Source organism: Paraburkholderia sacchari (assembly GCF_000785435.2).
Lineage (GTDB): Bacteria > Pseudomonadota > Gammaproteobacteria > Burkholderiales > Burkholderiaceae > Paraburkholderia > Paraburkholderia sacchari.
In genome coordinates this window covers 967,470-1,082,812 of the sequence record NZ_JTDB02000001.1, presented here as the reverse complement: position 1 = coordinate 1,082,812, position 115,343 = coordinate 967,470, and the positions used below count along the sequence as shown (strand labels likewise).

The following is a 115,343-nucleotide window of genomic DNA, read 5'->3' as shown; positions in this document are numbered from 1 at the left end:
AGGTGCACGCCGCGATGCACGTTCGCGTTCGTCTGCTCGTAATACGCACGCTCCGCCGCGATCACAGACTCGGGCTTTTGCGTGGTCGCGCCGTTGTCGAGATATACGATCGGCAGGCCGTGCACGCGTTCGCGCAGAATCGGAAAATCGCGCCGCCAGCGCGCCACCGTTTCTTCGTCTGGAATCCTTACTGGTTCGACCGGTTTCATGCGAGCCCCCGCAGATGCTCGCCGCCAGGCACACGCGCGAGCATCAGTTGTGTGAGCCGCTTGCGCAGCGCGGCGCTTTCCACGCGGTCCACGCAGGCGCGCGCGAACGCCCACACCAGCAGCGCGCGCGCCACGCGCTCTTCGATGCCGCGCGAGCGAAGGTAGAACAGCGGTGTCTCGTCGAGCTGGCCGACGGTTGCGCCGTGCGTGCATTTCACATCGTCGGCGTGAATCTCCAGTTGCGGCTTGGTGTCGATCTGCGCATCGCGCGACAGCAGCAGATTGTCGTTGCCCTGGTGCGCGTCAGTCTGCTGTGCGTCCGGGTGCACGATCACGCGCGCGTCGAACACTCCATGCGAGGCGCCGTCCAGCACGCCGCGGTAGTACTCGCGGCTCGTGCCGCGCGGCTGCTCGTGATCGATGCGCGTGTGGTGGTCCACATGCTGCCTCGCGCCCACCAGATACAGACCGTTCAGATCGGCGCGGGCGTCGGCCGCGTCGAGCCGCGTCGCGATCTGCGTGCGCGAGAGCGCGCCGCCGAACGCGAACGAATGCGAGGTGAAGCGGCTCGCCTGCCGCTGCGCGACGTCCACGTCAGCGATATGGAACGCGCTGCGCGCCTCCTGCTGGATGCGGCAGTGCTGTACCTCGGCTTCGCTGTCCGCGACGATCTCGGTGGCGACGTTGACAAAATACGGTTCGTCGGCGATCCCGGCGAACTGCTCGACGATCGCGCAGCGCGCGCCCCGCTCCGCCAGCACGAGATTGAACGGATGCATCGCGAGGCCCGCTTCGTCGACGAAAAACAGCACGTGGAGCGGTGCATCCATCGCTCCACCTTCCGGAAGCGCGACCACGTAGCCATCGCTGAGGAACGCCCCGTTGAGCGCCGCAAAGCCGTCGCGCAACTCGCGCCGCGCCATCACGGCATGGAGCCGCTCCGGCATGTCGCGCATCGCCTGGCGCAGGCTGCCCACGTAGGCACCCTCGGGCAAATCGGCAAGCCGCGACAAACTCGGCACGCAGCGGCCGTTCACGAACACGAGGCGGTTCGCGGCTTCATCCGGCATGAGATCGCTCACCAGCCCGGCGATGCCGCCCAGGTCCGCGGGCGCGGGGTGCGCGGGCGCGAAATGCCAGCACGGTTGCGCGATGGGCGTTACGTTCGTGTACTTCCACGCTTCGAGCTGCGTGCCAGGAAAGCCCAGTGTCTCGAAGCGCTCGAACGCGCGGCGCCGGGCGCTGCGCAGCCACGGCAGCTCGACGCCCGGCAGCGTCTTCACGGTCGCGCGGAAAGCGTCGCGGTAATAGTCGCGCAGCGCTTCGCTCATGGCTGCTCCTCGCGCGGTTCGCCACTGACTTCGCCACTGACTTCGCGACTGAGCCAGCCGTAGCCCTTGCGCTCGAGTTCGAGCGCCAGCTCATGCGGGCCCGAGCGCACGATGCGCCCCTCGGACAGCACGTGAACATGATCCGGCACCACGTAATCGAGCAGGCGCTGATAATGCGTTACCAGCACGATGGCCCGGTTCGCGTCGCGCATCTGGTTGATGCCGCGCGCGACCACCTGCAGCGCGTCGATGTCGAGGCCCGAATCGGTTTCGTCGAGAATCGCCAGGCGTGGCGCGAGCACGGACATCTGAAGCACCTCGTTGCGCTTTTTTTCGCCGCCCGAAAATCCCTCGTTGACGCCGCGCGAGAGCAGGCTTTCGTCCATCTGCATGTCCGCGAGCTTCTGTTTGATGAGCGCGAGAAATTCCATGGCGTCCAGTTCCGGCTCGCCGCGCGCCTTGCGCTGCGCATTGAGCGCGGCCTTCAGCAGATACGCGTTGCTGACACCGGGAATCTCCACCGGATACTGGAAAGCGAGAAAGATGCCTCGGCGCGCACGTTCGTCGGGCGCGAGCGCCAGCAGGTCCTCGCCGTCATAGCGCACGCTGCCGCCTGTCACCACCGACGGTGCGCGCCCGGTCAACACATGCGCGAGCGTGCTCTTGCCCGAACCGTTCGGGCCCATGATCGCGTGAACCTCGCCGGCATTCACGCGCAGGTCGACGCCGCGCAAAATCGGCTTGCCGTCCACTTCGACACTCAAATTGCGGATATCGAGCATCCTGCTTCCCTCCAGGACCTGTTCACACTAATAACAGGCCCTAGCCCACGCTCCCTTCGAGACTCACGCCCAGCAGCTTCTGTGCCTCCACGGCGAACTCCATGGGCAATTCCTTGAATACATCCTTGCAAAAACCGTTGACGATCATCGACACCGCGTCTTCTTCCGAAAGCCCGCGCTGCATGCAATAGAACAACTGGTCTTCGCCGATGCGCGACGTCGACGCCTCATGCTCGACCTTCGCGCTCGCATTCTTTACCTCGATATACGGAAACGTAAAAGCGCTGCACCGGTCGCCGAGCAGCAGTGAATCGCACTGGCTATAGTTGCGCGCGTTCTGCGCCGAGCGGCCCATTTTCACGAGCCCGCGATACGCGTTCCTGCCACGCCCGGCGGAAATGCCTTTCGAAAGAATCGTGCTGTGCGTATTGCGCCCGAGGTGAATCATCTTCGTGCCGGTATCGGCCTGCTGGTAATGATTGGTGAGCGCCACCGAATAGAACTCGCCAATCGAATCGTCGCCGCGCAGGATCACGCTCGGATACTTCCACGTGATAGCGGAGCCGGTTTCCACCTGCGTCCACGAAATTTTTGCGCGAGCTTCGCGGCAATCGCCGCGCTTTGTCACGAAGTTATAGATGCCGCCGCGCCCCTGTTCGTCGCCCGGATACCAGTTCTGCACTGTCGAATAGCGGATTTGCGCGCCTTCGAGCGCCACCAGTTCCACCACGGCCGCGTGCAACTGGTTTTCGTCGCGCATCGGCGCGGTGCAGCCTTCCAGATAGCTCACGTACGAGCCCTTGTCGGCCACGATCAGCGTGCGTTCGAATTGCCCCGTGTTGCGCGCGTTGATGCGGAAATACGTGGACAGCTCCACGGGGCAGCGCACGCCCGGCGGGATATAGCAGAACGAGCCGTCGCTGAAAACTGCGGAATTCAGCGTGGCGAAGAAATTGTCGGTGTACGGCACCACCGAGCCGAGATACTGCCGCACCAGTTCAGGATGCTCCTGCACCGCCTCCGAGAACGAGCAGAACACGATGCCGAGTTCGCCAAGCTGCTTGCGAAACGTCGTGGCTACCGAAACGCTGTCGAATACCGCATCCACGGCCACGCCGGCCAGCACCTCGCGTTCGCGCAGCGGCACGCCGAGTTTTTCATAGGTGCGCAGCAGTTCCGGATCGACTTCGTCGAGACTCTTCGGCCGCTCGCCTTGCGCGTGCGGCGCCGAATAGTACGCGATGGACTGCCAGTCGATAGGCGGATGCTCGACCGTGGCCCAATGCGGCTCGCTCATCGTGAGCCAGTGCCGGTATGCGGCCAGCCGCCATTCGAGCATGAATTCCGGTTCGTGCTTGCGCGCCGAAATCAACCGGATCACGTCTTCGGAGAGCCCGCGCGGAAAGGTGTCGGACTGCACGTCGGAGACGAATCCATGCTGGTATTTGCGCCGAACCCATTCCTCCATTCCGGTCGCGCTTTGACTCATCTGGACCTCCGCATTGCGCGGAAACCGCTCGCGAAGCCGCGCCGCCATGACGACTGGCGGCACCGCGATTATTACGGTCTCCTGTTCACCCTTAGAGACCATTGTAGAGCCGCGTTCAAGACCCTGGCGGACTCAGGGTCTCCACGCTGATGAAGCCGGCTGCAAAACGGGTCACATCGCATCGCGGGTCACATCGCGGGTCACATCGAAACCATGCCGCATCGCATCAACCAGGGACGCAGGGGGTGTCTCAGCGGCGGTTCGACCCCGACACCACGTCCACCCACACGGCGAGCACGAGAATGCCGCCCTTCACGATCATCTGCCAATAGGCGTCGACGTCGAGCATCGACATGCCGTTGTCGAGGCTCGCCATCACGAGCGCGCCAATCAGCGCGCCATATACCGTGCCCGAACCGCCTCGCATCGACGTGCCGCCGATGAAGCAGGCGGCAATCGCATCGAGCTCGCCCATGGTGCCCGCCGACGGCGACCCCGCCGCCAGCCGCGCCGTGTTCACGATGCCCGCCACGGCGCACATGAGGCCCATGAGCGCGAAGATGGCCAGCTTCACGCGGTTGGTGTTGACGCCCGAAAGGCGCGTGGCTTCGAGATTCGAGCCCACCGCGTAGACGCGGCGGCCAAACACGGTTTGCGTGGCGACCCACGTGAAAACGCCGAGCAGCGCGAGCAGCAGCAGCACCGGCACGGGAATTCCGCCGTAGCTGTCGAGCATCACGACGAACGCGAGCACGATCGCACCGGCGCCGACGATCTTCATGCCGTCCTGCCACAGCGGCACCACGCTCAAGTCATAGCGGCGCCGGTTCGCGCGCTGGCGCACGGTAAGCACCGCCAGCAGCGCGAACAGCGCGAGCGCGAGCACATCGCCGGCAAGTCGCGGCAGATAGCCTTGTCCGATGAATACGAATGAATCGGACACGGGCGCGATTGTCGAGCCACCCGTGATGCCGAGCAGCACGCCCCGAAACGCAAGCATGCCGCCCAGCCCGACGATGAACGAAGGCACGCGCCGGTAGGTGGACCACCAGCCGTTGAAGAGCCCCACCAGCACGCCCAGCACTAGCACGACCGGCACGGTCACGCCGATGGGCCAATGGCGGTTCACGTCGAGTATGGCCGCCACGCCGCCCAGCAGGCCAAGCAGCGAGCCCACCGAAAGGTCGATCTCGCCGGCAATGATCACGAATACCATGCCGCACGCAAGCATGCCGGTAATCGACATCTGGCGCAGCAGGTTCGAAACGTTGCGCGGCGTGACGAACGCACCGTGCGTGAGCATCGAGAAAAACACCCATATCGCGGCCACGGCGAGCAGCAATGCAAGAATCTTGTAGCGCGAGAAAAGTTGCTGGAAACGCAGCGCGATGCCGCTGCCGCCGGGCAACTGGTCTTCGCGCGCACTTTGAGTCGTGACGTCGGGGGTCATGCCGCACTCGCTTCGGTGGATTGGGCGCGCACGCTCTGGATCGCCGCGCCGAGAATGTGTTCCTGGGTCAGGCCGTCGTTGACGAAGTCGCCGCGGACCTCGCCCTCGCCGATCACGAGCACGCGGTCGCTAATGCCGAGCACCTCCGGCAACTCGGACGACACCATCACGATCGCCACGCCACGCTTCGCGAGCTGGAACACGAGCTTGTAGATTTCGTATTTGGCGCCGACGTCCACGCCGCGTGTCGGCTCGTCGAGAATCAGCACCTTCGGGTTGGTGAGCAGCATCTTCGTGAGGACTGCCTTCTGCTGGTTGCCGCCCGAGAGGCTTGCGATCGAAAGCATGGGATTCGCCGCGCGCACTGAAAGGCGCTCCATCTCGTTGCGGATGGTATCGAGTTCCGCTGCGGCGTCGATGCGCCCATGCCGGGTGAAACGCTCCAATACCGCGAGCGTGATGTTGTGCCCCACGCCCAGTTGCGGCACGATGCCGTGGCGCTTGCGGTCCTCGGGCACCATGGCAATGCCGGCGCGGATCGCATCGAGCGGGGAGCGGATCTTGAGCGGTTTGCCTTCGAGCAGGACCGTTGCCGTGCTGGCACCGGGATACGCGCCGAAGATCGCCTGCATGATTTCCGTGCGGCCCGCACCCACAAGCCCCGCAACACCGAGTATCTCGCCGCGCCGCACCGCGAACGAAACGTCGTCCACGCGTTTGCGGCGCGGATTCGTCGTGTCGTGGCAGGTTACGTTGCGCGCTTCGAGAACGACCTCGCCGATCTCGTGTGGCTCGCGCGGAAACAGGTTCTTGATCTCGCGGCCCACCATCATCGCGATGACGCGATCGGTCGTGAGCGAGGCCATCTGCTCCGTCGCCACATGCTTGCCGTCGCGGATCACCGTGACGGTGTCGCACACCGCCTCCACTTCGTCGAGTTTGTGCGAGATGTAGACGCAAGCCACGCCTCGCCGCTTCAGATCGCGCACGATGTCGAGCAGAATCTTCGTCTCGGCTGCCGTGAGCGACGAGGACGGCTCATCGAGGATCAACAGCTTCGCGCGCTTGTTGAGCGCCTTCGCGATCTCGATGAGCTGCTGATGCCCGCCACCGTAGTTCATCACCGGCTGCGCCACGTTGATGGCATCGATGTTGAGCTCGCGCAGCAACTCGTCGGCACGCCTGTACATCGCCGCATAGTTCATGCGGCCGCCAGGCAGCGTGATCTCGTTGCCAAGAAAAATGTTCTCCGCCACCGAAAGCTCGGGCACCAGCATCAGCTCCTGATGAATGATGACGATGCCCGCGTCCTCCGTGTCGCGCACGCCAGCCGCCTTGAGCGGCCGGCCTTCCCAGCGGATCTCGCCATCCCACGTGCCGTATGGATGGACGCCTGAGAGCACCTTCATCAGCGTGGATTTGCCCGCGCCGTTCTCGCCGCACAGCCCCACGCACTCGCCGGGGCGCACGGTGAGGTCGATGCCGTCGAGCGCCTTCACGCCGGCAAAGGACTTGACGATGCCGCGCATCGTCAGCAAAGGCTCAGTCATACGCTTTCAACCTTTCCATTCAGCATTGCTTTTCCGCTCCAGGCGCGTATCTCGCCGTCATGGGCCGCGCACTTTGGGCAGCCGCTCGTGGCGGCCCGCCACGCGGGCCGCCCAGCCTGCCGGCTCACTGGCTGGCCAGTTGTGCCTGCGTATAGAAGCCGTCCTTCACGACCACGTCAACGTTGCTCTTCGTGAGCAGCGTGGGCTGCAGCAGCACCGTGTCGACCTTCTTCTTGCCGTTGTCGTATTGCGCGTTGTACGCGGGCTTCTGGCCCTTCGCGAGATTGACGGCAAGCTTCGCCGCCTCGCCCGCGATGAGCTTCAGGGGCTTGTAGACCGTCATGGTCTGCGTGCCCGCCATCACGCGCTTGACTGCGGCGAGGTCCGCGTCCTGGCCCGAGACCGGCACCTTGCCCGCGAGATGCTGCGCCGCCAGCGCCTGGATCGCGCCGCCCGCAGTGCCGTCGTTCGACGCGACCACTGCATCGATCTTGTTGTTGTTCGCCGTGAGCGCGTCTTCCATGATGCGCAGTGCCGTCGAGGCACTCCACTCCGGCACCCATTGCTGGCCGACCACCTTGATGTCGCCGCGATCGATCGCCGGCTTGAGAACCTTCAGTTGTCCTTCACGCAGCATTTTTGCGTTGTTGTCGGTTGGCGCGCCGCCCATCAGGAAATAATTGCCCTTGGGCTGCACGTTGTACACGCCCTGCGCCTGCAGCTCCCCCACCTTCTGGTTATCGAAGGAAATATAGGCATCGACGTCGGCATCGAGAATCAGCCGGTCGTACGATACGACCTTGATGCCAGCCTTCTTCGCTTCCGCGACCACGTTGCCGAGCGTCTTCGAATTGAACGGTACGATCACGATCACGTCCACGCCGCGCGAAATCAGGTTTTCGATCTGCGAGATCTGGCGCTCTTCGCTCGCGTCGGCCGACTGCACCGAGACCTTCGCGCCGAGTTTTTCGGCGGCGGCAACAAAGTAGTCGCGATCGCGCGACCAGCGCTCCACGCGCAGGTCGTCGATGCAGAAGCCGATTTCCGGATGATCCTTGCTTGCATGGGCAAGGGGCGCCGCAAGCGTCAGGCTTGCGAGCACTGCGCCGCAGATCAGCGACCCTAGAACCGAACGGCGTTTGGCGAACTTCATGTCTCCACTCCTCGTAATGTCGTGCGCCGACGGCGCATGGCCCGGCGGCACATCGTTGCGTGATCGAATAACCAACCTATGGGCGCACGCGCGGACTTTCGGCCAGGCTCGTACTGAGCCTCGCGTGCGGAAACGACAGGGCAATACCAGGCGATACCAGGCAATACCAGGCAAACAACATGCAACAGCGGGTCCAGCGATGCGCCGCACGCACGGAATGCGCCGCGCGGTAGTCCTGCGCCAGCGTCATCCTTTCAGGCGCCGGATGCGAATACGGGTTCGAGTGCGCGATAGAGCGCGTGAAAGGTCGGTCGGCGCGCCTCGCGATACCATGCGTGGCGCGCGGCGTCGGGCTCCCTCACGGCCAGCACCGGCGGCTGCGGACAAACCACATCGAGCGGCGCTCCGGGTTCTAGCGCGAGGTGCGCAAGGCGCGCGGCCCCGAGCGCCGGACCGACTTCCCCGCCCGCTCGCAGCGTGAGCGCCCGCCCGCAGATGTCGGCGAGCATCTGCGTCCACCACACGCTACGCGAACCCCCGCCGATCACCGTGATCGTTTCGGGCACGAGGCCCGTTGCGTGCAGCGCTTCCATGCCGTCGAGCAGGGCGAAACCCACGCCTTCGAGCGTCGCGTTGGCGAGATCCGCGCGCGTGGTCTGCGGCGTCATGCCATGGAACACACCCTTCGCGTTGACGTTGTTGTGCGGCGTCCGCTCGCCGCTCAGGTACGGCAAAAACCACGGTCTGTGCGGGTCGACCCCGGCGTTCGAATGGGCTTCGGCCTCGGCAAGCAGTGCGGCAACCGTGTCGTGCCCCGTCAGGCGCGCGGTGAAATCGAGGCAACTGGCTGCATTGAGCATCACCGACATGAGATGCCATGTGCGTGGCAACGCGTGGCAAAAACTATGGACCGCAGAATCCGGATTCGCGAGAAAACCATCCGAGACCGCGAAATAAACGCCCGAAGTGCCCAGCGAGAGCATTGCGTCGCCGGGCCGCACGATACCCACACCCACCGCGCCCGCCGCGTTATCGCCGCCGCCCGCCACCACGGGAATTTCACGCAGTCCGAACTCGCGTGCGAGTTCCGCACGCAACGTGCCAGTGACTTCATTGCCCTCGAAAACCTCGGGCATGTGTGCGCGCGTGAGACCGCAGGCCGAAAGCAGCGCCTCGCTATAGTCGCGCTTCGCAACGTCGAGCCAGAGCGTTCCCGCGGCATCGGAGGGGTCGGTCGCGAGCACGCCCGTCAAGAGCCAGCGCAGATAATCCTTCGGCAGCAGCACGTGCGCAATGCGCGCGAAAATTTCGGGCTCGTGCTTGCGCACCCATAGCAGCTTGGGTGCCGTGAAGCCCGGCATGGCGAGATTGCCCGCCACGTCGTGGAGTTCGGGCACGGCCCTCTCCAGCTCGATACATTCGGTATCCGAACGACCGTCGTTCCAGAGTATCGCGGGGCGCAGCACCTCACCCTTCGCGTTGAGCAGCGTCGCGCCGTGCATCTGACCGGTAAGGCCGAGCGCCTCGATGCCCGCGGGGTCGATGCCATTGCGGCGTACCTCGTCGAGCAACTCGCGCAGCGCGATGCGCGTCGCGCGCCACCACTCCTCCGGCGCCTGCTCGGACCAGCGCGGCTGTGGCCGGCTGACGGCAAGCGGCGCGCTCGCGCTGGCGATCACATCGCCGGCGCGCTCGAGCAACACCGCCTTGACACCCGACGTGCCGAGGTCGATACCGATAAACATGTCTCCATCCTTTCTTGTGCAGGCCGGTGCTTACGCGCTTCTACGCGCCCGTAGCATCGGCCTCGTCTTGCTGCGCGCTCAGCGTTGGCCGTAAATCGCCTGGTTGACGACGTTTTCGAGGCGCTCCTGCTGGCCGCTCGCATGCTGGGGATTGAGGCCACGAGCGGCGGCATCCGCGGCCAGCGACGAAAGCGCATAACCGCCGGCAAGAATCTTGCGGCCGAACTCGGTGTCCCAGCCCGCATAGCGCTGCTGTTTGAACTGCTGGAGCCTATCGTTCTCCACCAGTACCGCGGCACGCTCGAGCGCGAGGGCGAGCACGTCGATCGCACCAACGTGGCCGTAGAACAGGTCTTCGGGGTCCACGCTTTGACGCCGCACCTTCGCGTCGAAATTCATGCCGCCGGTGGTGAAGCCGCCGTGCCGCAAGATCTCGTAGAACGCCAGCGTGAGCTCCTCCACGCTATTCGGAAACTGATCGGTGTCCCAGCCGTTCTGGGGATCTCCGCGGTTGGCGTCCACGCTGCCGAACACGCCCAGCGCGTGCGCCATCGCGATCTCGTGATGGAACGAATGCCCCGCGAGCGTAGCGTGATTCGCCTCGATGTTGACGCGAATTTCGTTCTGCAGTCCGTATTGCGTCAGGAATCCATGAACCGTCGCGACGTCGTAATCGTACTGGTGCTTGGTGGGCTCCTGCGGCTTCGGCTCGATCAGCAGCGCGCCCTTGAAGCCGATGCGCTCCTTGTGCTCGACCACCATCGCGAGAAAACGCGCGAACTGCTCGCGTTCGCGCACGAGATCGGTGTTCAACAGCGTGTCGTAGCCTTCGCGGCCGCCCCAGAGCACGTAGTTTTCGCCGCCGAGCTTTTGCGTGGCATCCAGCGCATGACATACCTGAGTCGCCGCATAAGCAAAGACCTCGGGATTCGGACTAGTGGCCGCGCCGCCCGCGTAACGCGGATGCGAGAACAGATTGGCCGTACCCCACAACAGCTTCATACCGCTCGCCTGCTGCTTTTCGCCGAGGTAATCCACCATCCGCGCGAAGTTCTCCTTGTAGTCCTTCAGGTCACGGCCCTCGGGCGCGACGTCGGTGTCGTGGAATGTGTAGAACGGCACATTGAGTTTCGTGAAGAACTCGAACGCCGCGTCGGCCTTCTGGCGCGCCCGCTCCATCGCGTCGCCAGGCTGCTGCCACGGACGGTGAAAGGTGCCCTGGCCGAAGATGTCGACGCCTGGCCACACCAGCGTATGCCAGTAGCACACGGCAATGCGCAGGTGCTCCTCCAGCGTCTTGCCGAGCACCTTCTTCGTGCGATCGTAGTGACGGTAAGCAAGCGGATTGTCCGATTGCGGACCCTCATAGCGGATCGGAGGAATAGCTTCGAAATACGACATGTCGTCTCCTTGGTCGATGCACAGCGAGCGCTTCAGCGCTTTGCGCTCGGCTCCCATGCAGGGCGGTTATGTTGCGGCGCAGCGGCGAGCGCCCGTCGAAGTGACCTCATACTGCCCGTGGGGTGGGAAGGGCGGCAATTACGAAATTGCGCGACGCAGATAACGTTTCCTGCCAGCATCCTCCGCCGGCGCGCGCATGCGGCCCACACTCGGCCTAGAATAGCCAGACGCTTAAAAGGCCCCTACGACATGCCATGACCCGCGCCACCGCTTCCCAGACGTCGCACCGCATCGCACTGCTCTTCAATGCGAACAAGGTTTACGACCGCGAGATCATCGCGGGCATTGGCCACTATCTGCGCTCGACGCGCGTCGCCTGGGACCTCTTTCTCGAAGAGGATTTCCGCTGCCGGCTCGCGGGCATCGAGCGCTTCGAAGGCGATGGCATCATCGCCGATTTCGACGACCCCGCCGTCGCCGAAGCGCTGCAGGGTTCACCGCTTCCCGTGGTGGCGGTCGGCTCGTCGTACGAAGACTCCGCCCAGTACCCCACCGCGCTGCCCTACATCGCCACCGACAACAAAAAGCTCGTCTCGCTCGCCTGGACGCACCTGATCGGCGCGGGGCTGCCGCATCTCGCCATGTACAGCCTGCCCGTCGCACTGGAGAACCGCTGGGCGCAGGAGCGCGAGCGTGCCTTCCAGGCGCTCGCGCACACAGAAGATATGGACGCGCCGATCTATCGCGGCCTCGCCACGAGTGCACCGTCCTGGAACCAGGCAATCGAGCAGTTGAGCGCGTGGCTTCATGCGCTGCCCAAGCCCGTTGGCGTGATCGCGGTGACCGATGCCCGGGCGCGGCATCTGCTGCAAGCCTGTCTGATGCACGGCATTGCCGTGCCGGAGCAGGTGGCGATCATCGGCATCGATAACGACCCGCTCACACGCACGCTCGCACGCATCCCGCTTTCCTCGGTGATTCAGGGCACGGCGGAAATGGGCAAAACGGCGGCGCACCTGCTGCATCAGATGCTAGGCGGTGCACGTTTTCCGGGACGGCGCATTCTGGTGCCGCCCGTCGGCATCAATGTGCTGGAGTCGACGAAACATGAACCCCTGTCGAGCCCTCACGTCATGCGTGCACGTCACTTCATCCGCCAGTACGCGTGCCAGGGTATCAAGACCGAGCAGGTGGCCGACTACGTAGGCGTTTCGCGTTCGTCGCTGGAAGAATATTTCCGCCGCGAGTTGCACTGCACGGTCCACCAGGAAATCCTGCGGCACAAGCTCGATGCCGCGAAGGCAATGCTCGCGAGCCACAACGCGTCGAACGCGGAAGTGGCCATACGTTGCGGATTCACGTCGCTCCAGTACATGTATGCGGTGTTCCGGCGCGAACTGGACTGCACACCGCGCGAATACCAGGACAGCGTGAAGCCACCCTCGCCCTCCGCGTCTTCTGCCACGCGCGCCGCATGCACATCAAACTCCTGATCCGGCTGCGGCCGGATCGACTTTCACGACTCACGCCTCATGAACAGCCCTCTTCAAATGAGCCAACTGAACTCCGAACCGTGGGGCGCGTTACCCGGCGGCGATGTCTGCCGACTCTACACGCTGCGAAATGCGCAGGATATGAAGGTGACGATCAGCGACCTGGGCGCCACGCTGGTTAGCTGGCATGCACCCGACCGCGCGGGGCAGCTCGCCGATATCCTGCTAGGCCACGACACCCCGGCCGAATACCACGCGGCCACCACCTATATGGGCGGCCTGGTGGGCCGCTGGGCCAACCGCATTGCCGGCGCGCGCTTCACGCTCGACGGCATCGACTACGCACTCGATCGCAACGAAAACGGCAATTTATTGCACGGAGGCGCAAACGGCTTTCACCGGGCGCTGTGGCAAGTCGCGGACGAGCGTGGCGCCCTGCTGCTGCGGCTCGAGTCGCCCGAAGGCGATGGCGGCTTTCCCGGAAACGTGAGCGTGCAGGTGCGCTATACGCTCGACGACGACGGCACACTCACGATCGACTACGAAGCCGTAACCGATGCGCCCACGCCACTCAACTTGACGAGCCACGGCTATTTCAACCTCGGCGGCGTGCCGGGCTCGGACATTCGCGGCCACATCCTCACGATCGATGCCGACGCCTATCTCGAAGTCGATCCCATGTTGATCCCCATCCGCGTGGCGGAAGTCCGCGGCACCGCCTTCGACTTCCGCCATGGCGCACCGCTTGGGGCGCGGCTCGACTGGCCGCAGGAGCAGCTTGCGCGCGCGGGCGGCTTCGACCACTGCTACGTTTTGCGCGATGCCGCCCAAGCAGGCCACGCACCGGCCGTGCGCACCGTGGCGAGCGTCTACGAACCAGGCAGCGGGCGCGAGCTCACGGTTGCGACCGACCAGCGCGGGCTGCAGTGCTATACGGGAAATTATCTGGAAGGCCAGCCGGGGCGCCACGGCACACCGTGCGTCCGCCACGCGGGCCTGTGCCTGGAAGCGGGTGGGCTCCCGAACCAGATCAATATGGGCGCACCGGAGCGCGATGAAGTGGTGTTGCGCCCGGGCAGCACCTATCGCCAGATCACGCAATACAGGGTGAGCGTGCGCGCCTGAATTGGCCAGTCTTGCGTTCTCGCACACTTCGTGGCCCGCTCTGTCACCCAAATTCTTCTTTGACAAACACTCTTAAGATATATATCTTAAGACATGTTTTAAGATACTCGGAGAAGGAGGCTTCATGGGCCACCATCACGCTTTTGCCTATTTCTGGCGCCACGGCTCCGCCGGCCGCGCCTGTTTCGACCCTTTCGTGGACGATGATCGCTTCGGCGTCCGCTTCGCCATGCGCCACCCTATGCACGCGCTTCGCCACGCCATGGGTCGCCACCACGGCGGCGGCCCCGGTGATTTTGGCGAGGGCTTCGGCCGGGGATTCGGCGGCTTCGGTGAAAATGGCGACGGTTTTGGACGCGGCCGCAAGTTCACATCCGAGGATTTGCAGTTGATGCTGCTCGTGCTGCTCGCCGAGCGCCCGAGCCACGGCTACGAACTCATCAAGGCGCTCGACGCGCGCTCGAACGGCTTCTACAGCCCGAGCCCCGGCATGGTCTACCCGGCGCTCACCTTCCTCGAAGAGCTTGGTTACGTCAGCGTCACGCTCGAAGGAAATCGTAAGCGCTACGAACTATCTGAAGAAGGCCGCGCGCACCTGAACGCCAATCGCGAACGCGCCGACCTGATCCTTGCGAAGCTCACGCATTTCGGCCGCAAGATGGAAGTCATGCGCCGCGCGCTCGCGGGCGAAGATCTCGCCGAAGGCACCGGCTGGGTGCGCGAACTGATCGAAGCGCGCCGCGCGCTCAAGCGCGCCCTGCTACGCCGCACGGACGTCTCGCCCGACGAGCAGCGCCGCATCGCGGCCATTCTTGCGCGCGCCACCCGCGAAATCGAAAACGGCGAGGAAAGCGGCGACGCTTGAGCCCGGCTCATCGGCCGTCACCCCATCGCCCCATCGGAGTCATTGATGCAAAACCCGAGCCCCCTTGAAGTCGTCCGCGTGCGACATCCGTTGAAGTTTCGCCTGCTGCGCGTCGCGCGCGTGACCGCGCTGTCGCCCGCACTGGTGCGCGTGACGCTCACCGGCGATCTGAGCGACTTCGTGTCGGCGTCGTTCGACGATCATCTGAAGGTGTTTTTCCCGCCCAATGGCGCCGAAAAACCTGTGCTGCCGAGTGTAGGTCCGGACGGCATCGCGTTTCCCGAAGGCGTCGAGCGCCCTGCCGCGCGCGATTACACGCCACGCCGCTTCGACATCGCGGCCGGCGAACTCGACCTCGAATTCGCGCTGCACGACGCCGGCCCGGCCACAGCATGGGCGGAACGGGCCCAGCCCGGCCAGTATCTGGGCGTGGGTGGCCCGCGCGGCTCGATGGTGATTCCCACGGGCTTCGACTGGCATCTGCTGATTGGCGACGAGACGGCGCTGCCGGCGATTCAGCGCCGCCTGACCGAACTGCCCGCCAGCGCGCGCGTCGCCGTGGTCGTGGCGGTGGAGAACCGCGCGGCGCGCATCGCGCTGCCAACCGAAGCCGATCTCTACGCGATCTGGCGCTATCGTGAGGAATCCGAATCGGGCCAACCGCTAGTCGACGCGGTGCGCGAAGTCTGGCTGCCGCCTGGCGACGGCTATGTGTGGGCGGCCGGCGAAGCCTCGGAAATTCGCGCCGTGCGCGCGCACCTGTGCAACGAACGCGGAGTCGACAAGAAGCGCATTCGCGCGTCGGCGTACTGGCGGCGCGGGGCGCAGGCGACGCATGAGGCGATTGAGGATTGAGTGATTTTCGGGACGCTCCCGGGACTATGCATCCGAACAGCTTGAGCCTTTCGCGCCGCCAGCCTCAGAACTGGAACCCGGCCTGTTGACGGGCCTCCACAGGGAAGGCCAAAAGGTCGTCATAGGATGACCCAACTCAGCGAATTTCCTTCTCCACCATACCTCGCCCGTATAAATTTTTATACCAAAACAGAGGCCTGCGTAACCTCATGCCCAGATGGCGACGATATTGTGCGTGGCCAGCATCCTGCCGGCCTTGACGGAAACCCCGGAAATGGCAATGTCAGGGGAAGCAAAACGAGCAATCGCCATGCGTCCCATAAAACAACAACGCGCGCCGAACCTCCCAGTCCGCCGCGCGTCGCTCATTCAATACGGCTCGCCAACCTCAGCGAGCCAGCCCCCTCCTCGCAACCTTACCCCGCCCGCTTTTCCCTGCGCGCCCTCACTGCCTGCGCGAGCGACTCCAGCACCGGCTGCGTCTGCGCCCAGCTAATGCATGCATCGGTAATCGACACCCCGCGCTTGAGCGGCACGCCCGGCACGAGGTCCTGGCGCCCTTCTTCCAGATGGCTCTCGATCATCACGCCCACGATGCGCGATTCGCCGCCCGCCAGCTGCGCGCCGATATCGCGCGCCACCTCGATCTGGCGCTGGTGCTGCTTGCTCGAATTGGCGTGCGAGCAGTCGATCATGACCTGCTCGCGCAGCCCGGCCTTCGCGAGCGCCGCCGCGCACGCGGCCACCGATGCCGCGTCGTAGTTCGGCCCGCTCTTGCCGCCGCGCAGGATCACGTGGCAGTCGTTGTTGCCGCGCGTCTCGAAGATCGCGGCCATGCCCATTTTCGTCATGCCCATGAACGCGTGGCTCGCGCGCGCCGCGACGATGGCGTCGGCGGCGACCTGCACGCCGCCGTCCGTGCCGTTCTTGAAGCCGATCGGGCACGACAGCCCCGAAGCCAGTTGACGATGGCTCTGGCTTTCGGTCGTGCGCGCGCCAATCGCGCCCCATGCCACGAGATCGGCGATGTACTGCGGGCTCAGCAAGTCGAGGAATTCGGTGCCGGTGGGCAGCCCGAGCGCGTTGATGTCGAGCAGGAGCTGGCGCGCGGCGCGCAGCCCTTCGTTGATGCGGAAGCTGCCGTCGAGGCGCGGGTCGTTGATATAGCCCTTCCAGCCCACGGTCGTGCGCGGTTTTTCGAAGTACACGCGCATGACCACGAGCAAGTCGTCCTTGAGCCGGTCGGCTTCTGCCTTGAGCAGCTTCGCGTACTCGATCGCCTGGTCGTGATCGTGAATCGAGCACGGCCCGACCACCACCACTACGCGGTCGTCGCGCTGCGCGAGCACCTCGCCGATCTGCGCGCGGCTCGTCTCCACGAGCGTCTGCGTGGCCTGCGGCACGGGCAGTTCGTCGAGCAGCAGCGCGGGCGAGATGAGCGGACGCACCGCGCCAATGCGTGTGTCGTCGATGCGGGTGGTGTCTTCGGTAGCGTCGGCGAAACCGACTTCCTGGTCGTGCTGCGGATTGTCGATGCGGCTCAAGATTTTCTCCAGCATACGTAGGCGCGCGGCTCGATCACCGCGCGAAGGGCAAGCCGCGATTATCGCACTGGCCGGGCGAACTGCCGGCGTCCTGCGCTGGAATCCTGCGCGGAATTCCTGCTATGAAACCGCCGGGCCAGGGCGGCCCGGCGCGGCCTCAATGCGTCTGCCCGCCTATCGGATAGCCCTTGCCGGCAAGCCGCCGGGCGACGCGCACGAGCGCGAGCCACTGCTGGGCGATCAGCCCTTCGCCGTAGTTCACACCGCGCCCTTGCGGCGCGGGCAATTGCTCGCGGATGCCGGTAGGCTCCAGCGTCTTGTTCCACGAGGCGGTGCGGAACATCATGTCCCACCACGGAAACAGCACGCCGAAATTGCAGCCATAGCGCGTGCCTTCATGGCCATAGCCGATCGCGTGATGACGCCGATGAAACGCCGGGCTCACGACCATGCGCTCGAGCAGCCAGCCGAATTCGAGCCGCGCGTTCACGTGCTGCACGCTTTGCAGGAAGTTGCTCACGGCGATAAGCACGACGAACTGCGCGGGCGGCACGCCGATGAACAGCGAAATGCCCGCGAAAAACGCGGCCTGCACGATATCGTCGATGAAATGATTGCGATCGTCGCACCAGAGCGACATCTGCTGCTGGCTGTGGTGCACGGCGTGCAGTTCCCACCACACGCCGAAACGATGCTGCCAGCGGTGATACCAGTAGCCCGCGAAATCGAGCACGACCAGATAGATCAGGAACGACACGAACGGCTTGTCGGTCACGCCGGGCCAGAGGCTGTCCACCTCGATGTTCGGCACGTTGTGGATCGCCATCAGGCTCTGCCAGTGATTGAACAGCGGCGTGAGCATGAAGAAGAACGCGATGTTCAGGATGCCGAGCTTGGCGATCCACGTGTACCAGATGTCGGCGCGCAGCGCCTTGCGGTCGCCCCACGCCTCCGCCGGGCGCAGCGCTTCGAGCGGACGCAACAGCAGATACGACGCGCAGACCTGCAGCAGGCCCACGATCACCCAGTAGAGCGCGTCGTAGGTGTCCTCGTCGTAGCCCATCAAGCCGACCTTGTAGAAGAGCGGCTGCACCACGTCCACGAACACGAGCGTCTGCAGCGTCGACACGAGGTTGTCGGCTTGCGCCAGCAGCGTATCAAGCATCTCGGCAGGCCTCGCTCGTCAATCGGGGTTCGGCGCGTACACGGGCGCGCTGTTCGCGAAGTAGATGCCGTGCGGCGAGCGGCCCACGGGAATCGTGTCGATCAGCTTGTTCGTCGTGAGGTCGATGATGCCCACGTGCCGCGCGAAGCGGAACGTGACCCACAGGTAGCGCTTGTCGGCGGAAAGCTGCATGTCGTCGGGGCCGGGACGCAGGCCCGTGATGTCGGCGACCTTGGTGAGCGTGGTGTAGTCGAGAATGCTGATGGTGCTTTCCACGCGATTCGACACGGCCACGTGCTTGCCGTCGTCGAGATTGCGGAAGTTGTGCGCGCCGCGCCCCGTTTGAATGCGCTTCACGACCGTGCGATTGCGCCAGTCCACCACGGCCACGTCGTCCTCGCCCGTCATGCCGACCAGCAGGTATTTGTCGCCGGGCGTCATCCACAGGCCGGCGGGCGTCTTGCCCACTGGCAGCTTCCACAGCACGCTCTGCGTGGCCAGATCGATCGCGGCCACTTCGCCGGTGTCCTGCAGCGTCACGAACGCGAGCTTGCTGTCCGAGGTGAAGTTGATGTGGCTGGGCGTCTTCCCGAGCGGAATGCGCTTCACGAGCGAGACGTCATGGCCGTTGTAGCCGTAGATGTCCACCCGGTCGAGGCGCAGGCCCGCCGTCACGAACCATTTGTGATCGGGCGAGAAGCCAAGCTGGTACGGATCTTCGATGCCCTCCACGCGGCGCTGCACCTTGCCGGTGTGCGGGTCGAGAAACATCAGGTCATTCGAGACCGAATCGGCCACGATCAGCGACTGGCCATCGGGCGTAATCATCAGGTGATGCGGTTCCTTGCCGGTGGGCTCGGTGCCGACCACGCTGCGGCTATTCTGGTCGATGAGCGAGAGCTTCGCTTCGCCCGAGTCGAGCACGATGACTTTGTCGTTGCTGCTTGCACCGACGTTTGCATTGCCGCCTGCATGGGCGAGTGCGCTGAAGGCGAGCGAGCCAAGGAACACCGCCGCTGCAACGCGGTTCCTGGTAGGGGTGAAAATCGGGAAGTGAGGCATTTCGTAAGGAAGTAAGCCGGCGGGAAAAAACCGGTGAAAGCACGCGCGGCGCCGGTTTGTGCTGAGATAGATGCTGGCGCGCCGCAAAGCGGGCGAAAGCCAGTTGAAATCCCGAACGAATCCACACAAACCAGCGGGCAGCGAAACCGGCGCACAGAACACTACCTTAACGCACCGGGGTGGCGTTGCGATGACGCGCGCAGGCCCCGCAGCGGCTTTTTTTAGGGCTTTTCATTGGCCGCCCGCTGCTTTGGCCCCTGGTCTGGACCCGGCTTTGGACTCTGCCAAGGATGCTGTTTTGGCCCCTGAACGGCGGGCCCGTCAACCTCGACGAGGTGTTCATGCTCCATCGCACCCGCGATGACAGCCTGCATCAGCCACCGGGCGGACTTTCCGAGCGCACGGCGCGCAAGGTGCGCGAGGCGCTCGAAGGCCGCCGGCGCGGCGCCGCGCTCCTGCTGCCGCTCGCGGGGCCGGCCGTGATCGTCTCGGTGGCCTACATGGACCCCGGCAACTTCGCGACCAATATCCAGGCGGGTGCGCGCTACGGTTATGCGCTGCTGTGGGTCGTGCTGTTCGCGAATCTCGTCGCCATGCTGTTCCAGGCGCTCTCCGCGAAGCTCGGCATCGTCACCGGCTGCAATCTCGCGCAACTATGCCGCGCGCATCTGCCCGCGCCGCTCGTCTGGATCATGTGGATCGTGAGCGAGATCGCCGCCATGGCCACCGATCTCGCCGAATTTCTCGGCGGCGCGATCGGGCTCGCGCTCCTGCTGCATCTGCCGCTCATCGCGGGCATGGCCGTCACCGCGCTTGTCACCTACGGGCTGCTGTTCTTCGAGCGCGCGGGCTTTCGGCCGCTCGAACTCGTGATCGGCGCGCTCGTGGGCGTGATCGGCCTGTGCTATCTGCTGGAGTTGTTCATCACGCCCGTCGACTGGCGCAGCGTGTTCGGGCATCTGGCCGCGCCGCGCCTGCCCGACGCGCAGGCCGTAACGATCGCCGTGGGCATCGTGGGCGCAACGGTCATGCCGCATGCGCTGTTTCTGCACTCCGGACTCACCCAGGCGCGTGTGCGCCCGCGCAATGCGGGCGAATGCACGCGCCTGTTGCGCTTCTCGAACATCGAGGTCGCCATCGCGTTGTCGTTCGCCGGGCTCATCAACATGGCGATGGTCATCATGGCGGCGGCGGCCTTCCATCTGGGCCACGCCGACGTCGCCGAAATCGGCGCCGCCTGGCGCACGCTCGCCCCGCTCTTCGGCATGGCGGCCGCCAGCATTTTTCTCGTTTCGCTGATCGCCTCGGGGCTGTCGAGCTCGGTGGTGGGCACGCTCGCGGGCCAGATGATCATGCAGGGTTTCGTGGGCTTCCAGATTCCGCTGTGGCTGCGCCGCGCGGTGACGATGGCGCCGAGCTTCGTGGTAGTGGGCCTCGGCGTGAACGCCACCGAGGCGCTCGTCGCGAGCCAGGTCGTGCTGAGTTTCGCACTGCCGTTTCCGATGGCCGCGCTGGTCTGGTTCACGAGCCGGCGCGACATCATGGGCGAGCGGCGCAGCAGCCCGGCGCTCGCGTGGCTTGCGGTGCTGGGCGCGGCGGCCGTGATCGCGCTCAATGCGCTGCTGCTGGCGCAGACCTTTGGCGTGAAGGTGCCGGGACTCGCGTGATGCAACGTCCGCATCGAACGTGCAAACTCGCGCGAAACAATGCAACATTAGCCTTTTTCACCTCGCCACAACCGAGCGACACGCCATGACGAATCAGCCTGCCCACGCCGTGCCCGAACTACCCGTCGACATGATCATCTTCGGAGGCGGAGGCGACCTGGCCGCGCGCAAACTGCTCCCCGCGCTTTACATGGCGCACCTGCACGGCAACCTGCCGCCCGAGACGCGCATCATCGCCGTGGGCCGCAAGAACTGGAGCATCGACGACTACCGCGCGTTCATGGAAGAACAGTCGCGCCCGTTCATCGACCCCAAGGCCTTCGACGAACAAGCCTGGCGCCGCTACCTCGATCTGTTCCAGTACGTGATCATCGACGTGAACGCGCCCAGCGATTACGAACGCCTCGCCGAGGCCTCGCGCAAGCACGCGTTGCGCGTGTTCTATCTCTCGACGTCGCCCGAGCTGTTCATGACGATCTGCGACAACCTCGCGGCCGCGCATCTGCTCGACAAGCAGTCGCGCGTCGTGCTGGAAAAGCCGCTTGGCCACGATCTGGCTTCGGCCAAGGAGATCAATGCCTCGGTGGGCCGCCACTTCGCGGAGTCGCAGATCTACCGGATCGACCACTATCTGGGCAAGGAGACGGTGCAGAACCTGATGGTGCTGCGCTTCGGCAATCCGATCTTCGGGCCGCTGTGGCAGGCGCCGTATATCCGCAGCGTGCAGATCACGGTGGCGGAAACGGTGGGCGTGGGCAGCCGCGCGGGCTTCTACGACCACACCGGCGCGCTGCGCGACATGGTGCAGAACCACCTGCTGCAACTGCTGTGCTTCGTGGCGATGGAGCCGCCCGTCTCGCTCAACCCCGACGCGGTGCGCGACGAAAAGCTCAAGGTGCTGCGCTCGCTGCGGCCGATGTCGGTGGCCGATATCGCGCGCGACACGGTGCGCGGCCAGTACGCGGCGGGCGCCGTGGACGGCCAGCCGGTGAAGGGCTACCTCGAAGAAGACAACGTGCCCGCAGGCAGCAAGGCCGAGACTTTCGTGGCGCTGCGCGCGCACATCAACAACTGGCGCTGGGCCAACGTGCCGTTTTTCCTGCGCACCGGCAAGCGCATGCAAAAGCGCCAGTCGGAGATCGTGATCGAATTCGCGGACCTGCCCTTCTCGATCTTCCCGAGCGGGCCGCGCAACTATGGCAACCGCCTAGTGATCCAGCTACAGCCCGAGGAATCGATCCAGTTGCAGATGCTCGCGAAAGAACCGGGCAGCGGCATGAACATGCTGCCGGTGAGCCTGAATCTGGATTTGCAGCAGGCCATTCCGGAGCGCCGCGCGGAAGCCTACGAGCGCCTGCTCGTCGACGTGATTCGCGGGCGCCTCACGCACTTCATGCGCCGCGACGAACTGGAAGCCGCGTGGAGCTGGGTGGAGCCGATTCTCGATGGCTGGAAGGAACTCAACGACCGGCCGCGCATTTATACGGCGGGAACTTTCGGGCCTGCGGCTTCGTCGGCGCTGCTCGCGCGCGAGGGGATGTCGTGGGCTGAGGAGGCTTGAGCGGGTGATCTACTGACGATCGACTGAAACGGGCGACTGGCTGGCGCGCGGCGTGGGAACGGCATGGGCGCGCCGCCATCCTCACCCGCGCCGCTCGCCGCCGTCGCGCGCTTGTGCACTCCCCGCGCCCGCGCGATCGGGGTGGAACAGATCGAGCCCCGCGAAGACCAGCACGCCGCTTAGCGCCATCATCGGCACCGAATGCCGGCCCAGATACAGAATCGCGGCTGCAAGCCACGTCGAAACAAAAAAAGCAGCCATGCGCCGCATGTAGAAACTCCCAAACCCATGATGTAGACGGCGCGTCAGCCGAGCGTCGCGCGCACCGTGCGCAACCGGCTCACGGTATCCACGAATGCCTCGCCGCCCAGCGAGCGCTTGATGCGGCCGGTAACCTGCGCACTCGCGTGATTGAGCGCCTCGCGTACCGAGGTTGCCTGCGCGGTAGGCACGATCGCCACCTCGCGCTGGTCGCCCGCGGTGCGCTGACGCGCCACGTAGCCGCGCGCCTCGAGCCCGTCGAGCACGCGCGTGGCCGTGGGCCGCGCAATCGAGAGCAGATCCGCGAGTTCGCGCTGCAGCGAGCCGGGCCGTTCGAGCACCGCGCGCAGCATGAAACCTTGCGGCGGCGTCAGGCCAAAAGGCTCGAATGCCTCGGACCATTCGCGTTCGAGCCGCCGCGCCAGCGCCGACGTATTGAAGTAAAGACACTGATCGAACATGACCACAGGATAAACGGTTATCGTTAGCCATGCAACCAATCCGGCACAATAGGTCCCTGTTTCGGGCCATTTTCGAATTCTTTCGATGCGATGTCCGGCTTCGGCCACACCGCCCTTCGCCGCGCAATTAATCCGTTATCCGAATCTTTTTGCCGTCCATTCCGGAGGGCCGGCGGCCTCGCGACAAAAAGCGAACGAACGGACGAATTTTTCGCGCATCCGTTATGATGGAAGCCAATCGACATCGCTTAACCGCCTCACACCACTCCAATGGAGACATCGATGCAGATGCGTTGTTATTGCGTGACCCATCACGGCCAGCCGCTCGAACTCGTCCAGCGTGAGACGCCTCAACCCGCAGGCACCGAAGTGCTCGTGCGCGTGAAGGCGGCGGGACTCTGCCATTCCGACCTGCACATCTGGGAGGGCTACTACGACCTGGGCGGCGGCAAGAAGCTCTCGCTCGCCGACCGCGGCATCAAGCTGCCGCTCACGATGAGCCATGAAATCTGCGGCGAAGTGGTGAGCGCGGGCCCCGAGGCCGGCGACGCAAAAGCCGGCACGATGGCGGTGGTGCATCCGTGGATTGGCTGTGGTCAATGCGCGGCCTGCCTGCGCGGCGAGGAAAACATCTGCACGAAGCCGCAGTCGCTCGGCGTAATGCGCGACGGCGGCTTTGCCGACTATGTGATCGTGCCGCATCCGCGCTATCTGGTCGATCTCGGCGGCCTCGATCCGGTGAAGGCCGCGCCGCTCGCGTGCGCGGGCGTGACCACGTACTCGGCGATCAAGAAGTTCGGCGCGCGCATTCATGACGAACCGGTCGTGATCATCGGCGCGGGCGGGCTCGGCATGATGGCCATCGAGGTGCTGAAGGCGCTAGGCGCGAAAGGCGCGATCGTGGTGGACGTGGATGCCGCCAAGCGCGAGGCCGCGCTCGAGGAAGGGGCGCTGGCCGCCATCGATGCGCGCGCGCCCGACGCCGTCGAGCAGGTCGTCAAGGCCACCGGCGGCGGCGCACGCGCCGTGCTCGACCTCGTGGGCGCGACGCCCACGGTGAAGCTCGCGCTCGACGCGTGCACGCGCGGCGGGCATGTGGTGATCGTCGGGCTGATGGGCGGCGATATCACGCTCTCGCTGCCGATCATCCCCATGCGGCCGCTGAAGATCGAGGGCAGCTATGTCGGTACGCTGCCGGAATTGCGCGAGTTGGTCGCGCTGATGCGCGAGGGCAAGATGCAGCCCTCACCGGTGTCGAGCCGGCCGCTCGGCGAAATCAACGCTGCGCTCGAAGCGCTCGCACAAGGAAAGGTGGTGGGGCGTCAGGTGCTGATACCTTGAAGGCCGCCGCCCAGGCGTTGCAACAATGAAGCAAGGGGCGCACAAAGCGCCCCTTCTTCTTAGCGGCGATTTATTTCGGATCGCCAATCATTCATGGCTTAACGCGCGGCATCGCCCAGACGATACGCGGCGCTCGCCTCATCGAGTTGCGTTTTCAGCGCGGGATCGAGCGCGAGTCCGGCGGCGGCGATCGATGCGTCTAGCTGTTCGGGCCGGCTCGCGCCGATGAGCACCGACGTCACGAGCGGATTGGCCAGCACCCACGCCACCGACGCGGTCGTGAGCGGCTGCCCGGCCTGCTCCACCATGCCGCGCAGCGTCTCGATGGTCTCGAACTCGCGCGCATGCCAGTAGCGCTCGTGATACATCTTCCCGGCCACTCCAACGCTTTGCGTGAAGCGGCCGTCGGCGGGCGCGCTGTCGTGCTGGTACTTGCCGGTCAGCAGACCGCCCGCGAGCGGGTTGTACGGAATCACGGCGAGCCCCTCCTCGCCCGCTAGCGGCAGCAACTCACGTTCGATCTGGCGGAACAGCAGGTTGTAGCGCGGCTGCACCGAAACGAAGCGCGCGCAGCGCAGGACATCGGCGCGACCGAGCGCGCGGGCTAGCCGGTAAGCGAGGAAATTCGATACGCCGATATAGCGCGCCTTGCCCGCGCGCACGATCGTGTCGAGCGCTTCGAGCGTCTCGTCGAGCGGTGTGTTCTGGTCGTCGGAGTGCAGTTGGTAGAGATCGACATAGTCGGTGCCGAGCCGGCGCAGCGAGGCGTCGATGGCGTCGAGCAGATGCTTGCGCGACGCGCCCTGGTCCCACGGCGACGGCCCCACCTTGCCCACGGCCTTGGTCGCCACGATGAAGCGCTCGCGCCGCCCCTTGAGCCAGCGCCCGACGATCTCCTCCGTGCGGCCGGCGTGCGTTTCGCCGCCGCCGAGCGGGTAAACGTCGGCGGTGTCGATGAAATTGATGCCTGCGTCGGCGGCCTTGTCGAGGATGAGGCGAGACACGTCCTCGCCGGTCTGCAACCCGAAGGTCATCGTGCCGAGACACAGACGCGAAACGGAAAGGCCGGTTTGGCCGAAACGGCAATATTCCATCGAAGGCTCCTCTTGCTCTCTGGCGGGGCAGTGCGCGGTGATTCGCACAATGCCGGCAAGCATAGCGCGATCCGTTGCGAGCAGTCGCAAGAGGTCGCCAAGTGGTCGAAAGCGCACGCGATTCCCCGAATAAGCCGGTCCGGCACGCTTTAATCGCGCCGTTGCCCGCACGCGGCCTGCCGTAAGCTCGGAGCATCCCCACTCTCTTTCCTCGCCCACCGTGCCCCCGACGCCCACCGACGCGCCCCTCCACGCCGACCGCCAGCAGGAAGCGAGCGCACTGAGCGAGCAAGGCCGCTTCGCCGAAGCGCTCGCCGTGCTCGCGCCGCTCGTGGACGTCGACGTCGACGCTCCCATTCAGGCGCGCGCGAACGACGCCGATCTCGCCGACACGCTCCATCTCGCGGCGCTGTGCGCGCTGGGCGCCGGCAAGACCGATGCCGCGCATGCGCTATGGCGGCGCTGCATCGACGCAAAGCCCGCCTTCGTCGACGCCTGGCACGGCCTGGCTGCGATGCTCACCGCGCTCGGCCATTGGGCCGCCGCCGAGACGGTCTGGCGGCAACTAATCGCCGTGGCCCCTGCTCACGCGGATGCGCACAGCAATCTCGGCATCGTGCTGCACCGGCTCGGGCGCGCGCAGGAAGCGGAGCTTGCCTGCCGCATGGCGCTCGCGCGCGAACCGGGGCACGTGGACGCGCATTACAACCTCGGTGTGGTCCTGTACGAAGCTGGCCGCCGCGACGAAGCCGAAGCGGCCTGGCGCGCGGCGCTCGCGCACAACCCGCGCCATGCGCGCGCGCACAACAATCTCGGCTCGCTGCTGCGCGAGCGCGGCCAACTCGAAGCCGCCGAAGAGGCCTGGTGTCAGGCGCTGCTCGCCGAGCCGCAATACCCCGAGGCGCTGAACAATTACGGCGCGCTGCTCAAGTCGCTCGGCCGGCTCGTCGAGGCGGAGCTCGCATGCCGCCTCGCGATCCAGATCCGGCCCGACTATGTCGATGCGCTGAACAACCTGGGCTGCGTGCTCACGGAACTCAAACGCCAGCCCGAAGCCGAGCGCTTTTTCCGGGAAGCGCTCGCGTTGCGTCCCGGCCACGTCGAAGCGCATTACAACCTCGGCGTCGCGCTGCAACAGCTCGAACGCTACCCCGAAGCCGAAGCGGCCTGGCGCACGGCCCTGCGGCTCGCCCCGGCGCACGCACAAACGCTCAACAATCTCGGCTGCATGCTGGGCACGCTAGGCCGTCTGCCCGAAGCGCTCGCGACGCTCCGGCGGGCGCTCGAATGCGACGCCCATCTCGCGCAAGCCCATTTCAATCTGGGCGGCGTTTTGAAGGAGCTGGGCGCGCTGGACGAAGCCGAAGCCGCGTACCGCCGCGCCATCGCGCTCGCGCCCGCTTACGGCGACGCCGTGTTTCGCCTCGCCACGCTGCTGATCGCCATGGGCCGCTACGAGGAAGGCTGGCGCCTCTACGAACGGCGCTACGAAAACACAGGCTTCGTGCATTTCGCCTCGCGCGAGATGCTGGGCTGCGCGCATTGGCAAGGCGAACCGCTGGCCGGCAAATCGCTGCTGCTGTGGCAGGAAGACGGTCTCGGCGACATGCTCCAATTCGCCCGCTACGCGCGCCTCGTCAAGGCGCGCGGCGCGACGCGGGTGGCGTTCGGCTGCGTCGATGCCCTGCACCGCGTGCTCGCCGGCGTAGAAGGCATCGACGCCATATTCACTCACGCAGAAGCCGTCGCGCACGCGGCCGAGTTCGACTACTGGGTGAGCCCGCTAAGCCTGCCGCTGCACTTCGCCACCACCCTCGACACGACGCCGCCGCCTACCCGCTTCACGCCCGACTCCGAACTCGTACGCCAATGGAGCGCGCGCCTCGCGACACTCGGCGACGGCCCGCGCATCGGGCTCGTGTGGAAAGGCAATCCGCAGCATCACAACGACGCGCATCGCTCGATCCCCTCGCTCGCGGCGCTCGCGCCGCTCTGGAGCGTGCCGGGGCTGAAATTCGTGAGCCTGCAAAAAGGCGCGGGAGAAAACGAAGCGCAAGAGGCGCAGTGCAAAGGCCCTGAAGCACAGCAGCCGATCCTGCACCTGGGCGGGGAAATTGCCGATTTCGTGGATACGGCGGCCATCGTCTCGCAACTCGACCTGCTGATCTGCGTGGACACCTCGACGGCCCATCTGGCCGCCTCGCTCGGCACGCCATGCTGGGTGGTGCTGCCGCGCCGCGACGTGGACTGGCGCTGGCTTCATGCGCGCGAAAATTCGCCGTGGTATCCGCACACGGTGCGGCTGTTCCGGCAGTCCGTCGACGAAACCTGGAGCGCGCCTATCGAGCGCGTGCGGCAGGCGTGCGTGGAGCGGTTCAGCCGGTAGCACCACCGGCGCGCTTGCGTCAGTCCCAGATATTGCGGAACGCCACGGCCGCGATCACCGGCACGCACAGCACGAGCGGGATCGCGAAGTAAGGCATCTCCCGGTCGACTTCCCAGCTGTAGATCAGCCAGCCCAGGCCGGCCGCGAGCGTGAGCAGCCCAATGAGCACGGTTAGCGTATTGAGCAGCCAGGTGGGCGGCTGCTTGCGCTTGCTCTGGTCTTGTGCGGGAGGCGGTTTCATTGGGGCTTGAGTGCTGCTTTGAGCGCTTGAGCGTCCCGGCCGGGACGCCGATGAGGCAATTTTACGCTCGAAGCCTGACCGCAAGTGGATGGGGACAGGTCCGGACCGGGCACGCGAGCGGCGCATTTCCGACGCCGGAAAAGAAAAAGCCCGCCTGAGTGGGCGGGCTAAATCCATATCAGGAGGAGACATGGAGGAGACGAAACCATTCTAGGGTTTTCCCCAGGCATTTGCAAGCACTTTTTTGCATTACCTCAGAGGTAATCGATTCGCGTCGCGCCCCGCCCTATGCTTGCAGGCAGTTCCCCACTCACTTCCAGCGCCCGCGAGGACATCATGACGACCTATGCCATCGCCCATCTGCACGAGACCGAACTGTGCGCCGATATCGTCGAGTATCTGGAAAAGATCGACGCCACTCTCGCGCCGTTCGGCGGGCGTTTCATCATCCACGGCGGGCCCGTGGAGCGGCTCGAGGGGAAGTTCAGGGGCAACCTGATCGTGATCGAATTCGATGACCGCGAGCGCGCACGCGCGTGGTATGACTCGCAGGCCTACCAGGCCATCTTGCCGCTACGCACGCGGCACGCGAGCGGCGACGTGTTCCTGATCGACCAGGTCGCGCAGCCGCACCGCGCCACCGACGTGCTCGCGGGCGTGCCCGTGCCCGCAACCGGCGTCGCCCCTTGATGGCCTGCCGGGGCGGCGCGGTCTGGCGCGACCCGGTATGCATAAACGCCCGCGTGACTCAGTAGTGCGGAGGAGCGTTGACCACCACGTATTGCACCGTGGTGCCCGAATATTGCGGCTGATACCACGTCGAGCCGCATTGCTGGTACGTCACGCCATTGACGGTCATGGCCGAGCAGCTTGGCGGCAGGCTGTGGACGATGGAGCCCACAACGGCCGCCGTGCCGACCACCGCCGTGGTCACCGCAGCCGCCGCTGCAACCGGGTGGTCGTTGTACCAGTTGTTGTGATTGTCGTTGTAGTTATTGGCGACGTTGGCCCGGTTGTTGCTGACGTTGTTCGCGACATTCGCGCGGTTGTTGCTGATGTTCGTCGCCGCGTTGGCCCGGTTCGCACTGGTTTGCTGCATGGTTTGCTGGCGCTCGCCCGAGCGCGCGGTGCGGCCGGCTTGCCGCGCCTCGACATTGGCCGGATTCGCGCCGCCGCCGTTGGCGCCGCTTACCGACGTCCGCGCGCCGCCTCGAGTCTGAAATGCCCCGGCGGTCGTTGCCACCCCCGCCGCTAACAGCGCGGCAACCGCTGTCATCAAGAATTTTTTCGAGTGCATGGTAATCCCTGTATGAAAATATTATTGGGCGTCGCCGGATTGCACAAATTTGATCTGATGTGCATTTTCAGGGGGCGTGAATTTAAATGTCGCCGGCGTGATCTCGGGTTTGAGATTCCAGCGATACACGGCCGTGTATTGGGGCCGCTCCTTGTCCGCCGACGTCACGATATTCAACTTGCATGGCAGCGGCTGCTCGCCTTTCTGAATCCAGATTTGCCAATCGATCTGCTTTTGATGATAAGCGTAGTGCGAACAGGTATTTCCATTTACCACTTCGTCGCCTACATAGACCGCTGAAATCACATCGGCAAACGCTGCCGGATCCGCGCCCAGCGAGAAGATATCGTTCAGCGGCAACTCAACGCCGTACCTGGACTCCAGATCGCCGATCAGCTCCTTGATCGTCGACGGCGCGGGGACCGTTGCGTAGTAGTTGGCCGGCTCCGTATAGAGCGTGAAGGTCTTGCCGTCATAAATCGCGTGGCGGCTGTTGCCCGGCGCGCCGCCGACAATATCCGCCTTGAGAGAGTCGGGGCGGCTCACGGTCATCTTCGTGTTGTGCGACATCTGAATCAGTTGCGTCGTCGAACCGTCGACCATGATCTGGTCCGTCGTCGAATCGACATCGAGATCGAATTGCTTGACGGTTTGTAAGTAACTGTTCATTTTGACCAGCGCATCGATTGCCGCTGGATCCGGTTTATGCGCGGCAGACGATGCGGTTGCCTTCGATGCTGCCTTCGATGCCGCCATTACGGCACCCCCCGGAGCACATAATGCGCCAGCAATCGCGGCGGCCAGTGCCAACCTGGTAAACTTTTGCGTCACTCTTCTTCTCCTCTAATTGGCCTTGCAGGCCGATTGCGCAACGTTGAACGTCAATCCCTGAATAGTCGTTTGTGCCGCGGTGCAATTGCGTAACTTTACTTCCATTTCATGAAATTCATCACCAATGCGTTCGGGCAAGTTTCAGGCACACGAGCACGTATTTAATTAATCGACGCGCTGCAAAGATTCGCGTTCGAGCACAAATACGCCAGTGCACCCATGCGCGGATACGCATGCCGGCCGCAAGCATAGCGCCCGAGCTATCTCGCAGGTTTGCGTCGACTCAAATGAAGCGGCAGTCAAGCAAGACCCGCTGTCGCTCACGTCATGCTACCGGGCTGGCCCAAGACCGAATCCCCCGGTTCGGGGAGGCACGTGCCTGCAGAATGCACGCGGCGATGGCAGAATGAGCGGTTCTCACGCAGTTCCCCGGCCACGGCGCCTCCGGCGTTGCCGCACGCGGCGCCCGCTTCCCCACTGTTGCATCGTTGAAGAGGATTGTTCGATCATGAGTTCCAGCGCGAAGCCCTATCCGGATACCCAGATTTACGTCGATGGCGCGTGGCGCGCCGGCGCGAAGACGATTGCCGTGATCGACCCCGCCACCGAGGCGGAAATCGGCCGCCTGAGCCTCGCCAGCGAGCAGGATCTCTCGGACGCCGCTTCCGCCGCAGCACGCGCCTTCAGCGCATGGCGCAAAGTCTCGCCGCTCGAACGCAGCAAGCTGATGCGCCGCGCCGCCGACATCCTGCGCGAGCGCGCCGGCGACATCGCCGCGATCATGACGCGCGAGCAAGGCAAGCCGCTAGTCGAGGCGAAGGGCGAGACGCTCGCGGGCGCCGACGTCATCGACTGGTTCGCCGAAGAAGGCCGCCGCACCTATGGCCGCGTGGTGCCCTCGCGCACCGACGCGGTCCGCCAGATCGTCACGCGCGAACCCGTGGGCCCGGTCGCCTGCTTCACGCCCTGGAACTTCCCGCTCAATCAGGCGGTGCGCAAGGTATCGGCCGCGCTCGCATCGGGCTGCACCGTCGTGCTCAAGGGACCGGAAGAAACCCCCGCGAGCTGCGCGGCGCTGGTGCAGGTGTTCATCGACGCAGGCCTGCCCCAGGGCGCGCTCAATCTCGTGTTCGGCGTGCCTTCGGAAGTGTCGTCGTATCTGATCGCGCATCCGGCCATCCGCAAGATCTCGTTCACGGGCTCCACGCCCGTGGGCAAGCTGTTGGCCGCCAAGGCCGGCGAGCACATGAAGCGCGCGACGATGGAGCTTGGCGGCCATGCGCCCGCCATCGTGTTCGCCGACGCGGATATCCCGCGCGCCGCGAAGCTGCTCGCGGGCGCGAAGTTCCGCAACGCGGGCCAAGTGTGCATTTCGCCCACGCGCTTCATGATTGAAGACGCCGCGTACGACGAATTCCTCGAGCACTTCGTGGTGGCCACCAAGGCCATCAAGGTGGGCAACGGCCTGGCCGAAGGCGTGCAGATGGGCCCGCTCGCGAACGACCGGCGCCTTGCCGCGATGGAGCGCCTCGTGGCCGACGCGCGCGAGCACGGCGCGAAGGTGCTGACCGGCGGCGAGCGCTTGGGCCGCGAAGGCTACTTCTTCGCGCCCACGGTGCTGACCGACGTGCCGCTCTCCGCGCGCATCATGAATGAAGAGCCGTTCGGCCCGCTCGCGCCCGTGTCGCGTTTTTCGCGCTACGAAGACGCCGTGACGGAAGCGAACCGCCTGCCCTACGGCCTCGCCGCGTATGCCTATACGCGTTCGAGCGCGACCTCGGCGGCGCTTTCGGAAGACATCGAAACCGGCATGCTGTCCATCAACCACCATGGGCTCGCCCTGCCCGAGGTGCCGTTCGGCGGCGTGAAGGACTCGGGCTATGGTTCGGAAGGCGGTACTGAAGCCATGGAAGCGTATCTCGTGACCAAGTTCGTCACCGAGCACCGTTGATCGGCGAACGCGCCGCGTGTGAAGAGGGTTTCGCGCGCGGCGCGCTTTGATTGATCAGAAAAAACGATATTCCATGCGCTCAACTGGCGTTGCTGCGCCAGCCAAGCCCCAAACTTTTCTGAAGCGAAACAAAGTCCTTGAGCAACTGCGCCTGCCCCGCAATCACGTCTTGCTGCGCGAGGAATTCGGCGCGCTGCGTGTCGAGCAGATCGACGAGGGTCGACGCCCCGGCACGATAACGCGCGCGCATCAGTGTGGCCGAGCGCTGCGCCGAGGTCTGCACCTTTTGCAGCGTCAGCAGATGCTCGCGCTGGTAGCCGTAGCGAGAGAGCGCGCCGTTGGCGTCTTGCAGCGCTGCGAGCACCGCCTTTTCGTAACGCGCCTCGGCTTCGTCGCGCGCGGCCTCGGCGCCACGCACGGCGCCCAGCGTGCGGCCGAAGTCGAACACATTCCACTGCAGATACGGCACCCCCGCCCAGCTGAAATTGTTCTTGCGCATCAGATGGCCCGGGTCGGCCGCCGTGAAGCCCAGACTGCCGAACAGCGTGAGCTTGGGCAAAAAGTCGGCCACGTGCTCGCCAATCTGCGCATTGCTCGATGCCAGCCGACGCTCGGCCGCACGAATATCGGGGCGCTGGGCGAGCATCGTCGTGGGGTCGCTCACCGGCACCGAGGCAGGCAGCGACGGCAGCGCACGCGGCGCCGCCAGCTCGGCATCGAGCGCGCCCGGCGCGTTGCCGGTGAGCACCGCCAACTGGTCGAGCGACATTTCCACCTGTGCCGCAAGCGGTGCGAGCGTCGAGCGCGTGGTCTCGACCTGGGTCGTCAATCGCTCGACATCCACGTCCGCCGCGGTTCCGCCCGCGCGCCGCTGCTCGGTCAACGTCAGCATCTGTTGCTGCAAATCGGCATTGCGCTGCGCAATCGCGAGGCGCTGCTGTTCGTCGCGCAGATCGACGTAGGCCTGAACCACTTCGGCCGCGAGCGAGACTTGCACATCGGCGAGATCGGCCTGCACCGCATCGGCTTCGTCGCTCGCCGCCTCGACTGCACGGCGCGTGCCGCCGAACAGATCGATCTCCCACGATGCATCGAAGCTGGCCGTGTAAAACTGCAGCGGGCCGCGCCCCGCCCCGGAACTCCCGGGCTGCTGCGAGAACGCATTGAGATTGGGCTCGCGCAAGCGCGGCGCGGCGGCATTGGCCGATATCTTGGGCAGCTCCGCTGCGCGCTGTTGCTGCAACTGCGCGCGCGATTGGCGCAGCCGCGCCTGGGCGGCGCGCAGATCGAGGTTGTGCTCGAATGCAGCGGCGACCAGCGCATTCAACTGCGGGTCGTCGAACGCGAGCCACCATTCACTGGGCGCGCGTTCGGGCGTCACGCCCTGCGCGGGCGTGCGAACGAACGTTGCGGCGCTGGCCGCGTCCGGCGCGACCGCCGGTGCGCCGCGATAGTCGGGACCTACGGTGCAGGCTGCGAGCGTGCATACGCTGACCAGCGCCGTCAGTACCGTAAGCGGCGCGTTTGCAGATCGGAAGGAACGAATTGCCGTCATGAGTCAGAGTCGAAGCGTCAGTGCCCGGCCGACGACGTATCCACGCCAGGCTGCGGTTTCTTGAGCAGGAGCGCCAGCGGCACGCATGCCGCCAGTGCGATGCCGAGCACCCAGAATGTTTCGGAGAACGTGATAACCAGCGCTTGCTGCTGGATCTGCAGGGCGATCTGGCCGAGCGAGCGCATCTGCGAATAAGCCATGTCGCCCGTTTGCGTGAACCAGTTCGCCGCGCCCGCCGCCAGGCGTTCCTGCCCGATCAGCGAGTTGGTGCTGATCGACTCGCGCAGCACGGCCGTGTGATACGTCTCGCGGCGGTCGATGAGCGTGCCGATGATCGCAAGCCCCACCGATCCGCCCAGATTGCGCGCCATGTTATAGAGCCCGGCCGCGTCGCCCGAGTCTTCGCGCGAAACAGCAGCCATCGAGGCCTGATTGAGCGGCATCATCGCGAGCATCTGCGCCGTGCCGCGCACCAGTTGCGACCAGACGAAATCGTGGCCCACGCTCTGTGCGGTCAGCGAAATATCGAGCATGCAACTGAGCGTGAACAGCAACAGCCCGCTCACCACCAGCACGCGAAAATCCACCTTGCCCAGCAGGCGCGGCAGCACCGGCATCATCGCGAACGCGGGCAAGCCCGAAAGCAGCATGATCGCGCCCGATTGCTCCGCGTTATAGCCCGCGACCAGCGCGAGAAACTGCGGCAGCAAATAGGAAATGCCGTAGAGCCCCGCACCCACTGCGAACACGATCACGATCACACTCGCATAGCGCGGGTTGCGCATGAGCGAAAGGCGCAGGATCGGCTTTTTCGCCGTGAACTGCGAAAGCGCGATGAGCGCCATACCGGCGATCGTCACCCACGTGAGCGTGACGATCATGTTCGATTCGAACCAGCGCTCGCGCTGCCCTTCTTCGAGCACGACGGTGAGCGAGCTCAGGCCCACCGCCAGCCCGACAATGCCTGTCCAGTCGGCCTTGAAAAATGCTTCCCAATGCGGGCGATCGGGCTCGAGGCCGACGATCAGCAGCGTGATGAGCGCGAGACACACGGGCAGGTTGATGAAGAAGCACCAGCTCCAACTGATGTTCTCCGCAAGCCAGCCGCCCACGACCGGACCGAGCAGCGGCCCGAGCAGCACGATGAGGCCGAACACCGTCATGCCGATCGGCAACTGCGAAAGCGGCAGTCGCGTGCGGATGATGGTCTGGCCCGTGGGAATCATCGCGCCGCCGGTGAAGCCCTGGCCGATGCGCCCTGCAATCATCAGGCCGAGCGAGTTCGACCAGCCGCACATCATCGAAAAGCCGATGAAAAGCGCTGAATTGACGAGCAGGAAATTTCGCAGTCCGAAGACCCGCGTGAGCCACGCGGCAAGCGGAATCATCACGATCTCGGACATCAGATAGCCCGTGGAGATCCACGTGCCCTCGGTGCCGGTCGCGCCAATCTCGCCCTGAATCTGCGGCAGCGCCGAGTTCGTAATGGAGATGTCGAGCGTCGCCATCAGCGCGCCGAGTGCGCCGGCCGCCACCGCGACCCAGTCGGCCGCGCTCGCGCGCTCGCCGTGCGGATGCGCGGCGAGCGCCTGTCCAGCGACGTGTTCAGCCACGGTGGTTCTCGGCATCGATGCGGCGATCGTCCGCGCGAGCGGAGCGCGTGTCGACGTCCACGGTTACGGACATGCCGGGCAGCAGCACGCCGCGCGTTTCGGGTCCGGTATCGACACGGATGCGCACCGGCACGCGCTGCACGATCTTCGTGAAGTTGCCGGTGGCGTTCTCGGGCGGCAGCAGCGCGAATTGCGCGCCGGTGCCCGGAGAGAAGCTGTCCACCACGCCGTGCAACGTATGACCCGGCAGTGCGTCGACATGCATCTCGACGCGTTGGCCCACGCGCATGCGGCCAATCTGCGTTTCCTTGAAATTTGCGGTGAGGTAAGTCTGCTGCACCGGCACCACGGTGAGCATGCGCGTACCGGGCTGCACATACTGGCCCACGCGAACCGTGCGGTCGCCCACGCGGCCCGCGAGCGCGCTCTTCACCACGGTGTTGTCCAGATCGAGTTGCGCCTGCGCGGCGTTGGCGCGCGCCGCTTCGAGTTGCGCGCGTGCCTGTGCGATCTGTGCGGTGAGCGCGGCGATCTGCGAGCGCGCGGATTCCACGGCGGCGGTGTCGGCGGCCAGCGTGGCCTGGGCCTGATCGCGCTGGCTTTTGAGTTCCGCGAGACGATCGGCGGTTTCCGCGCCTATTGCCGTAAGCGGCGCATAGCGCGCCACCTGGTCTTGCGCGTGGCGCAGGTTCACGCGCCCCACTTCCTGCTGCGCCTGGGTCTGGGCGATGTTGGCATGCTGTTGCGCGAGCTGCGCCTCGGCATGCTGGATGTCCGCATTGCGTGCGTCCACGGTCGCGTTCGCCTGATCGAGTGCGACCTGATACTGGCGTGCGTCGAGCTTCACGAGCGGGTCGCCGGCCTTCACCGCCTGGTTGTCAGCGACATAAACGTCAGTGACATAGCCGTTCACCTTCGGCGCGATCGTCACGCTATCGGCCTTCAAATAAGCGTCGTCGGTGCTCTCGATGAAACGGCCGACCAGCCACCAGTGGCCGCCCCATGCCGCCGCGGCAACCAGCGCCACGAGCCCGAGCCCCACCAGCACGATGCGCTTCGTGCGGCGCTTTTCAGCCGAAACGGCATCGCTCGACGCTTCGCGCCCCGATGCCCTCGCAGTCGTAGACATGTTTGCCTGAACCCCAAGTGATCGAAATTATTCCAATTGGCAAAATTATTCCATTCGGAAAAATTGTGTCAAGTGATATATTTCCGAAAGCGTGGGCGCTAACCGGATGCTTATGAACGAACCGAAACGATTGCGCCGCCCGGCGGCGGGCGGCTATGCGCGCGGCGACGAAACGCGCCGCAAGATCATCGAAGCCGCCATCAGCCTGTTTGGGCAGCACGGCTTCGAGGGCGCCTCGACGCGGGACATCGCGGCGCGCGCCGGCGTCAACGCACCGGCGCTGCAGTACTACTTCGAGAACAAGGAAGGGCTTTACCGCGCATGCGCCGAGTCGCTCGCCGACGCCTCGTGGGAGGCCTTCGAGCCCGCCGTGCTGCGCGCCCGCGCGGCGCTCGAGCGCAACGCCGACACCCCAGTGCTCATCGAAGCGTTTCTCGACATCCAGCGCACCGTGGCCGACCGCACTTTCGTGAAGCACTGCGAGCCGGACCAGCGGCTCTTTTTCGCGCGCGAGCAAGGGGGCGGCGAGCCCGAAATCGGCACCGAAGTGCTGCGCGAGCGCGTGCGCATGCCGCTGAACGCAGTGAACTCGGCACTGCTGGCCCGCATCACGGGCCTCGCCGCCGATGATCCACTCACCATCGTGCGCATGTTCAGTCTTTACGGGCAGTTTCTGCTCTTCTACGTTGCGCGCCGCTCGACGCTCACGATGCTCGAATGGAAAGACATCGACGCCGCAAAAGCCGAGTTTCTCAAGGCGAACATCGGCGAGCAAACGCGCGTGTTGCTCGAACACTGGAGCCGGGAGCGCGACGCGCACGGGGCTTGATGCCTGCTCGATGAACACTTTCGCACTCGAGCATCGTCAATTGGCCCGTGCGAAGCGCCTATGCGCGTGCTAGTGTTAAAAACTTGTTCCTCGCGCAACCGGCCCGCCATGTCCCCCGCTACCGCTGTCCTCAGCATTCTCGCCGCCGTCCTGCTCGGCGCGATGAGTCCCGGCCCCAGCTTCGTGATGGTCGCGCGCAACGCGATTGGCCTGTCGCGACGGGACGGCGTCGCCACTGCGTTCGGCATGGGCATCGGCGCGATCTGTTTTGCGGGCATTGCGCTCGCGGGGCTCTACACGCTCCTCTCCACCGTCGCATGGCTCTACGCGGGGCTCAAGATCGCCGGCGGCCTCTACCTCGTCTACATCGCCACGCGCATCTGGCGCGGCGCGGGCCAGCCCGTGACGATGGGCAAAGGCGAGACGCAGGGCACGCGTCCGGGCAAATCGTTCTGGACCGGCCTGACGACCCAGTTGAGCAACCCAAAAACGGCTGTGGCTTACGGCAGCATCTTCGTGGCGCTGCTCCCGCAGCATCCGCCGCTCTGGTGCTATTTCGCGCTGCCGCCACTCGTGTTCGCGATCGAAACCGGCTGGTACACCGTGGTCGCGCTCTGCTTTTCGAGCCAACGCCCACGCGACCTGTATCTGCGCGCGAAGTGCTGGATTGACCGCGTTGCGGCGGGTGCGATCGCTGCGCTCGGCTTGCGGCTGATCCTCAGCGCGGGCCGGCGGGGGCTCTGAAGCGTGGCTAATCCGTGGCGCAGCATGAAGCGCCACGGAGCGACGATGAGCAAAGGAAATTAAATTTCGTTTCCTCACTTGACAATCTACCTTCCAGTAGATAAATTGCAGCCCATGGAAACGAAGTTGACCGTACGCGAGCAGGTGTTGGACCACGCCATCACGTTGATGATGCTGCGGGGCTATAACGGCTTTAGCTACCGCGACCTTTCGGAACTCGTGGGTGTGAAAACGTCCAGCATTCACTATTACTTCCCGTCGAAAGACGACCTCGTGCTCGAAGCGGTGAATCAGTACAGTGGCGAAGTCATGCGCGCCTTGCAGGCAGTGGACCCGGCGCTACCCGCGAACGAGAAGCTCACAAAGTACACGCGCATGTTCGGCAAGACGCTTGGCAACGGCGACCAGATCTGCCTGTGCGGCATGCTGGCCGCCGACATCGGAACGCTGCCCGAGACGGTGCGCGAGGCCGTGCAAGCGTTCTTCCGGGCCAACGAATCGTGGCTCGCGAAGGTGCTGGCGCAAGGCGTAGAGGAAGGCACGCTGGTTGCGCGCGGCAAGCCCGAAAGCGCGGCGCGCACGTTATTCGCGGCACTGCAGGGCAGCGTACTGGCTAGCCGCCTGTTTCATACGAAGGCGCGGCTCGAAGACGTGGAAGCAATGTGGAAAGCCGTTCCCTGATAGAGACAATCAGGGACGATTGGAAATATTTGTGCGAAGGCGGCTTGCCGCCTTTTTGCAGCGCAAGTTATCTATCTATTAGTAGATAACAACAAGGCGGCGATGATCACGCGAGCGCCACGTATGATCGTTATCGTCGCTGTAACGCCGTAGCATCGTTCGTCGCGAAGACACATCCAGTCTGGACGACTAATGATTCAGCCCGAGTCGCACCGACTCACACTGTTTCACGCCGATTCATACCCGCAGCGCTATTTGCTGCAGACCTCACCCAGGAGAGTTCGTCATGTCGATCGAAAAAGTCCTCTACACCGCCGAAGCAACCGCAACCGGTGGCCGCGATGGCCGTGCCGTGGTGCCTGCAAGCCATCTCGACTTCAAGCTCACCACGCCGCGCGAGCTGGGCGGCGCGGGCGGCGACGGCGCCAACCCCGAACAACTGTTTGCGGCTGGTTATAGCGCCTGCTTCATTGGTGCGATGAAGTTTGTCGCTGCGCGCGACAAGATCGCCATGCCGGCCGACGCTTCCATCACCGGCCGCGTGGGCATTGGCGCGATCCCCAACGGGTTCGGCATCGAAGTCGAACTGCGCATCTCCCTGCCGGGCATGGACCGTGCCGCCGCCCAGGCGCTCGTCGACAAGGCCCATATCGTGTGCCCGTATTCGAACGCCACGCGCAACAACATCGACGTCACCCTGACAATCGTTTAACGACGCGCCGGTTATTTTCTCGATTTCCGATCGGAACGCTCGAGCCGCGCACGCCCGCGCGGCTCGAGCGTTTTATTTTCTCGTTATCGGACAAGAAACTCCGGCCCGGCAACCCGCCGATCCACCCTCAGGCAGCCGCGGCATCGTGCGCAAGACCCGCCATCAAGCCGCTCGCGCGCTGGACCTTCGCCTGCACCGCGCGGTCGAGCACTGAACGCCCTTCGGGAAGCGCCAGCGTAAGAAACGCGCGCGCCCGGGTGATGCCGGTATAGACGAGTTCGCGCGTGAGAATCGGACTGTAGGTATCGGGCAGCACGAGCGCCGCGTGCGTAAACTCCGAACCCTGGGACTTGTGGACAGTCAGGGCGAACACGGTCTCGACACCCTGCAAGCGGCTCGGCGACACCCATTTCACGCCGCCCGTACCATCTCCGGCCGGAAACGCCACGCGCAGCACCGGGGGCGCGCCAGCCGCCACCGGCAAATCCAGCGCGATGCCGATATCGCCATTCATCAAGCCCAGCTCGTAATCGTTGTGCGTGACGAGCACTGGCCGGCCCGCGTACCAGTCCCCGAGCGGCTCGATCAGGCCCTCGTCGTGCAGAATCCGCGCGACGCGCCGGTTGAGCCCGTCCACGCCCCATGCGCCGCGCCGCAACGCGCACAGCAGTTGGAACTCGGTGTGCGCCTTCAACACCGCCGCCGCCCATTCGGACAACGCCTCGGGCGACGCACCCGGCGCGGGACGCAATGCGCCCATCGCGAGCAGGTAATGCCGGTAGCCGCGCCGCTGCGCAGCGTTCTCGTGCCGCTCGCGTGCACCTTCACCTTCGTCTGCTGTACCGCTCACGATGCCGTCGACGATCAGCGCGCGCAGCGGTGCATCGTCGTGCGCGGGACAGATGAGCCGTGCAAGATCCGCATAGCCGTGTCGCCAGATCTTCGCCACGCCCGTGGCGTCGCCCACGTTGACGAGTTCGGCAAGCGAGCCGATCCCGCTTTCCGATGCGAAACGGTGGCTCTCGCGCAGCATCGCCACCGCCTGATCGAGCGGCGTGCCGTGCGCGTCGAGCATCGCGGCTTCGATCCGTTCGCCCGTCGCGGCTTCGAGCCACGCGCACGATGCTTGCGTGTAGTGGCCTTCACGCGCGCGGTTGCAGAGTTCGCCCAGCACCGCGCCGGCCTCCACCGAGGCCAATTGGTCCTTGTCGCCGAGCAGGACGAGACGCGCCGTGGGCGGCAAGGCGTCGAGTACGGCCGCCATCATCTCGAGGTCGACCATGGAGGCCTCGTCGATCACCAGCACGTCCACGGGCAGCGGATTACCCGCATCGTGACGAAAGCGCCGGCTGCCCGGTCGCGTGCCGAGCACGCGGTGCAAGGTGGTCACTGTGGTGGGGATCGCGCCGCGCAGCATGGTGGCGTCCACGTGCTGCGTGCCCAATTGCTGCGCGAGCGCCTCGAACGGCAACCGCGCGACGGCGCCGGAGATCGATTCGTTCAGGCGCGCCGCCGCCTTCCCGGTGGGGGCGGCGAGACGAATCCGCAGCGGCCGCCCGCCCTCCGCAGCCTGGCCGAGCGCAAGCGTCTGCAACAGCGCGAGTAATTTCACAACCGTGGTGGTTTTGCCCGTACCAGGACCACCGGTGATGATGCCGAAGGCGCTGCGCGCCGCGAGCGCACAAGCGAGCTTCTGCCAGTCCGCGCCTTTCGCACCGGCGCGGCGCGGCTCGAACAGGATGTCGAGCGCCGTGCGCGCGCGCGATGCGGGCAACCCGGCCTCGAGCCGTGCGCCCAGCGCGAGCCGCGCCTCGATGCCCGCGCGCACGTCCTGCTCGTACTGCCAGTAGCGCCGCAAATAGAGACGCGTGCCGGCGAGCACGAGCGGCGTGTTGCCCTGCCCGCTTCCGACCAGGTCGGGTGCGTCGAGTGCGTTCAGCCACTGCGCGAGCGTCACGCCAGCCAGCACTTCGGCAGGCGGCAGCGGCGGTTCGTCGGTGGGCAACTGCGGACCGTCGGGCGGTAAGGAAAGCGCGAACGCCGGATCATCGAGCGTCGCCTGCAAGTCGAGACAAACATGCCCGCGTCCCAATTGATGACTCGCAAGCGCTGCGGCCAGCAACAAGAGCGGCGGCGCGCCCGGCGCTTCGTCGAGCAGAAAACGGGCAAAGGCGCCGTCGAGCGTGCGCAGCCAGCCGCGCTCGACCCAACGGCCGAGCGTGTCGAGCATCTGCGCCGACGACTCGAATGAGGTTGCGCGTGCACCGATATTGGACTGAGCGGCACTGCGTGCAGGCTCCTCCGCGCTCTCGACCTGCCCCGCATCGAGCGGTTCGTCGAGTTGCGCAAACAGATCGCCAGTCACGCCGATGCCGTCCTTCGGCCCGCGCCCCGCCGTGGTACGTCGCTTCGTCATGCTGCGTCCCCCAGCGCGCCGCGATGTTCGAACAACGCATCGAGTCGCTCGATCAGTTCGCGCGGCGGGCGTTCGCAATGCAGGCCCTGGCTCGGCGAGTGGCCGCCGCGCAGGAACAGGTAGACCGCGCCGCCCACGTGGCGGTCGTAATCGTAGTCGGGCAGGCGCGATTTGAGCAGGCGATGGAGCGCGAACAGATACAGCACGTATTGCAATTCGTAGCGCGAGTGGAGGATTTGCGAGCGCATTTTTGCCGGCGTATAGGAAGCGTCGTCGGGGCCGAGCCAGTTCGATTTGTAATCGGCCACGTAATAGCGGCCCTCGTGGATGAACACGAGGTCGATGAACCCCTTGAGCATGCCATTCAGCCGCGCCGCATCGAGCGGCGGGCGGGCGGCGCCATCCAGCGTCATTGCCGTGACGAGCGCATCGAGTTCCTTCGTGTCCACCTTGTGCACCGCGACCCAAAACTCCATTTCGGCCATATACGACGGCTTATCGAGCGACGAGAGTTCGACGGGCGGCACGGCCTCGCCGTCGATCGGCGGCAAATGCAAAGGCATGCTGATGAATTCCAGCATCCACTGCGTGAGCGTGTCGATCCAGCGATCCCAGCCGCGCACGCTGCAACGGCGCGCGATCATGTCGCGCAAACGCGCCGTGTCGCGGTCTTGCGCGATTTCCGCGAAGCCCTCGTTTGCAACCCACTCCATCAGTTCATGCAGGAAGCTGCCGGCATCCGCGCCGCGCTCGAAACTGTGCATCGACGCAATCCCGGCGGCCTCGTTCACGACAAGGTCGGCATCTTCGTCAATGGGCGCGCTTGCGCCCAGCAGTTCGAGGAACACGTCTTCGCCACGCGTATCGGGGGCCGTGCGCGCCTCCTCTTCTGCACGCGCGGCGTAGGCATCCTGCGCGCCCTCCACTGTCTTCAGGCTCGAGTAGCTCGCGATCCACCAGGGCATGCGCGCGCGGCGCGGGAGCGTGCGAGCTTGCCCGCGCACCTCGTCCGGCCCTTGCAGGACGAACACTTCGTTGCCGGGCTCCGGTGCCTGTGTCACGGCAATGTCCACGCACGATCCACGCAACGTTTCGAGCAGCGTTTCGCTCTGGTCCAATGGCAACGCCGCCCCGCCCCCGACCAGGTAGCCGAACGCGCTGGCCTCCACGCTTTGCACGGGCGCATAGCCGATCCACGTCGCGTAACGCGCGCGCGTGAGCGCGACGTACAGCTTGCGCAGATCCTCGCCAAGCCGCTCACGGTCGGCCTGCACGAGCACGCGCGGGTCCGCTTCCAGCGTGACGTGCAGATCGCCGCTTTCATCGTGCCATTTGAGCGGTACGTCGTCTTCCTTCACGGCGCGATGCGCGCACGCGAACGGCAGAAACACGAGCGGGTACTCGAGCCCCTTCGACTTGTGTATCGTCACCACCTGAACGAGCCCCGCATCGCTTTCGAGGCGCAGTTGGCGCGCGTCGCCTCCGCCGCCAGCGCTTTCGTCTTCGCGCTGCTCGTCGAGATAGCGAATCAGCGCGTGCTCGCCGTCAAGCTGCGTGCTGGCCTGCTGGAGCAATTCGGCCAGATGCAGCAAATTGGTGAGCGCGCGTTCGCCGTTGAGGCCCGAAGCCGCGCTCTGCCCAAGCAGACGCTGCGGCACATGAAAGTCGTTGAGCAAACGCCGCAGCATCGGCAGCACGCCCTTCTTGCGCCACACCTCGCGATAGCCGCGGAATTGCAGCACGCGCGCTTCCCACGCGATTTCGTCGCTGCCGAGCGCATCGAGCTCGCTCCACATGAGGCCCAGCGTTGCTGTTGCCAGCGCGCTGCGCACGAGGCGGCCGTCGTCGGGTTCCGCGCAAGCGCCCAGCCAGTAGCGCAACTCCTCCGCCTGGGGCGTTTGATAAACGGAATCGCGATCGGACAGATAAACGCTGCGCACGCCGCGCAGCGCAAGCGCCTCACGAATTGCACGCGCCTCGTCGCGATTGTTCACGAGCACGGCCATATCGGCGGGCCGCAAGGGCTTCATGCCCTGCTCGCCTTCGAAGCCCGCCGCCTGCGCCTGGCCCAGATTCAGCAGCCGCACCATTTCACTCGCGCAACTTGCGGCCATGCTCGCGAAATATGCCGTCTTGCTCAACGGCTTGCCGTCTTCCGTGGCGGGCAACCACCATATATTGAGCGCCGCAAGCGCGCGGTCGCCCGCAACCAGCTCGTCGGCACGGCCATGCGCGTCCGCCGCGACGAACGGCAGCGCGTTCGTCTCGCCTCGCGCGCCGCGAAACAGAAACGCACCACTGCCTTCCGGACGCAACTCCGCAGCCTCGAAGCAACGGTTAACCGCATCGACCATCGCACGCGTGGAGCGGAAATTTTTCTTCAGCGTATAGAGACGCCCCGCGCACGCGCGCCGCGCACGCAGGTAGGTATAAATGTCGGCGCCGCGAAACGCATAGATCGCTTGCTTGGGATCGCCAATCAAGACGATTGCCGTCTCGCTGCGATTCGCCTCGATGTCGTAGACCGAATCGAAGATCTGGTACTGCACGGGATCGGTGTCCTGAAACTCGTCGATCAGCGCAACCGGATATTGCTTGCGAATGATTTCGGCAAGACGCGGTCCGTTGGGCTTCTTCAACGCAGCAAGCAAACGCGTGAGCAAGTCGTCGAAGCCCATTTGCGAGCGGCGCGTTTCCTCCTGCTCGAAGCGCTGCGCGACCCATCGCGCTGCGTGGCACAGAATCGGCAGCTTCGCCTCGGGGCGCGCAGCGAGCGCCTCGCGCAACGTCTCCATGGCAATGAAACACGAGTGAGCGGGCGGCTCGCCGTCCTTCCAGATTTCGGCAAGCCCGGCTGGCGTGAGGCGCGTCCACACTGCCGCGTCGTCCTTGAAGCCGGGATGGGTGATCGACGGATCGTTCGCCCATTCGCGCAGCTTGTCGAACCACATTTCGCAGTACCGTGTATTCAGCTTCTTCGCGTCGAACTGCTTCTTGGCGCGCGCGGCGGCGATCAGTGCCTGCGCTTCGTCAACGCCAGCTTGCCACGGTGCCTTGAGCGCTTCGAGCGCCTGTTGCGCCCGCTCGCGGGCATCGCGCAACGCCACCTCGGGCGCCGGCGCTTCGGGCAGCAGTTCCGTGTGCGCGAGCAAGCCGCGAATCGCACCATGCAAATCGTCAGGGCTCCCGAACCATGCGCGCACTTCCCCTGCGCCCTGTGCATCGAGCGAAGCCATGAAAGTGCGCCAGTAGTCTCGCACCACCTCGGCCCGCAACTCGGTCTGATCGGTCTCCAGCGTCTGGGAGAAAAGGCTGTCACTGTCGAACGCATGCTCGCTGAGCATGCGATTGCACCAGCCGTGGATCGTCGAAACAGCGGCCTCATCCATCCATTCGGCGGCAAGCTGGAGGCGTCGGGCGCATGCGGGCCACTGTTCTGGCGCGTACTCGTCGCGCAGATCGTGCAACAGGTCGGTACCGGGCGAACGCAGCGCAATATCTTCGGGCAGCGCGCGAAAATACTCGGCCGCTTCGATCAATCGCGCGCGAATACGTTCGCGCAGTTCCTTCGTGGCGGCGTCCGTGAAGGTCACCACGAGAATCTCAGGCGGCGTCAAAGGGCGCATGCCCTCGTGCGCATCCATCGTTTCGTCGTGCCCGCCATGCCCAAGCACGAGCCGCACGTACAGCATCGCAATCGTGAACGTCTTGCCGGTGCCCGCGCTCGCTTCGATCAGGCGGCTGCCATGCAGCGGGAAGCGCAACGGCTCCAGCACGTCGGCGACCATGTCGTCCACCGGTGTCGAATGCGGGGTCATTCGGCTTCTCCAGCGATATCGGCAACCTTCGGCGCGGCGCGCTCCGGCTTCGACGAAGCAAGCGGAGCACGTTGTACCGGCAGCAACAATGACGTTGCTAGCGCAACGAATTCGCCGCTATCCACCAGCCCGTCGAAATCAGCAAACGCCCTGCGCAAGTAGGGATTGGTATCGCGCTCGCCGGCCACGCGCACCGCGCCCTCATACGCCATGCGCGCAGCGTCCCACGCCTCCGGCGGCGGCGCCGCAGACGCCGGATCGAAATCCGCCGGCAGCTTGCGCAGCCACGCAAACGCGGTCTTCACGGCAAGCGGCAACGGCCTGCGCCCGCCTTCGTCCCACGCTGCGAGCAACGCGAGCAGCCACGGGCGCGCAATTTCCGGCGCGACGGGCGCGAACTCCACCACGCCCACCTTGCTCACGATCACCGTGGTCACCGCACCCGCTGCAAGCTGCGCGGCGATATGCGCGACCCAGTAAGCGACGAGACGGTCGCCGCGATATTTGTTGTCCTTCACGAGCGTGCCGGCATCGAGAAGAACGCGCCCTAGTGCGCCGCCCTCGCCTTCGCGCAGGTCGTCGATCCAGTCCTGAAGCACCAACGCGCGGCCATCGACCTGCGCATCGAGCCGAATTTCGTATTGGCGCGCGAGCGCCGTGGGCCAGCGCGCTAGCGCCTTGCGCCACGCGGCGAACAGGTCCTGCATCGGCGCGAGCAGTTCCTCGCCGATGACTTCGCCGAAGCCACCCGCCGCCAGATCGCCGCTGCGATGCATGCGATCGAGCCGCGCGCGCGCCACGGCATCGAGATCTTCCTCACCGCGCTCCATGGCCGTCGTCTGCGCGCGAATCAACTCGCCTTGCAGTTGCCACGCCTGCAAGGCATCCACTTCGAAAGGCTCGTGGTTCTCGCTCGCCTCGTCCTGCATTTCGAGCCCCACGCGCAAGCGTTGACGAAAGAAGCTGCGCACCGGATCGCGCAAGAATTCGCCGAGTTCGCGCACGGTAAGCGGCTCGTCGCGCTCGGACGCGGGCAATGGCGCATCCGCCTGCGCCGCGCCGGCCAGCGGCGCTGGGCGGCTCCATTCGTGCGCATAGGTATAAAGCGTTGCGCTGTTCTGGTCGGCGGGAAAATAGTCGGCGCTGAATGGTTGCAGACGATGCTCGATCGTCAGCGCATCGAGCAGCGTCTGCGGTGCACGATGCGCATCGTCATCGTCGCGCTCATCTTGCTTGTCGTGCTCGAGCCGCCAGCCGGTCTTCAGATGGTCGCGCAACTGGCCGACGAGCACCGAAGGCGGACGCGGCGTGTTATCGGTCACGCTGCGGCCCACCCACGAAATATGCAGATGATCGCGCGCGGAAAGCAGCGCTTCGAGAAACAGATAACGGTCGTCTTCGCGGCGCGAGCGGTCCCCGGGCCGATAGTCGCGCCGCATCAGATCGAAATCGAGCGGCGTGCGGCTGCGTGGATAGTCGCCGTCGTTCATGCCGAGCAGGCAAACGTAGCGAAACGGAATCGCACGCATCGGCATTAGCGTCGCGAACGTCACCGCGCCCGCGAAAAAGCGCTGTGCAAGCCCGCCGCCGTCGAGTTGTCCGAGCCAGTTCTCCGCGACGATCGCGAGCGGCAGCGCACTCGTGAGCGCAGCCTCGCTGCACGCTTCGCGCCACGTTTCCAGCGCGTTGTCGAGACGTTCGAGCGTATAGGCATCCTCGCCTTCGCCCGCCGCGAAGAACGTGGCCTTCAATTCGCGCAGACGCTCGCACCATACGTCCACGGTGGCCGGCTCGCGCAGCGTACGCCATGCGCGATCGAGCGCATCGACAAGGCGCGTAAGCGGCCCGAGCAGCGCAGCGTCGAGCCCGCCGATTTCCGCATACGGCTCGATGCCGCGCCACGTGCCCGAGCGATCGCCCGCCGCGTAGCCGAGCAGCATGCGCCGCAGCCCGAAAGCCCAGCTGTTGGGCGCGCTCGCGTCTTCGCCCTGGGGCAAGCCGAGGCTCGCGCGCTGCTCGCCATGCAGGCCCCAACGAATATTCGCGCCATCGATCCAGTTCCGCAGCGTGGGCACATCTTCGGCGTCGATATCGAAACGCGCGCGCACGGCCGGCACTTCGAGCAGGTCGAGCACGTCGCTGACCGTCACGCGCGCGTGCGGCAGCGAGAGCAGCATTTCCAGCGCACCGATCAGCGGATCGAACGCACGCTGCGCGCGGTCCGCGATGCTGAACGGGATATAGCGCGGGTCGTCGCTATCGACGAGGCCGAACACGGCCTGGATATGCGGCGTGTAGACCTCAATATCGGGCACCATGACGATCACGTCGCGCGGCCGCAAAGCGGGGTCCTCCGCAAACGCCGCCAGCAGCCGGTCGTGCAGGACTTCTACTTCGCGCTGGGCACTGTGCGCGACATGGAAACGAATCGACCCGTCCACTTGCGGATCGACGGCGGGCCAGTGCTCGCGTGTCTCCGCAAGCGGCCGCAGATCGCGTATATCGTCCTGCAATTGCTGGAGCAGCGTGTGCGCATCGCCGCCGTCGAACAGATCGATGCGCTGGCCGATGCGCGTGAAATGCGGCGCGTAGGTCTCGCGCGCTTCGTCGCTGTCGTATTCGTCGAGCAGGCCGATGAAGTCTCGCCCCTGCTTGCCCCACGCCGCCAGCAAGGGCTGCGCGTGCAGATGCAGTTGTGATTCGTCGAGCACCGCGGGCGTGCCCGCACGACGGCGCTGGCGTGCGTGCCGTGCACGCAGCAGATCCTGGTCGGCGACGATGTCGGCCCAGTAATGCATGCATGGGTTGTGCACGCACAGCAGCACCTGGCTCCAGCGTGCGAGCGCCGCAAGCACTTCGAGCGACTGGCGCGGCAGGCTCGAAATGCCGAACACGACGAGGCGCCGCGGCAATCCGCGCGGGCGCGCATCACCCTCCTGCCACGCCTGCGCGCGCTGCATGAAAAGCTCGTGCACGGCGGCGCGGCCCGTGAGCGCCGCCGCGCTGCCTTGCGGTGCATTCGCGCTCACGTCGTCGAGGAGCGCGCGCCAGAGCGCGGCCTGCCAGCGCGCGTCGTCGGCGAGCGGCATGCGGTTGTTGCGCGCGTCGATCACCACGTCGTCGTGCGCGGCCCACGCGGCGAGCCAGTCGGCGCGATAAACCTGATACTGGTCGAACAGATCGGCCACGCGCTGCGCGAGCTGGAAGCACTTGCGCTGCTCTTCGTCGTGCGCCATGAAACGTTTGAGCGGTTCATAGCCGGGCGTATCGAGCAGCGCGGGCAGCATGCGCATGAGACGCCAGACGAGGTGCGACTTGTCGAACGGCGAAACCGGCGGCACCGCGTCCTCGCCCAGCACGGCGCGGTAGACCGCCCAGAGAAAGCGCGACGGCAGCGACATTTCGAGCGCGGCCGCAATGCCGCAACCGCCGTCCTCGGGATCGGCCGCAAAGGCGAGCTTGAGCCATTGCGCGATGCCGTTGCTCTGCACCAGCAGCATTTCCTTTTCGAGCGGCGCGATCGGGTGCTGGCTGATCCATTGCACGATCAGGTCGCGCAGCCGCTCGGGCTCGTTGCCGTGGACGAGCATCAGCCCCGCGGGCAATTCGCGCGCGCTCAAACGCGGCCTCCGTGGGCCGTGGTGGAAATTGCAGCGGGAGAGGAGCAGCGTCCGGGGCGGAGTCGAAGCGTGAGAAATACGGCCATGTCGCCTGGTGGTGTTTGTTGCCGATAAGAAACACGGAGGAAGCACCGTGCAAGCCGGCTCCACGAGCCGGCCCGACGCAACATGTTACGACATTGGCATTTGAGCCGAGGCGGGCAATGCCAACGGTTACGCCAGCGACGCCGCCGCGAACTTGCCGAGGTCCGTGGCCGGATCGCGCAGCGCGTCCACGTCGAGCCGCTTGCCCGAGCCCACGAGCTTCTTGCCGAAAAGAAAATCGGGCATCGAACTCACCGCGTCGACCGCCAACAGCGCGCCGTTTTTCAGGTAGTAGACCGCGAAGCGGCGCGCAGCCGGGTCGCCGCGCACGACCGTCTCGTCATAGCCTTCGTTCAGGCCCACGGTTTGCAGCTTGAGGTCGTACTGATCGGACCAGAACCACGGCGCATCGCACGCTGGCCGCGCCTTGCCGACGATGGCCGCGGCGGCGAGCTTCGCCTGTTCGACCGCGTTGTGTACGCTCTCGAGGCGCCCCGTGCGGCTATAGTGCGCGAGCGGCCGGCTCGCGCAGTCGCCAATGGCGAACACGTCGGCGTCGGAGGTGCGTGCGTCCTCATCGACCTGGATGCCGTTCACGCACGCAATGCCTGCCGCCTGCGCCAGCGCGACATTGGGCGTAATGCCGATGCCGATCAGCGCGAGCGTGGCCGGCACGATCTCGCCATCCGCGAGCTTCACGCCCGTGAGCTTGCCCTGTTCGCCCACGAACGCCTCGATCTTCGCGTTCAGGCGCAGATCGACGCCTTGCGCGCGATGTTCGTTCTCGTAGAACGAGGAAACGGTCTCGCCGGTCACGCGCGCGAGCACACGCGGCGCGGCCTCCAGCACCGTCACCTCGTGGCCGAGCTGGCGCGCCGCGGCGGCGGCTTCGAGCCCGATATAGCCCGCGCCGATCACCACGAGCCGCTCGCCGGGCTTCACGCGCTCGCGCAGCACGTCGGCGTCGGCGAGCGAGCGCAGCGCCATGACGCCCGCGAGTTCGTGCCCGGGCAGCGTCAACGCGCGCGGCGTCGAGCCGGTCGCGAGAATGAGTTTGCTGTATTGCAGCGTCGTGCCGTCGCTGAGCGCGAGCGTGTGGTTCGGGCAATCGAGCGATTGCGCGCTTGCGCCGAGCTTCAGCTCGATGCGCTGATCGTCGTAAAACTGGCGCGGCTTGAGCCAAAGCCGCTCGAGTTCCGTTTCGCCCTTCAGGTAGGCCTTGCTCAGCGGCGGGCGGTGATACGGCGGCACCGGCTCTGCGCCCACCAGCACGATGCGTCCCTCGAAACCATACTGCCGCAGCAGCGCCGCCGCGTTGCCGCCCGCATGCCCCGCCCCGACGATCACTACCGTATTGCCTGCTTCCTGCATGTCCGCTCCCGTTCATTGATTCGCCGCGCGCATGGGCCATGCTCATTGAGCACGGCGACTTGCCAATCCGGGCTTGCCACCGCACGCGGCCTGCGCGCCGGGACCGGAATCATCTCACGTCCGCGCGGCGAACGGCAAAGGCCCTGTTCGCGCCGGGTGCACGACCAGCCGGCCCGCACGGCGGCATGTCAGTCGAGCGCGCGATCGTTGGGCGCCGCGTACAGCGCGCGCAGCATGTCGCTCATCGGAAACCCGAAGTTCACGCCCTTGGGCGGCACCGGCTGGTTGAACCACTTGGTATAAAGCGCCTCCATCTGGCCGCTTTTCATCAGTGCGCTCATCGTGTCGTTCACGAGTTGCTGGAAAGCCGGATCGCCGTTGCGCAACATGAATGCATAGGCTTCCCGGGATTGCGGCGTGCCAACGATCACCCAGTCAGATGGATGCGCGGTCAACGATCTCGTGCCCGCGAGCAGCACGTCGTCCATCATGTACGCGACCGCGCGGCCCGATTCGAGTATCGCGCGCCCCTGCCGGTAATCCTTCGCGCTGATCACCTGCATGTTCATGTGCTTCTCGAGATTCATGCGGCGCAAGATACGCTCGGACGTCGTGCCCTGATTGGTGAGCACGGTCTTGCCCGCGAGGTCCGGGAAATCGCGAATGCCTGAATCCTTGCGCGTCAGGAGCCGCGTGGTGGCGACGAAGAACGTATCGGAAAACGTCACCTGGCTATGGCGTGCCTGGAGATTGGTGGTGACGCCGCATTCGAGATCGACAGTGCCGTTCTGCACGAGCGGAATGCGGTTCTGCGAAGTGACGAGAACGAATCTCACCGCCAGATTCGGGCGATGCGTCCTGGCCTTCACGGCGTCGATGACACGATTGCAGATATCCTGCGAAAAGCCGCTCACGTTGCCGTTCTCGTCCACAAACGAGAACGGCACGGAAGTCTCGCGATAGCCGATCACCATCGCGTTCGCGGCCTGGATCTTTTCGAGCGTGGGCTGCGCCACCTGGGCATGCGCCGCCTGCGCCAGCAATAACGGCAAAGCGAGCGTTGCGGCACCGGCAAGACCGGCGCACCACGCCGAACCCCGCCACTGCGCCATACGCTTGAGCCCGCTCATGACTCGCTCTCCCATTCCCGATGTTTGTTCCGATGCGGTTCGATGATAAGCGAAGTGTGTTGCAGTGCGCGGCTCGCCCGCAGGTTCAGCCGTTGACGATCTCCTTCGGCTGCAGCAGCGAGAGCGCCGCGCCGAGGATCATCGCCGCCACCACGCAGTACATGCCCGCGTTGGTGCTATGCGTGACGTCCTTCATCCAGCCGATGATCGTCGGGCTCACGAAGCCCGCGAGATTGCCGATCGAATTGATCATGCCGATGGCCGCCGCAGCCGAGCCGCCCGCGAGTATCGCGCTCGGCCAGGTCCAGAACACCGGCATGGTCGCGAGCATGCCGGCGGCGCCAACCGACAGCGCGAGCATCGCGAGCGGCACGTTATGGCCGAACACCGTGCTGAAGTAAAGCCCGAGCGCGGAGGCAAGCGACGCGATCGCGAAGTGCCAGCGGCGTTCACCGTGACGGTCCGCGTTTTTGGCCACCCACAGCATGCTGACGACGGCGCACGCGTAGGGAATGGCAGTGAGCAGGCCCACGTCGAGCGCGTCCTTCACGCCGCTCGCCTTGATGAGCGTGGGCAGATAGAAGCTGATGCCGTAGAGGCCCATCATGCAGCAGAAATAAATGATCGCCATGAGCCACACGCGGCCATTGCCGAACACCGAGGCAATCGACGCATGGCCCTTGCCGGCCTGATCGCGCTCGATGTTTTCCTCGAGCACGGCGCGCTCTTCATTGGACAGCCATTTCGCCGCGCGAATGCTGTTGGGCAAATAGAACAGCGTGATGACGCCGAGCACGAGCGAAGGCAGCGCTTCGATGAAGAACAGCCATTGCCAGCTTGCCCAGCCGCCCTTGCCGTCGAAGGCAGCGAGAATCCAGCCGGAAAGCGGGCCGCCGAACACGCCGGCAACCGGAATGCCGATCATGAAGAGCGCGTTCATGCGGCTGCGCCGCGCGGCGGGAAACCAGTAGGTGAGGTAAAGCACGATGCCGGGGAAGAAGCCCGCTTCGGCCACGCCCAGCAGGAAACGCACGACATAGAACTGAGTAGGCGTCTTCACGAGCAGCGAGGCCGCCGAAATGACCGCCCACGTGAGCATGATGCGAGCGATCCACCTGCGCGCGCCCACGCGGTGCATGAGGATATTGCTTGGGACTTCGAAGAAAAAATAGCCGATGAAGAAGATACCCGCGCCAAGACCGTAAACGGTCTCGCTGAATTGCAGGTCGCTCAGCATTTGCAGTTTGGCAAAGCCCACGTTGACGCGGTCCAGATAGGCCGCAACGTAGCAAAGAAACAGAAAGGGCAACAGGCGCAGGGTCGCTTTCGCATAGGCCCGTGCTTCGACATTTTGTCGTTCGGCGCTCGCGAGGCCGCTGATCTTTGCGTTGGCAGTAGCGCTGGTAGTTGTATTCATGGTCTCCACATCGTGGGGCTGACGTGCTGGGGCGGTTCAAACTCGTGCAAGCGGCGCGGGTCGAAAAATCGGGCCTTATGCCTGACGTTCCCGGCTCGAATGTTATCGGTCACGCCCCGCGCCATGCAACGCCCGCAAGGCGCATAATCGTAGCGGCGCGCAATCGGCACTGTCAACTTTGTGTAAGCATGACGAACCTGCGGTCGGGCCCGGCACCTGGCTAGAATCGTCAATGAGTTTCGTATCGGACACATTGCATGGAGGAGCCATGACTCATGCCGCCTCGCCTCGCCGCCCGCGTGTCTATCTCGCCGGCTTCGACGTATTTCGACCTGATGCGCTCGCGCACGGCGCTCATCTGGTCGCCATCTGCGGCGAATTCGGCTTCGAAGGCCTTTTCCCGCTCGACGTTCACGTGCCCGAAAACCTCGACGGCCCGCGCCAGGCCGCGTGGATTTATCGCGCCAATATCGACGCGATCCGCAGCGCGGACATCGTGATGGCGAATGTCAACGATTTTCGCGGCCCGGGCGAGCCCGACTCGGGCACGGCATTCGAGATTGGCTTTGCCGCCGCGCTCGGCAAGGAAATCTGGGCCTATTCGGCTGACACCGGCACGCTGATCGAGCGCGTGCCTTCGCAACCGTGCGCACAGGGCCGGGTATGCGAGCGCGGTTTTCTCGTGGAGGATTTCGGCCTGTCGAAGAACCTCATGATCGCGTGCGCGGCACGCATCGTGCAGGGCGATGCGCGCGCGTGCCTCACGGCCATGGCGCGGGGACGCATGGACTAGCCGCCCTGCTAGCCGCACGCGCCCCGCATCGCCCGTCAGTGGTGCATGGTGCTCATCGTGCTCATGCGCTGCAGCGCACGAATGCGCGCGATCGCCGGCCGGTCGGCCACCGCGCCCTGGTAGAGCTTCGCCAGATCGGCCTTGAGCGCCGTGCGTGAAGCCCCATCGAGATACACCATGTGACCCGAGGGATAAAACCGCGCGCTCAGGTTGTTGCGCACCTTCTGGTCCACGAGCGGCATCATCTGCAGATCGATCACGGTCTGATAGAACGGCGTGACGAAATCGTAATAGCCGTTCGCCGACAGCACGCGCAAATCCGGATTCAGCGCCATCACCGCAGCCAGGTCGCCGGCCGTGTAGAGCACGATGTTGCCTTGCGCATCGACGCCCTTTTGCGCGCCCGTCGGGTCGATATGGCCGAAGTTCCAGTTCTTGAACGCCTGGTCGTTGAGGTCCGTGAACGACGAGTTGGTGCGGAACTTGAGCGTCTCGTTCAGATAGCTGTTCCACATGGCCGTGTACACGCCGCTCACCGCCGTCATGGTGGGGTCGTTGCCGCCCGCATTCGGGTCGATGTTGCCGGCAATGCCCGTGTCGATCGCGGTCACGCGGCCGTCGTACGAGCCGAGCGCCACGCCCTTGTCCTTGAGCAGCGTGGTGAGAAACAGCGAGTTGCCCCGGCTGTCATAAGCGGCGATATCGAGATTCCACGCTTCGAGTGTCTGCGTGTCGATGCCCGTGAATTGCGAAAGTTTCTTGAGCGCGGCGGGAATCGCCCGATTTTTCGGATCGGGGAATTTTTCCAGCGCCACTCGGTAGTCTGTGCGCGCGAATTGCGCGACCTGGGCCACGAACGTCTGCAGGTCCTTTGACACGGGCTTCATGCCCAGCCGCTTGTGGTACCACGCGTCGGCCGCCGCCGTGGGCAGCGCGCCCACCGGATTGCCGCTTTGCGTGTAGTCCAGAATCGAGGACTGCAAGGTGATGCCGTTCAGATCCACGCCGTCTTCGTGAAGGCGATACGCGAGCACGCAACTGCGCGCCGTGCCATACGATTCTCCGAAAAGAAACTTCGGGGAATTCCAGCGATCGTTCGCGCTCAGGTAGCGCTTGATGAACTGCTTGAGCGAGTCCGCGTCCTGGTCCACGCCCCAGAAGTCGCGATTGTGATGCGGCGCGATGGCCGCCGAGTAACCCGTTCCCACCGGATTGATGAACACCAGGTCGCTCTTGTCGAGCAGGCTGTCCGGATTGTCTTCGAGCGTGTACGGCGCGGGCGGCGTGAAGCCCGGCATGGAAGTCTTGATGCGCTTGGGCGCGAACGAGCCGAGCAGCACGAACACCGAGGAAGAACCCGGGCCGCCGTTGTAGAAGAACGTAACGGCGCGGTCCTGCGCCTGCACGCCGTCCTTCGTGAACGCCACGTAGAAGATCTTCGCGTTGGGCTGCGAACTGCTCGGGTCGACCGTGACGAGATGGCCCGCGGTCGCGGTATAGGCAATCGCCTCGCCGCCGATCTGGATCGCATGATGCGTGACCGCGGCGTTTTCGGTCATGTCGGTCACGAAGTCGTCGGGACCGTTGCCGTAGGCAGTGGGATCGAAACACGGCTGGTCGCTCGGGCTGCGGTGCTTGCCGTTGCCGCCTTTGCTTTTTTTGCTGCTGGCCGCCTTGCTTTTACCGCCATTGGACTGAGCGTTGTCGTTCATGTCGTCTCCTTGCCCGTGGTACGTCGATGCTACGCCGAGCCGATCGCGGCCGCCACCCGGGTGCCCACGGGCGTGCCCAACCCCGTGCATGCGTCCCAGCCAGGCCGCGCCGCGTAGTCGCCATTGCTGCCGCTCGTGATGTCGTTGAACGCGCCAGGCCGCGCGTAGAGCTTCGCGTTGATGAAGCCGGCCGCCTTGCCGCTGCCCGCGTTGATGCGCGCCACGAGCGCGGCCCAGAGCGGCGCAACGGCGCTCGTGCCGCCCACCACGGTGTCCATCCCGCCGATGTGCACCTCGTAGCCCGTGGCGGGATCGGCATCGGCGGCCACGTCGGGCACGCCGCGCCGCGCGAGCGCGAGCGCGCGCGCTGCGCCGCTGCCGCGCGAAACCTTCAAACCCTTCTGCCACGCCGGCACCGCGAAGGTCGCGCTCACGCCGCCGCCGGTCGCGCCATTCGCGCCACTGCCCCACACCGTCTCGCGCGTGATCCGGCCGTTCGCAGCGGTGAGTTGCGTGCCGCCGCAGCCGAGCGCATAGGGGCTGGACGCGGGAAAGTCGACATGGTCGGCGCCATCGGTCACGCCGTCCGAAGAGCCGCTGTCGCCCGACGCGCAGCACACCGTCACGCCCAGCGCCACAGCCGTTTGCAACGCATCGTTGAGCGCGCCCAGCGTCTGCTGCGACCATATCGATTCAGGCGCGCCCCAACTGATCGAAATGATCGCGGCCTTGCGCTGGCTGTCGTGCAAGGCCGCGCTCACGGCATCGACGAAACCAGCTTCGCTGTTCGGCGCAAAGTAGACGGCAATCAGCGCGCCAGGCGCGAGCGCGCCGGCAATCTCCACATCGAGCGTGACCTCGGCATCAGGTCCGTTGGGGTCGCCGCTCGGCGCGTTGGTGGCCTGATCCACCGACACGGCCTCCACGCGCGGCCGCGTCACGCCCAGCGCGCTGAAATAGGCGTCGAGATCGGATTGCGCATAGCCGCCGCCCATCTCGATCAGGGCGATGCATTGGCCTTTGCCGTCGCCGGGCGGAAAGTCGTAGAGTTCAGCGAGTTGCAGCGGCGTGAACGAACGGCTCACCGCGCGCGCGGCGCGGATCGGCGCATGCACTACGCCATCGCCCGGTTGCGAGGCTTTCTCGGGAGGCGTCGCGGGCGTTTGGGAATCGATGCGGAAATGCGGCTGCACCTTTGCGCGGCTGTCGAGACCGACAACGGCCGTGATCACCTCATGCAGGTCTTCGGGAAGATGCACGGGGCCAGTGGGCTGGCGAAAGTGCTGCTTGAGCTTGCCGACCTGATGCTCGAAGCGCTGCAAGTCCACGCCGAATGCCGCGTTGTATTGCTGCACGGTCCCGGAGAGCACGACGCGACGCGTATCGCGATCGGCCTTCACGACCACGAGGCCATGCGTCTTTGCGAATGCCTCCACTCGCGCGACGTCGGCGGCATCGGCGCTGAAGCGCTGCTCGTATTGCTCGCGGGAAATCGGCTGCGCGCCCGGCGCGCCCGTCGCGATCCGTTCGACCAGTTCACGGAATGCGCGCTCGGACTGGCGACGCACGATCACAACGACGTTGAAATGCTCTGCGGGATCGCACGCACCCATGCATTGCGCGCCGGCGGGCACCGGGTGTTCATTGCTGGCGCCGGAATCTGATACGGGATGCCTCGTCATGGACGGATCTCCTCGATGAACACGTAAGCGTTCGCGTTCGGACACGCAACAGATTATGCGAGTTCCACGCGCCGCGTGCATCTCCGACGCCCACGCCATGGTTATCGATGCATCGAGCATCTTTCCCGCGAGCCGAACGCAGATGCCGAACGTACATGCGGGCATGGGAAAACGCTTCGCCAAGCATGCCGCGTGCCTGTGCCGGTCACCCCGGATGGGCGCGCCTTGACGAGACTATTTTCTTCGAAGCAAATTCTCTTAGCCTTCCTTACCGTCCAGACGAGGACTCCAGAGCCAGCTGGCATAGCGTCCGCAATACACAGCAAACGCAACGATCCAGCAAGCGCCCGAAAATTCGATAGCCAGCAGCATCTGCTGCGGCCAGAGCACGGGAACCAGCACGCGCAGGATCGCCGCAAGCACGAGCAAGCTGTAACAAACGTGCTCGGCATGTCCCGTTTTTAGCGGCCGGCCAGTATGGCCGCGCGCGGTGCGCGTGATCATCGCCACGATGGCGCAGCCGATCGCACCCACCGTGAACGCATGAATCGCGAGCGAATGCCCGACGAGGCCCAGCGCCGCGAGCGCGAGCATCGCAAAGCCGAGCGGTATCCACGCATAGGCGATGTGCAGGATGGCAAGAATGGGACGATTGCCGGCGCGCCACGAACGCCAACCCAAAATGCGCACGCCTTGCGCGCATGCAGCAAGCGCGGCGGCGATGGCAATCGTAGGGCCCGGTGCGCCGAAGCCGTCGAGCACGAACGCGAGCGCGGTCAACGGCAGCACGGCCGCTTCGACAAAACGCCAGCGGCGAAAGGCATAACCGGGAACGGCGTTCACGGTAAAGGACGGAATGATGCGCCCGCCGATGATCGTGACGAACATCACGAGCAATCCGACCGCGATATACGCGCCATGCAGGGCCCAGTCGGGGCGCGCCAGGATTGCGGCCAGATGAAAGGCCAGGTTGGTCAGCGCGAGCAGCCCCAACGCAACAGGCAGGAAGATGTTGTGGCGGTTCTTCGCATGCACGAGCACACGCAGCAACACGAGCGCACAAACCGGCAAGAACGCCACGTCGACGGCCATCGCGGCCACTGGCGGCGCATACCCCACCGCCAACCGCCCAGCGAGCCACAACAGCCACAACGCCGCGAGCGACTTGCCCTGGGCGGGCGTAATAGAGGTCCATGCGCGCACCGCGGTCAGCAGAAAGCCGGCCACGATTGCGGCAGCAAAGCCGAAGATCATTTCATGGACATGCCAGAGCATGCCCGGCAGATACGGATGCAAATTCGGCAGCGGATGCCCGCCGAGTTCGGCCAGCCAGGCCAGCATGGCGGCACTGCCAAAGAGCGCGCCGCCCAGGTAGAACGGGCGAAAGCCGAGCGCCCACAATGCGAACCCACGCGGCGCACGCGCTGGCGGCTCACCGATCTGGTACAGATTCATGATCGCTCTCCGGCACAAAGATGTATTTTAATTGCATCTTATATGCGTCGGAGCGTCCGTGCTGATGCGGCATTTCCTCGCAGCGAGGCCGGAAAGCGCAAAAAGCACGCTGCGCACCAACGCGCGCTGCGTGCTTTTATAAGGATAGCTAACGTGTGTCTATGCGGGGCTCAGGCGGCTGCAGCCAATGCCTGCGGCAGGTGGTTCTGCAAATAGGCCTCGAATTCATCCTTCACCTCGGGATGGCGCAGCGCGAATTCAACCGTGGCCTTCAGATAGCCGATCTTGCTGCCGCAATCGAAACGCGTGCCCATGTAGCGATACGCAAGCACCTGCTCTTCCGTGAGGAGCGATTGCAGCGCGTCGGTGAGCTGAAGCTCGCCGCCCGCGCCCGGCTTGAGCGAACGCAGGTGATTGAAGATCGTCGGCATTAGCACATAGCGGCCGACCACACCCAGATTCGAAGGCGCGACTTCCGGCGCCGGCTTTTCCACGATGCCCGAAAGCTTGAACACGTCTTCTTCCCACTCGCGGCCATCGACGATGCCGTACGAGGCGCTGTTTTCGCGCGCGATCGATTCCACACCCACGATCGAGCTGTGATAGTGGTTGAAAGTGTCGACGAGCTGCTTCATGACCGGCTTGGGGCTATAAAGCAGGTCGTCGGCGAGAATCACGGCGAACGGCTGGCCGCCTACGAGCTTTTCAGCGCACATGACGGCGTGGCCGAGGCCCAGCGCTTCAGCCTGGCGCACGTAGAAGCAGTCTACGTTGGCCGGCTTGATGCTACGCACCAGATCGAGCAGCTTCTGCTTGTTACGCGCTTCGAGCTCGGCTTCGATCTCGTACGACTTGTCGAAATGATCTTCGATCGCGCGTTTGCTGCGGCCGGTCACGAAGATCATTTCGGTGATTCCCGCGGCAATCGCCTCTTCCACCGCGTATTGAATGAGCGGCTTGTCGACGATCGGCAGCATCTCCTTGGGGCTAGCCTTGGTGGCAGGCAAGAAGCGCGTACCGAGGCCCGCAACAGGAAATACCGCTTTGGTAACTTTGAGCATGATGTTCATTCCCACTTCGATCGTTTGAGTAACGGTCTCGCAGCAAGGCAAGCCGGCGTCCCCGAGGGTCTATGGGGCAGTTTTTATTTTCAAAAGGGTCGGGTCCGTCCAGCGCGAAAAAATTGGACGAAATTCCGATTGCGAAGATCAAACAGACTGGCGGAAATTATTTCCTGATTGGTTGCCATACGCTCCGGATAATCGGCATGAATTTCCTGATCCGGTTTTCCATTATTCCAGCCGGCAAGCAAGCAGGCTTCAAACCGATTTGCAATCATGGCGCCATATGGCGACGCAATTCGGATATCGCAGGCCGCGCAGTCTACTCGACTTCGTCGGCGGGCGGCAAGCCGCCCGTTTGCGTGCGCGAACGCCGGATAGGCTCGTTGCGCAGCGCCTCGCGATACGCCGACACCGCGACGAGAATCAATAGCACGGCAATGCCGGCCAGCAAATGCAGGTTCATCGAAATCTCCATCGACCTAAGGCGATCCCCATCAAACTAGCATTTCAAATCACACAAATAAACCGCTTTCGCGTTACAAGATTTTATTTTCCGATTTCGGTGCGATTGCGGATTTTTTACGTCATTTCAGATAATTGCTTTGAATACTTTTTGAAAAAATTTCGCATAATTTCCCCGCGTGAGGCTCCTATGATCGCCAGGTAGCCTCCTACTATCACGCACGCCACGCCCCAATGAGCGATCCCGCACTCGAAACCGTCGTACCCCGAGCAACCGCCATGCCCGCTGCCGCGAGGCCTGCAGCGGCCAGCGGGTTTGCCAACGCCGCCGCGAACGATCACCTGATCGATGCGCTGCGCGGCTTCGCTGCCTTGCTGGTGGCGTATTTCCATTGCCGCCAGGTCACCTGGATCGGCATGGGCGCTTTTCACCAGACTCACGCGAGCCTGGCGAGCCCCGGCACGATCGCCGCCTGGCTCACGCTGCCTGTCGCGTGGGGATCGGCCGGCGTGCCGATTTTTTTTGTCATCAGCGGCTATTGCATTCACCGCAGCGGCGCGGCGCGCCTGCTGAAGAACCCCGATTTCCGGCTCGACGCCGGCCAATTCTGGCTGCGCCGCTTCGTGCGGATCTATCCCGTGCTGCTAGCCGCGCTCGTGCTCACCTTCGCCGCCGATTCGTTCAGCCTCACGCTGACGCCCGTGAGCCACAAGATTCTCGACATCGGGCCACGCGCGTTCCTCGTCAACCTGATCTCGCTGCAAGGCGTGGCGGGCCCGACCTACGGTTCGAACGGGGCGCTCTGGACGCTTTCGCTCGAAGTGCAGTTCTACCTGCTCTATCCGCTGCTTTTCGCCGTGCGCCGCCGCGTCGGGCTCAATGCGGTGCTCATCGGCATTGCTGCGATCAACGTGATTTCGGCGCTGACGCTCGCGCCGCGTGACATCGTTTTCTTCACGTCGTACTGGTTCTCGTGGATGCTCGGCGCGTGGATTGCCGAAGCGCGTTTGCGCGGTTCGGAGGGATTCCGCTTCGCCTATGTGGCTTCGGCGCTTTTCGCAGTGGCGGGCTGCGTGGCGTTTCACTTCGGGCAGTACGGCGCATTCCAGCTTTGGGCCTGCTCTTTCGCGTGCTATCTCGTGAAGGCCCTCGCGCGACCGGCCACGACGCGCGGTGCAATCATGCAAGTATTTTCGAAGCTCGGCGCGTTCAGCTATTCGCTCTACCTGATTCACTTGCCGCTTTTCGTGCTGCTCGGCTCGCTGCTGTTCCGCTCGGCCCTGCAAACCTCGATCTGGGCTTCATTCGGCTTCACGCTCGCCGTGCTGCCGGTTGCGTGGGTGTTTTATCGGCTCTTTGAGTTGCCGGCGCTTAATGTTGCTGCGCGGCTGCGCAAGCGGGCTGCGTGAGGGGTGTGGGAAGCAGGCTTTAGATTGCGCACAGCTATCTCGTGAACATTGGGCCGCTAAATCAGCGGCCCTTTTTCTTTCACCCGCGCCTGGCGTCGCGCTCAAAAAATAGCGGGGCCACTTTCATGGCCCCGCTCTCGCCGTCGTGCTTCAACGGCCTTGCCCCTTTTGCGAACCCCTATCGCGCGCGCGTCACCACTCCATCCAGCACGCGCCCGACCGCTTCCACATACTGCTCCTTGCCAAAACGCTCACGCGCCACAGCCAGCCCATTCTGCGCAAGCCGTTCACGCAGCGTCTCGTCATCGCACAGCGCGGAGATCGTGCACGCAAGCTCCTGCGCGTCGCCCGGCGTGCAGAGCAAACCGCTCTTGCCATGCTCGACGATCTCTTTCACGCCGCCATCGCGCGAAGCCACCACGGGCCGCTGCGCGAGCATGCCTTCCACCACGACGCGGCCAAACGGCTCCGGCGTGATTGAGGTATGCGCGATCACGTCCATCGCGCGCATGCAGGCCGCGATGTCGTGCCGGAAGCCCAGGAAATGGACGCGGTCAGCGAGCCCGCGCGCGGCCACGAATTCGCGCAGTTCCTGCGCGTAGGCGTCTTCGCCGAACAGCGGCGCGCCGACGAATACCGCATGCGCGCGCGGCTCGAGCAGCAGCGCTTCGAGCAGCACGTGCTGTCCCTTCCAGCGGGCCAGCCGGCTGAACGCACCGACGAGGAACGCGTCTTCCGGCAGACCGATCTGCGCGCGCAACTGCGCCTGTGGGACCCGCGCGAGCGCGCGGAACGGCGATTCGTCCACGCCGTTGTGCACGACGTCGATGCGCCGCGAGTCGAAATTCGTGAGCTCCGAAAATACCTGCGCCGAGGCGTGCGAATTCGCGATCACATGCGCGAGGCCGAGCTTCGCGCAGCCCTTGATGACCGCGCGCTGCACGCGCCCGAAATGCTCGTCGCTCACGATATCGCGCAGATGCCAGACCACCGGCTTGCGCGCGAGCTTGCCCGCCAGCACGCCAATCACCATCGCGCGCTGCGTGTTCGCGTAGAGCACGTCGGCGCCACGCGCGCGGCGGCGCGTCTCGCGCACAAGTGCGGCAATGCCCGCGAGCACGCCGAGCTTCGGCACCGCACCGCCATCGCGACGCACGTTGCGCAGCGCGCCCGAGTCGAGCACATCCACGCGCGCGCCCGCGGCGTCGAGCGCCTCGCGAAACGGCCCGTCGTTGAACAGCAGCACTTCGATGCGCGCACGCAGCCCCTTCACCACTTCCAGCAGCGAAAGCTCCGCGCCGCCGAGCACGCCGCTCTGGTCGATCGCCAGCACACGGGGGGCGTTTTGGGTAGCGGGGTGTCCGCTTTCGTCATCGTCGCTGCCCGGACTGGACGTATTGGACGGAGGTTGCGCATCGGAAACTTTCGGCGCGCCGGCACGCGGCAGTCCAGCCTCGGCGATAGCCGGCACGGCCCGCGCCACGCGCGCGAAGAACTGGTCGCGGAAATGCGTCGCGGAAAAGCGCTCGGCATTCGCGCGGCAATCCTCGGCGCGAAAGCGCTGCGGATTGCGCTCGAACGACTCGACCGCCGCGATGATCGACTCGGCGCGCTGCTCCTCGAAGAACAGCCCCGTGGGTTGCGATCCCGAATCGCGCACGGTCTCGAGCGCACCGCCCTTGCCGTAGGCGATCACGGGCGTGCCGCAGGCCTGCGCTTCCACCACCGAGATGCCGAAGTCCTCCTCGGCCGCGAACACGAACGCCTTTGCGCGGCGCATGCGATCGTGCAGCACCGAGAACGGCTGATAGCCCATCACCTCGACGTTCGGGCCGGCTTTCGCGCGCACCTTCTGCATGTCGGGACCGTCGCCGATCACCACGAGGCGCTTGCCCGGCATACGCGAGAACGCCTCCACGATAAGATCGATCTTCTTGTACGGCACGAGCCGCGAAGCGGTCAGATAAAAGTCCTCCTTGCTCGTCTCGAGCTCGAACGAATCGACGTCGACGGGCGGATACACCACCTCGGCCTCGCGCTGATACACCTTGTGAATGCGCCGCGCGATGAACGACGAGTTCGCCACGAACTGATCGACCGAATTGGCCGTGCGCACGTCCCAGTTGCGGATGTAGTGAAGAATCAGGCGCGCGAGCATCGACTTCGGCCCGCGCGTGAGATGCGATTCCTGCAGATACTGGTGCTGGAGATCCCACGCATAGCGGATCGGCGAATGCACGTAGCTGAGATGAAACTGGTCGGGACCGGTCAGCACGCCCTTGGCCACCGCATGCGAGCTCGAAATGACGACGTCGTAGCCCGACACGTCGAGCTGCTCGATCGCGAGCGGCATGAACGGCAGATACGCGCGGTACTTCGTGCGCGCCTTCGGCAGGCGCTGGATGAACGAGGTGGTCGCGCGCTTGCCGCGCAGGAACTTGCGGTCCTTGTCCTCAACGAAATCGACCACCGAGAACAGGTCCGCGTCGGGGAAACAGTCGATGATCTGCTCGAGCACACGCTCTGCGCCCGCGTAGGTGACCAGCCAGTCGTGCACGATGGCCACGCGCGGCTTGCGGTTCGCGACGCGCAAGGGACTTGCCTCATGCGGTCGCGGCGCGGTCGCAGTGGCTTCTCCACGGACACCGGCGTGAAAATCAGTAGGGGTATTGCGCCGTTGTACGTGCGCGGCGGCGCTTTCGGACGGCGCCACTTCGTCGATCAATTCGTGACTCATGCGCTTTTCCGTAGGTTCAGACGAAACAGGAGAGAACGGGCGTAGCCGCGCAGCAGCGGCGTGGTCGCCACCGACCACACGCAGTTGGCCAACGCCAGCACGACGCCCGCGCCAATCGCATAGATCGCGTCGGGCAGCCACCACGCAATTGCAAGCGCGGCGGCCAGAAAGCTCAGGTGTGCGAACATGTCGACCACGATGGTGCGGCTGTGAATACGTGAGAGCCACAGCAGCACGACGTAGTCGAACAAGGCGCGGAACAGCACCGCCGCCGCCGCGCCGGGCAGGCCGAAGCGCGAGATGCCGAGCCACAGCAGGCCGGCGTAGAGCGGCAGTTCGATGAGGCCCACGCGCGCAGCGGCGGCAGGATTGTTCTGCGACTGGATCAGGATGCGCGTCACCCCCGCCTGCCCGATCAGCCAGACGGCGACGATCAGGAAACGGCCAACCGGCGCGCCGTGCCCAGCGATCACCGGGCCAACCCACACGCGCAGGAAAGGCTCGAGCACCACGATCGCGCCTATCGCCACCGGCGTGAAAACCGCGTTGAGAAACTGCAGCGACTGCGCCGCGATTTCATCGGCGTGCTCGCGGTGCAGCGCTGAAAGACGCGGAAACAGCGTGCGCACGAGCGCGTTCGGCACCATGTTCAGGCGCGTCACGAGGTTCTGCGGCACCGTGTAATAGGTGACGAAGCGCGCGCCCATGCCCGCGCCCAGCATCATGCGGTCGAGCGAGTCGGCCACCATCGTCGTGACGCTGGAAACCAGCATCCAGCCGCCGAAATTGAACAGCGCCTTCGAGGTGTCGAAGCGCGGCCGGCGAACGTGACTGATGCCTAGCACGCGCAGCGCCGAGCGGCCGAGCAGCAGGCCCGCGAACAGGCGCGCGAGCACGGCGGCGGCCAGCACGGTCTGCAGATTCGGCCCGAGCGCCCACGCGGCGGCGAGCGGCAGCAACTGGAACAGGAAGGTGCCCAGCGTCTGGTTGGTGTTGTAGATGCCGAAGCGCTCCGCACCATTGATCGCGCCCGCGAACACCCACGAAACATTCGCAATGGGAATCGCCACCGCGAGCCACGGCAGCGCGAGATAGACCTCGTGGCGCAGTTCAGGCGTCACGTGGGTGAAGTACGCGGTATACAGTGCGCCGCCCGAGTAGATCAGCAAACCGCCCACCGCGCCGGTAATGAAGTTGAGCCAGAACGCGCTCCAGAACACGCGCTCGCAGGCGTCGGTGTCTTTCGATGCATAGGCCTTCGAAATATGGTTCTGCGCGGCCATGCTCATGCCAAGATCGAGCACGCTGAAATAGCCGATCAGCGTCCACACGAGCGCAATCACGCCGTAGCGGTCTACGCCCAGCAGCTTGATATACGTGGGCACCGTGACCAGCGACACGAAGGTCGGCAGCACGAGGCCAAACAGATTGATCGCAACGTTGCGCAGTATTCCTTTATCCATATGTGTTCCGTAGCGTGCGGCGCGGCGGGCGATGGCCGGCCCGCGGGCGGCCTGACGAGGCTTGTCCAGGCCTGTCGAAGCCAATCAGGCCGGCTTCCAGCGGTACATCATCACTTTGCCGCGCGCATCTTCTTCAACGAAGATCAGGTATTCGCCATTGGGCTGACGGTTCGCGGTAATGCCGAAGGGCACGTCCACCCAGCCCGAGGTATTGCCGACTTCCGCGCCCGGACCAAACGTGCCGATCTCCTTCGCGCTGTCCTTGTCGAAAACGTGGACGTTGCCTGCGGGCTCGACCATGAATACGTACTGCCCTTCCACGGTGACGCCTGCTGGAGTGACCGGCGGCCTGGCCTTGGGGTCCCAGGGCAGATGCAGCAGCCATGCCTGCTGCGGATTGCCGCTCGACCACTTGTCGTAGCGCACCAGCACGCGGCCCGCTTCTTTCACAAAGCCAGGGTCGTGCGGCGCGTCGGCGGTGTAACCCGCGACGTAAAGCGAGTCGGTCTTCGGCTCGTAGATTGCGCGATGCACCTCGGTAAATGGCGCGGGCATCGGGTACTGATCGCTCTTGTCGTACGAGTAGATCGGGTTGCCCTTCGCGTCGATGCCGCCAAAGCGAAAGCGCGTGATGCCCTTGTTGTCGCGCGCGCGCCAGATGTCGCCGCGCGTATCGATCCACCAACCCCAGCCGCCGGCCAGGTGCCCGGGTCCCGGATACCGGGTGAATTCGTCAGCGTCGAACCCGCCGTTGCCGTTGGCGTCGCGCCAGATCCAGTCGCCGCCAGGCGGCGCGTTCGGGATCTTCTGCACGGGCCGCGCGCGCCCCGCGATAAAGCCCGAGGGAATCGCGGTCTCGCCATCGCGCTGCGGATCGAAGCGGTAGATCTTCAGGTGATCCGCATACATGTCGGTGAGATAGAGGAACGTGCGGCCATTCAGCTGACGCGCGGTCGGCAGACCGGGCCACATATCGCCGTTGAACACCGGGTCCTGCGGATACCTGAATCGATTGGAGAGGAACCCTACGTATTTCCAGTCCTGCCCCGGCGGCTTCGAAAGATCAAGCTCGAAGCGCTTGTTGCCGGTGTAGACGCTATTGGGCCGCGACGGGTCCACCCATGCGCCGTCCACGAACAGCAGGCCCTCCACGTTCCAGAGGCGCTTGCCGGCGGGCGTATAGCTCTCCAGCGTCGCACCCAGTCCCGCGCCGATCGTGCCGTGGCGCGGGCCGATGCCGTTGGTCGACACGTAGATGTTGCCCTTCGCGTCGGCGCCCACGCCGGTCAAGCCATTGAAGCGGCCCGGCCCCGGTCGCCCCACCGTGCTCGACGGGCCCGAGAAAATGCCGCCGCGCTCGCCGAGCGTGCCGCTCTGCTTGTAGCCGCCACTGTCGCGCGAGTAAATGAGGATCTGCTGGCGCGGGCCGTTGTCCGCCACCAGAATGCGCTGCGAAGGATCCACGGCCACATCCACCGGCACAGAGTCGGCGGGCAGCTCGATCGTGTTCGAGAGCGGCTTGCCTTCCGCGGAATAGTGCGCGATGCGCGGCTTCGCATCGGTCACGCTGCCCGTGATCACCCACAGCGAACCGTCGCCCGCAATCGCGATCTTGCCCGGCTCGTGCACGTCGAATTGAGACTTGCGCTGCATGGCGTTCGCGTCGTACACCTCGATGCGGTTGGCCGTGGTGTGGCTTACGTAAAGCAGCGCATCGGTGGCCGCGAGTCCGCCCACCTCGGCAGGCGCGCCGACGTCGGGATGCGAGACGGCCGGCAAATCGGCAATCTTGAGGAACGCGCCCGCGAGCTGCGCGTGCGGATTGGCCGGATCGGGCGAGGGCTGGAAGGCCGCCGCGCGCTTCGGCTCATCGATCGGACGGCGCGTGACGCCATACCACTGGCGCCCCTTTTCCGGCCAGATACCGGGCCCGATCAGATGCCCGCGCTCATTGCCCACGGCCACGGCCGCGTACAAAAAGCGGCTGTTCGCGGCCACGGCGTTGCCGCCGTATCCGCCCCAGCCATGGGTGCCGCCAGCAAAGCCCAGCATCTTGCCATCCTGATACGCGCTGATTTCAGCGCCGCTCTCGTCCCAGGGCGCGTCGGTGTAGACCTTGCCCTCCGGCGTCACGGCGATGGCGGTGATATTGATTTGCGTCCACGTGCCCTGGCCGTTGCCAAACGTATTGCCGATCCACGACGTCGTTACATTGAGTTGCGGCGCGGCGAGGGTCTGTACCGAAGAGGTGCAAACGAACGCACTGAGTGCTGCGAGCGCCAGCGTCCTGCGCATACGGCGGTCGGGAATCGGAAACGGCAAAGCAATTCCTCCGGTCGGGTGAATCCGACTGGATCATGCCGTACATTCATGAAGAAAAATCGCCCCACAAAAAGCGAAAATAATTCAAAAAAATTCAGTGTTCGCCGGGGCTGCCTGTGCGGATGCGAAATAAATCGCCGTGCCGCGCGCCAAGGCCCGCGGCACGGGCCCGGCGCGATCGTCTCCCGTTTTCCGAAAGGAAACCGCAATGCTGTTGCAACAAAATTGTCGCCACATCGTCGCTGCATTGCCGTCGCGTTGATGTAATAGAGCTGGAAATATTCGGCCACTCAAATCGCTTCTATTTTGAAAATCGCGCGTCTATATATTTCGGCTTTTTGACCATTTAATTCTTTTTAGAATGAACCGGACTATGCATGCCTGAAACAACCGGACAGCCGATGACCGTAAACAGCCTCGCCAGCACGCCCCACTCCAACCGTATCGTCCAGCTCGATGGCCTGCGTGCTTTCGCCGTGCTCGCGGTGTTCGCGCAGCACGCGTTGCGCGCGCCGCTCTGGATGGGGGTCGATCTGTTCTTCGTGCTGAGCGGCTTTCTCATCACCGGCATCCTGCTCGAGCGCAAGGCGCGCGGCCAGTCGTACTTCAGCTACTTCTACGCCCGCCGCGTGCGCCGCATCCTGCCGCCGTACATTCTGCTGATGATCGTTTCATCGCTGCTGTTCGGTTTCGGCTGGGCGCACTTCTGGCCGTGGTACGCATTCTTCGCAACCAATATCGGCGACGCGCTGGGCCAAAGCGGCCACGACAGTCTCAACATTCTCTGGTCGCTCGCGGTCGAAGAGCAGTTCTACATCTTCTGGCCCTTCGTGGTGCTGCTGCTGCCACAACGCATGCTCGCCGTGGTGGCCGGCGCGCTCGTGCTGATCGTGCCGGTGCTGCGCGCAATCGCGACGCCGTGGTTCGATTCGTTCTGGCCTATTTATTACCTCACGCCGTTCCGCATGGACCTGCTCGCGATGGGCGCGCTGCTCGCCGTGCTCGTGCGGCGCGACCGAAATGCCCTCGAGCCCTTCAAGGTGCCGGCGGCCATCCTGTTCTTTGCCGCGCTCGCCGTGCTCGCGTGGCTGCATCTGCATTACCCGCGTTTTCGCGCCGCCAACACGCCGCTCTCGAACGCCCTGCTCTACAGCGTGTCGCTCGTGCTGTGCACCTCGACGGTGGTGTTCGCGCTGCAGTCCAAAGGCTTCATCAAGCGCTTGCTCTGCAATCCGGTGCTGGTCTACATCGGCACCATCAGCTACACGATCTACCTGATTCACCTCACGATTCTCTATGCGGTGTGGCCGCTCAATTACAGCCGCCCCGTGAGCGCCGCCATCGCGCTCGCCCTCACGCTCGCCTATGCGAGCGCAAGCTGGCTTCTCCTCGAAAAGCGTCTCACGCGCGGGCCGAGCCACCGGCAACTGCCCGCGGACGCCAACGTGCGCGTGAGCGCCCCCACCTCGCAGTCCTGAATTCCGATCCAATAAACGATAAACGTGCTCCGAATCCACGTTCGCTATTTCAAAGGTACTGACACATGAACGAACGACGCAAAGCGATCATCACCGGCGTATCCGGCCAGGACGGCGCGTATCTGACCAAGCTGCTGCTCGACAAGGGCTATCACGTGGTCGGCACTTACCGGCGCACCAGTTCAGTCAACTTCTGGCGCATGAACGAACTCGGCGTCACGGATCATCCCTCGCTCGAACTCGTCGAGCACGACCTCACCGACGCGGGCTCGACGCTGCGCCTGCTCGAACGCGCCGAGGCCGGCGAAGTCTACAACCTCGCCGCGCAAAGCTTCGTGGGCGTATCGTTCGACCAGCCCGTGACGACCGCTGAAGTGACCGGCGTTGGCGCGTTGAACCTGCTCGAAGGCATTCGCGTGATCAACCCGAAAATGCGCTTCTACCAGGCTTCGACATCCGAAATGTTCGGCAAGGTGCAGGCCGTGCCGCAACGCGAGGACACTCCGTTCTACCCGCGCAGCCCGTACGGCATCGCCAAGCTGTTCGCGCACTGGTCCACGGTCAACTACCGCGAGTCCTATGACATCTTCGCGACCAGCGGCATTCTCTTCAACCACGAGTCGCCGCTGCGCGGCCGCGAGTTCGTGACGCGCAAGATCACCGACGCCGTCGCGAAGATCAAACTCGGCAAGCAGAACGTGCTCGAACTGGGCAACATGGATGCCAAGCGCGACTGGGGCTATGCATCCGAATACGTGGAAGGCATGTGGCGCATGCTGCAAGCCGACGATCCGGACACCTACGTGCTCGCCACGGGCCGCACCGAAACCGTGCGCGACTTCGTGACGATGGCGTTCGCTGCAGCGGGCTTCCAGCTCGAATGGTCGGGCCGCGCCGAGCGCGAGATCGGCGTGGACATCGCCACGGGCCGCACGCTGGTGCGCGTGAGCCCGCGCTTTTACCGCCCCGCCGAAGTCGATCTGCTGATCGGCGATGCGAGCAAGGCGCGCAGCAAGCTCGGCTGGGCACCGCAAACCTCGCTCGAGCAACTGTGCCAGATGATGGTCACCGCCGATCTCACGCGCAACGAGCGACATGAGACGTTCTAACGGCTCCAGCGATCAACCGCGCGCGCTCATCACCGGCGTGGGCGGCTTCACGGGCCGCTACCTGGCGGCGCGCCTGGCCGCGGACGGCTATCGCGTCTGGGGCACCGTGCGCGCGGGCGAAGCCGTTGACGACGCGAACGTGGCGGGCGGCATCACACCGCTCGCCGGGGACCTGCTCGACCCGCAAGCGCTCGCGCACGCGGTGGAAACCGTGCAGCCCGACGCGGTCGTGCATCTCGCGGCCGTGGCGAACGTCGCCAACGGCGACGTGGCGCGCACCTATGTCGTCAACGTGGTGGGCACGCGCAATCTGCTCGACGCGCTCGCGCGCCAGCGTCATGTGCCGCGCGCCGTGCTGCTCGCGAGCAGCGCGAACGTCTACGGCAACGCCACCTCAGGCGTGATCGACGAAGCCGTGCCGCCGCAGCCCGCGAACGATTACGCCGTGAGCAAGCTCGCGATGGAATACGTCGCGAAGCGCTGGAACGCGCAGTTGCCGCTGGTGATCGCGCGGCCGTTCAACTACACGGGCGTGGGCCAGAGCACGGATTTTCTGCTGCCCAAGATCGTCGAGCACTACGCGCGCGGCGACCGGTCGATCTCGCTCGGCAACACCGAGGTCAGCCGCGACTTCTCCGATGTGCGCGACGTAGTGGATGCTTACGCGAAGCTCATTGCGGCGGCACCTCGCGGCGAGACGGTCAATGTCTGCTCGGGCACCGGCTGGACGCTCGGTGAAGTGCTGGCGATGCTTTCGCGTATTGCGGGCTATGAGATCACTGTCAAGGTCGACCCGCGGTTCGTGCGTGCGAACGAGGTGCGTCATCTGGTGGGGTCGAACGCGAAGCTGCGCTCGATTGTGGGGGAAGCGGCGCGCACGCCCATCGAAGGGACGCTGCGATGGATGTATGACGAAGCGCGCAAGCGACTGCTTGCACCCTGATACCGCCGGTTGATTTGATCGTCCGGCGAGTCTCAGGAGGATGGCGTGCGGCCTCGATATTCAAGGCCGCACGCCGGGCAGCATTTAATTGCCTGGCATGAACCAGTTCCAGAAGCCGCTCTTCTGCTCCGGCCGGCTGTACATCTCCAGTGGCGTGCCGGAATCCTCATCCACATAGGGCGTCGCCTGATTTACCAGTTCGTTCAGGTCGTACTTGATGCCCCCGAAATCGCCCGATGCTGGATCCTGTGCCAGCCCGTTACGCCCAATCGTATCGTCGAGGTCAACGCCAAGCACATAGTTCTTGCCCCCCTCCTGAATATTCTTGATCAGCACAACCGTATGCATGCCTGAGTAGTTTGAGTCGGGTCGCGCAATATGGCGCGCACTCAGGACCACGGGGCCTTTATTCAGCTCCTCGCTCAGTTGCTTCGCGCTCAGCGCTCCGGTCGAGATCGGCACGAGCCGTCCGTCTGGCACACCGGCCGCGTGTTGCGCGACCCTGCCGTGATCGAGGAAGCAGGTCTGAGGATCTTGCGGTTTCAAGATTTTCGACTTCATCAGATCGGCAATTCGCGGATCGTTCTTCGCATATTTCGCGAGCGAAATGAGTTTCGACAGCCCTCCGCCGCCCGGCACGCCAGTGTCGCCATGAACCGACCACGTACCGCCTTGCGGGTCGTATCGAATCGGATAACTAAATGCGTTTGGCGAATCCGGATGCACAGCACGCCAGGTGTCGTTATCCGAATCATATTTGGTCTTGAAGTACTGGTCGCCACTGCGGACATAGCGTTGGCCATTACCATCATTGAGCACGCCCGGAGCGTTTTCATCGGGCTTTAGCGTGCGTCCATCAACGTTGACGGAATAGCGCGACGGTACGTCCATCGGGTTCTGCTCGACGCGCCCGCGTGCTTCGAGCATACGCGGGTCCGGTGTCGGTCCCATTTCGGCCGGCTTATAGGCGTTTTGTGCTGCATCGCCCTCCTGATTCGCCGCTCCCGGATTGGGTTCGAGCAAATGCGATGTCGATGTTTCCGCCTTGGCGGCTTCCATTTCGGCCGGTGATTTACCTTCCTGCTCCCCAACCGGAACGACCTCGCCCGCCGATACGTCCAGCTTCATGTCCTGTACCGACCCTTTGGCGACAGCGGCCTCCTCTTCCAACTCGGAAATAAAGCTGACGGCTCCCTTGGCCGCCGCGGAAAGGCTTTTGGTCAGAGGGCTCAGCGCAGCGCCTGCGAGCGCGCTGCCCACGTCGATGCCAAACCGCGCCATGGGCGACAACGTCGACGAGCTGTCGAGCAATGCACTCAACGGCGCCAATGGCGTCAGACCCAGCATGAAGCGGGAAAAACCTTCGGCTGCCTGCACATAGGGCTTGGCCCGATTGAACGCGGCCGTGCGTTCGCCATCGGTCTGGCTTTTAATGACATTCGTGTAGCGATCCGACAGGTCACGTACATAATCCGGGCCCGCGGCTGGAAGGTCGTTGACGATCTGTGAATAGGGCTGCGCAGCGCTCGCACCATCGGCGTTGAGTTGCTTGCCGGCATCGACTTGCCATGCGTCCAGCTTCTGACGCAGATCTGGATCGTCCATCATGCGCTGCGTGAAGGCAAGGACGCGCCGATCGGCAACATCGTCTTCGCCCATGCCGGTATTGAGCGAAAAGAGGCCATCGCCAATGGACTTGTAGCGTTTGGATGGATCCTGGTTCGCTTGTGCTTTGGCAATGAGTTCGTTGACGTATTGATTCGCCTCGCCCCACTCAGTCCTGTCCTTCGCCAGGTAATCGTCCAGGCCGCGCGCCACGCCCTCCTGTAGTTGCGCCTTCAGTTTCGTGGCCTGCGCGAAGAGCGAATCGCGATGTTCGGCATCGGCTGCGTTCAGGAATTGCTGGCGCAACTGATCGAGTTGTTTGGTCTGCCCACTGAATTCCTTGCCCAGATAACCCTCGCCGACCGGATGGTTGAAAATCGCCATCGTGCGATCCAGCGGATTATTGATCGAGTGGTTGTACTCGTTGAGTATTTCGCTTTCGATCTTCGCAGCCTTCTCATTCAGGTCGGACCTAACGTCGGGCGAGGTTACGTTGCGGTAAGCCGTCTCCAGCGCCGCCAGCTGGCCGGTGTAGTAATCGCGCATTTCCGGCTGCAGCGCCGCCAACCGCCCTCTGCTGGCGGAAAGTTGATTCTCGAAGTATTGGACATCCTGCGGATAGCCGGTGTAGTCGAGCTCGGTCGCTGCGTTGATCTTTTCGGCAGCGTTGGCATCATTCAAGCGGTTATGCGAATCCTGGTTTCTCCCGTCGATTTGCGTGTCATATTTATTTAGCAATCCTTGCAGCTCGCTTTGGGTAGCGCCGGGCAATACCGGCTTATTAGTCGCAGTTGGCTCATTTGGCGCAAGCTGGCCGCCAGGCGAGTTGGGGACAACGCCCGATGAATCACCGCCCGGCTGCACCGCTGCGTGCGGCTTCGATACGATCCCCTTGTTTTCATGGTCGCCATGCGCGCCATCGGGCACCCCAACGTGCTGGGAACCGCCCACATTGCCATTCTGTGTACCGCCCGCTTGTTCAGGATGCCCAGTGGCTGGCAATGGGTTCGAGGCGTCGGCCTGAAGCGGTTTGCCGCCCGTCGCACCGGGCGCTCCGCCCTGACCGTTTTCACCCGGTTTTCCGGCATCGCCGGCGAGGCCTGACCGCTGCGATCCCGGCGCCGGGTCAGCGTTTCCGACTGCGCCCGGAGTGGCGGGTTGCCCGGCGTTGAGGGATTGAGGCGACACGGGCGGCAGGTTGCCACCCTGGGTACCGAGCGGCGGTGCAGTGTGGTCCCGCGCCTTGGCGTTGCCGCTCTGCGCGCCGCCTTGCCCTGCCGCCAGCCCCGATTGCGGCAACGCATCGGCCGTGCCACCTTGTGTGCCAAGCGGCGGCACAGCCTGCCCGGAACCGTCCACGTTGCCGCGCTGTGTGTCCAATTGTTCCGGATGCGCAGCACCACCGGTGCTGTGATTGGGGACAGCGTTGGTGGCTGCTGGATCTTTACGGTCGCCGTTATGGAATCCCGATGCGCTCTCCTTCTCCTGGCTGCGTTGCGGCCCGGGAGACGTGGTTGCGGCTTCCCCCTGCGGCGGTTTGGTGCCCGCCACAGCCGATGAACTTTCCTGACCATTTTCGCCCTGTTTTACGCCATCGCCCATGGCGCCGGCGCCAACACCGTTGCCTTGTGGCTTCTCCTGATTCATCACGCCAGGCGATTTTTCCACACCGCTGCCGGAACCATCGTCGCCCGCATTGGGAGCGGGTTTTTCGTTCCCATCACCCGCCGCCTTCTCCTGATTTGTTGTACCAGGCAATTTCTCCGCACCGTTGCCAGAACCATCGTCGGCTTCATTGGAGGCGGGCGTAGTGTTCCCCTCACCCGCCTCCGTCCCCTGATTCGTTGCGCCAGGCGCCTGGTCCGCACCGCCGCCAGAACCCTCGCCGCCCGCCTTGAGGGCGGTCTCCCCAACGCCCCCCTCGTGAACGGTCGACTCCGGGGCGTTGCCCGATCCGGAGTCGTTGTTGTTTTCCTTGTTGTCAGCGCTGGCGGCTGGCGGGTTCGCCGGGTTTTCTGTCAAGTACGGGTTGTCGTATCCGTAATTCGAAGAGGTTGCGCCGGTTTCCGAAATGCCCATTTTGAGTTCCCCTATAAAACGTGGATGTCAATGAGGTGGCACCGCCGAATTTGCGGAATGACTCGATTGACAACCCATTGGAGCATTGGGGCAAATGGGAATGTGGTACAGCGTTTCCACCGCGAGCGTATTTGATGTGGCGAATTCGCGCATCGCGTGCTCGAGATGACGGCACAAAACAGTGACCCCGTATCACCGGCTCGATTCATGCGCTCGCAAACTGCAGATGCCGTCCGTTGCGCGGCCCGGTCGTGATATCCAGATTCCCTTTTTCACGCTCCGACTCCCGCCTCATGTTCAACCTTCACTGAAAGGGATCAAATCATGCGTGTGACATTACAACCCCGCATTACCGCTGATGCGCTTTACGGGAACACCGAAGCCGCCGGCCCCAATGCCCTTATGCAATTCGCCGGCGGCGCGCCAGGCCCAAACGCCATGCCGGCCGGCGCAATGGCCGGACCTAATACCAGTTTTGGCGCCGCCATCGGCCTGAATGACAATCCAATGAATCGATTTGGGATGTATGGGCCATCGCCTCAAGACGCCATGGGCATGAACGATCACCAGAACGGTCCAATGACAGATCGGATCGTCAACACCCCGAATGGCGGCCACGACGTCTACTCATACGACGCGATGGGTAATCTGGGCGCAGGAAAGAGTTTCGATGCAAACGGCAATCTCAGGTCTTCGTTTGCCTACGATCACAGCGCGCAGGGGCGCACGCTCACAAATACCAACTTCAATCCCGATGGCAGCGCTCAAGTGGATCAGATTGCAGGCAATCAGCGCAGCAGTTATCGCATCAGCCCCGACGGGCAGATGCAAAATTGGCGTCAGGAGGCGCTGAATGCCTCGGACGCGCAAAGGTTCGCGCAATGGCAAGCGCTCGCAGGACAGTTGCAAATGAATGGGCAAAACGCGGGAAATCCAGTCGCCGGTGCGCAGGGTGGTATGACGCCCATGTCGTCCACGTCCGATATCGGCGGCGCGGGCGCGGCCGGCGGTCCGCAAATTGACGCGCCGCAAATGGCACTCGGCCCGCAGCCCGCTCCGGAATCCGGCGGCGAAGGCGGTCCGCAGATTGTCGCTCCCCAGATGGCAGCCGGCCCGCAGCCCACTCCGGAATCCGGCGGCGCGGACCCGGTCGGCGCCGCCGGTCCGCAAATTGCCACTCCGCAAATGGCACCTGCGCCGCAGCCTGCCCCCGCCAATGCGGGAGGCGGTATGGCGGTAGCGGGCGGCAATCAGGGTCCCGATTCGAAGCTATCGAACATCGTATCGGAAGTTGCAAACGCGCTCTTGCCGCAAATCGCCGATGCGCTCAAGAGCTTGATAGGGCAACTGTTTGGATCGGCAATGCAGGGCGCGGCCGGCCAATCCGGCGCCTCGCCAGCCACTGCCGACCAGATATCTCCAACCGCTGAAGCGGGTTGAAATCCTCATCCCCCGCAGCATAAACGCCGCCCTCCTGTGAGGTGACCCCGGGCGGCGTTTTCATTTCAACGCTACAGCGCCTCAATGCACGCCGTTCGCGGCCGCAATCGCTTCCGCATAAACGTCGGCCACGCGCTTCGCGATCACGGCATTATCGAAGTTCTCGCGCGCATAGGTTTTGCACGCCTCTTCGTCCGGCAGCTTGATGCGCCCGGAGAACGCGGCGTCAATCCCCTCGGCAATCGCAGCAGCCCCCGTTTCGGGCAGCACGAGATCCTGCGACAGCCCGGCCACGGCTTCAGGCAACCCGCCCACCGGCGTAACCAGCACCGGCGTGCCGGCCGAAAGCGACTCCACGGTAATCAAACCAAAGCCTTCGAGCGCCACCGTAGGCACAATGCTCAACGTGGCTGCGCGATAAAGCGAAGGCAACTGCGCGTCAGGCACGAAGCCCAGCAGCCTGACGTTATCGGTCAGCCCCGCTTCATCGATACGCTGTTGCAGTTCCGCTTCCAGACGCCCGCGCCCCGCAATCAGCAGCAGCACATCGGGATGACGCTGCTTCACCACTTTGATCGCGTCGATCAAATCTTCCAGACCCATGCGGCGCACGAGACGGCGCACAGCGAGCACGATCGGGCGATTCTGAGGCAATTGCAGACGCAGACGCGCCTCGGCGCGCGTACAAGCAGGATCGAACTGCGCAGTATCCACACAACCCGGCACGATACGCACACGGTCCGGTGAAATCGCATAACGCTTCGTGAGAATATCGCCGAACGCTTTCGACAGCACAATAAGCCGCGACGACCGTTCGTACACCGATTGTTCTAGCGAGTGCTTGATGCGCTGGCTCAGCGTAGCCGCGCCTTCAACAAAGCTCTCATCGGCCCACGGTCCCTGAAAATGCGAGACCTGCGGAATGCCGCGCGTCACGTCGAGACCCGGAAAGGTATAAAGTGCGAAGTGCGAAGAAATCACATCGGGACGATGGCTTTGAATCTCGCGGCGCAGCGCGCGGCGCGCGTCCATCAAGCGAAACGGCAATGCGCGCGCGGCCGAGCCGAAGCCCTGGATCGCGCCATTGCTGTCCTCGGCCACCTTCGGGGAGCCCGCCACGACGCCGCGCACGTGCACGCCCGCGCTGGGCAGCGCCCCCACGAGCGAGTAATACATGCGGTCGAGCCCGCCCGCGCGCTCCGGAAACCAGTGCATGCCGATCTGTAGCGAATGGATGGAATGTTTCGTCATTTTCGTATCCTTGTCTTGCCCTAGGGCCTGTTATTAGTGTGAACCGGCCCTAAGGTTCAGGGAGTCTTGGCGCGCGGCAGCGGCGCTGCAGCGAAGCCGCTGTCCGCGCCTCGCTGTGCGTCCCGCGTGTCGTTGCGCACCACGGCGCCCGCGTCGCCCGCCAACTGGCGATAGAGCGCGATGTATTGCGCAGCCATGCGCGCCCAGCCGAATTCCCCCGCGAGCTTTGCCGCGGCCTCGCCCATCGCGTGGCGGCGCGGGGTATCGTCTGCGAGTTGCAGGATCGCGTTGGCGAGCGCGGGCGCGTCGTCCGGATCGTCGAGCACGATGCCGCAATCGGGCGTGATGATCTCCGCCCCGCCCGCCGTCTGCGCGGTGACCACGGGCAGGCCCGCCGCCATCGCCTCCAGCAGAGAGAGGCTCATTGCTTCGTAGCGCGAAGGAAATACGTAGGCGTCCACGCTGCGCATCAGCACCGGCATCTCGCGCACGAGCCCGAGAAAATGCACGCGCGAGGCAATGCCAAGTTCGCGCGCCATCTCCGGGTACGGGCTGCCAGGCAGGTAACCCGCCACCGCAAGATGCACGCGCTCGGGCAGTTGCTTGAGCGCCTGCAGCACCGTGCCGAGATTCTTGCGCGGCGTGCGCAGGTCGCCCACGAACAGCAGGAAGAACTTGTCTTCAGGCAATTCGAACTTCGCGCGATCGGCGCTGGCCGAGGCGAAGCCGCGCGTATCCACGCCGTTGTAGATCACGTCGAGCCGCTCGACCGGGTTGCCACCCGAGGCGACGATCTCGTCGGCAACCTTGCGCGAGACGGCGGCAATCACGCGCGAGCGCCGGTAGGCCCAGCGCTCGAGCACCGCATTCGCACGCGTATAGATGAACTGGTACGCCGACCACACGCCGCGCGTGAGCCCGAACGGGTAATACTTGCTGCGCCCCCAGCCGCCGTGCACGAAGTGCGCGGTGTTGACGTCGGCATGTGCCCAGGTGATGAAGCCATTCACATGCAGCACGTCGTAGTCGCGGCGATGGCGGCGCAGCCACAGCGCGCTCTTGAGCGCGAACACCTGCTGGCGCAGCAGATTGGTGGGCCACAGACGCGAAGGCTGCACCGGCACCCACTTCACTTTCGGATGCGCAACCAGTTCCGGCGCGACATGCGAAGCCACCAGCGTGACCTCGAATCCTTCGTCGAGGGCCGCGCGCGCGATTTCATGATTGACGCGCCCCTGGCCGTCGTTGTGGCGCACCACGTGCGTGACGATTGCGACTCTCAATCGGAGACCTCCATGTTGCGGGCCTGGAGACGAGTCAGCTTGCTCCAGTGTCCCGCGCTGAGAATGGAAAACACACTAGAAAACAGCAGCAGACCGCCCGTGCCGACCAGCGAGTTCGTGAACACGAGCATCGCGAAGATCGACACCGTGAGGCTCAGGCACGCGCACACATAGCGGTCCTCGGGCATGCGCAACGAGATGCGCACCGCGCGCACAATGAGCCATAGCACGCCGGACAGATACATCAGCGTGCCGGGCCAGCCGAGCACGAACGGAATGTTCATCACGCCGCTGTCGAAGCTGCCGTACTGGCCAAGCTGCCCGTTGCTGCTCGAAAGCTTGGTCGATGCGCCGGTGGCGCCCAAGCCCTCGCCCGTCACGTCGGTGAAGGCCTTTTTCGCGAACTCGGCATAAAACTGGTTACGCGCCGCGTAACTCTGGTCGTCCTTCAGGTTCACGAGCGTATTCAGACGCTGCTGCATGCGCTCGGCCACCGGGCCGAAGGTGAGCAGCGGCACGCACACGCCCGCGAGCACGAGCGCGCTCACGATGATGCGGATGCGCACCTTGTTGCTCGACTTCGCCAGCTGGATCACCATGGCGAGCGCCCAGCCGCCCCACGTCGAGCGCACCAGCGAAAGCGCGAACGAGAAGAAGCCGAACGCGGCAGCCACCCAGCGCACGCGATGCTTCGCGGCCATCACGAGCACCATCGCGCCCATCATCGCGAACGCGAACGGGCCAGAGGAATTCATCGTGCTGAACACGCGCACGCCCAGCGGCACCGGATCGCCCTGCGAATTCATGTCCGAACCGATCATCCACATGGCGTCCCACGGCGGCATGATGAAGAACTGCACGAGTCCATAGGCGCCCATCACGAGCATGCCGTAAATGAAGGTGTTCACGATGGTCTCGCGGCACTCGGGATACTGGCGCGTGAGGACCATGATGTGAAAACCGATCAGGATCGGATAGATCCAGTTCGCGAGGTCATAGACAGCGGCGGCCGGGCCGCTCGCGACCACGCCCACCACGAATGCATAGCCAATGCCGAGCAGCGTGAGCACGATCGGCAACCCGCGGCGCTGCGCAAGCACCGGGTAGTAGCGCAGCAGCGACAGCCCGCTGATCATCGTGACTGCGAGCGGCGCGACCTGAATCAGGCTCGTGGGCGTGAAGCCGCCCTTGCCGAAGTCGGCGAGGCGGCGCACTTCGGGGCTCAGGAACCACAGCCACCACATGAAGCCGATATAGCGAACCGGATTCACGAAGTAGAGCCAGAAACCCACGGCGATGGCGAGCACCGGAAACGCGAGCGTGAGCACCGTGCCCTGGTGCGCAAGAATCAGCAGTGCGGTAAAGGCCCACAGCGCGATCACGGGCAGCGTGTCGCGGCCCATTGCGCGGCGCAGCGCCGAACGCTGGCGCGGCACTGGCGCAGCGGCCGCCGGCCTGACCGGCGCGTTGAAGCGCGGGGCCGGCGGACGCGGAGCCGGAGCAGGTGCGGGAGCGGCAGACGGAATGCGCATGATTACACCCGGCCCGCGGTCTGCTTCACAGCCTGCCCAGCCGCCTGCTCCGCTGTCTGTCCCGCTGTCTGCCCCATCGGACGCGCGCCCGCATGCGCGGGCTGCGCCACGCGCGGATCGCGCTCGCGCAGCATCTCGCGCGTGAGATGCGCGTGTTGCCGCGCGAAGTTCTCGGTCGTGAGATCGCGCGTGCGCAGTTGCTCGCAGGCCTCGCGCGCCTGGGCGAGCGCGCGCGCGGGGTCGTCGACGAGCGCGTTCACGGCGTCGCGCAGTTGCTCCGTGTTGAACGGCTCGACATAGAACGCGGCCTGTTCGTCGAAGTAATCTTCGAGCGCGCCCACCTTCGTCACGATCATCGGCTTGCCGAGCGCTGCGGCTTCGAGCATTACGGTGATGCCCGACGCGTGCGTATTGGGCCGCAGCGGCACGACGATGATGTCCGCCCACTCATAGAGCGCGTGCTGCTGCTGGATGCCGGACACGCGCACGATCTCCACGTTCGACGCGCGCGCCGAAGCCGGCATGCGCCTGCGCGTGGCGATGCGCACCTGATAGCGCGCGTCGTTGCCGAGCGCGCCCACGAGCGTGGTCCAGTCGCGGTCGCGATCGTTGCCGATGCCGGCCACGCGCACGGGCGTATTCGGCTGCCAGTGCGAAGGCGGACGCAGCGGAAAATCGTTGGTGTTCAAGCCATAAAGCACATGACGCGCGTTGCGCCCGAAATAATCGCCGCACAGCGCTGCGTTTTCGCTCGCGAGCGTGGTCAGCAGATCGGCACGCTTGAGCAGGCGCTGATACAGCGCGCGGCGCAGCGCGCCGTAGCCGGGCCAGCGGTCGAGCAGCCACACGCTCTGCGCGAGCAGCAGCGGACGCGCGCCGCCCTTCTTAGCGTGCATGAGCAGCACCAGCGCCACGGCCAGATGCTCCTGCTCCGTGTGCGTCCAGATCACGTCCGAATCGAGAATTGCACGGCGGTTGCGCCATGCGTGAATAAAGTCGAAGCCGAGCGCCGCCTTCATCGCGCGGCGCACGAGGCGCACAGGCGCGCTCTCGCTCGCGTCCCTGGCGTAATCGAGCGCGAATTCCGCGGACTCGGCGTGGTGATAGCCGTAAAGGGAGCCAATGTTCTCACCCTTGCGGTAACGGCGCGGATCGGCGCCATAAAAGAGGTGAACGTGGACTTGCGTACCGCTCATTCGAGGTCCTCCGTTGAATCGATTTCAAAATGCGCCAGAAGCACCTCAGCCAATGCAGCTGATTCAGCGGCTTCAGGCGATTGCGCGGCGTGCCTCGCGAGCGCCGCCGCGCACGGCGCGCCAGCGCGCGAACGCAACCGCGAGCGAGCCAGTGCGCCATGCGCCGAGGCCCGTATGCAGCAGGCCCGGATACACCCGGGTGCCGATGAGCGCCCACCACCACCATGCGGCCTCGCGATGCAGCGGCGAGAGATTGCCGCGCAGGATCAGGTGGAAGTTGAAGGCAGCGTTGCGGATCGAGGCGAGCGTCTGCGCGTTGCGCGGATCTTCGCCGGGTCTTGGCGCCGGAAAATGGTCGACGGCCACGCACGGGTCGTACACGAGCTTCCAGCCCGCGCGCTTCACGCCCATGCTGAACGCCATGTCGTTATGCGTTTGCGCGCCGGTGCCGCGCAAGCGGCGGTCAAAGCGCAGTTCGCCAATCGCGGCGCGCCGGTAGCTCATGTTCGCGCCTTTGAGCAAATCGACTTCGCGCGCTTCGCCCACGCCCAGATGATGATTGCCGACGATGCGGCCCGAGCGCTGCACACGCCCCACGAGTTCGCGTTGGCCGTCGAGCACGCGGCCATCCTCATGCACCCAGTCCCGGCCGCCGAGCGCGCCCAGCGTCTCATCGGCCTCGAAATGCGCGGCGATGCGCGCGACCCAGTCGGCGTGCGGCGCGGCATCGTCGTCGGTGATGGCGATCACGTCGCCCGTCGCCGCTTCGATGCCGCGGTTGAGCGCGGCCACCTGCCCCGGCTCGTCTACGGTGGCGACTTCGACGTTCAGCACGCGCGGCGTTACATGCTCCGCAAGGCACGCGTGAGTGGCTTCGTCATCCGCGCGCGCTACCACCACGATCTCATCGGGCGTGCGCTCCTGGCGCAGCAGCGCGGAGAGGCAGCGCGCCAGATCTTCAGGACGCCGATACGTCGGCACGAGCACGGTCACTTTCATCGCGCTTTTCTCCTTGTTATCAGGCGTTCCGAATCAGGCGCTCAGGTATTCCTGCACGGCTGCATAGCCGTAGGCGTACTTGCCGTGCGCGCGCGCCGACACCCCGTTGAAGACCCCGCCGGTCACGTGCACGCCCGCATTGCGCAGACGCTTGAGCGTATCGGCAATCTCGGCTTCCGTATGGATGCCCGAGCGCAGCACGAGGAACGTCGATCCTGCATGGCCGCTCAGAATCGCTGCATCGGTCACCGCCAGCACCGGCGGCGTATCCACGAGCAGGATGTCGTAGCGCTTCGCGAGCCCTTCGAGATACTGGTTCAGGCGCGGCGACATCAGCAGCTCGGACGGATTCGGCGGACGGCGGCCGCACGAGATGAAGTGCAGGTTGTCCACTTCGGTCGCGCGAATCGCCTCGTCCAGCGAGATCTGGCCCGAGAGCAGCTCGGAAAAGCCATTAGCCTGCGAGCCTCCCAGGTAGCGCTCGAGCGCGCCGCGGCGCATGTCGCCGTCGATCATCAGCACCCGCTTGCCCGAGTGGGCGAGCAGCACGGCCAAGTTCGCGGTGAGGAAGCTCTTGCCCACGCCCGGCACCGAACCGGTCAGGACAACGACGCGATTGCGCGCATCCGCCACGCTGAATTGCAGCGACGTGCGCAGCGAGCGCAGGCTCTCGACCGTGAGGTCCTTGGGCGCGACGTTCGCGAGCACTTCGCGCAAACGCGTGCCGCCGCGCGTCGGAGCGCGCTTCTCGAGCGCAGCCTGCTCCGCCGAGAGCGGCACGAGGCCGTAGACGGGCAGATCGAAGGTGCGCTCGATCTGGTCCGGATCGACGATGCCCTTGAACATGTTCCGGCGCATCAGCACGAAGCCGGTACCGAGAATGATGCCAAGCATCGCGGCGGCCGAGATGATGAGCAGCTTCTTCGGCTTCGAAGGCGCGCCCGGGCGCATCGCGACGTCGACGATATGGACGTTGCCTCCCGTGCCCACGCGCTGCACCGAAAGCTCCTGAATACGGTTGAGCAGCAGCACGTAGATGTCTTCCGCCACCTTCGCGTCGCGCTGCAACTGCACGGCCTTCACTTCGGTACCCGGCAGGTTGCGGAACTTCGCGTCGTACTTCGCGCGCTCGCCCTGGAGTTGTGCGAGCTGCTGGCGCGCCGCCACGAGCACCGGATGCTGGTCGCCAAAGCGCTGCTGGAGCGAGGCGATCTGCAGTTGCAGCGCCGAGATCTGCTGCTCGTACTGCACGCTGCCGTCGAGGTAGATCTTCGCTTCGTCGCTGGCGTTGATCGAACCCGACTTGCTCTGATACGCGGTAAGCGCGGCTTCGGCACGTTCGAGATCGGCCTTCAGGCGCGGCTGCTCGCTGCGCAGGAAGTCGAGCATCTTGCTTGCGTCGGCCTGCTTGCTGGCCACGTGCTCGCGCAGATACGACTGCGCAACCGCGTTGGCGATATCGGCTGCCGCCTGCGGGTCGTGGCCTTCGAGCGAGATGTCGATCACGCCGGTCTGCTTGCCCTGCTCCTGCACCTTGACGGCGTTCTGGAAGGCCGCGACGGCGTCCAGATCGTTCAGGCGCATGACCTTGAAACGCTCGCCCGGACGCGCCTTCAGTTCGTTCACGAGCAGCGTGACCCCGCCGCCCTGCACGCGCTGGCCCACCGTGCCTTCGAGCAGGCGGCCGCCGTCGGGCCCGGAAATCACGTAGCGGTTGTCGTCGAGCGCGGTCAGCGTGAGCTTCTTGCTTTCGAGCTCGGGCGCGACCTGGATCGACTCGATGTTGAGCACCTCGCCGCCCCACGCGTAATCCTTGAGGCCGAACCACGGACGCGCGGGCGAGCCCGGCGTCGCCAGACGCGCGGCCAGGCTGCCGATCACCGGCAGCGCGACCGGCGCGGCCGTGAAGTTCAGCTTGAACTGCTTGACGACCGGTTCGAGCACGCTGCGGCTCTGGATCATCTGAATTTCGGCGTCGGTTGGCAGGCTGCCCTGCTGGCCGCTCGTGACGTTCGCGCCGGACTGCGTCTGCGTGAGCGCCTGGGTCGTGTAGTCCTGCTGCTCTACGCGGACCTGCGTGTCGGCCGTATAAACGGGTTTGGCCACGAAGCAATAAAACACCGCAGCGCCGACCACCACTGCCGCGATCATGACGAGCCAGCCGATGTCGTCGAAAATGACGCGCAGCAACTGGCCGAGAACGACGTCCTCTTCCTCGGTGCGGGCCGCCGGGGCCGGCTGACTGATAGCTTGTTGCGTACTCACGATTCGATCCCGTTTTTGATTCATGTTGCGAGAAAAGATGGCTCGCGCGCTTTTAGCGCGTGAGCTGCTTCAGATAGAAGACCGTCTGGACGGTCGGCAAGATCTGCTGCAACACACGGTTGAAGGTGGCCGAGGCGGCGGTGCCGACGTACACGACATCCAGCGGCTTGAGCTGGAATTGCGACGACAGCATGATCGCGTCGGGCTTGGTCATATCGAGTCGGTAAATCTCCGGCTGGGTTGGGTTGTCTTTCATGCCGCGCATCACGAAGATCTGGCGCGGGTTCGCATCGGTGTCGAGAATGCCTCCGGCCGTCGTGAGCGCATCGGCAATGGTGAGCTTGCCGCGGACGAGCGTGGTCTGGGTCGGCGTCTTCACTTCGCCCATCACGAACACGCGGCTATCGTTGCGGTCCGGCACGTTGATGATGTCGCCGTCCTGCAGCACCACGTTCTGGCTCGTGTCGCCGCCGTCGAGCAAGGCGTTCGCGTCGAGCACGTAGAGCTTGTTGTTGCGCGTGAGGCGCACGCGGTTGATATCGGCGCCATCGGTGGTGCCGCCCGAGCGCGTGATCGCGTCGACAAGCGTGAGCGGCACGTCGCTCATCGCGAGCGGGCCCGGCGTCTTCACGTCGCCGGTGACCTGCACCTTCTGGCTGCGGTAGGCGAGCACGCGCACGTCCACCTGCGGGTTCTTGATGTACGGCCCGAGACCCGAAGCGACCTGGTCGCGCAGCTGGCCGGGCGTCTTGCCCGCCGCCTTCACGCGGCCCACGAACGGGAAGTAGATCGTGCCGTCCTTGGCCACGGTCTGCCCGTACGGGTCGGCCTCGCCCGGCAGCGCGTTGGTGTACGGCTGCGTGAGTGCCTGGCCCACGGTCTGCGTGGTGTTGCCGCCCGACGAGAAAGTCGAGCCTTGCGGCGTCGAAAGCTCGGGGTGGTCGTAGACCGTCACGCCGAGAATGTCCTGCGGCGCGATGTGATATGTGTAGTCGGCGGTGCTCGCGTACTTGCTCGGCGGCAGCGGGGCCTTCTGGCTCGCTGCGGCCTGCGCCTGATCCATGACGAGCTGCGAAGTAATCAGATGCACGTCGTACTGCTTCTGCGGCTGCTTGTTCTGCTCTTCCTTCAGGTTCGAGGTGTCGAGGTAGTTGCCTGGCGCCGTGGAACACGCAGCAACGAAGGCGCTCAACGCAAGAGCAGTCATTAGATTGAGTTTTCTCATTGGCATATTCGGCTCAGCCATCCCTTAACCAGTCGATCCATCAACTCCAGACTCTCGCGATACGCGACCTCGTCGAGGCCGTGCGGATCGGAAACATCCGAGTTTTCCCAATTGCCGAGCGCGTACACCTTGCCGCGCGCGGACGGCTCCATTCGCTCGACGGCGCTCACCTGATGGCGCTCCGTCACGAGCACGAGGTCGGCGCGGCGCACGAGGCGCGGCGTGAGGCGGCGCGAGCGATGCTCGCCCACCTCTACGCCACGCTCCGCGAGCAGGCGCTGCATGACCGGGTCCATGTCGTCGCCGTTGCGGGCGCGCAGGCCCGCAGAATGAAACGCGCCCGGCTGCTTTCCTGTATGTTCACGAAAGCGTGCGCGGAACAGTTGCTCCGCCGCGGGCGAGCGGCAGACGTTGGCATGGCAGACGATCAATACGTCCTTGATCATGACCCGGTGGCTCCTCGGATTTGCTTAGTGCTTCATCAAACGCAGGGTTCGATGCGGCTTATGCCGGAACGCGCGTCTGCGTAGCGGCTTCGGCGCGTGCGCGGCTCGATTGCGTGGCGCTCGCGCGGCCCACCGCGTGATACTCGATGCCAAGCTCCTGCATCGCGGGCGGATCGTAGAGATTGCGCCCGTCGAACACGATCGGCGTCTTCAGTTGCTGCTTGAGCGTCTCGAAGTCAGGCGCCTTGAACACCTTCCACTCGGTGGCGACCACCAGCGCGTCCGCGCCGCTCGCGACTTCCATCGCGTCCTGCACGTAGGCGAGGCGTTCGAGCTGCTCGGGCGTCTTCGCCAGATCGAGCGCGAGCACGCGCTGCGCTTCGGCCATGGCGACCGGGTCATAGGCCACCACGCGCGCGCCGCGCGCGAGCAGTTCGGCGATAAGCGTGCGGCTCGGCGCTTCGCGCATGTCGTCGGTATTCGGCTTGAACGCGAGGCCCCAGAGGCCGAAGGTGCGGCCCGTGAGATCGGAGCCGAAACGCATGACGATCTTCTGCGCGAGGACTTCCTTCTGCGCGTCGTTCACCGCTTCCACGGCGCTCAGGATTCGCAGCGGTTCGCCGAAATCCTCTGCAGTGCGCATCAATGCCTTCACGTCCTTCGGGAAGCACGAGCCGCCATAGCCGCAGCCCGCATAGAGAAAGTCGTAGCCGATGCGCGGGTCGGAGCCGATGCCGCGGCGCACGGCCTCGATATCCGCGCCCACGCGGTCGGCCAGATTCGCGAGTTCGTTCATAAACGAAATGCGCGTGGCGAGCATGGCGTTGGCCGCGTACTTCGTGAACTCGGCCGAATGCACGTCCATGTACAGCGTGCGTTCGCGATTGCGGTTGAACGGCGCGTACAGGCGCTTCATCAACTCGCGCGCACGCTCGCCAGGCACGTCTTCGTCGCAGCCCAGCACGATGCGGTCGGGGCGCGCGAAGTCTTCCACGGCCGCGCCTTCTTTCAGGAACTCGGGGTTCGAGACCACCGAGAACATATGCTCTTCACCACGTTTGCGAAGTTCGGATGCAATGGCGTCGCGCACGAGCGCGGCCGTGCCCACCGGCACCGTCGATTTGTCGACGATCACCTTGAAGCCCTTCATGTGGCGGCCGATGTTGCGCGCGGCGGCAAGCACGTATTGCAGATCGGCGGAGCCGTCTTCATCGGGGGGCGTGCCCACCGCGATGAACTGCACGTCGCCGTGCGCGACCGCTGCTTCCACGTCCGTCGAGAACGTAAGCCGGCGCGCGCGCCGGTTGCGCTCGATGATTTCCTGGAGGCCCGGCTCGTGAATCGGCACGACGCCTTGATTGAGCAGGTCGATCTTGCGCTGGTCGACGTCGAGACAGAACACGTCGTTGCCGATGTCGGCCAGACACGCGCCCGTTACGAGACCCACATAACCGCTGCCAATGATCGTCAGATTCATGCCCACCTCAAAAGTAATTGCCTGTTGGTGCCCATCCGGACCGCGCTACTCATGCGAAATGAATGAGCGCGGCATGCGCAGATTGCGCGCCCGGTCCGCTTCAATATGCGTTCTGGCCTGCGAAGCCTTTCCACATGGTCATCGCCACGATCCGCAGATCGAGACCGAAGCTCCAGTGCTGCATGTAGTGCAGGTCGAAACGCACACGGTCGCGCATTTTTTCCACGCGGTCGGTTTCGCCGCGATAGCCGTTGACCTGCGCCCAGCCGGTAATGCCGGGCTTGATGCGATAGCGCGCCATGTAACCGCGCACGAGGTCCTTATAGATATCGTCGTGCGCCAGCGCGTGCGGGCGCGGGCCCACCACCGACATCTCGCCCTTGAGCACGTTGATGAATTGCGGCAGTTCGTCGAGACTCGTGCGGCGCAGGAACGCGCCCACGCGCGTGACACGCGGATCGTTGCGGCGCGCCTGAGTAACTTGCCCCGCCACTTCCGCATGCACCTTCATCGAGCGGAACTTGTAGATCTCGAACTCGTTGCCGTCGAGCCCCTTGCGGCGCTGCTTGAAAAACACCGGCCCCGGCGAGGTCAGCTTCACTGCAATCGAAATGGCCGCCAGCAACGGAGCGAGCGCCACCAGTACCGCGCCTGCGAATGCAATGTCGAACACGCGCTTGGGCAGCACGCGCAGATCCGTGACCGGCGAAGCCGCCAGATTGATGGCCGGCACGCCAAGCAAATCGACCACGGGCTGACTGAAGAACGAAAGGCTGCGCACATCCGGAATGAAACGGATGTTCACGAAATCGTTGCGCAGCGCCATGACGATGCGATGAATCGTGCGTTCTTTCGTGATCGGCAGCGCGAGCCACAGTTCGCGCACACCATGTTCGCGCACATATTCGAGCGTGGCCTGCAGATCGCGCTCGACTTTCACGCCATCGAGTTGCGCATCGCCATCGGCGTCGCTGTCCTCGTCGAACACGAGCGCGGGATGAAAGCCCGCCTCGGGGTGGTTCTTCATCTGCTCGATCAGGAAGCGCGAGCAGCGATGATCGCCCACCACGGCCACCGCTTTCTGGTTGTAGCCTTCGCGGCGCAGGCCGCGCAGCACCATGTGCACCATCGTCTTCGAAACGATCAGGAACGCCACCGATGCCACGACCCAGTAAGCGAGCCAGATGCGCGAAAGCGAATCAGCGCGATGCACGCTGAACGACAGCAGAATGCCGGTGCACTCCACCGCGATCCACGCGGCGCACACACGCGCCGCGAGCACGTAGAGCGATTTGCCGCGCCACGACTGATAGATGCCGAATGCCGGGAACATCCAGATCGCGAGCACGCAGTTGAAAGCGAGCGCGACGCTCTCCATATCGGAAAGCGCGCTGAATTGACCGTGGTGCAAGGCAGCCGCCACCAGGGCGCCCGCGGCGATGGCGGCAACATCGATGATTCTCGCTAGAACGCTCAGCATGTCCGGCACCTCGGTTTAAAAAAAGAATCGCAGCCACGCGCGATGCATCATGGCCGCCGCTAACAGGAAATACAGGAATCAGGGAAAGTTGCACCAGGCTCTCCCGGCGCAGATGAAGCGTATCCGAATAAACCCTAATAAAGCACGATAAAAATTGATAGCGCAACGCCCAAAAGTATCTCCAAATGTTTCGTTGCTAACTGTCTATTTTTTGTGTGATTTTTTCGGCAACGTTTACCGGCAATCCCGCCCGCCGGGCCATCGGCGGCGCAATTCAGGCGGCAAAATTTGCCGCATTCATCGCACCGGACCCCGATTAATTTTCTGCCTCCAGGTCCGGCGCGAAGCCGCCTCGCGATTTTTATTCGATTTTTTATTGGCGCCGCATTGTGACGGATTGATTATTTTCCATTTGATTGGAATATTTTCTGTTTTCTTCTTTACGATTCTATTTATATCGATTTTAAGCATGCTACAAATCTCGTAACCGAAACCCCTTTGGAGAATGAGATGACGGATACGGGTTCCGCAACGACATCGGCACGCGCAACCGATGCGCGCGCCGAATCGCGCAACGCGCTGCAAGTCTGCCCCGTGGTGCTTGCGGGCGGCGCGGGTTCGCGGCTGTGGCCACTGTCGCGCGAACAGTACCCGAAGCAGATGATCAACCTCGTCGGCGAGCATTCGCTGCTCGCGGATACGGCAGGCCGTCTCGACGCGCTCGCTGAACGCGTCACCCTCGCCGACAAGCTGATGATCGTCTGCAATGAGGAGCACCGTTTCACCACCGCCGACCAGGTTCGCGCGGCAGGCAAGGAAGCGCGCCTCATTCTCGAACCGCTTGCGCGCGATACCGCGCCCGCGCTGACCATCGCCGCGCTGTCCGTGGTTGCCGAACGTCAGGACGGCATCATGGTGGTAATGCCTGCGGACCACGCGCTCGCCGACCTCGAAGCCTTTCAGGCCGCCGTGGCCGATGGCGTGCGTCACGCGGCCAACGGCCAGATCGTGACGATGGGCATCGTGCCCACGCGCCCCGAAACGGGCTATGGCTACATTCACGTGGGCGAGCCGCTTGCCGCCGACGACGAAGCCGGCGCACGACGCCTGAACGGTTTTGTCGAGAAACCCTATTTCGAACTCGCTCAGCAATACGTCGCTTCGCAGCGCTACTGGTGGAACAGCGGCATCTTCATCATGCGCGCAAGCACCTGGCTCAAGGCGATTCGCCATTTCGAGCCCGCGATTTTCGAAGCCTGCTCGGCCGCCGTCCAGAACGGCAAGGAAGACGGCGACTTCTTCCGCGTGGACCGCGAAGCGTTCGCGCGCTCGCCGTCCAACTCGATCGACTACGCCGTGATGGAGCCGCTCTCGGGCGACACGACTGTGGCCGGCGGCGTGGTGGTGCCGCTCGCGGCGGGCTGGACCGATCTCGGTTCGTGGGACACGGTATGGCAAGTCGCGTCGAAAGACGAAGCCGGCAACGTGGCCCAGGGCGAAGTCATGTTCGAAGGCGCGAACGATACCTTCGCGCACTCGGATGGACGCCTGATCGCCTGCCTTGGCACCGAGAATCTGGTGGTGGTCGAAACCGCGGACGCCGTGCTCGTGGCCGACCGCTCGCGCGCCCAGGACGTGAAGAAGATCGTCCAGCGCCTGAAGTCGCAACACCGCAGCGAAGCCGTCGCGCACCGTCTCGTGCATCGCCCGTGGGGCCACTACGACAGCGTCGACAGCGGCGAGCGCTTCCAGGTGAAGCGCATCGTGGTGGAACCGGGCGCACGCCTGTCGCTGCAAATGCACCATCATCGTGCCGAGCACTGGGTCGTCGTGCGCGGCACGGCACTCGTCACGCGCGGCGACGAACGCTTCATCGTTTCGGAAAACGAATCGGCCTATATTCCGCTGGGCGTTTCGCACCGGCTCGAAAACCCCGGCAAAATGCCGCTCGAAATCATCGAAGTGCAATCGGGTTCGTACCTTGGCGAAGACGATATCGTGCGTCTGGACGATCAGTACGGCCGGCAGTAACGCAGGGTCATGAAGTAAGAAGTAAAGGGGCGCCGCAGAGCGCCCCGCTGGACAAGCAGAAAACCGATGAGCCATGTGGACGGAGACAGCACCGGCAGCCGTGGCGGCGAGATCGAAGATTCAGCCGCTACGGCCGTTCGTGCAAGCAAGAGTACGAGCAAAAGATGGTCATGCCGAACGCGGATAAAGCGGCGATGAATGCGCGCGCAACGAACGTGAAAACCGCTGCAAAAGCAGCGGTGGAATCGGCAATGACGGGGTATGCGAGTGGAAGCAGGCGCCGGCGAGCGCCGGCCCTGCTCCTAGCCCAGATGCGTTCTATAACGCGAGAAATGCTGACGGCTTTCAGCGCCCGCACTATTTCCAGAGGACTTGTCGCGCGCCTCGCCACCGTTGCGCAGCGCTGGGCTCGATGCATAACGCTGCATCGCCGCGATGCGCACGTTGTTCGCCGCATTGGACGACATCTTGCTCACCACATTGGTCGCGACCGCGGGCATGGCGCGCGTAACCACGCTGCTGCTCGCGTGATGCGTTGCGTGGTTCGGCGGCACGGCGACAGCAGCACCATTCGCGGACGCGCTGACGCCGCCAGTAGACGGGGCAACTGCGGGGTCAACCGCGGTGGCACCCACGGACGCAGGCACTTCGCGCTCGATCCATTGGCATGCCCAGTCGAACGCGTAGTGGCGCGCCGCCTCGCAATCTTCGAACGGCGGCCCGATCAGACCCGAACGCTCGAGACGCTTGCCGTCCTTGAGAATTTCCACCGCCGCGCGATACATGTCGTTGCGCGCGAGCTCCACGCTCAGATGGATCTCACAGCCGCGCCATTCCACGACCTGCACAGCCGGCGGCGTGGCGCTCGTCCACGGCGTGCCGCCTGCGGGCTCCAGGGGCTCGGCGGCAGGCACGACCGTGCGACTGGCAACGGACGTGCTCACGCTCGCATCGGCCGGACGCGGCACGGAGCCCGAGTGCGTCGGCTGCGAACGATGCGGGACCTGCTTGTGCCCTTGATGCGCTTGATGCGCTCGATGCGCTCGATGCATCTGATGCGCAGCGGGCGGCGCGCGGCCCTCGTCGTCCTGGCTCACGAGTTGCCGGGTCATGCTCTCGATGGGGTCGGCCAGCGGCGTATCTGCCACCAACGCGGCCACCGACGCGGGCGCCTGCCATGCCTCGGGGCTCTTCCAGTAAACCGCGGGCAAGCCGTCGTCCTCGACGACTTCTTCGGCCACCGACACCCCAGACGCCACCGCGGCCACGGACTGCGTAGCCTGCGCGTGGTTCGCCGGCGCCTGGGCCTGCACAGGCTCAGGCACATAGACGAAGCTGCGGCCGCGCTCGACGAGCAGTTTGACCAGCTCGTTGAGCGTGCCGCTCGTGTGCCATTCCTCGAAACGGCGCCGGCAGGTTGGGCCGGACGGATAGCGCGCGGGCAGACGCGACCAGGACTCTCCGGTCGTCAAGATCCACAGCACGGCATTGGCCACGACACGTGGCTCCGCGCGCGGGCGTCCGCGGCGGTTCAGGCGTATGGGTGGTTCATCGGATACGAGCGAGGACACCAGCACCCACTCGTCGTCGCTCAGTTCTTCGAAATTCATGCTGTTCTCCACGCAGCCGGACCGGGGCTGCAGTGACGGAGCCTTCGCTCGCGGATCTTGCTGCCCGCGTTGGCGTGCTCGGTTGCACCATATGTTTATATGACAGGTTCATTGGCACCCCCGGCCGCACATTGACAGTGCGTATGTTCACGGAAATGACGCAAGGAACGTGGTCTCACTCGTGCAAGGGAGAATTTGTGCAGGAAGCATACCACCTGAGACCAGCCGATGAGGAGGGCCGTAATAAGTGTTACGGTTAGAAACAAAGTAACGCTTTTTGTGGCCCGATTTATGCCCGTTCACACTTGCAAATGCGCTTTCGAGCCGCTTCACGACCGCGAAAAAACCCTTGCAGCAAGGGTTTTTTGCACCCTTTCGCAAAGCTTTCTCGAAGTCGTTCGCCAAGTCCTTCATCTTCCCGCCTTATGCTTCGCGGCACCCGTCCTCTTTCATCGACTCTTCACAATTCGTCTGTTACTGAAACTCAGTTGTGCCCGCAACAAATGACATGGGAATGAAATCCCGCGCTATTGACGTCCACACCCTGCATTTAATGCCCCGCGCATGCGCATCCGTAGCAATGGACATGAACACGCCCGCGAAAACCGCCTTCCATGCCGCAGCCACTCAGCAAAATCCACCCGGCAATTGCGTTTATAGTACGTAGGCTTCAGTCATTAAATCGCCAGTTATCCAGGAGATTCGTGTATGCATACTTCCGCATTGCGCAGTGCGCGCGCACTGGTCGCCGCGGCAGGTGTCGCCGCCGCTCTGCTCGCGCCGTGGAATGCCGCGCAGGCGCAGCTCGGCAACTTGCTCAACCAGGCAGCCGGCAGCGGCTCGACTTCGGCCACCGGCGCGGCCGGCAGCCTGGGAAGCCTCGGCAACCTCGGCGGTGCGCTCTCCGGTTCTTCGCTCACCTCGGGCGGCCTCGGCAACGTCACGGGTCTGATCCAGTACTGCGTGCAGAACAACTTCCTCAATGCCGACACCGCCAGCAACGTGCAGAACTCGCTGCTCGGCAAGCTGCCCGGCGGCGCATCGAGCACGGACCCCGGCTACAAGCAGGGCGCCAACGGCATCCTCCAGACCGGCAACGGCCAGCAGCTCGACCTTTCGAGCGCCGGCCTCCAGGAAGCCGCCAAGAAGAAAGTTTGCGACACAATCCTTGCCCAAGCGAAATCGATGCTTTAACGGCGGTTGCAAGACGGCCATACGCGCGAGGCAACCAAGGCCGCCATCTCGCGCACCAATATCTGGCTTGAATGTGCGGCGCGGCGCAAAACTGCGCAATTTACATGCCGCGCCACTTGAACACCGATGGCGTTTGGGTGTCGAATAGGGTGTCGAATGTGATCAAGAAACACCAGTGATTTTTCCCGTCACTCATGAAAGCGCGCCAAATCACCGTCATGCCCTTGTTCATCGTGCTTTGTGCGCTGTGCGCGGGGCTTGCCGCCCTTGCCATGCCGCGCGCCGCGAAGGCGCAATGGGCACCATCGCAGGGCTCGGCACACGACCAGGCGCGCGACCAGCAGTTCGACTGCAAGTCGAACCCGCATGAGTTTATTTCAACACTGATTGAAGAAAAATCCATCGACCCGAAACCAAGCCGGGTGGAAGCGAATTCGGTCAACGCCTTTCGCCCCGTGCACGGCAACCGCCTGAGCGCGTTCGGCTTTCCCATTTACGTCGTGCTCGGCTACGCGCACGACGACACCCTCTTTCATCGCGGTGCGGGCAAGGAGCTCAATGCGCCGCTCTACGGTGTGGTGGTTTCCGCACCTGCGGAATCGGTCCGCACGCGCGTGCACGAGGCCAATAGCGACGCCATCGTGCAGTCGGTTGTGCCGTTGCTGCTCACGGCCATCGTCTGCGGAGGGTAAGCAGTAGTCAAGCGGCGCACATGAACGGCCGTGCCAACGCCCACTCCAAATCGGACCCGCGCTACGCGAAGAACGCCAGCGCGCCCAGCACCACCCCCGTCGCGCCCACGCCCAGCGAAGCCCACATCAGCCACTTGCTCCGCGTGAGCAGCGTAATCGCCGTGAGCGCGATGGAAATCTGGATCAGCGTGGTCGCCTGCGCCCAGCGATGGTGCCCATGCAGCAGTTCCTCCGCGTGAGCGTCGTCTTGCGCCACCTGCTTTTCCAGCGACTCTGCCTGCGCGCGAATCGGCTCCTTCTCCTTGCTATAGCGATCGGCTTCGGCAGTGAAGCGACGCTGCGCCTCGGTCGAGCCCGGCGTGAGCGCCGCCAGCGCAGCGCCAAGTTCGGCGAGGTGCTGCTTCTCGCCCTTGGCCTGATACCAGGCCCATTGATTCGCCGCCTCGGTTTTGCGAATGGCCGCCTCGTTCTTATAGTAGAGCGCGAGGTTTTCGCTGTTGCCGCTCTGGTAAGCGAGGATCGCGCCAATCGATGCGAGAATCGCGGTCACGACCGCCATGCGCCCCGGAAACGGATCGCGCGCGCCATCGCCATGGCCACCGTGGCCCGCAGCCGCATGCTCGACCGCGTGATCGTGTGGGCCGTGCACTTCATAGTCTTCAGACATCCAACCACTCCCTGGTTTGACTCGAATACCCGCACATCGCGCATGGTCTGTGCCGCCTGCCGCCGCGCGCGCGGGACGCTCAATTATCGTGAGCGCAGCCCGCTTGTCCAGCGTTCGTTACGCATGTCGTAACCAGAAAGAAAATCGCAGCAAATCGAAACTGAATTGAAAGTTTTCAGCGAAGGCTGGAATGAAAACGGCCCGCGCAGCCGCCGCACAAGTGCGGTAATTGCGCGGGCCGGAATGCCCGATTAGCAGAAGCAGCGCTAATTAAACACGCAGGCGCTCAGCCGCCCACTCAGCCGCCCAAATAGGCGCGCTTGATGTTGTCATTCGCGAGCAGGTTCTCGGCGCTGTCGGCAAGCACTACGCGTCCCGTTTCGAGCACATAGCCGCGATCGGCCACGTGCAGCGCCTTGTTGGCGTTCTGCTCGACGAGGAACACCGTCACGCCCTCCTCGCGAATCGCGCGGATGATGTCGAAGATCTGCGCGATCACGAGCGGCGCGAGGCCGAGCGTGGGCTCGTCGAGCAGCAGCAGGCGCGGCTTGCTCATCAGCGCGCGGCCGATCGCGAGCATCTGCTGCTCGCCGCCCGACATCGTGCCGGCACGCTGCTTCGCACGCTGATTCAGACGCGGAAACAGCTTGAACACGTGCTCGATGCCCGCCTCGATCTCCTGCGGCGAGGCGAAGAAGCCGCCCATCTGCAGGTTTTCGAGCACCGTGAGGCTCGGAAACACGCGGCGCCCTTCGGGCGAGATCGCCATGCCCATGCGCATGATTTCATGCGTGGACTTGCGCGTAATGTCCTGCCCTTCGAACGTCACGCGCCCCGACGAGGCGCGCGGCGTGCCGCACACCGTCATCATGAGCGTGGTCTTGCCGGCGCCGTTGCTGCCGATCAGCGTGACGATCTCGCCTTTTTTCACTTCGATCGACACGCCCGCCAGCGCTTCCACCGCGCCATAGTGCGTATGGACCTTTTCCAGCTTCAGCATCAGTCCTCTCCGAGATAGGCCTTGATCACGCGCGGGTCGTTGCGCACTTCGTCGGGCAAGCCGATCATGATCGGCTTGCCATGCTCCATCACGAGGATGCGGTCCGACACGCCCATCACGAGACTCATGTCGTGCTCGATCAGGAGTACCGAGATTCCGAACTCGTTGCGCAAGCCGTCCACCATCTGTTGAAGCTCGATCTTCTCCTGCGGATTGAGGCCCGCAGCAGGTTCGTCGAGCATCAGCAGACGCGGATCGGTGATCATGCAGCGCGCGATTTCGAGGCGGCGCTGATGACCATACGAAAGCGTGCCCGCCTCGCGGTTGGCCACCTGCTTCAGGCCCACGCGATCGAGCCAGTACGCGGCGCGCTCGAGCGCCGCGCGTTCGGCGCGGCGGTACGCTGGCGTCGCGAACAGGCCGCTCAGCATGTTGCGGTTCACCTTCAGGTGCTGCGCGACCATGAGGTTTTCCAGCACCGTGAGCTGCTTGAACAGACGAATGTTCTGGAACGTGCGCACGAGGCCGCGGCGCGCGACCTGATGGCTCGGCTGGCCCGTGATGGCGTGACCGTCGAGCACGATGTCGCCCGCGGTCGGCTTGTAGAAGCCGCCCACGCAGTTGAACACCGTGGTCTTGCCCGCGCCGTTCGGCCCGATGATCGCGAACACTTCATTCGGACGCACATCGAAGTCGATGCCGTCCACGGCCAGCAGACCGCCGAAGCGCATCTGCAGGCCCGCTACTTTCAACAACGCTTGTGCGCTCATTGCGGCAACTCCACATGCGGACGGCTTGCGGGCAACAGGCCCTGCGGACGCCACATCATCATCAGCACCATCACCAGACCGAAAATCAGCATGCGATATTCGGCAAAGCCGCGCGCGACTTCGGGCAGCACCGTGAGCAGCACCGCCGCGAGCACCACGCCCAGCTGCGAGCCCATGCCGCCCAGTACTACCACGGCGAGAATCAGCGCCGACTCGATGAAGGTGAACGACTCGGGCGTGACGAGCCCCTGGCGCGCCGCGAAGAACGCACCCGCGAGGCCCGCGAACGACGCACCCAGCGTGAACGCCGAAAGCTTGATGCGGGTGGGATTGAGGCCGAGCGAGCGGCACGCGATTTCGTCTTCGCGCAGCGCTTCCCACGCGCGCCCCATCGGCATGCGCAGCAGGCGGCTCGTGACGAACAGCGTGAACGCCACCAGCACCAGCCCGAGCAGGTACAGGAAGATCACCATGTGCATGCCGCTGTACTCGACGCCGATCAGGTCGTTGAACGTCTTCGCGCCTTCCACGCTCGCGTGGCGCGCGAGTTCGAAGCCGAACACGGTGGGCTTGGCGATGCCGGAGATGCCGTCCGGGCCGCCGGTGATGCTCGTGAGGTTATTGAGCAGCAGGCGGATGATCTCGCCGAATCCGAGCGTCACGATCGCAAGATAATCGCCGCGCAGGCGCAGCACCGGAAAACCGAGCAGGAAGCCGAACGTTGCCGAGGCAAGCGCCGCGAGCGGCAGGCATTCCCAGAACGTGAAGCCGAAATACTGGTTGAGCAGCGCATAGGTATAGCCGCCCACCGCGTAAAAGCCCACATAACCGAGATCGAGCAGGCCCGCGAAGCCCACCACGATATTGAGGCCCAGGCCCAGAATCACGTAGATGAGCGCGAGCGTGGCCACGTCCACCGCGCCGCGCGAGCCCATGAACGGGAACACTGCGCCGAACGCGAGCAGCACCCAGATGGCTGCGCGCTGCTGGCGCGCGCCGAGTGCGGGCGCTTTGGGCAAGCGTACATAACTCGTTGCGCGCGCAAACATTGGCTTCACGAGCTGGAACACGAACACCATGGCGGCCGCGATCCACACGGGACGCCAGTGCTGCTGCAGCACCACCTTGTAGCCGTCGAGCGTGAGTTGCAGGCCCAGGATGGGGGCGGTGAGGATGATCGTCGCGACGGCCGCGGCGAGCGCGCCCTTCACGGTCTGCGACGACGACGGGCCTTGTGTGTCTTTGGCGGCCACGCGAACCGAAACAGTCTGACTCATGGCAATGACCTCACACCTTTTCGACGTCCGGCTTGCCGAGCAGGCCGGTGGGACGGAACAGCAGCACGAGCACGAGCAGGCCGAACGCCACGACGTCCTTGTACTCGGACGGCATGTAGGCCGATGCGAACGTTTCGGCGAGGCCGAGCAGCACGCCGCCGAGCATGGCGCCCGGAATGCTGCCGATGCCGCCGAGCACGGCGGCGGTGAATGCCTTGATGCCCGCAATGAAGCCGATATACGGATTGAGCTTGCCGATCGTGAGACCGATCAGCACGCCGCCCACGGCCGCCAGCATCGCGCCGAGCACGAACGTGAACGAGATCACGCGGTTCGTGTCGATGCCGAGCAGGTTGGCCATCTTCATGTCCTCGGCGCACGCGCGGCAGGCGCGGCCCATGCGCGAGCGAGAGATGAAGAGCGTGAGCGCGATCATCAGCACGACCGTCACGCCCACGATCAGCATGCGCGCGTACGGGATCGTCACTTCAAAGTTGCCGCCCATATTGAAGTCGAGCGCGCCGGAAATCAGCTGCGGCACGGACACGTCGCGCGCGCCCTGCCCGATCTGCACGTAGTTCTGCAGAAAGATCGACATGCCGATAGCGGAAATCAGCGGCACGAGCCGCGGTCCGCCGCGCAGCGGCCGATACGCCACGCGCTCGACCGCGAAACCGTAGAGCCCGGTCACGAGCACCGCGACAATGAGCGCCGCGCCCAGCACGAGCGGCAGCGGATAGCCCGCCGAGGTGCCGATCGCCGTAAGCGTGACGAGGCCCACATAGGCGCCGATCATATAGATCTCGCCGTGAGCGAAGTTGATCATGCCGATGATGCCGTAGACCATCGTGTAGCCGATGGCGATCAGCGCATAGATAGCGCCCAGCGTGAGCCCGTTGACGAGCTGCTGGGTGAACTGCGGAAGAAAATCATTCATGCGTAAGCCCCGCGGCCGTAAGGCCGATTGAAGCCGATTGAAGCCGGTTAAAGACCTCTAAAGCGGTGTCGACCCGAGTTTTATAGTTCGTTACGCTAACCAGGCGCTGCAAGAACGCCCGCCCGCCGAAGCGGCAAGCGGGACGTTCACGCCGCGCCCGGAGCGCAGCGCCGGGATCAGTTCGCGGCGGTCTTGGTGGCGTCCTTGTGCCAGGTGTAGACGACGAAGCGGAACGACTTCAGGTCGCCCTGAGCGTCGTATTCCACCTTGCCGATCGGCGTATTCATGGCGTTCTTGTGCATCCAGGCCGCAACCTTGGTCGGGTCGGTGCTCTTCGCGCCCGCGATGCCGTCGGCGATCACTTCGACCGCGGCGTAAGCCGGCATCTGGAACGGGCCGTTCGCGTCGCGCTTGGCGTCGGCGAACGCCTTCACAAGCTTGGCGTTGGCCGGGTCCGAAGCGAAGTCGGCCGGCAGCGTCACGAGCATGCCTTCCGAAGCGGGGCCGGCGATGGCCGTCACGTCCTTGTTGCCCACGCCTTCCGGTCCCATGAACGTGGCCTTCACGCCCTGCTCACGCGACTGGCGCATCAGGAGGCCCATTTCCGGGTGGTAGCCGCCGAAGTAGACGAAGTCCACGCCCTGCGACTTAAGCTTGGTGACGACTGCCGAGTAGTCCGAATCGCCTGCGTTGATGCCTTCGAACACGACCACCTGGATGTGCGCCTTGTCGAGCGCGGACTTGACCGAGGTGGCGATGCCCTGGCCGTACGACTGCTTGTCGTGCAGGATCGCGACCTTCTTCGGCTTGACGTTGTTGATGATGTACGCGGCGGCGGCGGGACCTTGCTGGTCGTCGCGGCCGATCGTGCGGAAGATGTACTGGCGCTTCTTGCCTTCGGTGAGCTGCGGCGCGGTTGCCGACGGCGTGACCATCACCACGCCTTCGTTCTCGTAGATGTCCGAAGCGGGAATCGTCGAGCCCGAGCACACGTGGCCGATCACATAGTGGATGTGCTGCGAAACGATCTTGTTCGCGACGGCGACGGCCTGCTTCGGCTCGCATGCGTCGTCCATCATGACGGCTTCGAGCTTGTTGCCGTTCGCGCCGCCAGCGGCGTTGATCTGCTCGATTGCGGTCAGGGCGCCTGCCTTGACCATGTCGCCGTACTGGGCGACCGGGCCGCTGAACGGGCCGGCAATGGCGATCTTCACGGTTTCGGCGTTCGCGGCAGCGCCAAAGGCGAGCAGCGCGGCGGCCACGGAAAGGGAGGAAAGGCGGTTAAAGCTGAACAGCGGCGTCATCAGGAGCTCCTCGATTGTTTTCGGGTCAACCGGGCAAGCGGCATGACCTGCGCAAACGAACAGCACCCCGAGAATGTAGCCAGGAGGACAACAAGGACGGGCCAGAAAAACAAAGACGCAACGGGGCCCGGCATGTTTCGGCCGCCTGGTAGCGGCTTCAGTTCGGAGGAACCGTGGGTACGGCCCCTATTGCGCAAGCGATCCGCCTGCCCCGTTCGCTGCATTTCAAACCTGGAAGGTGATCCGGCCAAAATCAGCGACCCGCGGATGCTATCAATAAACCTGACCATTCCGCAACCGAGGGTTTTTTCGGATATCGATGACTATATTGACGTCAGTCAATTGATGAAAACTACCCACGGTGGGCGGAAAAGCCTTGAAATGTCAGCGGGCTGGGGAGATCGATGGGGCTGAGGGCCGCTGCAGGCCCGTCTGACGGCGGTGCGGAGAAACGGATTTCCAATCAGAAATTCCGGCTTTCTCAAAAAAATCGCTGCGGCACCTCATCTATTATATTTATTTGTATCGAACATCATTTTAATAAATTACTCGATCACCCCATCCACCACCCCACTGGATTAGTAAAAACCCTAAATACGAATCAACGCAACCCATTGATTTTACTTCATAAAATTACATTTCCATTTCAATGGAAATTGCGCACTTCAAAAAATATCAAAACCATAACCCCAGTACGCGCCGAAACATTATTTCCAATCGGAATTCGGGAAAACTTCCGGTAATCCACGATATTTCCTGAAAATCGCCGGCACGGTTTACCACGCGCCGCCACGGCACCGTCGCATCCGGGCACCATCGGCCTCGCGCACGTTCCGGACACGCGCCGGGCGGTGGTATGCTCGCTGCCTCGCCGCACACACCCGTGCTGAATTCAAAGAACCGAGCATTCGGGGGAGATCACAAACAATGAAAAGCTTCACGCAAGCCGCCAAGGCCGCCACCGTTACGCTGATCGCCGGCGCTGCCGCGATCACGTTCGCCACCGGCGCGGCCCACGCTGCCGAAACCGCTACGGTGGAAGTGCTGTCGATCGTCGAGCACCCCGCCCTCGACGCGATCCGCGACGGCGTGCGCGACGAACTGAAGGCCGCCGGCTACGATGCCGCCAAGAACCTCAAGTGGGAATACCAGAGCGCGCAGGGCAACACCGGCACGGCCGCGCAGATCGCCCGCAAGTTCGTGGGCGACAACCCGAGCGCGATCGTCGCGATCGCCACGCCTTCGGCACAGGCCGTTGTTGCCGCAACGAAGACGGTGCCTGTGGTCTACTCGGGCGTGACCGATCCGGTCGCTGCACAGCTCGTGAAGACATGGGCTCCCAGCGGCACCAACGTGACCGGCGTGTCCGACAAGCTCCCGCTCGACAAGCAAATCGCGCTCATCAAGCGCGTGGTGCCGAATGCGAAGAACGTGGGCATGGTCTACAACCCCGGCGAAGCCAACTCGGTCGTGGTGGTGAAACAGCTCAAGTCCCTGCTCGCGCAGCAAGGTCTGACGCTCAAGGAAGCGGCCGCGCCGCGCACCGTGGACATCGGCCCGGCGGCGAAGAGCCTGATCGGTAAAGTCGACGTGATCTACACGAACACCGACAACAACGTCGTCTCGGCCTACGAGGCGCTCGTGAAGGTGGCCAACGACGCGAAGATTCCGCTCGTTGCCGCCGATACGGACAGCGTGAAGCGCGGCGCCGTCGCAGCGCTCGGCATCGACTACAGCGACCTCGGCCATCAGACCGGCAAGGTGGTCGTGCGCATCCTGAAGGGCGAAAAAGCCGGCGCGATCGCATCGGAAACCAGCAACAAGCTGCAGCTGTACGTGAACCCGGCCGCCGCACAGAAGCAAGGCGTGAAGCTCTCCGACGATTTGCTCAAGGACGCCACCACGGTCGTGAAGTAACTTGAGGCAGCCCGCGCCACCGCGTCAGGCAACGCGCCCGCCCCCGTGTGCGGCGTGTTGCCGATTGGAAACGGCGCGGAAACAAAGTGCAGGCAATACTCAAGCAGCACGCAACACCGCAGTCGAGCCGTAAAAAACTACCAGCCCGGAACGGGCCTCCGCGCCCGCCGGCGCGCCGCCTCACCCGGGCCGCGCGACGGCGGCGACCGATCGGGCGCAGCAACCACCATTCGCGCGCCGCAGACCGCAACAGGATTTCCCCATGTCCCTCTACTCACTACTGGGCGCGCTCGAGATCGGCCTGATCTTCAGCCTCGTCGCCCTCGGGGTGCTGATCTCGTTTCGCATCCTCAACTTCCCCGATCTCACCGTCGACGGTAGCTTCCCGCTTGGCGGCGCCGTTGCGGCAACGCTGATCGCGAGCGGCCACGATCCGTTTCTCGCCACCGTCGGCGCGATGATCGCGGGTGCGATTGCGGGCTTCATCACCGGCTGGCTCAACGTGCGCCTGAAGATCATGGATTTGCTCGCGAGCATTCTCATGATGATCGCGCTGTATTCGATCAACCTGCGCGTGATGGGCGCGCCCAACGTCCCGCTCATTTCCGAAGCCACCGTTTTCACCAGGATTCAGCCCGCGTGGCTGCCCGATTACGTGCTGCGTCCGCTCGCGCTGTTCTTCGTGGTGCTCGCGGCCAAGTTCGGCGTGGACTGGTTCTTCTCCTCGCAGTACGGCCTCGCGCTACGCGCGACCGGGGCGAACCCGCGCATGGCGCGCGCCCAGGGCATCGCCACGGGCCGCGCGACGCTCGCGGGCATGGCGCTCTCCAATGCGCTAGTGGCGCTCGCGGGTTCGCTGTTCGCGCAGACCCAAGGCGGTTCGGACATCTCGATGGGCATCGGCACTATCGTGATAGGGCTCGCGGCGGTCATCATCGGCGAAAGCATTCTGCCCGCGCGACGCCTCGTGCTCACGACGCTCGCGGCCGTGCTCGGCGCGATTCTCTATCGCTTCTTCATTGCGCTCGCGCTCAATAGCGACTTCATCGGCTTGAAGGCGCAGGACCTGAATCTCGTCACCGCCGTGCTCGTGACGATCGCGCTCGTGCTGCCGGCCACGCGCAAGAAACTTTTTGCCCGCAAGAACGGGAGGGCCTAAGCGATGCTCAGCGCACAAGACCTCAGACTCACCTTCAACCCCGGCACGCCGATCGAAACGCGCGCGCTGCGCGGGCTCACGCTCGAAATCCCCACGGGCGAATTCGTGGCCGTGATCGGCTCGAACGGCGCGGGCAAGTCCACCTTCCTGAACGCCATCAGCGGCGACCAGATGGTCGATGGCGGCAAGATCACCATCGACGGCCAGGACGTCACGAAAAAGCAGGCGTGGGACCGCGCGCATCTCGTCGCGCGCGTGTTTCAGGACCCGATGGCGGGCACCTGCGAGGCGCTCACGATCGAAGAAAACATGGCGCTCGCGATGGCGCGCGGCAAGCGCCGCGGCTTCGGCCCCGCGCTTAAAAAGCAGGACCGCGAACTGTTCCGCGACAAGCTGCGCCTCCTGAACCTCGGCCTTGAAAATCGCCTGACCGACCGCATCGGCCTGCTCTCGGGCGGCCAGCGCCAGGCGGTGAGCCTCCTGATGGCCTCGCTTCAGCCCTCGCGCATTCTGCTGCTCGACGAGCATACGGCCGCACTCGACCCGAAGACGGCCGCGTTCGTACTGGAGTTGACCGCGCGCATCGTCGAGGAAGCGAAGCTCACGACCATGATGGTCACGCACAGCATGCGCCAGGCACTCGACTACGGCCAGCGCACCGTGATGCTGCACCAGGGGCAAGTTGTGCTGGACGTGTCCGGCGACGAGCGCCGGGGGCTCGACGTGCCGGACCTGCTGCGCATGTTCGAACAGACGCGCCACGAGAAACTCGACGACGACGCGCTACTGCTGGGTTGAACGGCTCGATGAACGCTGCTGTCGTTCGCGGCGTGGCGGCGGTGTCCCGCCGCTGCACGCCGCCCCGCGTTTTTCACATGAACGTCTTCCCCGCGCGGGCGTACAGACTGGTGTTGCGCTTCTCGCTTTCCACGACCTGGTCCCAAGGGCGCGCAGGCATCAGATAGTTTGACGACAGACTGTTCCAAAACCGATGGAACTTCACCTGTCCAGCCCCGTCGACCTCTGCCCTCCACACCGGGGTGCCGCCCAGGTTGCGCACCTCGAGCGCATTGTCGCCGTCCGCCACCGCATAGAAGCCGTCCTTGAACAGCAAGGCCGCATTATGTTTCGCCAGCCAGTTTTGTGTCGCGACTACGTCGCCAGGCTTGATTTGCTCGTCCACGCTCAGGAATTTCTGCTCCTGGAACCCGCCGCTCCCTGGCACGCGGGTCACGAACCGCGTCGCGCCGGGAGGCAAGGCCGAGTCGGCATCGCGATAGAACTGATATAGCTGTGCACCGCTGCCAGCGGTGCCGTCCTTGAACTCCGCGCGTGGCATGGGCGGTTCGACCCGCTTCCCGCGCGGATCGTACAGTTGCCACGATTGTGTTTCGGCCAGGCCGCTCTCTCCAGAGTGCGATACGTAAGGCACATAGGCCGACTTGCCCTCGGTAAGCCATTTACCGTCTTCGACATGCTGCAGCCCGCGACTATCCGAATACATGAACATGCCATTCGTGTTGTTCGGATCGGTTGGCGCAGCCCCCCAATACGCATTGCCAGACGAATCAATTTGCAACGCCGTGTTGTAGTCGTTATACCTATGGATACGTCCATCGTCGCCGAAGGTCATCTGGTCATCGGTGTTCGGCCCGATGTAACTATCGACATAGGGCCACGTCACGCCTTGCGACGTGGTTGCCTCGAGGCGAATCGGACCCGCGCCGGCATCGTTGTTCCACACCGGGTGGATCGTGAGCGGCCCCCGATAGTCCATGCCGGAAGCCTGATTCGAAGCCGCCTCGCCGACTTTCGCGCGAGCGTTTGCGAAAAACCTCGACTGTGTCACTGCAGGATCCTCGTTCGGGACATAGAGCGTCTTCCCACCCTCCTGAACGGGCTTGGCAAACGCCTTGTGCGCGTCGTCCTTCCATGCGGGGTTCTCGGGCGAGAAGCGCGCAAGCTCGGGATGGGCACCAGCCGTGCGCATCGAATCGTAGACGTCCCAACGATAATCCGGATTGGCATGATATTCGCCCAGTTGGCCGTTGTTCATCTGGCGCCAGCCGCGCACCTGCGTCCAGTCGAGACCGCCCATCGCCGCCACTTCACCATTGGCCGGCGCCCGTGCGTTGCCCTTGCCCAGACTGCCCGCCACGTCGACCATGTTCGGAGATGCTGCAAGATCGTAGACGTACCCGTTTTGCGAACCCATAGCGACAAGCTTGCGCTGAGCCATATCCAAATCGGAGAACGCGCCGAGATAACCCGAGCCGTCAACCACCCCGGATTTGGCCGAGACCTCGGCGTCGTGAGCGTCGAGATTGACATTGCGAAGGGAGGTATCGGTCGCGAAGAAGCCTTGGTTCTTCTTGACATCCTCCGGGGACAACGTCGATGGACGATAGAACACGGAAGACGCCTGTGGATCCGGGTTGCCGGCGTCGCGCTTCAATTCGTCATGATGGCCTTGCAACCCCGAAGGCCCGGGGGGAGGGTTGAAGCTGGGCGGCGGCGGCAACTCGGGGTTCGGGGGCACCTGCCAATGATCCGCGGGTCCGCCCGCCACCGCCGCCAGCGATGAATTGCCGGACAACGGCGACGGACCGTCGAGCAATGTATCGTCATAGGGCCGATACGTCCTGGTGTCGGCGAAGTAGCTGGTCCGGGCGCTCACCACACCGCCAAGATCAGGGTACCCCGTATTGAACATGGACGTGAGCGCGCCTCCAAGCTGATCGAACGACCGGTACCTGAAGGCGCCATAGTTGGGATCGTAAAGCTGGTATTCGTCGTTCTCGTAGTTGGCCGACGGATGGAGGCGCTGCACCGTTATCGCATGGTCCTCTCCGCCGGAATGAGCGAGTTCCAGGGTGACCTCAGCGAAGGTGTACTCTTCGCTGCCGCGCGCGTCCGATGAAGTGTGACGTGTCGAAAACTGGCTGCGCATTTCGTCGACGAGATCATGGCCGTCAGTCAAGTCGTCCTCGCCGGGACGCGCTTCATAGCCCGGCAAATCCGCATTGAAGGCGTAGCGATTCCGTTCTTGCGCGGCATTGACATGATCGATGGTCGCTTGCCGCGTTTGCGGGTTGGAGAGTCGAGCTTCGATTCCGTCCGTTGCCGTCATCAGATCGGGGGCCTTATTGCCCGCCACATCTTCCAGCGCAACCGACACCAGGCCCGCACACTTGTCCTTCATGCTATCGGGCTGGCCCGCGGCCTGCGAAAGCGACAGATCGCTCACGCCGTTGTATTCGAATGCGGAATTGCGATAAGCATCGAAGGTTGGCGAAGCTCCGGTTTCCGGCTCCACCGTCTGACGCGGCGCTCTACCGCTGCCCGGACTCGCGTCGGCACCCGTTTGCGCCTGCGCCCCAGAGGGAGAATCACGCGCATCGTCGGTTCTCGAAGTCTCGGCCGTGCCCGATCTTGCCGGCTCATTCTCCGTACCGGATATGCCGCCGGATCCTGCGTTCTCAGTTGGGCGCGGGTTGCTGTTAACCGGCGGACCGGCTGTCTCGCCGTCCTGCGCACCCGCTTTCGGAGCGCTCGGCGATGAACCAGCGTCCGAATTGCGTTGATCCTCCTGATTCGAGTAAAGATTTTGATAATTCGAACTACTATCTGTCGCGGACACCGCCATATTCGTACCTCTCGAGATTGAATGGATGCGGCACACCCAGCACGCAAGAGCACCATGGCTCATGAGCTCATGGCAATGAAAACATTTCTCGGCCTCGAAAAGTGGTATTCAAATACGATCCCGCACACGCTCATCCGCGCTGCGCCATCGACTGTTCAGCTAGAATCCGCGAAACTGTATATGGTTTGATGCGCCGTCAAGGAAGACACTGTCTGTTTCCCCGATGCGCTCGTGCGCGCGTTTCCTGTTTCCTCCCAGTACTGCAAAGGACCTCGACATGACCGACAACACGCGCCCCACCGACTCCCCGGCACAGCAACGGGCGGCGGCCACCACCGCGGCGGCGTTGCCGGTCCCCTGCCCCGGCGTCGATCCGCTCACCAGCATCCTGCCCGACGAACCGCTCCTCATGATGGGCGCGGGGCCCGTGCCCATTCCTGACGCGGTCGCCAAAGCCAACTCGGTCGTCATCAACCACCTCGGCGACACCATGGCGCGCGTGATCGACCAGGTGAAGTCGATGGCGCGCTACGTGTTCCAGACGCGCTCTAACTGGGTGCTCGGCGTGGCCGGCCCCGGTTCCGCGGCCATGGAAATGGCTGTGTCGAATCTCGCGTGGCCCGGCACGCGCGTGCTCTCCATCGTGAACGGCTTTTTCAGCGGCCGGATGGCGGAAATGGCGCGGCGCGTGGGCGCCGAAGTCACGACGCTCGACGTGGCCGACCGCGAGATTGTCTCGCTCGACGCGCTCGCGCAGGTCATCGAGCGCACGCGCCCCGAGGTCGTCACCGTGGTGCACGGCGAGACCTCCAACACGGTCTGGAACCGCCAGCTGCAGGACATCGTGCGCATCGCGAAGGCTTCGGGCGCGCTGGTCGTCGTCGACGCGGTGTGCACGCTGAGCACGATGCCGCTGGAGATGGACGCATGGGGCATCGACGTGGTCATCACCGGCGGCCAGAAAGGACTTTCGTCGATTCCCGGCGTTTCGCTGATCGCGTTCTCCGACGCTGCCTGGGAGCGCGTGCGCACGCGCACCGTGCCCAATACGCACTGGTGTCTCGATGCCATGCTCGCCGAAAATTTCTGGCACAACGCGGGCTATCACTACACCGCGCCGGTCTCGGGCGTGCTCGCGCTGCACGAAGCGCTGCGGCTCGTCTGCACGGAGACGCTGGAAAAGCGCTTCGCGCGGCATCAGCGCTGCTCGCTCGCGCTGCAAAGCGGCGTGACGGCGCTCGGTCTACAACTCTATACGCCCGAGGCGTGCCGCCTGAATTCCGTGGTCGGCATCGCGCTGCCCGCGGGCGTCACGCCGCGTGACGTGTGCAACCATATCTCGCAGCAGTATCAGGTGGAGATCGCCGGATCGTTCGGACTCCCCATCGTACGCATCGGGCAGATGGGCGAGCAATGCCGCGAGCACCATCTGTTCCGCACCGTGCATGCGCTCGGCCGCACGATGTGCGACCTGGGCGCGAATGTCGATTTGCCTGCCGGCGTGGCGGCGCTCGAAGAGTCGCTTTCGGCGGCTGGGCGCCGCTAAAGCAGGCAAGGCGCGCCGCTATCCGTTACGCGCGGCGCGCCCGCACGCAAAGAAAAGCGGGTGCGAGCGCCAGTTCCGCATGGAGCCGGGGCGCCACCGCCTTCATTTCCGGCTGCGGCTGCGGCTCGACCAGTTGCTCGATCGCCCAGCCGCTCGCGCCCAGCGCATTGACGATATCGGCAAGCGGTCGCCGATACGCCTCGACATATGGCTTCGGCTCGCCGAAGCCCGCCCAATGCAAGCCGAAGCGCGTGGTCTCGAAGTACGAGCGGCCGCCACGCGTGCGCGTGTCGATCCAGTCGCGCATCGGATGCGCCATCGAGAACACCAGCAGCGCGCCAGGTCGCGCCACGCGCCGGAATTCCGCGAAGGTGGGCGCGAGGTGCTCGACATAGTCGAGTGCGAGCGAGCAGACGATGCGGTCGAACTGTGCGTCGGCGAGCCACGAGAGCGGCTGGCCCAGATCGCCTTGCGCCACTTCCACGGGCAGGCTCGCGCAATGCGACTGCGCGAGCTCGACCATCGCGGGCGTCACGTCGAATGCGTGCACCCGCGCGCCCGCGCGCGCCAGTTCGGCGCTGACGATGCCGGGGCCGCAGCCCGCGTCGAGCACGCGAAGGCCCGCCACGTCACCGAGCAACGCGGCCGTGGCCGGACGCTCGTAGAGGGCGTTGTGCGGTTTTTCCGGGGCCATTTGCGCGTAGCGCTGCGCGAACTGAGTATAGTTCGCGCGGCCCGGAAGCCCGGGCGCTGCGCTCGTGTCGCGGGCCGAGTCGGGGTGAGCCCCGGGTGTGGAAGGGTCGTTGACCTGGGAATCGTTCTGCATGCTGGCGTGACGGCGGTGGCGCCGAAAATAGGCGAAAGCGCTATTGTCCCGCGTTTCGTCCAGCATTGCGCACGCTTAGTTCGAGCCCGCGCTTCACGCGCGCGATGTCCACGCCGCCCGCGCCAGGCTGATCGGCAAGTGGCATGAAGCGCGCGGGTGTGTGCAGCAAATAGGCCTGCATTTCGTCGATCACGATGCGGTCCGACGGGTCGTAACCCATGCCCGCCAGTTCCCCGGTCAGCGCCTCGCGTTCGGTGTGCGTCAGTTGATGCCACCAGAATGTGCGGCACGCGTGGGCATAGGCGGGGTCGGAGAAAAAGCGCCAATGCCCGAGTTCGTGGCTCAGAATCGCCGCGCGCACTTGCGCGTCGATCACTTCGCCCGCCGGACCCTTGCCCATGCCTGGAATCGTCACGAGAAAATCGCGCGAGGACGCCGCGCGCCATGTCGTGCCGCCCTCTCCTGTTGCTCCCGCTTCCCGGTGGATCAGCCCCCATCGCGTGAGCAGTGCCTGCAACGCGCGCTCGCCTTCGGTCAGGCTCGCGCGCTGCCGCTGCGCCACCTCGAAGAACTGCGCGATCTGCGCTGCGCTGAAGTTGTTGCCCGCCGTGAGCCCAGCGGGATCTTCGCCGAAGCGCCGCGCGTTCGCGGCCACGGCGCTCATCGACACCACGCGGTCGTGCGGCATGTCGCGCCGCTCGATCAGCGCGACCACGCGCGAGAACATCGCGCCCTGCGCGGCGAGGCTCGGTGCATGCATCACATAGAGACCGGGCTGGTCCGTGATGGCGTAGAGCCGCAGCGTCGGGCCCGGCGGCAATGCGCCGACAAGCTGCGCGAGCGGCAGGCGCACGACCTCGATGTCCGGGACGAATGCGCTGGCGAGCTCGGCGCTCAGCGTGGAGATGGGCACTGCCGCCGGCCCGCTTGAAGCCCCCGACGCGCCCGAGGCAACCACGCCCGGCGCGGGGACCCCGGCGCACACGCCCATCAACGTTGCGCACGCAACGTTAGCGACACCGGCACGCGCGCGCGAACTCGCGCCCGGCAAGCGGCCTCGGATGCGCAAGAACGCCACGCCGTTCAATCAGCAACGGTCACGATCGTCACGCGGCGGTTTTCCGGCGCGGCTGGATTGCGCGTATTGAGCGGCTCGCTCGACCCCTTGCCTACCGCGGTCAAGCGCTCCGCCGCAATGCCGTCCTGCTGCGTGAGGTAGTCCACCACGGCCTGGGCACGCCCCTGCGATAGCGTCATGTTCGCGTCCGGGTTGCCGCGCGGGTCGGCGTGGCCCTCCACGCGAAATTTGTACGCAGCGAGCTTGTCGGACTGCAGCGCGCGGGCGACCTTGTCGAGCGCCGTGCGCGCGGTGCTCGTGAGATCGGTCGAGTTGGTGGCGAAGGTAATCAGCATTTGCGCCGATGGCGCCTTCGCAGGCCCCTTCGCCTTCGCCGACATCGCACCAGGCTGCTGGTTCGACAGCACGAAGCCGCGCGTGAGCACGTCGCCGGTGGTCTCGCTCGGCGTGAGCGCTTTGGTAACGGACTGCTCGGTGATGTCCTTCTCCTTCATCACCTGCGCATGGGCCGGGGTTTGCATCGCACCCGCGAGCACGACCGCGCAACAGGCCAGCGCGGCGGGCCACGCATGCCGCAGCCGCGCCGGCGAAAGGTTCTTCACGATAGCCGACATGTCATCTCTCCATTAAATGCAATCTTGTACGCGCGCGGGCATCGCATCGCGGTTTCAAACGCGCTGCAACGCGATCGCCGCCTTCCACGGCGCGCGCGCCGCATCGAGCAAATCGGCGAAACGCGGCCCGTCGAGCAGCCCTATGGCGACGCGCAGCGCGGGCTCCACCTGCGCCGATCCTTCGCTCCACCACAGGCTGTCGCCCGCCGCCGTGTGCGCGGCCAGGCACTCGCCCAGCGCGACGCCGTTGTTCTCGCCCTCGCACGCACCAGCATAACGCCAGGGCGCGCGCCTATCATCATCGAATCCATCGAGTCTGCACACCTGATCGGCGAAACGCTCGAGATCGAACGACGGCGCAAGCGTCGAGAGCGCGAGCTCCACTGCCATCTCGAACCATGGCTGCGCGCCGCGCAGCCAGTCCGCGAACAATCCGGGCGCCACCGGCCGCGCGAGCGTGAACGGGAAATAGCGGCCCACGCGGTCCACGCCCGGCATCAGCACGCCCGCCCAGGCCGGCGCGCCGCACAGGGTCTCGCCCAGCGCGAAACACCATACCGGCGCGTTCAGATAGAGCGACAGCCACTGCGCGCCGTAACGCGCGCGCGCCTCCAGCATGCCCGCCTGGAGGCTGCGGTCCCACGGCTCGATAAAAGCCGCCGGCAGCCGCCGCGCGACAAAGTCGCCATGCGTGCGGACCTTGCCGAAAAAACCCGTCTCGCTCATAGATGATCAGGACACCGGAACTGATCGATCATGCCGCGCCGGAACGGATTCGTCACGCTGCTCGCGTCCAGTTCCAGTTGCACGTGACGGCCGTCCGACACGAAGTCGATCTTGAAGCGGTCGGACTGGCCCATCTGCTGCATCTGCGCCTTGTCCATCAGATGCAGCAGCGCCCACGGGCCGTCGGCGCGCGGCGCGTCGCCTCCGCCGGGCGGCGCGAATTCCACGTGCGCCTGCCCCGTGCCTTTGCCGCTCGGCCACTGGAAGCCCATGCCTTCGTTCGCGCCCGGCTTGACGACCCACTGCTGGCCGTCCACGTCGAGCGTGAATTGCGTGATGGTCGGATCGATCGCAATCGGCTTGACCGTGAAGCGCACCGAGACATCGCGTCCGCCCGCGCGGAACAGCGCATCGCGAATCTGCGCGGCGCGCTGGAACTGCACGAGCACATCATCGGGAATGCCAGGCGATTCCGTTCCGGCCCGCCAGCGCCACACAGGCCCCGACATATCGACGAAGTTCTGCAGATTCTTCTGGAAGAAGTCGTCGATCAGGCCGCCCGGCGCGAGCAGTCGGCCGAAGTCGTCGGGCGCGGCGTCGCGCGTGGAAGAGCGCACGAGCGGGTAGCGTCCGTCGAGCGCCTGCTTGCACAACTGCCCGACGTTCGCCATCCAGAGCGCATTCAGGCGCGCACGCTCGCCGCCCGCCATCAGCGCCGTAGCGCCGTTCGACACGTCGTTCACGACCGCCGCGAGCGGCGCGGGCGCGCCCTGCGAGGCGAGCTTGAGCTTGCCAATGGCGTCGCCGGGCGGCGGCGCGAGGCCCTGGCGGCGCGCGGTATCGGCGGCCTGGAGGTAGGTGGCCGCGTCCTTGAGCGCCGCAAGCTGAGTGTCGAGCGGCGACGGCCCTTGCGCACCTGGTTTGCCCACGAGGTCATGCAACGGCTGAAAATGCGCGTCAACCGGATTGACCTGCGGCGGCGCGCCGTTCGCGTTGTCGTCGGGGGCGTTGCCAAGCGCGCTCTCCAGCTTCTTCTTCATCGCCTCGATCTTGCCGTTGATGAGCGCCCCCGCCTGCGCGCCAATCGTCCCGCCCAGGCTGAGCTTGCCGAGCGTGGTCTCGCGCGCCGCCGCCACCATCACCGCGCGCAGCGGCGAATCGGCATTGCCGAGCGCATACGCGACGCGTGCGCCCTTGTCCACGCCATCGAACGGCACCACGGCGATATCGCCGAGCAACGCATCCCACTGGCGAATGTATTCGTCGTAGTAGAGCTGCGTCATCGCCGCCTTGAGATCGCTTGCCGCCGCGGGCGTGAGCACCTGTTCGTCGCGGCCCAACACCCAGTTGTCGCGCGCTACGTCGAGCACCGCCGCATCGCGCGCCGCGAGGAACTTCTCGTAGCCCGCAAGCGTGAACGCGCCCGGCACGCCGCGCGTAAGCGGCGCGCCGCTCTTGCGCACCAGCACGAGCGCGGCGTTCGGGCCGCCTGCGCTCGCCACGCTGAAATCGGGCAAATGCTGGGCGTCGAGATCGCGCCGCACGCTCTCGAACATGCGCTGCGCGAGCGGCATTTTCGCAAGGTTCGTGCGCGCCTGCTGAATCAGGTTCTTGTCGAGCGGCAGCGAGGGATCGAAGAACGCTGGCTCGAGAAGCGCCGCGAGATGCCCGTCGATATCGCTACGCTGCGCATCGCTCGCATCGCGCAACGGGCCGCGCTGCCAGTCGACGTCGGCCCACAGGCGCACCGAGTCGGCGTCGTAGTGCGAGGGGTCGCCGAGCATCAGATACGCGCGCAGCACCGCATACTGGAACTCGCCATTGTTCGCATCGCCGCGCCGCAACTCTTCCTCCATGCGCCGCACCACGAGCGGCAGCAGCGTTTGTCCGAGCAGCCGGCGGTAGCTCGCCTGCGCTTCGCGCCCGAGCTTGTCGCCCTGGTAGAGGCCGAGGCGCGAGAGCCACGGCGCGCTCGCGTTGCGCTGCGCATAGCCGCCGGGCAAGTCGCGCGC

The 115,343-nt window shown here is 64.6% G+C and carries 87 protein-coding genes (2 of these 87 cut by a window edge); 28 read left to right on the top strand and 59 right to left on the bottom strand.

Going from position 1 to position 115,343, the window contains the following annotated elements:
- The 9 genes from NH14_RS04800 to xylA all read right to left on the bottom strand — a co-directional run.
- Positions 1-209: the beginning of a cysteine desulfurase gene (locus NH14_RS04800; RefSeq protein ID WP_035521106.1), read on the bottom strand. The gene continues 1,045 nt to the left of window position 1, outside the view; 209 of the gene's 1,254 nt are visible here — the first part of the coding sequence; it begins with the start codon at positions 207-209; its stop codon lies beyond the left edge, outside the window.
- Positions 206-1,540: a Fe-S cluster assembly protein SufD gene (gene sufD, locus NH14_RS04795; protein WP_035521109.1), complete on the bottom strand. Its 1,335-nt coding sequence runs from the start codon at positions 1,538-1,540 to the stop codon at positions 206-208. The genes NH14_RS04800 and sufD overlap by 4 nt, the downstream gene beginning before the upstream one ends.
- Positions 1,537-2,322: a Fe-S cluster assembly ATPase SufC gene (gene sufC / locus NH14_RS04790; protein WP_035521122.1), complete on the bottom strand. Its 786-nt coding sequence runs from the start codon at positions 2,320-2,322 to the stop codon at positions 1,537-1,539. Before sufC ends, sufD begins: the two co-directional genes overlap by 4 nt.
- A 40-nt stretch (positions 2,323-2,362) precedes the next feature.
- Entirely contained in the window at positions 2,363-3,811 is a 1,449-nt protein-coding gene (gene sufB, locus NH14_RS04785) for a Fe-S cluster assembly protein SufB (protein WP_035521765.1), read from the bottom strand.
- Between the two features lie 250 nt (positions 3,812-4,061).
- The gene (locus NH14_RS04780) at positions 4,062-5,261 is read right to left on the bottom strand and encodes a sugar ABC transporter permease (protein WP_035521136.1); all 1,200 of its coding nucleotides are present in this window, start codon (positions 5,259-5,261) and stop codon (positions 4,062-4,064) included.
- Positions 5,258-6,799 carry a D-xylose ABC transporter ATP-binding protein gene (gene xylG / locus NH14_RS04775; RefSeq protein ID WP_407947127.1) on the bottom strand — a complete coding sequence of 514 codons (1,542 nt, stop codon included), beginning with the start codon at positions 6,797-6,799 and terminating at the stop codon, positions 5,258-5,260. The genes NH14_RS04780 and xylG overlap by 4 nt, the downstream gene beginning before the upstream one ends.
- A gap of 136 nt (positions 6,800-6,935) precedes the next feature.
- Entirely contained in the window at positions 6,936-7,964 is a 1,029-nt protein-coding gene (xylF, locus tag NH14_RS04770; RefSeq protein WP_035521140.1) for a D-xylose ABC transporter substrate-binding protein, read from the bottom strand.
- A gap of 254 nt (positions 7,965-8,218) precedes the next feature.
- Complete coding sequence (xylB, locus tag NH14_RS04765; protein WP_035521142.1) at positions 8,219-9,709, bottom strand: xylulokinase; 1,491 nt, start codon at positions 9,707-9,709, stop codon at positions 8,219-8,221.
- Between the two features lie 78 nt (positions 9,710-9,787).
- Entirely contained in the window at positions 9,788-11,110 is a 1,323-nt protein-coding gene (gene xylA, locus NH14_RS04760) for a xylose isomerase (protein WP_035521767.1), read from the bottom strand.
- Between the two features lie 254 nt (positions 11,111-11,364).
- Here xylA and NH14_RS04755 point away from each other — a divergent pair, with 254 nt between their 5' ends.
- The 4 genes from NH14_RS04755 (at position 11,365) to NH14_RS04740 (ending at position 15,448) form a co-directional block, all read left to right on the top strand.
- Positions 11,365-12,603 (top strand): XylR family transcriptional regulator, encoded by a 1,239-nt coding sequence (locus tag NH14_RS04755; RefSeq protein WP_052147727.1) that lies wholly within the window; start codon positions 11,365-11,367, stop codon positions 12,601-12,603.
- Between the two features lie 39 nt (positions 12,604-12,642).
- Entirely contained in the window at positions 12,643-13,728 is a 1,086-nt protein-coding gene (locus NH14_RS04750) for an aldose epimerase family protein (RefSeq protein WP_035521144.1), read from the top strand.
- A 124-nt stretch (positions 13,729-13,852) separates the two neighbouring features.
- Entirely contained in the window at positions 13,853-14,593 is a 741-nt protein-coding gene (locus NH14_RS04745; protein ID WP_035521146.1) for a PadR family transcriptional regulator, read from the top strand.
- A gap of 45 nt (positions 14,594-14,638) precedes the next feature.
- Positions 14,639-15,448, top strand: coding sequence for a siderophore-interacting protein (locus NH14_RS04740; RefSeq protein ID WP_035521148.1), 810 nt, complete (start codon positions 14,639-14,641; stop codon positions 15,446-15,448).
- Positions 15,449-15,864: 416 nt separating this feature from the next.
- Here NH14_RS04740 and NH14_RS04735 read toward each other — a convergent pair whose 3' ends face one another.
- The 3 genes from NH14_RS04735 to NH14_RS04725 all read right to left on the bottom strand — a co-directional run bounded on the left by NH14_RS04735 (position 15,865) and on the right by NH14_RS04725 (position 19,219).
- Positions 15,865-16,992: a 3-deoxy-7-phosphoheptulonate synthase gene (locus NH14_RS04735; RefSeq protein ID WP_035521771.1), complete on the bottom strand. Its 1,128-nt coding sequence runs from the start codon at positions 16,990-16,992 to the stop codon at positions 15,865-15,867.
- 157 nt (positions 16,993-17,149) lie between these two features.
- The gene (locus NH14_RS04730; protein ID WP_035521150.1) at positions 17,150-18,157 is read right to left on the bottom strand and encodes a sterol desaturase family protein; all 1,008 of its coding nucleotides are present in this window, start codon (positions 18,155-18,157) and stop codon (positions 17,150-17,152) included.
- Between the two features lie 18 nt (positions 18,158-18,175).
- Positions 18,176-19,219 carry a YncE family protein gene (locus NH14_RS04725; RefSeq protein WP_084224964.1) on the bottom strand — a complete coding sequence of 348 codons (1,044 nt, stop codon included), beginning with the start codon at positions 19,217-19,219 and terminating at the stop codon, positions 18,176-18,178.
- Positions 19,220-19,560: 341 nt separating this feature from the next.
- Here NH14_RS04725 and NH14_RS04720 point away from each other — a divergent pair, with 341 nt between their 5' ends.
- Together NH14_RS04720 and zwf are read left to right on the top strand one after the other, a co-directional pair.
- Complete coding sequence (locus NH14_RS04720; protein WP_052147790.1) at positions 19,561-20,886, top strand: Nramp family divalent metal transporter; 1,326 nt, start codon at positions 19,561-19,563, stop codon at positions 20,884-20,886.
- A gap of 85 nt (positions 20,887-20,971) precedes the next feature.
- Positions 20,972-22,447 carry a glucose-6-phosphate dehydrogenase gene (gene zwf, locus NH14_RS04715; protein ID WP_035521154.1) on the top strand — a complete coding sequence of 492 codons (1,476 nt, stop codon included), beginning with the start codon at positions 20,972-20,974 and terminating at the stop codon, positions 22,445-22,447.
- Positions 22,448-22,528: 81 nt separating this feature from the next.
- Here the strand turns inward: zwf and NH14_RS04710 are convergent, their stop codons facing one another.
- Positions 22,529-22,717, bottom strand: a complete 189-nt coding sequence (locus NH14_RS04710; RefSeq protein ID WP_052147728.1) for a hypothetical protein — start codon at positions 22,715-22,717, stop codon at positions 22,529-22,531.
- Positions 22,718-22,752: 35 nt separating this feature from the next.
- Positions 22,753-23,169, bottom strand: a complete 417-nt coding sequence (locus NH14_RS04705) for a MarR family winged helix-turn-helix transcriptional regulator (RefSeq protein ID WP_035521156.1) — start codon at positions 23,167-23,169, stop codon at positions 22,753-22,755.
- A gap of 288 nt (positions 23,170-23,457) precedes the next feature.
- On the opposite strand from NH14_RS04705, the gene NH14_RS04700 reads away from it, so the two are divergent.
- Complete coding sequence (locus NH14_RS04700) at positions 23,458-24,510, top strand: alcohol dehydrogenase (protein WP_035521776.1); 1,053 nt, start codon at positions 23,458-23,460, stop codon at positions 24,508-24,510.
- A 98-nt stretch (positions 24,511-24,608) separates the two neighbouring features.
- On the opposite strand, the gene NH14_RS04695 is transcribed toward NH14_RS04700, so the two are convergent.
- Positions 24,609-25,604 carry an aldo/keto reductase gene (locus NH14_RS04695; protein ID WP_035521157.1) on the bottom strand — a complete coding sequence of 332 codons (996 nt, stop codon included), beginning with the start codon at positions 25,602-25,604 and terminating at the stop codon, positions 24,609-24,611.
- A gap of 220 nt (positions 25,605-25,824) precedes the next feature.
- Here NH14_RS04695 and NH14_RS04690 point away from each other — a divergent pair, with 220 nt between their 5' ends.
- Positions 25,825-27,990 (top strand): tetratricopeptide repeat protein, encoded by a 2,166-nt coding sequence (locus NH14_RS04690; RefSeq protein WP_035521159.1) that lies wholly within the window; start codon positions 25,825-25,827, stop codon positions 27,988-27,990.
- A gap of 19 nt (positions 27,991-28,009) precedes the next feature.
- Here the strand turns inward: NH14_RS04690 and NH14_RS04685 are convergent, their stop codons facing one another.
- Positions 28,010-28,231, bottom strand: a complete 222-nt coding sequence (locus NH14_RS04685) for a hypothetical protein (protein ID WP_035521161.1) — start codon at positions 28,229-28,231, stop codon at positions 28,010-28,012.
- 336 nt (positions 28,232-28,567) lie between these two features.
- Between NH14_RS04685 and NH14_RS04680 the strand changes: the two genes are divergently transcribed.
- Positions 28,568-28,921 (top strand): DUF1330 domain-containing protein, encoded by a 354-nt coding sequence (locus NH14_RS04680; RefSeq protein WP_035521163.1) that lies wholly within the window; start codon positions 28,568-28,570, stop codon positions 28,919-28,921.
- A gap of 58 nt (positions 28,922-28,979) precedes the next feature.
- Here the strand turns inward: NH14_RS04680 and NH14_RS04675 are convergent, their stop codons facing one another.
- A complete protein-coding gene (locus NH14_RS04675; protein WP_084224966.1) occupies positions 28,980-29,507 on the bottom strand; it encodes a hypothetical protein in 528 nt (175 codons plus the stop codon).
- Positions 29,508-29,549: 42 nt separating this feature from the next.
- On the bottom strand, positions 29,550-30,359 hold the full coding sequence (locus NH14_RS04670; RefSeq protein WP_244143452.1) for a DUF2092 domain-containing protein: 810 nt from the start codon (positions 30,357-30,359) through the stop codon (positions 29,550-29,552).
- A gap of 508 nt (positions 30,360-30,867) precedes the next feature.
- Here NH14_RS04670 and NH14_RS04665 point away from each other — a divergent pair.
- Entirely contained in the window at positions 30,868-32,310 is a 1,443-nt protein-coding gene (locus NH14_RS04665; protein ID WP_035521170.1) for an NAD-dependent succinate-semialdehyde dehydrogenase, read from the top strand.
- Positions 32,311-32,389: 79 nt separating this feature from the next.
- Here the strand turns inward: NH14_RS04665 and NH14_RS04660 are convergent, their stop codons facing one another.
- The 3 genes from NH14_RS04660 to NH14_RS04650 are packed head-to-tail and all read right to left on the bottom strand — an operon-like array spanning position 32,390 to position 36,607.
- Positions 32,390-33,865, bottom strand: coding sequence for an efflux transporter outer membrane subunit (locus NH14_RS04660; RefSeq protein ID WP_052147729.1), 1,476 nt, complete (start codon positions 33,863-33,865; stop codon positions 32,390-32,392).
- 17 nt (positions 33,866-33,882) lie between these two features.
- Positions 33,883-35,493 (bottom strand): MDR family MFS transporter, encoded by a 1,611-nt coding sequence (locus NH14_RS04655; RefSeq protein ID WP_052147730.1) that lies wholly within the window; start codon positions 35,491-35,493, stop codon positions 33,883-33,885.
- Complete coding sequence (locus NH14_RS04650) at positions 35,471-36,607, bottom strand: HlyD family secretion protein (protein WP_035521171.1); 1,137 nt, start codon at positions 36,605-36,607, stop codon at positions 35,471-35,473. Before NH14_RS04650 ends, NH14_RS04655 begins: the two co-directional genes overlap by 23 nt.
- Positions 36,608-36,719: 112 nt before the next feature.
- On the opposite strand from NH14_RS04650, the gene NH14_RS04645 reads away from it, so the two are divergent.
- From NH14_RS04645 to NH14_RS04630, 4 genes are all read left to right on the top strand, one after another.
- Entirely contained in the window at positions 36,720-37,436 is a 717-nt protein-coding gene (locus NH14_RS04645) for a CerR family C-terminal domain-containing protein (protein ID WP_035521173.1), read from the top strand.
- Positions 37,437-37,544: 108 nt separating this feature from the next.
- Entirely contained in the window at positions 37,545-38,180 is a 636-nt protein-coding gene (locus NH14_RS04640) for a LysE family translocator (protein WP_035521174.1), read from the top strand.
- 114 nt (positions 38,181-38,294) lie between these two features.
- Entirely contained in the window at positions 38,295-38,861 is a 567-nt protein-coding gene (locus NH14_RS04635; protein WP_035521176.1) for a TetR/AcrR family transcriptional regulator, read from the top strand.
- A gap of 286 nt (positions 38,862-39,147) precedes the next feature.
- Complete coding sequence (locus NH14_RS04630) at positions 39,148-39,573, top strand: organic hydroperoxide resistance protein (RefSeq protein WP_035521178.1); 426 nt, start codon at positions 39,148-39,150, stop codon at positions 39,571-39,573.
- 127 nt (positions 39,574-39,700) lie between these two features.
- Here NH14_RS04630 and recD read toward each other — a convergent pair whose 3' ends face one another.
- From recD to NH14_RS04600, 6 genes are all read right to left on the bottom strand, one after another.
- A complete protein-coding gene (recD, locus tag NH14_RS04625) occupies positions 39,701-41,989 on the bottom strand; it encodes an exodeoxyribonuclease V subunit alpha (protein ID WP_237179512.1) in 2,289 nt (762 codons plus the stop codon).
- Positions 41,986-45,807 (bottom strand): exodeoxyribonuclease V subunit beta, encoded by a 3,822-nt coding sequence (recB, locus tag NH14_RS04620; protein ID WP_052147731.1) that lies wholly within the window; start codon positions 45,805-45,807, stop codon positions 41,986-41,988. Before recB ends, recD begins: the two co-directional genes overlap by 4 nt.
- Positions 45,804-49,427 (bottom strand): exodeoxyribonuclease V subunit gamma, encoded by a 3,624-nt coding sequence (gene recC / locus NH14_RS04615; RefSeq protein ID WP_237179511.1) that lies wholly within the window; start codon positions 49,425-49,427, stop codon positions 45,804-45,806. Before recC ends, recB begins: the two co-directional genes overlap by 4 nt.
- A 213-nt stretch (positions 49,428-49,640) precedes the next feature.
- A complete protein-coding gene (locus NH14_RS04610; RefSeq protein WP_035521180.1) occupies positions 49,641-50,882 on the bottom strand; it encodes an NAD(P)/FAD-dependent oxidoreductase in 1,242 nt (413 codons plus the stop codon).
- 188 nt (positions 50,883-51,070) lie between these two features.
- A complete protein-coding gene (locus NH14_RS04605) occupies positions 51,071-51,994 on the bottom strand; it encodes a transporter substrate-binding domain-containing protein (protein ID WP_084224968.1) in 924 nt (307 codons plus the stop codon).
- Positions 51,995-52,097: 103 nt separating this feature from the next.
- Positions 52,098-53,429 (bottom strand): MFS transporter, encoded by a 1,332-nt coding sequence (locus NH14_RS04600; protein WP_052147732.1) that lies wholly within the window; start codon positions 53,427-53,429, stop codon positions 52,098-52,100.
- A gap of 268 nt (positions 53,430-53,697) precedes the next feature.
- On the opposite strand from NH14_RS04600, the gene NH14_RS04595 reads away from it, so the two are divergent.
- A complete protein-coding gene (locus tag NH14_RS04595; protein ID WP_035521182.1) occupies positions 53,698-54,222 on the top strand; it encodes a nucleoside 2-deoxyribosyltransferase in 525 nt (174 codons plus the stop codon).
- Between the two features lie 35 nt (positions 54,223-54,257).
- Here NH14_RS04595 and NH14_RS04590 read toward each other — a convergent pair whose 3' ends face one another.
- The 5 genes from NH14_RS04590 to NH14_RS04570 form a co-directional block, all read right to left on the bottom strand.
- Complete coding sequence (locus NH14_RS04590) at positions 54,258-55,934, bottom strand: S10 family peptidase (RefSeq protein WP_084224983.1); 1,677 nt, start codon at positions 55,932-55,934, stop codon at positions 54,258-54,260.
- 29 nt (positions 55,935-55,963) lie between these two features.
- Positions 55,964-57,616, bottom strand: a complete 1,653-nt coding sequence (locus NH14_RS04585) for a S53 family peptidase (protein ID WP_035521184.1) — start codon at positions 57,614-57,616, stop codon at positions 55,964-55,966.
- Positions 57,617-57,874: 258 nt separating this feature from the next.
- Positions 57,875-59,071: an NnrS family protein gene (locus tag NH14_RS04580; protein ID WP_035521186.1), complete on the bottom strand. Its 1,197-nt coding sequence runs from the start codon at positions 59,069-59,071 to the stop codon at positions 57,875-57,877.
- Positions 59,072-59,241: 170 nt separating this feature from the next.
- Positions 59,242-60,132, bottom strand: coding sequence for a UTP--glucose-1-phosphate uridylyltransferase GalU (gene galU, locus NH14_RS04575; RefSeq protein ID WP_035521790.1), 891 nt, complete (start codon positions 60,130-60,132; stop codon positions 59,242-59,244).
- A 322-nt stretch (positions 60,133-60,454) separates the two neighbouring features.
- On the bottom strand, positions 60,455-60,598 hold the full coding sequence (locus tag NH14_RS04570) for a hypothetical protein (RefSeq protein ID WP_165976468.1): 144 nt from the start codon (positions 60,596-60,598) through the stop codon (positions 60,455-60,457).
- Between the two features lie 233 nt (positions 60,599-60,831).
- Here NH14_RS04570 and NH14_RS04565 point away from each other — a divergent pair, with 233 nt between their 5' ends.
- The gene (locus NH14_RS04565) at positions 60,832-62,007 is read left to right on the top strand and encodes an acyltransferase family protein (RefSeq protein WP_035521188.1); all 1,176 of its coding nucleotides are present in this window, start codon (positions 60,832-60,834) and stop codon (positions 62,005-62,007) included.
- Positions 62,008-62,185: 178 nt separating this feature from the next.
- Here NH14_RS04565 and NH14_RS04560 read toward each other — a convergent pair whose 3' ends face one another.
- The 3 genes from NH14_RS04560 to NH14_RS04550 all read right to left on the bottom strand — a co-directional run bounded on the left by NH14_RS04560 (position 62,186) and on the right by NH14_RS04550 (position 68,502).
- Entirely contained in the window at positions 62,186-64,744 is a 2,559-nt protein-coding gene (locus NH14_RS04560; RefSeq protein WP_035521190.1) for a glycosyltransferase family 4 protein, read from the bottom strand.
- A complete protein-coding gene (locus NH14_RS04555) occupies positions 64,741-66,207 on the bottom strand; it encodes a flippase (protein WP_035521191.1) in 1,467 nt (488 codons plus the stop codon). The genes NH14_RS04560 and NH14_RS04555 overlap by 4 nt, the downstream gene beginning before the upstream one ends.
- 84 nt (positions 66,208-66,291) lie before the next feature.
- Positions 66,292-68,502 (bottom strand): NHL repeat-containing protein, encoded by a 2,211-nt coding sequence (locus NH14_RS04550; protein ID WP_035521791.1) that lies wholly within the window; start codon positions 68,500-68,502, stop codon positions 66,292-66,294.
- 428 nt (positions 68,503-68,930) lie between these two features.
- On the opposite strand from NH14_RS04550, the gene NH14_RS04545 reads away from it, so the two are divergent.
- The 3 genes from NH14_RS04545 to NH14_RS04535 all read left to right on the top strand — a co-directional run bounded on the left by NH14_RS04545 (position 68,931) and on the right by NH14_RS04535 (position 72,059).
- Positions 68,931-70,007, top strand: a complete 1,077-nt coding sequence (locus NH14_RS04545; RefSeq protein WP_035521193.1) for an acyltransferase family protein — start codon at positions 68,931-68,933, stop codon at positions 70,005-70,007.
- 65 nt (positions 70,008-70,072) lie between these two features.
- Positions 70,073-71,116, top strand: coding sequence for a GDP-mannose 4,6-dehydratase (gmd, locus tag NH14_RS04540; RefSeq protein WP_035521195.1), 1,044 nt, complete (start codon positions 70,073-70,075; stop codon positions 71,114-71,116).
- Positions 71,103-72,059: an NAD-dependent epimerase/dehydratase family protein gene (locus tag NH14_RS04535; protein ID WP_035521197.1), complete on the top strand. Its 957-nt coding sequence runs from the start codon at positions 71,103-71,105 to the stop codon at positions 72,057-72,059. Before gmd ends, NH14_RS04535 begins: the two co-directional genes overlap by 14 nt.
- A gap of 84 nt (positions 72,060-72,143) precedes the next feature.
- Here the strand turns inward: NH14_RS04535 and NH14_RS04530 are convergent, their stop codons facing one another.
- The gene (locus NH14_RS04530) at positions 72,144-75,743 is read right to left on the bottom strand and encodes a hypothetical protein (protein WP_152617035.1); all 3,600 of its coding nucleotides are present in this window, start codon (positions 75,741-75,743) and stop codon (positions 72,144-72,146) included.
- Between the two features lie 324 nt (positions 75,744-76,067).
- Here NH14_RS04530 and NH14_RS04525 point away from each other — a divergent pair, with 324 nt between their 5' ends.
- Positions 76,068-77,183, top strand: a complete 1,116-nt coding sequence (locus NH14_RS04525) for a hypothetical protein (protein ID WP_152617036.1) — start codon at positions 76,068-76,070, stop codon at positions 77,181-77,183.
- An 81-nt stretch (positions 77,184-77,264) separates the two neighbouring features.
- Here NH14_RS04525 and NH14_RS04520 read toward each other — a convergent pair whose 3' ends face one another.
- The 10 genes from NH14_RS04520 to NH14_RS04475 all read right to left on the bottom strand — a co-directional run bounded on the left by NH14_RS04520 (position 77,265) and on the right by NH14_RS04475 (position 90,337).
- On the bottom strand, positions 77,265-78,434 hold the full coding sequence (locus NH14_RS04520; protein WP_035521204.1) for a glycosyltransferase family 4 protein: 1,170 nt from the start codon (positions 78,432-78,434) through the stop codon (positions 77,265-77,267).
- A 56-nt stretch (positions 78,435-78,490) separates the two neighbouring features.
- The gene (locus NH14_RS04515; RefSeq protein WP_052147733.1) at positions 78,491-79,717 is read right to left on the bottom strand and encodes a glycosyltransferase family 4 protein; all 1,227 of its coding nucleotides are present in this window, start codon (positions 79,715-79,717) and stop codon (positions 78,491-78,493) included.
- Complete coding sequence (locus NH14_RS04510; RefSeq protein WP_152617059.1) at positions 79,714-81,120, bottom strand: O-antigen ligase family protein; 1,407 nt, start codon at positions 81,118-81,120, stop codon at positions 79,714-79,716. Before NH14_RS04510 ends, NH14_RS04515 begins: the two co-directional genes overlap by 4 nt.
- 131 nt (positions 81,121-81,251) lie before the next feature.
- Positions 81,252-82,445: a glycosyltransferase gene (locus NH14_RS04505; protein ID WP_035521206.1), complete on the bottom strand. Its 1,194-nt coding sequence runs from the start codon at positions 82,443-82,445 to the stop codon at positions 81,252-81,254.
- Between the two features lie 72 nt (positions 82,446-82,517).
- Positions 82,518-83,444, bottom strand: coding sequence for a glycosyltransferase family 2 protein (locus tag NH14_RS04500; RefSeq protein WP_035521207.1), 927 nt, complete (start codon positions 83,442-83,444; stop codon positions 82,518-82,520).
- A 33-nt stretch (positions 83,445-83,477) separates the two neighbouring features.
- A complete protein-coding gene (locus NH14_RS04495) occupies positions 83,478-85,712 on the bottom strand; it encodes a polysaccharide biosynthesis tyrosine autokinase (RefSeq protein WP_035521793.1) in 2,235 nt (744 codons plus the stop codon).
- 49 nt (positions 85,713-85,761) lie between these two features.
- Entirely contained in the window at positions 85,762-86,934 is a 1,173-nt protein-coding gene (locus tag NH14_RS04490) for a polysaccharide biosynthesis/export family protein (protein ID WP_035521208.1), read from the bottom strand.
- Positions 86,931-87,380, bottom strand: coding sequence for an arsenate reductase/protein-tyrosine-phosphatase family protein (locus tag NH14_RS04485; protein ID WP_035521210.1), 450 nt, complete (start codon positions 87,378-87,380; stop codon positions 86,931-86,933). The genes NH14_RS04490 and NH14_RS04485 overlap by 4 nt, the downstream gene beginning before the upstream one ends.
- Positions 87,381-87,438: 58 nt before the next feature.
- Positions 87,439-88,857 (bottom strand): UDP-glucose dehydrogenase family protein, encoded by a 1,419-nt coding sequence (locus NH14_RS04480; protein ID WP_035521211.1) that lies wholly within the window; start codon positions 88,855-88,857, stop codon positions 87,439-87,441.
- A gap of 100 nt (positions 88,858-88,957) precedes the next feature.
- A complete protein-coding gene (locus tag NH14_RS04475; protein WP_035521213.1) occupies positions 88,958-90,337 on the bottom strand; it encodes an undecaprenyl-phosphate glucose phosphotransferase in 1,380 nt (459 codons plus the stop codon).
- Positions 90,338-90,847: 510 nt separating this feature from the next.
- On the opposite strand from NH14_RS04475, the gene NH14_RS04470 reads away from it, so the two are divergent.
- Positions 90,848-92,368, top strand: coding sequence for a mannose-1-phosphate guanylyltransferase/mannose-6-phosphate isomerase (locus tag NH14_RS04470; RefSeq protein ID WP_035521215.1), 1,521 nt, complete (start codon positions 90,848-90,850; stop codon positions 92,366-92,368).
- A gap of 302 nt (positions 92,369-92,670) precedes the next feature.
- On the opposite strand, the gene NH14_RS04465 is transcribed toward NH14_RS04470, so the two are convergent.
- Positions 92,671-93,978, bottom strand: coding sequence for a DUF6566 family protein (locus NH14_RS04465; RefSeq protein WP_052147734.1), 1,308 nt, complete (start codon positions 93,976-93,978; stop codon positions 92,671-92,673).
- A gap of 708 nt (positions 93,979-94,686) precedes the next feature.
- Between NH14_RS04465 and NH14_RS04460 the strand changes: the two genes are divergently transcribed.
- Entirely contained in the window at positions 94,687-95,172 is a 486-nt protein-coding gene (locus tag NH14_RS04460; protein ID WP_035521217.1) for a DUF2501 domain-containing protein, read from the top strand.
- A gap of 194 nt (positions 95,173-95,366) precedes the next feature.
- Positions 95,367-95,864, top strand: a complete 498-nt coding sequence (locus tag NH14_RS04455) for a hypothetical protein (protein WP_237179509.1) — start codon at positions 95,367-95,369, stop codon at positions 95,862-95,864.
- A 61-nt stretch (positions 95,865-95,925) separates the two neighbouring features.
- Here the strand turns inward: NH14_RS04455 and NH14_RS04450 are convergent, their stop codons facing one another.
- The 6 genes from NH14_RS04450 to NH14_RS04425 form a co-directional block, all read right to left on the bottom strand.
- Positions 95,926-96,531, bottom strand: a complete 606-nt coding sequence (locus NH14_RS04450) for a DUF4337 domain-containing protein (RefSeq protein ID WP_035521219.1) — start codon at positions 96,529-96,531, stop codon at positions 95,926-95,928.
- Between the two features lie 298 nt (positions 96,532-96,829).
- Positions 96,830-97,531, bottom strand: a complete 702-nt coding sequence (locus NH14_RS04445) for an ABC transporter ATP-binding protein (protein ID WP_035521221.1) — start codon at positions 97,529-97,531, stop codon at positions 96,830-96,832.
- Complete coding sequence (livG, locus tag NH14_RS04440) at positions 97,531-98,301, bottom strand: high-affinity branched-chain amino acid ABC transporter ATP-binding protein LivG (protein WP_035521223.1); 771 nt, start codon at positions 98,299-98,301, stop codon at positions 97,531-97,533. The genes NH14_RS04445 and livG overlap by 1 nt, the downstream gene beginning before the upstream one ends.
- Complete coding sequence (locus NH14_RS04435) at positions 98,298-99,578, bottom strand: high-affinity branched-chain amino acid ABC transporter permease LivM (RefSeq protein ID WP_035521225.1); 1,281 nt, start codon at positions 99,576-99,578, stop codon at positions 98,298-98,300. The genes livG and NH14_RS04435 overlap by 4 nt, the downstream gene beginning before the upstream one ends.
- A 10-nt stretch (positions 99,579-99,588) precedes the next feature.
- Positions 99,589-100,515 (bottom strand): high-affinity branched-chain amino acid ABC transporter permease LivH, encoded by a 927-nt coding sequence (gene livH / locus NH14_RS04430; RefSeq protein WP_035521227.1) that lies wholly within the window; start codon positions 100,513-100,515, stop codon positions 99,589-99,591.
- 176 nt (positions 100,516-100,691) lie between these two features.
- Positions 100,692-101,819 (bottom strand): branched-chain amino acid ABC transporter substrate-binding protein, encoded by a 1,128-nt coding sequence (locus tag NH14_RS04425; RefSeq protein ID WP_035521229.1) that lies wholly within the window; start codon positions 101,817-101,819, stop codon positions 100,692-100,694.
- Between the two features lie 404 nt (positions 101,820-102,223).
- Between NH14_RS04425 and NH14_RS04420 the strand changes: the two genes are divergently transcribed.
- The 4 genes from NH14_RS04420 (at position 102,224) to NH14_RS04405 (ending at position 105,693) form a co-directional block, all read left to right on the top strand.
- Positions 102,224-102,562, top strand: coding sequence for a hypothetical protein (locus NH14_RS04420; protein ID WP_152617037.1), 339 nt, complete (start codon positions 102,224-102,226; stop codon positions 102,560-102,562).
- Positions 102,563-102,746: 184 nt separating this feature from the next.
- Complete coding sequence (locus NH14_RS04415) at positions 102,747-103,736, top strand: ABC transporter substrate-binding protein (RefSeq protein ID WP_035521231.1); 990 nt, start codon at positions 102,747-102,749, stop codon at positions 103,734-103,736.
- A gap of 262 nt (positions 103,737-103,998) precedes the next feature.
- Positions 103,999-104,895, top strand: a complete 897-nt coding sequence (locus tag NH14_RS04410; RefSeq protein WP_035521234.1) for an ABC transporter permease — start codon at positions 103,999-104,001, stop codon at positions 104,893-104,895.
- A 3-nt stretch (positions 104,896-104,898) separates the two neighbouring features.
- Positions 104,899-105,693: an ABC transporter ATP-binding protein gene (locus tag NH14_RS04405; RefSeq protein WP_035521236.1), complete on the top strand. Its 795-nt coding sequence runs from the start codon at positions 104,899-104,901 to the stop codon at positions 105,691-105,693.
- Positions 105,694-105,766: 73 nt separating this feature from the next.
- On the opposite strand, the gene NH14_RS04400 is transcribed toward NH14_RS04405, so the two are convergent.
- Positions 105,767-108,541 (bottom strand): enterotoxin A family protein, encoded by a 2,775-nt coding sequence (locus tag NH14_RS04400; protein ID WP_161790822.1) that lies wholly within the window; start codon positions 108,539-108,541, stop codon positions 105,767-105,769.
- Positions 108,542-108,818: 277 nt separating this feature from the next.
- Here NH14_RS04400 and NH14_RS04395 point away from each other — a divergent pair, with 277 nt between their 5' ends.
- Positions 108,819-110,087, top strand: a complete 1,269-nt coding sequence (locus tag NH14_RS04395; protein ID WP_084225048.1) for a pyridoxal-phosphate-dependent aminotransferase family protein — start codon at positions 108,819-108,821, stop codon at positions 110,085-110,087.
- A 25-nt stretch (positions 110,088-110,112) separates the two neighbouring features.
- Here the strand turns inward: NH14_RS04395 and NH14_RS04390 are convergent, their stop codons facing one another.
- The 5 genes in view from NH14_RS04390 to tssM are tightly spaced (at most 54 nt apart) and all read right to left on the bottom strand, a layout consistent with a single transcriptional unit that may run on beyond the window.
- Positions 110,113-110,913, bottom strand: a complete 801-nt coding sequence (locus NH14_RS04390; protein ID WP_084225050.1) for a class I SAM-dependent methyltransferase — start codon at positions 110,911-110,913, stop codon at positions 110,113-110,115.
- A gap of 40 nt (positions 110,914-110,953) precedes the next feature.
- Positions 110,954-111,982, bottom strand: a complete 1,029-nt coding sequence (locus NH14_RS04385; protein WP_152617038.1) for a hypothetical protein — start codon at positions 111,980-111,982, stop codon at positions 110,954-110,956.
- Positions 111,983-111,996: 14 nt separating this feature from the next.
- Positions 111,997-112,605, bottom strand: coding sequence for an OmpA family protein (locus NH14_RS04380; RefSeq protein WP_035521238.1), 609 nt, complete (start codon positions 112,603-112,605; stop codon positions 111,997-111,999).
- 54 nt (positions 112,606-112,659) lie between these two features.
- Positions 112,660-113,331 (bottom strand): type VI secretion system-associated protein TagF, encoded by a 672-nt coding sequence (tagF, locus tag NH14_RS04375; RefSeq protein ID WP_035521240.1) that lies wholly within the window; start codon positions 113,329-113,331, stop codon positions 112,660-112,662.
- Positions 113,328-115,343, bottom strand: partial view of a type VI secretion system membrane subunit TssM gene (gene tssM / locus NH14_RS04370; protein ID WP_035521243.1) — the 3' portion only. Its footprint extends 1,566 nt past the window's final position; the window shows 2,016 of its 3,582 coding nt (coding positions 1,567-3,582); the start codon falls outside the window, past its right edge; the stop codon is at positions 113,328-113,330. The genes tagF and tssM overlap by 4 nt, the downstream gene beginning before the upstream one ends.

Coding starts and splice junctions, on each gene's coding strand:
- sufD (WP_035521109.1), bottom strand. CDS start 1,540: ATGAGCGAAGCGCTGCGCGACTATTACCGCGACGCTTTCCGCGCGACC.
- sufC (WP_035521122.1), bottom strand. CDS start 2,322: ATGCTCGATATCCGCAATTTGAGTGTCGAAGTGGACGGCAAGCCGATT.
- sufB (WP_035521765.1), bottom strand. CDS start 3,811: ATGAGTCAAAGCGCGACCGGAATGGAGGAATGGGTTCGGCGCAAATAC.
- NH14_RS04780 (WP_035521136.1), bottom strand. CDS start 5,261: ATGACCCCCGACGTCACGACTCAAAGTGCGCGCGAAGACCAGTTGCCC.
- xylF (WP_035521140.1), bottom strand. CDS start 7,964: ATGAAGTTCGCCAAACGCCGTTCGGTTCTAGGGTCGCTGATCTGCGGC.
- xylB (WP_035521142.1), bottom strand. CDS start 9,709: ATGTTTATCGGTATCGACCTCGGCACGTCGGGTGTCAAGGCGGTGTTG.
- xylA (WP_035521767.1), bottom strand. CDS start 11,110: ATGTCGTATTTCGAAGCTATTCCTCCGATCCGCTATGAGGGTCCGCAA.
- NH14_RS04755 (WP_052147727.1), top strand. CDS start 11,365: ATGACCCGCGCCACCGCTTCCCAGACGTCGCACCGCATCGCACTGCTC.
- NH14_RS04750 (WP_035521144.1), top strand. CDS start 12,643: ATGAACAGCCCTCTTCAAATGAGCCAACTGAACTCCGAACCGTGGGGC.
- NH14_RS04745 (WP_035521146.1), top strand. CDS start 13,853: ATGGGCCACCATCACGCTTTTGCCTATTTCTGGCGCCACGGCTCCGCC.
- NH14_RS04740 (WP_035521148.1), top strand. CDS start 14,639: ATGCAAAACCCGAGCCCCCTTGAAGTCGTCCGCGTGCGACATCCGTTG.
- NH14_RS04730 (WP_035521150.1), bottom strand. CDS start 18,157: ATGCTTGATACGCTGCTGGCGCAAGCCGACAACCTCGTGTCGACGCTG.
- NH14_RS04725 (WP_084224964.1), bottom strand. CDS start 19,219: ATGCCTCACTTCCCGATTTTCACCCCTACCAGGAACCGCGTTGCAGCG.
- NH14_RS04720 (WP_052147790.1), top strand. CDS start 19,561: ATGCTCCATCGCACCCGCGATGACAGCCTGCATCAGCCACCGGGCGGA.
- zwf (WP_035521154.1), top strand. CDS start 20,972: ATGACGAATCAGCCTGCCCACGCCGTGCCCGAACTACCCGTCGACATG.
- NH14_RS04710 (WP_052147728.1), bottom strand. CDS start 22,717: ATGCGGCGCATGGCTGCTTTTTTTGTTTCGACGTGGCTTGCAGCCGCG.
- NH14_RS04705 (WP_035521156.1), bottom strand. CDS start 23,169: ATGTTCGATCAGTGTCTTTACTTCAATACGTCGGCGCTGGCGCGGCGG.
- NH14_RS04700 (WP_035521776.1), top strand. CDS start 23,458: ATGCGTTGTTATTGCGTGACCCATCACGGCCAGCCGCTCGAACTCGTC.
- NH14_RS04695 (WP_035521157.1), bottom strand. CDS start 25,604: ATGGAATATTGCCGTTTCGGCCAAACCGGCCTTTCCGTTTCGCGTCTG.
- NH14_RS04685 (WP_035521161.1), bottom strand. CDS start 28,231: ATGAAACCGCCTCCCGCACAAGACCAGAGCAAGCGCAAGCAGCCGCCC.
- NH14_RS04680 (WP_035521163.1), top strand. CDS start 28,568: ATGACGACCTATGCCATCGCCCATCTGCACGAGACCGAACTGTGCGCC.
- NH14_RS04675 (WP_084224966.1), bottom strand. CDS start 29,507: ATGACAGCGGTTGCCGCGCTGTTAGCGGCGGGGGTGGCAACGACCGCC.
- NH14_RS04665 (WP_035521170.1), top strand. CDS start 30,868: ATGAGTTCCAGCGCGAAGCCCTATCCGGATACCCAGATTTACGTCGAT.
- NH14_RS04660 (WP_052147729.1), bottom strand. CDS start 33,865: ATGACGGCAATTCGTTCCTTCCGATCTGCAAACGCGCCGCTTACGGTA.
- NH14_RS04655 (WP_052147730.1), bottom strand. CDS start 35,493: ATGCCGAGAACCACCGTGGCTGAACACGTCGCTGGACAGGCGCTCGCC.
- NH14_RS04650 (WP_035521171.1), bottom strand. CDS start 36,607: ATGTCTACGACTGCGAGGGCATCGGGGCGCGAAGCGTCGAGCGATGCC.
- NH14_RS04645 (WP_035521173.1), top strand. CDS start 36,720: ATGAACGAACCGAAACGATTGCGCCGCCCGGCGGCGGGCGGCTATGCG.
- NH14_RS04640 (WP_035521174.1), top strand. CDS start 37,545: ATGTCCCCCGCTACCGCTGTCCTCAGCATTCTCGCCGCCGTCCTGCTC.
- NH14_RS04635 (WP_035521176.1), top strand. CDS start 38,295: ATGGAAACGAAGTTGACCGTACGCGAGCAGGTGTTGGACCACGCCATC.
- NH14_RS04630 (WP_035521178.1), top strand. CDS start 39,148: ATGTCGATCGAAAAAGTCCTCTACACCGCCGAAGCAACCGCAACCGGT.
- recD (WP_237179512.1), bottom strand. CDS start 41,989: ATGACGAAGCGACGTACCACGGCGGGGCGCGGGCCGAAGGACGGCATC.
- recB (WP_052147731.1), bottom strand. CDS start 45,807: ATGACCCCGCATTCGACACCGGTGGACGACATGGTCGCCGACGTGCTG.
- NH14_RS04610 (WP_035521180.1), bottom strand. CDS start 50,882: ATGCAGGAAGCAGGCAATACGGTAGTGATCGTCGGGGCGGGGCATGCG.
- NH14_RS04605 (WP_084224968.1), bottom strand. CDS start 51,994: ATGGCGCAGTGGCGGGGTTCGGCGTGGTGCGCCGGTCTTGCCGGTGCC.
- NH14_RS04600 (WP_052147732.1), bottom strand. CDS start 53,429: ATGAATACAACTACCAGCGCTACTGCCAACGCAAAGATCAGCGGCCTC.
- NH14_RS04595 (WP_035521182.1), top strand. CDS start 53,698: ATGACTCATGCCGCCTCGCCTCGCCGCCCGCGTGTCTATCTCGCCGGC.
- NH14_RS04590 (WP_084224983.1), bottom strand. CDS start 55,934: ATGAACGACAACGCTCAGTCCAATGGCGGTAAAAGCAAGGCGGCCAGC.
- NH14_RS04585 (WP_035521184.1), bottom strand. CDS start 57,616: ATGACGAGGCATCCCGTATCAGATTCCGGCGCCAGCAATGAACACCCG.
- NH14_RS04580 (WP_035521186.1), bottom strand. CDS start 59,071: ATGAATCTGTACCAGATCGGTGAGCCGCCAGCGCGTGCGCCGCGTGGG.
- galU (WP_035521790.1), bottom strand. CDS start 60,132: ATGCTCAAAGTTACCAAAGCGGTATTTCCTGTTGCGGGCCTCGGTACG.
- NH14_RS04570 (WP_165976468.1), bottom strand. CDS start 60,598: ATGAACCTGCATTTGCTGGCCGGCATTGCCGTGCTATTGATTCTCGTC.
- NH14_RS04565 (WP_035521188.1), top strand. CDS start 60,832: ATGAGCGATCCCGCACTCGAAACCGTCGTACCCCGAGCAACCGCCATG.
- NH14_RS04560 (WP_035521190.1), bottom strand. CDS start 64,744: ATGAGTCACGAATTGATCGACGAAGTGGCGCCGTCCGAAAGCGCCGCC.
- NH14_RS04555 (WP_035521191.1), bottom strand. CDS start 66,207: ATGGATAAAGGAATACTGCGCAACGTTGCGATCAATCTGTTTGGCCTC.
- NH14_RS04550 (WP_035521791.1), bottom strand. CDS start 68,502: ATGCGCAGGACGCTGGCGCTCGCAGCACTCAGTGCGTTCGTTTGCACC.
- NH14_RS04545 (WP_035521193.1), top strand. CDS start 68,931: ATGACCGTAAACAGCCTCGCCAGCACGCCCCACTCCAACCGTATCGTC.
- gmd (WP_035521195.1), top strand. CDS start 70,073: ATGAACGAACGACGCAAAGCGATCATCACCGGCGTATCCGGCCAGGAC.
- NH14_RS04535 (WP_035521197.1), top strand. CDS start 71,103: ATGAGACGTTCTAACGGCTCCAGCGATCAACCGCGCGCGCTCATCACC.
- NH14_RS04530 (WP_152617035.1), bottom strand. CDS start 75,743: ATGGGCATTTCGGAAACCGGCGCAACCTCTTCGAATTACGGATACGAC.
- NH14_RS04525 (WP_152617036.1), top strand. CDS start 76,068: ATGCGTGTGACATTACAACCCCGCATTACCGCTGATGCGCTTTACGGG.
- NH14_RS04520 (WP_035521204.1), bottom strand. CDS start 78,434: ATGACGAAACATTCCATCCATTCGCTACAGATCGGCATGCACTGGTTT.
- NH14_RS04510 (WP_152617059.1), bottom strand. CDS start 81,120: ATGGGCCGCGACACGCTGCCCGTGATCGCGCTGTGGGCCTTTACCGCA.
- NH14_RS04505 (WP_035521206.1), bottom strand. CDS start 82,445: ATGAGCGGTACGCAAGTCCACGTTCACCTCTTTTATGGCGCCGATCCG.
- NH14_RS04500 (WP_035521207.1), bottom strand. CDS start 83,444: ATGAAAGTGACCGTGCTCGTGCCGACGTATCGGCGTCCTGAAGATCTG.
- NH14_RS04490 (WP_035521208.1), bottom strand. CDS start 86,934: ATGAGAAAACTCAATCTAATGACTGCTCTTGCGTTGAGCGCCTTCGTT.
- NH14_RS04485 (WP_035521210.1), bottom strand. CDS start 87,380: ATGATCAAGGACGTATTGATCGTCTGCCATGCCAACGTCTGCCGCTCG.
- NH14_RS04480 (WP_035521211.1), bottom strand. CDS start 88,857: ATGAATCTGACGATCATTGGCAGCGGTTATGTGGGTCTCGTAACGGGC.
- NH14_RS04475 (WP_035521213.1), bottom strand. CDS start 90,337: ATGCTGAGCGTTCTAGCGAGAATCATCGATGTTGCCGCCATCGCCGCG.
- NH14_RS04470 (WP_035521215.1), top strand. CDS start 90,848: ATGACGGATACGGGTTCCGCAACGACATCGGCACGCGCAACCGATGCG.
- NH14_RS04465 (WP_052147734.1), bottom strand. CDS start 93,978: ATGAATTTCGAAGAACTGAGCGACGACGAGTGGGTGCTGGTGTCCTCG.
- NH14_RS04460 (WP_035521217.1), top strand. CDS start 94,687: ATGCATACTTCCGCATTGCGCAGTGCGCGCGCACTGGTCGCCGCGGCA.
- NH14_RS04455 (WP_237179509.1), top strand. CDS start 95,367: ATGAAAGCGCGCCAAATCACCGTCATGCCCTTGTTCATCGTGCTTTGT.
- NH14_RS04450 (WP_035521219.1), bottom strand. CDS start 96,531: ATGTCTGAAGACTATGAAGTGCACGGCCCACACGATCACGCGGTCGAG.
- NH14_RS04445 (WP_035521221.1), bottom strand. CDS start 97,531: ATGCTGAAGCTGGAAAAGGTCCATACGCACTATGGCGCGGTGGAAGCG.
- livG (WP_035521223.1), bottom strand. CDS start 98,301: ATGAGCGCACAAGCGTTGTTGAAAGTAGCGGGCCTGCAGATGCGCTTC.
- NH14_RS04435 (WP_035521225.1), bottom strand. CDS start 99,578: ATGAGTCAGACTGTTTCGGTTCGCGTGGCCGCCAAAGACACACAAGGC.
- livH (WP_035521227.1), bottom strand. CDS start 100,515: ATGAATGATTTTCTTCCGCAGTTCACCCAGCAGCTCGTCAACGGGCTC.
- NH14_RS04425 (WP_035521229.1), bottom strand. CDS start 101,819: ATGACGCCGCTGTTCAGCTTTAACCGCCTTTCCTCCCTTTCCGTGGCC.
- NH14_RS04420 (WP_152617037.1), top strand. CDS start 102,224: ATGGGGCTGAGGGCCGCTGCAGGCCCGTCTGACGGCGGTGCGGAGAAA.
- NH14_RS04415 (WP_035521231.1), top strand. CDS start 102,747: ATGAAAAGCTTCACGCAAGCCGCCAAGGCCGCCACCGTTACGCTGATC.
- NH14_RS04410 (WP_035521234.1), top strand. CDS start 103,999: ATGTCCCTCTACTCACTACTGGGCGCGCTCGAGATCGGCCTGATCTTC.
- NH14_RS04405 (WP_035521236.1), top strand. CDS start 104,899: ATGCTCAGCGCACAAGACCTCAGACTCACCTTCAACCCCGGCACGCCG.
- NH14_RS04400 (WP_161790822.1), bottom strand. CDS start 108,541: ATGGCGGTGTCCGCGACAGATAGTAGTTCGAATTATCAAAATCTTTAC.
- NH14_RS04395 (WP_084225048.1), top strand. CDS start 108,819: ATGACCGACAACACGCGCCCCACCGACTCCCCGGCACAGCAACGGGCG.
- NH14_RS04390 (WP_084225050.1), bottom strand. CDS start 110,913: ATGCAGAACGATTCCCAGGTCAACGACCCTTCCACACCCGGGGCTCAC.
- NH14_RS04380 (WP_035521238.1), bottom strand. CDS start 112,605: ATGTCGGCTATCGTGAAGAACCTTTCGCCGGCGCGGCTGCGGCATGCG.
- tagF (WP_035521240.1), bottom strand. CDS start 113,331: ATGAGCGAGACGGGTTTTTTCGGCAAGGTCCGCACGCATGGCGACTTT.